The organism is Clostridium sulfidigenes (genome assembly GCF_052067195.1).
Classification (GTDB): domain Bacteria; phylum Bacillota; class Clostridia; order Clostridiales; family Clostridiaceae; genus Clostridium_J; species Clostridium_J sulfidigenes.
The window spans coordinates 57,672-170,955 of sequence record NZ_JBQHQR010000007.1 but is presented as its reverse complement, the minus strand read 5'-3'; the positions used below and the strand labels follow the sequence as shown (position 1 = coordinate 170,955).

The window sequence follows — 113,284 nt, the reverse complement described above, 5'->3', positions numbered from 1 at the left end:
AATTTGTGATGAAACAAGTTATAGAAATCTATGAATTGATTGTACCATGCTATATTGAGCCTATTATCAAGGAAGGAATAAGTGATGGTTCAATTGAAACCGCTTATCCAAAGGAACTTGCTGAGGTTATCATTACGCTAATGAATATTTGGGTAAACCCTGTGTTTGCAAAATCTACACCTGAAGAAATGCGTAGGAAAATGGAATTTTTCAGTGTGCTTTTGAATGGAATAGGAATTGATATTTTAGATACAGAGACTATCTTACAATATGTTGAGTACAGTAGTCGCTACAATGGTTAAAAAATAACTGCTCCTCAGGGGGCAGAATATTTTTAGTAAAATACATACCGAACGTCGGTATATGAATGAGGAGAAGTTTATGGAACATCAATTTGCAGTGCATACAAACAGACTATGCAAGGAATTTTATGGCAAGACCGTATTAAATCGTCTAGAAATGAAAGTTAAACAGGGTGAGATTTATGGCATATTAGGCGTAAATGGAGCGGGGAAAACAACCCTCTTAAAGCTTATGGCTGGGCTGCTTGAGCCAACTGAGGGTGGTGCGTATGTTCTGGCTAAAAATGCTTGGGCCCAAAGAGACCAGGTACTCGGTAACATCGGCAGTCTTATTGAGGTACCGTATTTTTATGAGCATATGAATGCTGCTCACAATTTGTCCATTCATCTTAGATATATGGGGATGGATGCAGATATATCAAAAGCCCTTGAACGTGTCGGTCTTGGTGATGTGGGCGATAAACCAGTATCAAAGTTTTCTCTTGGTATGCGTCAGCGTTTAGGCATTGCTAGAAGTATGATACATAGTCCCAAGGTATTGCTCCTTGACGAGCCCATTAATGGACTTGATCCTGTTGCAATTAAGGAAATGAGAGATTTATTTATTTCCCTTAAAAATCAAGGGGTGACAATTTTACTTTCAAGTCATATTTTAAGCGAAGTTATACAAACCGTTGAAAGAGTTGCGGTCATTGCAAATGGCACGTTAACCCTTGAAGCTAATGTGAAGGACTTAATTGTAGAGCATGAAAACAATCTTGAAGATTTCTTAATTGAAAAAATGAGAGGAGGAAAATTATAATGATAAAACTTATAAATTTAGAACTTGAAAGAAACAAAATTAGATCTTATATTGTGGCATCCTTTCTTATTTTGATTTTTGGATTTGGATTTTGCTTTTTAACAGCATATATACCACAAATTGAACAATCACAGCAGATGATCCAAATTAGAGGAGGCGTTTCCCTGCCTACAGATTTGAGTATGTTTAGCCAATGGAATAATTTTATATCTTTGATTTCCATACTGTTTGTTGCTGCATTCGGTGTCTTATCTGCTATTATGCACGCTAAATTTACAGTTGAAGAATATACTGGGAAAAGAGCAATTCTATTGTTCTCATACCCAATAAAGCGAAGCAAAATTCTCTTTGCAAAATGTAGCTTTGTGTTTTTCTTCACTGCCATTGCGGTATCTATATGTAATATTGTTGCAATCAGTATGTTTGCTTTTTTATCAAATACTTTTCATATTTTACCCAATTTGTTTACAGGTGGAATGTGGCCAAACCTACTTGTTACAACAGGAGTTTCAGCACTGCTGGCAGCTTCAATAGGTCTTATAGCAATGCGTATAGGATTTTGGAGGAAGTCATTGGTAGCTACTGTAGTAACATCCTTTCTGTTAATTATTCCATTTGGCAATATGATGTCGTTTATACCTGAAAATTCTTTGCAAATCAGGCTAATAGGAATGGTTGTTTTACTAGTGTTAGGTCTTGTAGTATTTATGGAGCTGTTGTCAAAGGTAAATAAGATGGAGGCATTGTAATATGGAACAAACTAACCTATTTAATAGGAATTTTACACTTGTAGTAATCGGACAAATCATTTCAATGTTTGGTAATGCAGTCTTGCGATTTGCGCTTCCTCTCTATCTTTTGCGAGAAACAGGCTCAGCATCTCTTTTCGGAATTGTAACAGCGTCCTCCTTTCTTCCCATGATTTTTCTCTCATTTTTAGGAGGTATTTTGGCCGATAGAGTGAACAAGCGAAATATCATGGTAGCACTTGATTTTTTAACGGCAAGCATTGTTTTTCTCTTCTTTATGGCTCTTGGAAAACTACCTATAGTTCCGCTGTTTATTGCTGTTTTAATGTTACTTTATGGCATTAGTGGCACCTATCAGCCAACAGTGCAAGCAAGTATTCCATTGCTGGTTTCAGGAGATAAAATTTTATCAGCAGGTGCGGTAGTCAACCAGGTTGGTGCACTGGCAGGGCTTTTGGGACCTATTATTGGTGGTATGTTATTTGGTACTTTTGGCATTGTACCCATCCTTCTCATTAGTATTGCTTGCTTTTCTGCCTCTGCTATAATGGAGATTTTTATACACATACCCTTTGAAAAAAGAAATAATGCAATGAAAATATCTACAATTATAAAAAGTGACTTTCTTGACAGCACAAATTATATGAAAAAAGAAAAACCAGTCCTCATTAATATCATTGGTCTGGCTACCATTTTCAATCTGGTGCTATCATCAATGTTGATTGTTGGCATGCCTATTCTAATTATTGGCACACTTAAAATGAGTGATGAGCTGCTTGGGTTTTCACAGGGAGCCATGGCACTTGGCGGACTTTGCGGCGGAATCTTAACCGCCGTATTCAGCAAAAAACTAAAGCTTACAAGTTCACACATTTTGATGTTTCTTTGCAGCCTATCCGTGGGGGTCATGGCAATTCCACTGCTACTAGGCATGGCAAACATGGTCAGCTATGCGGTAATTACAGCCACAAGCTTTGTCATCATGGCACTTGCCACAATGTTCAGTGTACAGATGATTGCAGCAGTTCAAAGTGAAACACCGCCAGAGCTTGTGGGAAAAGTAATCGCAGTGATGATTTCTCTCTCCATGTGTGCACAACCGATTGGGCAAGCCATATATGGGGTAGCTTTTGATCAATTTTCAAATCATACAGGGATTATTCTGCTAGTGGTTGCAATTCTATCTGCAGCCATCTCCATTACATCAAAGGATATATTCAAAAATATGGATGCATCATGATAGTTCTTATTATGAGCAATCCCTCTAAAACTAACCTAAAGTCCCTACTAAAGTAAAGCTTATTTTAGTAGGGACGTGATAATGCTATTTTTTACGTTTTTCTATGGGCAATACAATTTGCTATCTTTTATCATTTTGAGTTACAATAAGTTTAAAATATCATAAAATATATTTATTATGGACAAAATAAGTAAAACTGAAGGTGGCAAGGTTTATGATTTTAGATAAAGAAACTTTTTTAAGTAAATATCATCTTAAGAATGAAGAGATTATAAAGAGTGGAATAGTTTGGGACACTTTAGAAGAAATATATATGGATTTCAATATGTATAAGGAGACTTATGAGACACAAGCAGAATTTATAGCAAATACACTTAGGGCGCATAAGAAAATACATACGGTAAAATCTAGAGTAAAGGATTCTGAAAGGCTTATTGAAAAGATTATTAGAAAGACAGAGGATAGAAAATCAAAGTATGGAGAGGATTTTCAATTTTCTGTTTCTAACTATAAAGAAGAGATAAATGATTTGATAGGTATTAGAGCCATACATATATTCAAGGATGATTGGGAAGATATACATAATTATATTTTGGGAACTTGGAAGGTTGTTGAGATAACTGCTAATGTTCGAGAAGGCGATGATACAAAAATATTTGAAGAATTAAATATACAAATTAATTCTAGAAAATCAGGTTACCGTTCTGTCCATTATCTTATAGAATTTTTTCCAACTAATCAAAAGGTTATAGCCGAAATTCAAGTAAGAACCATATTTGAAGAAGGCTATGGGGAGATTGACCATCAACTTAGATATTCTCACAAAGAGATCCCAGAGGTCTTAAAATTAAATCTTTTGCTATTTAACCGTATAGCAGGAAGTTCCGATGAGATGGCATCCTTTATAAATATGCTAAGCAAAAACTTGATGGAAATGGAACAAAAGTATGAAAAGATAATAGATCTTAAGGATAAAGAGATAGAGGATTTAAAAAGACAGGTAACTATAAATAAATAAATAAATGTTACCAAAGTTAATAACTAATTAAAATAAAAAAATATAGATAAGATCCATGTGTATCTTATCTATATTTTTTATTCTTAAATGTTTTATCAATGAAGTTTAAAAAATCCTGTTCATTGCCTATAACAAAAGAATTTTTAGAGAAGGAATTAACCCCACCAGAATAGTCTCTTATGATATATAGATTTTTAGAAATATATACCTTATGAACATAGCAATATCTTATAGTAACTACAGATTCCTCATAGTTTTCGTGAGAATAAGCCTCTGATGAAAGTTTAGTGAAATATGTATCGTAAAAGCTATAGGTTATAGTACTATCTTTAGATATTTTATCTTTATTAAATATATGAATATTAATCAGAGTTGAGATTTCAGGTAGTTTCCAATAAAGTAAAAAAACAAAGATATTAACCATTTGATGTGGAATAAATTTAAAGTACATTATTAATCCTTCAACAAAACTAATATCATATATATCCATTCTACCATTAATAAATCTGTATGCAGTAAGAGCTAGTAAAATAAAAACAGATAAACAGCCAATAAAATAAAGTTTTTTATTAACAACTTTATTTACTTCAATTAAATTGTTTGTTGTACAATTAGTTGTAAACTTAAAATGCAATTCCTCATTTTCCAAAAGTTAAACCTCCTTTATTATAGACTTATATGGCAATGAATTTTCTAAAAAAGACATAAAATCCTTAATATTACCTAAAGTAAGTGAGTTTTTAGGTAGAACTATATAGCCCTTTAATGTATTAGCTTTTATAAGAAATAAATTCTTAGTAATATATATATGAGAAATCATTTCATAATTAAATGTGTATGGTGTATCTATAATATCTGCATAAGCACCTATAGAAAAATATGTTTCATAAAAACATGTGGAAAATATAGGATTTTTTAATTCTTTAGGTCTTATAACCTCTGTGGTGTTTATTCTAATCCATGCATTTACTTCAGGCATTTTTATAAGATATAAAATAATAACAAGGTCTATAATTAACAATGGAATGTGTGAAAAATACATTTCTAAAGCCTCCACAAAGGATACCTTATATAAATCAATTACATATAATATAAAAGTTAATGCAATTATAGAAATGATAAGAATTATAACTAAACGACTTAAAAAAAGCTTTTTTCTGCCTATGATTATTTTTGCCTCTGCCAAATTCTTTACGGAGTCTTTAGTCGAAAATTTAAATTTTAATTCTTGGTTTTCCAAGTCTATTTCCTCCTAACTTAACTAACTTAATATGTATAAATAATGAAATGATTATTTTAAGCCATGTTCTTAATTTATTCATTATATATAATACTAGTACCACTACTACTAATTTATATTATACCAAAAGTATCTTCCTATTTAAATATAATGGTATAAAATGCAACTTATGGGATAACTCTTGAGTACGTAATAAACTACTTCATTTGTGCTTTGGAATATATGGAAAAACAGTAGAAATAATGGATTGGAATGAATAGGAACAAATGTTTGTGCGTATAATTAATATATAGCTATAAAATATATTTAATTTGAGCTCTTTTTAATATATAATTTAATTATAAAGGACGGTGCAAACTTGGAATCAACAAAGGAAAAAGTTAAACTGATAGTCAAGAAATTGATTATACAGTACCCGTGCTTAAGTATTGGGAATACTCAGATGAGGAACTTATACATAAACAGAGTTCTTAGCTTCTTCGAAGCTTAGAAATCGTTATCCAGGGACGTAGCAGCTCTTTACTCCCACTTTGAAGAAAGTGGGAGTATTAGAGCTGGTAGTCATCGGATAAAAAGATGTATCCGCTTATTCCACTACAATTATTTCAATTAAAAAAGGAATTAATAAAGGCAAACAAGAATAATAACATTGAAAAGATGAAAGAATTATCCTATAAGGCAAAGAAACTAGCAACAAAATTAGCCAATGAATCTAAGGAACTCTTCGATTCTAATGAAATACTAGGAGAAGACTTTCATTAACAGAGTTCTTAGCTTCTGTGAAGCTTTAGAAATCGTTATCCAGGGACGTAGCAGCTCTTTACTCCCGCTTTGAAAAAGATGGGAGTATTAGAGCTGCTAGTCATCGGATAAAATGCTGTTAGCAATACAGAATCTAATAGAATACTTAAATAGAAATTTTATTAAGGATGAAATTTTAGAAAATGAGTTGAGTAGAATGACAAAAACATTATATGATCCAGAAGTTGAAAAGAAGGGCATAGAAAAGGGAATAGCAGAAGGAATAGAAAAAGGCAAAGCAGAATTACTAATTAAGCTACTAATAAAAAAATTTAAAAGTTTACCAGACGGATATGAGAATAAGATAATGAATTTACCCATTAATGCCATTGATAGAATTGGTATGGATATTTTTGATATAGATTCAGTGGAGGAATTGGAAGAGTATTTTAAGTTTAGCGAATAATAACAAATGATATAAATAAGTAGCAGTATTTATTTAATTTGTAATGTATCTAATAGACATAAATAAAGAAATTGAATTTAAGGCATGGGATTATATGATAATCACCATGCCTTTAAAATCATTCTTGATAAAGAATACTTTGCAGAAAGGCTTTATTTCTACACTTCTGGTTGCCCCTTCCTGGTGAGTAAATTATGCAAAATCATAGATGAAAACATAATGAGTGAAGATAAATTATTATGGGAAGTGTCTATGGAATTTTAAAAGAAGATGAAGGAAATTGCAAGATAAGTAATAAAATTTATGAACAATTGCTCTATAACCATATGATGATGAAGGTTATAAGAAAGATAAGAAATCTATTAGCTTAAAAGATGGAGTGGAGAATCTTATCATCAAAGAGGATTATACCAGCTAGGTCAGTACTTAGAGCAATATAGCCTTAATGAGGGATACCTTTTAATATTTAATTTTAGAAGAGTAAATGGAGAAGTAGGAACAGTGAAAGAAACAACCTTAAACCTAGGTAAGAAAGGAAAAAGAATAGTTGAAGTTTATTGCTAAGTAAGGTTTCTACAGTTTGAGAATGCTAAAGTTTAAAAAAGTTTTAGCTTTATTTTATTTACAATAATAGTATAATATGGTAACATATTGATATCCAAAGACTTATACTATATCAAATTCGCAATACAATCTACCTAGAACCATAGTACTTACTTCAACAAAAAAGGTGGGTGATTTTGTTGGATTAGGAATGGAAGATGGATGGACAAGCTCTGGAAGAGGAGTTGTTTCTGGAAAAGTAAATTTAAAGTAAAACTTGATAAGGTGGTATTTACTTACCACCTTATTTTAAAGGAAGTGAGTTTATGAGTTTATTAGCTACAATTAAAAGAGGTCTTAATAGAACTAAAACTATTGCAGTCTTTCTGTTTATTTTTTTCATTTCAATATTTGCTTTTTACACAGAAGCCAGTTTTGATTTTGGACATCCTGTTGCTTCTTTGCGTTCTGCTTATGATAATACTATATTTACAGCCCTTGATATTAGATTTATAGTGCTTATCATTGCTATTGTAGGACCATTAATTATTTCTTTTGCCTTTGGAGATATATATATTGATGATTTAGAAAGCAACTGCGTATCTCTTATATTAACAAGAGAAAATAAGAAAAAATATCACAGAAACAACCTTTTAGCGGTTTTTATATTATCATTTTTTATCATGTTAATTCCTTTACTTATTAATCTTGCATTATGTTTGATTACTTATCCTTTACACGGTTTAGATAATAGCACTGGTACACCTGCATTTGTAATCAATTTACCAAGAGGAAATTATATTGAATATTTAAGGGTTCTTCATCCCTTTGCTTATAATATATTTTATATGCTTACACCTTCAATAACTTTTGCTCTCTTTGCATGCTTAACTTATTGCTTATCAATGATAATAAAAACTAACAAGTATCTTTGCTGTCTTTTAGCCTATGGGGTTTATATTGGTTCAAGTATTATTTTAGACAAGCTCCATTTAGAAAAATACAAATTTTTTAGTTATATCAACATCCTATCTCCTAATGCAGGGATTGGTGGTTTTATTAAAATTACTATAATTTTAATAGTAATTATATTTGTAATGTATCTAATAGGAGTAAATAAAGAAATTGAGGTTAATTAAATGAGATTAAAAAAAGAACTCTTTATGATTTTTGTACTTTTTATAATACTATATTTAACAAAAACTTTTATGATAGCTACCGGTTATTTGTGTTTTTTATTCCAGTTTATTTGTGGCTTCTCTATACTGACTTAAGAAATTATTATTCGTATTATTCAATTATAAGATTTACAGCTTTCTTTAGCTGGCAAAAAAAGTTAATGTTGATTCTTGGAGAATATTCAATCATAGGTGCTTTAATATTATCAATAGATAATGTATTTATTTCAAATATGCCTGCTAACACAGCTTTAATTGGAGCTTTATTTCTACAATACTTTTTATTTTTATCTCTACTAGGTATTATATTAATTATTCCAAAGCTTAGTTATAGACGTAGTATTATTATCGGAGTTACACTTTTCATACTTTCCATGACGGATTTTACAATATTTAGATTTATAACAACACTTTATGATTTGAGACCAATAAAGGGTAATAATATCTTTTTATCTATTATTTATTTCATTATGTTAAATATAATTTTATATAGTGTTTATCTAATTAAAAATAAATTTGAGGGAGGAAGCTATGAATATAGCTAAGGTAAAAAAACTAATTTTTCCTATGTTACTAGCAATTATGCTTATTGTAATAAAATACGATGTACTCTATACTGCTAGTGATATAAGTACTTCTCTGTTATTTATTTATAATAGCTTTGATTATGAATATCTTATAGATGTTTATAGTATTGTTATATATGCTATTCCTATGGCTCTTTGGACTTTAATTATAACTCTAAGCTGCAATAGCTTTTATGAAAATTATATATTTCTAGTAACTAGATTAGGGGGACAAAAGATTTTTAAAAGCAAGCTCTTTGTTAAAGCTGTTTTTGAAATATTTTGTTTAATGCTATTTACTTACATATTTACTATGGCATTTCTTTGTTTCCTCGGTAAATATTCTATTGGAAGTATAGGCATAATACTCATCTCATTTACAATAAATTATTCAATTGTACTATTTTTAGTTTTAATCACTCTTATTTTTAGAATTTATCACTCTTTTTCTATTTCCATAGCTTTTACCTATTTAATAGAAATAAGTTTACTTGTAATAGGATTGTTTTTCGAGTACTTTCAGCTGAATTATTTTTTTATTAATAATCCCTTAATGAATAGCATATTACGTTTCCACAATAAACCTAGAGAAAATAACATGGTTATTTCACCTAAAGGTATTGTAATTAATATAGCCTTAATATTTATAGTGTCTGTTCTTTATAATATTCTTTTAAGAAAAAAGGAGGAAATTTAATGCTTAAAATAAATAATCTATGCAAAAGCTTTAAAAACAATGATGTACTTAAAAACATAAATTATACTTTTAAAACAGGTACAATATATTGTATTCAAGGTAAAAATGGTTCTGGAAAAACCGTGTTTCTTAAATCTATTTGTGGTCTTACTAAAGCTACAAGTGGAACAATTGAATATGATGGTAAAGTTTTAAATAAAGATTTTTCTATATTGCCTTCTCTTGGAGTAATAATTGAAACACCTTTATTTTGGAAGGACAAAACAGGTTTAGAGACCCTTGAATTTCTCACATCTATAAAAGGAAATGTAAAAAAAGAACAATGCATTGAGGCTTTAAATAAAGTTGGGCTAGGAGATGTGAAAAATGTTAGAATAAGAAAATACTCCTTAGGCATGAAGCAACGCTTAGCAATAGCTCAAGCTATAGTTGAAAAACCCAAAATTCTACTCTTGGATGAACCTACAAATAGTTTAGATCTTGATGGGGTAGAAATTTTTCAAAAAATAATGATTGAAGAGAAAGCACGTGGAACCATTATTTTAATAGTAAGCCATGTTATGGATGACATTGAGGAAATTTGTGATAAAAAACTAAGTTTATTTAATGGTACATTTAAAGAAATCAATTGACAATAAGGAGATATTAATATGAATAAAAAGTTTTTATGGATTATCTGTATAACTATTGTAATTGGAATTTCATTTTTTACAGCCTTTAAAGTTAAAGATTCTTTTTTGCCAATTCCTACCCTTGAAGAGGAGAAGAAAATAAATCCCTCTGTTGCATACTCGTGGTACGACGATGAAACCTTTCAACTTGCATATCCCTATTTTACACTTGATATTAATAATCTTACAGACCTTGAAACTGCCTCTAATTTAATATTAGAAGTTCAACCAATAGACGAAGGAAAACCTGACACTTACTCCCTTTTAAGAAAGTGTAAAGTAGTAAATACTTTTAAGGGGCAACTAACTGAAAATATAATTTATTTATATGAAAACAGTTATTTTTATCATAGTTGGAATTATTTTTGTTATGAAGGGTACATTAATATGAAAAAAGATGAAAACTATATTGTTTTTCTTAATGGAATCGAAAACTCTAATAAAGTAGAAAAAAAAGAGTTGCGTAATGGATATATATTTACAACTCCTAGATTTGGAAAATATAAAATAAATCATAAAGCCAAATTAATAGAACATGATCCTGAAAAAAATGAAATTTATTTTAATGATGTAGCTGATTTACCAGTTTTTTTTAACAAAGAATCCTATGTGGATACCTACAATAACATATTATATGATATTGAAAAAAAATACTTTCACTAACATAATATTATTATAGGATGGTGATGGATTTTAATGAAGGAATTTAACATAATAGTCCTTGGATATAACCACTGATTTTAATGTAGATATGAGCTTTTCAAAGGATGAAATAATCACTATGTTAGATGATTACACTGAAAGCAAAAATGTAAAACTTGATAAAGAATACTTTGCAGGAAGGCTTTATTTTTATACTTGTGGTTATCCCTTCTTGGTGAGTAAACTATGTAAAATCATAGAAATACATCCTTTCTCTAGGATGTGTTAATATTGAATTTAAGGCATGGGATTATATGATAATCATCATGTCTTTAAAACTATTGTTATTTATTTTCAAACCTCCATGTATAATACATTTTATGTTATAATATGTAAATAGTATATAAAATAGCTTTAATATATAGTTATTGAAAAGGTGGTATAGAAGTATGGATGAAGTTAAATTTCAACAATGGAGTCAAATTAGAGAACATGGTCTTTTATTTTATTTTATCAGAAGAGTATTGCTTTACTGCGTTATAGGTGCTTTAGTGTTTATAGTTTTAAATTTAATAACTAAATTATATTCATTTAAACAAATATTAAATCAAATAGAAATTATGAGTATAGCTATAACTTTCGCTCAATTGCTACGATGGTTTATAAATGAAAAATCTTACAAGGCATATCAAAGCTTTTTTCATAAAAACTAACACCATTTATATTTTTTACATTAAGAGGTTCAGTAGTAGCAAAAGATTTAAAAATCAGAAAGCGTTCTACACTGCAGTTAGAAATTTGAATATTAGAAAATCTTCTTAAATTGTAAAATAAGATATATTAAAGTATGTGGAGAGGGGATAAAATATGCTGTATTATATTACTATCATTTTTGCATTAATTACAATACCATATTGGTTTATATCACTAACTTTAATATTTAAAAATAAGTTTAATAATAAATGGATACATTTTCTGCTAAAAGATCATGCTTTCAATTTAATTACATCAAATAAATATACATTTAAAACTTATATAAAGATAAAAATCATACTATTAATACAGCTTACATCATATATTGTTATTCTTATTTTTTTCATAACTATTCTGAAGTCATCTGATAAGTATGCTGTGTCAATGAAATGTAGTGCTATTGCAGTGTCTTTATTCCTTATAAGTATTATTGGTAATAATCTAATAATAAAGTATTTAGAAAATAAAGATGAAATTTTATGAAACACCATAATGGATAAAAACAATAAATTTTCAAAATAATTCAAATAATTCCTTGACCGTTCCCTAAAAATGTCATATAATGTAACTATGCTTTTATGGAATTCGAGTTATAGATAAAAGTATTTGGTAGAAAAGACATAAATAAAAGGATATGTTAGGTTATATTAAGGGGAAATGTAGGTAAATGATATATTATCTATATTATGATTAAGTAATTTAAAGGGGAAAATTAGTATAGAGAGGGGGATTAGATGTAATTGATTCAGGTGAGATGCCCAATTTGCAATAATAGATTATTCGATGTGGAAAATAGCTACGTTGGAATGATAGAGATAAAGTGTAATAAGTGTAGAAAACTTCTGGGGGTAAAGAACAATATTAAATTAAGAAAAATAGAATTTTCATATATAATGAGTTAAGATATAAGTTAAAGTATAATAAAACATACCGAGCAATGGAGAATTAACTACCGAATAGCCGGATGGTTGCTAAATTAGCAGTCATCTGGCTATTTTTTTATTTTAACAGAATTTAATCCTTCTAGGGTTAGTTTTTAAAGCCTTTCATTGTGGAAGGCTTTTTTTAGCATCTCCACCTAGGCTTTGAATAGCTTCATAAAAGTTTCAATGAAAAAATTTGAAGCTAGGAGAGATGGATATGAATATTAAGTATGAATTTATTACAGGGGAAGTTCAGGAGGTTATTGTACCTGATGAGCTTATTAAAGTTGTCATGGAGATAGAAAGACAGGTTCATAATAATAATCGCAATGAGAGGCGTAGACACAATTCTCTTGAGGAAATGGAGGAGCATGGCTTTCAATTTAAATCTAATGAAATTGAAGTTATTGAGAATGTAGAAGAAATATTAATTAATGAGAGTCTTTATAAAGCACTAGGTAAATTATCTTTCGATGAGAGAAAGTTAATTTACCTAGTGTTTTTTCAAAGAAAAACTATTGTTTCCATTGCCAAAGAGAGAGGGGTTAGTGAGGGAAACATAAGAAGGATTCTTAAGCTCATATATAAGGAAATAAGAATCCTTTTAAAAAATTTTTAAAAAATCTTCAAAAATAGCTACGAATTCATTGCTACGAAGGCTTTATATATAGAGGGTATTTTTTTGAAGGAGGTTTATTTATGGATATTAATATTAATGTGAACTTTAATTGTAGGGAACTTATCAAGGTTTTAACATTGTCAGCTAGGTTTTTTAAAGCTTTGGATGAGAAGGAGTCTGAGGCTTTAGGTACTGACGGTGAATTACCTAAGGATCAGGAAGAGGGACTGATTTGGAAGTTAGAGGATGTTAAGGGGGAAAGTGAGGAAAAGGATGCTAAGGAAGAAAAGGCATCGGTGAACTTTACAAAGCCAATGACTAAGGACGAAATAGAATCTGAGAATTTTCAGGAGTCAATAGGTAGGGAAGAAATAGAATCTGAGAATTTTAAGGAGCCAATAACTAAGGAAGAAAAACTAAAGGGACAGGATGCCTATGTGCTTTGTAAGGAGGAGGTTACTTTAGGGGACATTAGAGAAAAGTTGGCTGCTATGTCTCAAAAGGGTGATCATGAGAGGGTTCGTCAGCTCCTTATTAAGTATGGTGGTGAGAGACTTTCAGATGTTCCAAGGGAGAACTATGGAGACTTGCTTAAGGAAGCTAATGAGGTGCAGTAAATTAATTTAATTATGAGGAGGAGTTAATTATGTCAGTTAAGGTTAATACTAAGGTTATTACAGGAAAGGTTAGGCTTTGTTATACAAATCTCTTTGAGCCAAGGATTATGGATCTTAATCAGGAGCCTAGGTATAGTGTTTGTATTCTTATTCCTAAGTCAGATAAGAAAACTTTGGAAGCTATTATAAAGGGTGTTGAAGGGGCTAAGCTATCTGGAGCTGCTCTTTGGGGTGGTAAGATTCCTATGGATTTGAAGTTGCCTCTTAGGGATGGTGATGAGGAGAGAGGTGAGCATGAGGAGTTTACCAATCATTATTTTATCAATGCTATTTCAAAGGAAAGGCCTGGGGTTGTGGATAGGAGTCTTAGGGATATTTTAGAGCCTGGAGTTGTTTATTCTGGTTGCTATGGCAGAGTTTCTATAAACTTTTATGCCTTTAATCAAGGTGGAAATAAGGGAGTTGGCTGTGGTCTTCAAAATGTGCAAAAGCTTGAGGATGGAGAGTTTTTAAGTGGCAGATCTAGAGCCCAGGATGATTTTGATATGGTGGGGGATGATGATAATGAATCATGGTAAAGAGATTCTTTTGTCTATTGATATAGAGACTTATTCAAGTAGAGACCTTAGTAAGTGTGGGGTTTATACCTATTGTGAAGCAGAGGATTTTGAGATTCTACTTTTTGCTTATGCCTTTGATGATGAGGAGGTTAGGGTTATAGATTTAAAGTGTGGTGAGGAAATCCCTAGGGAGGTTATGGAGGCTTTAACCAGTGAAGATATTATTAAGACTTCCTTTAATACTAACTTTGAGAGGATATGTATATCTAAGTATTTTAACTTGGAACTTGTAATAGAGCAGTGGAGGTGTACTGCTGTAAATGCTCTATTATTAGGACTTCCAGGGAGTTTAGAGGGAGCTTTAAATGCTATGGAGATGAAGGAAGGAAAGCTTAAGGAAGGTAAGGACCTGATTAAATATTTTTCCATGCCCTATAACTATGGAGATGATGGACAACCCTTAAGACATGTACCAGAAGATGATTTTGTTAGGTGGCAGCTTTTTACTGTGTATTGCAGAAGAGATGTGGAGGTGGAGAGGGCTCTTAGAAAAAGGTTGTGTAAGTTTAGACTCACTCCTAAGGAAGAAAATCTATGGCACCTGGACCAAAGGATTAATGATTATGGAATTTTAGTAGATGAGGACCTTATAGCTAGTGCTAGAGAATGTGCAAGGGAAAGCCAGGATTATATAAAAGAAGAGATGACAAAGGTTACAGGAATTGAAAATCCTAATAGTAATGAAAAGTTAAAGAGTTGGCTTTTGGAAAGAGATGTTTATACAGATAGTCTTAGTAAGGAGTCTATAGAAAGGCTGTTAAACCGTGATATCAGTGATGAAATTAAGTCAGTGCTGAGATTAAAGTTAATCCTTTCTAAGACCTCTATTAAAAAGTATGAAGCTATGGCTAGTGCCATGGGGAAGGATAGGAGAATTAGAGGATTATTTCAGTTTTATGGAGCTAGTAGAACTGGAAGATGGGCTGGAAGGCTTGTTCAGGTGCAAAATCTACCTAAGACCACCTTAGATGACCTGGATATAGCCAGGGACCTTTTAAAAAGTAGAGATTATTATGAACTGGACATGTGTTATCCAAGTGTGCCTAGGGTTCTAAGTGAACTTATAAGGTCATCCTTTATTCCTAAGGAGGGCTCTAGATTTATCATTGCAGATTATAATGCTATTGAAGCTAGGGTTATAGCTTGGCTGGCAAATGAAAAATGGAGATTAAATGTTTTTAATTCCCATGGAAGGATTTATGAAACCTCTGCTGCTAAAATGTTTCATGTGGATGAGAAAGAGGTTACCAAGGGCAGTATTCTTAGGGAAAAGGGGAAGATTGCAGAGCTTGCTCTAGGTTATCAAGGAGGTAGGGGAGCATTGCTTTCCATGGGAGCTTTAAAGATGGGCCTTGATGATAAGGAGGTTACTAACTTAGTTATCACCTGGAGGGCTGCCAATAGAAATATTGTTAAGCTGTGGAAGAATATTGAGAGAGCTGCTTTAAAATCTGTAATCCATGGAAAGGTTGTAAAGATGCGTAATGGGATTACTTTTTCCATGGAGGATGGAATTTTGTTTGTAACCCTGCCTTCAGGAAGAAGCCTTGCCTATATAAATGCGAGAGTAAAGAGGGATTTTAGACTTAATAAAAATGTTCTTACCTATGAAGGGGTTGATCAAAATAAAAAGCAGTGGGGAGTACTTAAAACCTATGGAGGTAAGCTTACGGAAAACATTGTACAAGCTATAGCTAGGGATTGTCTTGGAGAGGCTATGTTAAATCTTGAAAAGGCTGGATATAAATGTGTTATCCATGTCCATGATGAAGTGGTTTTGGAAGTGCCTCAGGGCTTTGGCTCTGTTAAAGAGGTGGAGGAAATCATGAGCCTGCCAATACTTTGGGCTATGAATTTACCTTTAACAGCTGAGGTTAATGAAAGTAATTATTATAGAAAATTTTAAGAAAAGGGAGTATGTAAGTTATGAAGGAAATGAGTATTCAAGGGTCATTAAAGCATGAAGGAAGCCTTGCTCTATCAGTGGGGAAAAGTAGAAGGGATAAGCAGTGGGATAATACTAATATCACATGGAGTCAGCTAATAGAAAAACTTAGCAGTACTGTTTATACCTCTGAAACCTTGGAGGAGTATAAAAATTCACCTAAGGACCTTCAGGATAATATAAAGGATGTGGGTGGCTTTGTAGGTGGTACTTTAAAGGATGGTAGAAGGACAAAAGCTTCTGTCATGGATAGGCAACTACTGACTTTAGATTGTGATTATGCCACTTCTTACCTATGGGATACCTTGGATATGTTATTTGATTTTGCTGCAGTTATATACTCTACCCATAAGTATTGCAAGGAGAGACCTAGATTTCGCCTAGTAATTCCTTTAAATAGAAGGGTGACACCTGAGGAATATGAAGCCATAGGAAGAAAGGTTGCTAAAGATATAGGCATGGATTACTTTGATGATAGTACCTATGAGCCTTCTAGACTTATGTATTGGCCTTCAACTAGCAGTGATGGAGAATTTGTCTTTCACTATAAGGATGCTCCATGGCTTAATGCAGATCAGGTTTTAAATTCCTATGAAAATTGGAAGGATAGAAGTACTTGGCCAGAATCCTCTAGGGTTAATAAACACAGGAGAGCTTTAGCAAATAAGCAAGGCTCTCCAAGGGAAAAGACGGGAATCATAGGAGGCTTTTGCCGTTGCTATTCCACTCCCCAGGTTATAGATAAGTTTTTAAGTCATATATATATTCCTACTATGGACAAGGATAGATATACCTATGTAAAGGGCTCTACCTCTGGGGGACTTGTAATTTATCAGGAAGGAGATTTTGCTTACTCCTATCACAGTACAGACCCTATGACAGGGCTCCTTTGTAATGCCTTTGATTTAATGAGGCTTCATAGCTTTGGCCATCTAGATGAAGGAATACCTGAGGATACACCGAGTATTAAGCTGCCTTCCTACAAGGCTATGATAGACTTTGCTAGAAATGATAATCAGGTGAAGTTAACCCTTGGAAAGGAACGGCTTTTGCAAGCAAAAGTGGATTTTAAGGTTGAGGAAGAGCTTGATGATCATGGAGATAAAGACTTTTATGATAAAGAAGGAGAGTTTCATAATAATGAGGAAGAGAAATATTCCTATGATAATAAGGTAGAAGAAAATCCATATAATAAAGAAGAAGAGTTTCATAATAATGAGAAGAAAGATATAAATAGAAATGAGAATGTGCAAGGAAATCACCTAAAGGAAAATGGTGAAGGAAAAGTAATCGTAGATAAACATATATCAGATAAGGATATGGGAGACATTCCAGATAATCATAAAAAAGAAGGAAAGAAAAGAAGAGAGGAAGTAGTTTTAAGTGACGATGCTAACCAATGGATGCAGCACTTAGAGGTTGATAAGCTAGGGCAGTACAAGTCCACCATAGAAAATATTAGTTTAATTCTTGAGAATGACGAAAATCTAAAGGGGAAAATAGCTTTAAATGAATTTTCTCATAGAACTATGATTAAGGGTAATCTACCCTGGCATAGGCTTCTTAATAAAAAAGAAGGGGATCAGTGGAAGGACAGTGATGATTCATCTTTAAGGCATTATATAGAAAAGATTTATAGGATAACTAGTCCCATGAAGATTAATGATGGTCTTTTAATTGTAGAGGAGAAAAATAAGTTTCATCCCATTAGAGATTACTTTAATTCCTTAGTGTGGGATGGAGTTAAAAGAGTGGACAACCTATTTATAGATTACCTAGGAGCTAGTGATACTAAATATAACAGAATGGTTACAAGAAAAGCTTTAGTTGCTGGAGTTGCTAGGATTTTTAATCCAGGAGTGAAGTTTGATTATATGCTGGTTTTAGTTGGAAAACAAGGTGTAGGAAAGAGTCATATTTTAAGCCTTCTAGGGCAAAACTGGTACTCTGATTCCTTTAACACAGTGCAAGGGAAAGAGGCCTATGAACAACTCCAAGATGCATGGATTATAGAGATGGCAGAGCTTACTGCTGCAAAAAAAGCAGAGACGGAGGCAGTAAAACACTTTATATCTAAAAGGGAAGATATCTATAGAGTTGCCTATGGAAAGAGGGTTACAAAGTTTCCAAGGCAGTGTGTATTCTTTGGCACCACCAATGAAATGGACTTCTTAAAGGATAAAACAGGGAATAGAAGATTTTGGCCTGTAATGGTAGAGAAACATAGAATTAAAAAGAATTTATGGAGAGAGGATATAAAGGCTGAAATCCACCAGATTTGGGCAGAAGCTGTGGAGCTTTGGAAGATGGGGGAAGGGTTATTCTTAGAGCTAGAACTAGAGGAGCAAGCAGTTAAAATCCAAGAGAAGCACACAGAGAGAAGTTCCATGGAGGGATTGATTCATGAATACCTTGAAATGCCTCTTCCTGAAAATTGGGAGGACCTTGATGTGGTAGCTAGAAGAAGTTATATTCATGGAACTAACTTTAAAGAAGAGACAATACCCACTAAAAAAAGAGATAAAGTATGTGCCATGGAGATATGGGTGGAGCTATTACAAGGAGATCCTAAGTACATGAAACCTATGAATTCTAGAGAAATTAATGATGTGCTCCGTGTCCTTGAGGATTGGGAACCCTATAACATGGGCACAGGAAAACTGAGATTTGGTAAAAATTATGGATGTCAAAGAGCTTTTATAAGAAAGAATAATTATGAAAACACTTAGAAACTGTATCCTTGATTTCAAGGACACAGGCAAAGACACAGTTAAGGACACGCCTCAAACCTAGTAATAATAAGGGCTAACTCCCTATGTATCTATTATGTCCATGATATTCTATTAGAGCATATTTATAATATAAATAATATATATATAATACTATATAGGTATATATAGGGGAAAAAATGGACACATGGACACAGGAGGAAATAGCCTAAGAGAAAGGATTTTTGTTATGGATAATTATGCTAAAATTCAAGAATTGGTGACAAAGGCAAAAGCAGGGGAGGATACTGCCCTTGAAGAACTTTTAAAAACTTTCAAGGCTTTAATATCTAGCCAAGCTGTGGATATAAGTGTAAAAGGTTATGACCTAGATGACCTAATTCAAGTGGGTATTATTGCCCTATGCAAAGCAGTCCATGGCTATGATATAACCAAAGGTCATTTCCCCTGCCATGTATCTATAGCTATAAAAAACAACTTTCAAGGTCTAATTTACATGGGCAGAAACACTGATAGGAAAAATTCTGTTAGTAAGCTTCAGAGAAGCTAAGAACTCTATCTATAAGGTTTTACTGAATGTATATAGAAATTTAAATTTAAGTTAATACCATTGGTCGTACAATATGGTAAAATTGTAAATTATAATAGAATATTGCAGCGTGCTAAATAAGCACCTTGCATTACCATGGAATATCTAGGAGGTTCAGTATGAAATTAAGGTTAAATATTTACTCATTCATTTTATCATTGGTATGTGTAATATTATTCTTTTTATCAATAGAATCAAATAAGGTAATTAACTTTACAATGGATCTATTGCAAGTGCATCCATTAGTTATTGTTATGATACTTTCTATAATCACACTATTACTAGGGCTACTTGGATTTTCAGCAGCCATCAGCTGGTTTCAATTATTTAGAGGAGTCTTTACAGTAGCCATAACCATTATAATGACAGGATTTATAATTTTTATCTTAACTGTTGGTAGGGTAGTTTCATTTTCTTGAGGTAAAAGGGGGAGTTTTAATGTTTAGGTCTGGATTAAGATTATTATTTGGTACATTTACACAACTAATTGTTGTAATTATTTCCTATGAATTTTTCTTAAAATATGCTGCAAGTCAAGGAGGTATAGGGGCAGTAAACTCAATAGATGCTGTCCATCCTTTAATATGGGTAATTATAGCTTGTGAATTAATAATATCATTATGTCTTTTAATTTTAGGGATAAAAGATAAAGGCAAGCTGTTTAGTAAGTTGTAGGGTTAATAAATATTTCTTTAGGTCTTCAAGAGATTCCATATCAAAGATTTCTGTACCAATATGTTCTATTACATCTCCAGATAAATTCCTATTGAGCATACCTTTCCGTTTATTGATGAAGGTGTTCGTTATGTAGATTGTATTACTGATTTATCATATTTACCTAATGATGAACTGGCAAAATTATTATTCCGAGTAGACAGTAGAGCAATAAACACCTTTTTCAATCAAATTAGAAGAAGGTTATCAATACTTGAAAGACCTCTTGTTACAAGTCGTGGAGAAGGTAAAAGTTATATATAAATGTAAGGAGAAAAAATATGACTATTGTTTGCATATCAGCCTCAAATATCAAACATGCTGGACAAAATAGCACTTCTTTAAAAACTTGCAATCTTATTAAAGAGATGGTAAACACAAAGACTGCTAAAGATAAGAATATAGATGTTGAAATCATTTCTCTTGTTGATTATGAACTTAAACCATGCATTGGTTGTGGAACGTGCTTTAAGCAAGAATGTTGCATTTATGATAGTGCCTTTAATCAGATATATGACACACTAACTAAAGCGAATGCATTATTTATTGTTTCTGCACATTATGCACCAATACCATCAAAGTTATCTATGTTACTTGAGAAAATAGAGCAGTTAGCATTTTTAAAGAGATTTAATGATGAAGATTACCGTTCACCTTTATTCAGAAAACCTGTTGGCATTATAGGACATGGTGGTGGCACTGAAGAAATAATAAAATACTATAAAGAACCTGTTTTAGACTCAATTTGGAATGCTTTATCGTATCCCGTTGAGATGAATGTCATTAAACTAAACAATGAACATAAAAATGGAGTAATAATTCCAGTTAAGAGTGTTAAGAAGGTTGAGGGTTCAATCTTTCCAATCCAAGAATATGACTGGACTGACATAGAGCATAGATTAACTCCTTTAGTAAATAATGTTCTTGAAAAAATCTCTAATGATTAAATAAAAATAGCATGGAAAAACCATGCTATTTTCTTTGCGATTTAATAAGATATTTCTGTATCTTTTTTGAATTTTGCACCTCTAAAGTAAACCCGTTGTTAATTTTATGACCTTTTCTTTAATGAGATGCTTTTTGTACATAAACATACACTTTATAGAAATTATGTTACAATAAGTTTATAGTTATCATAATTCAAATGAATAATTGTAGGAAACCCGTATCAACGTACTAAACAATAGGAAGGAGAAGTTTTAATGAATAACAAGATTTTGTATCAAAAGATATATACTGATGACTATAAAGAATTAACAAAAATCATGACTTCTGCATTTAATGAAGATACATCAATGCACACCAATATAAAAGAGGATGGACCTAAAGGATATAATGATGGCAGTTTGATTAAATGGCTAAATGAGCACGCAGATTTTGAAAGTTATAAAGTTATTTATGAAGGGAATATAGTTGGTGCTTACACAGTTGGAATTAAGCCCAATAATGAATATAGTTTGGAAATGCTCTTTATTGATCCAAATTACAGAGAACAACATCTTGGCACTATAGTTTGGAATGATATAGAACAAAAATATGTAGATGCTAAAATTTGGACAGTTGAAACACCGGATTATTCAATAAGAAACCATAAATTTTATACTAAAAAATGTGGATTTACATTTTTAAAGGAAAACATATTTGATGATGAATGTAAATCTTTTGTTTTTAAGAAGGAAAAATAATAATATAAACAGATTGAATTAAGATAAGAAAGAAGATTAATCAGGTAATTCATTGGTTAAGATGCATAAATTAAGATGTTTTGAATTTGGGGGATAAGTAATTATATGAATAATATATATTTTAAGGATATAGATAATACTAATGAAAATATTGTTAGGAAAATAAAATTAAAGTCAGACCAAGAGAAATTTATTGAAACTGTAGATGAATGCTTGGAAGAGGCAAGAACTTGTAGTCAGTGGAATCCTGTAGCTATATATGATAACGAGGAAGTAATTGGATTTGCAATGTACGGATCCTTCGGGCCTAATAAAGACACTTGGATTGATAGAATAATGATAGATGAAAGATACCAGGGAAAAGGATTTGGAAGAATTGCAATGACCAACCTTATTGATATAGTTTCAAAAAAATATGATGTTAATACTATCTACTTAAGTATAGTTGAGCAAAATACATTAGCTTATAGTTTATACAAAAGCATTGGATTTGAGTATATAAATGAAAAGGATGTTAATGGAGAACTTATATTTAAGTATACAATTTAAAATAATTGTTTAAGCAAGATGGAGTCAGTGAATTTTTATGTTTTAAAATCTCATCTTTTTATATGGTGAAATTGATATATAATTAAATAACTTATTCTAATACTGTTTATTTTAGAGCATCTCTATATGGAGGTGCTTTTAACATATACATACAGTTTATTGAAGTTGTGCTATAATAAGTATGAAAAGGAATAATTGTATTAAATTGCGAAGTAAATAAAATCCGTATATTGCAAAAGTATAAATTTGAATTTATTAGAAGGAGGTAGTATGAGTACAAACAGTAAAGAGATGTTAAAACTTATTGACTTGAAGCCTGTGAGTAGCAGAATAGATTATGAGGTTTTAGAAACATTCCAATGTAATGGATACAGAAGGGAACTTATTCAATATTTCATACATGGACGTAAAAACACTGCCTTTTTGCTTTTGCCAGATGTAGAAGGAAAGCACCCAGCAGTTTTAATAAATCATCAACATAACAGAGAAAGAAATCTTGGCAAGAGTGAAGTTTGCGGTCTTGCTGGGAATCATCTTCAAGCCTTTGGTCCTGCACTTGCAGAGAGGGGATTTGTTGTCATAGCACCAGATTCATTGTGTTTTGAGGATAGAAGAGTTAATGCCTCAGGAATCAATAAAAATGATGAAGATGATGACTGGCAGCATTTTCTTACAATGTGCTACGGAATACTCACAGGTCAGACTCTGGCAAAAACAGTAATTGAAGATGCAATGGGAGCAATCAGTGTGTTGAATGGATTGGATTGCGTTGATTATAATAAAATAGGTTGTTTAGGACATTCATATGGAGGTAATACAACGATTTATCTTACTGCATTTGATAAAAGAATACATTATGCTTGTGCTAGCGGTAGTGCAGCAACATTTAGAAATAGAATTAAGAATAATGTTGGCATTGAAATGGCAAGTGTTATACCAAATTTTATGAGATATTATGATATTGACGATGTAGTATGCGAGATTTGCCCAACTAAATTTCTAATTGTATCAGCAACAGAAGATAAATACTCGAAAGATGCAATGGATATCTATAAAAAGGCAGAAAAGGAATATATAAAATGTAATGCAGGGCAACAAATTAGTATTAAACAATATGAAGGTGGTCATGCACTTACATCAGAAAGATTTAATTATATAGTTGACTGGATTATTGAGGCTGCAAAATAAATATAGAAGTTTAATTAATTCGTAATCTTCTATAATTAAGAAATTATATTAATAAGTTTCGCAGAGGGGGTATAAGAAAGTGAACTTAAAGTCTAAAAGAAACTTAATTGTAGTTATTGGATGTGTAATGGGAATTATAATTATGTTTTTTATGAGATTTATTTTGCTTGAATTTTTGGGTTGCAATGATAAAGAAGTGTCTAATGCACCAATAGAAACTCAAATTATGAAACTTGCAGATGAAAATGAATCAAATTTTGTTATATGGGTTGATTATAATGAAGAAATAGATTATGATATTAAAATTTTTGTTGATGATAAATTATGCAAGGATGGAAAAATATCAGGTGACGTTGGTCATGAAGTTATTAGATATCCTTTAAATTTAGACAATGATTTTCATGATGTTACTGTTACTATAAACAATAAAATGAATTCATCTATTAGATTTAAAGTTTCAAATGAGTGTCAATGGCTGTTGATTTCACATTCAAGCTCACACGTGATTTTTGTACCTGGAAATGGTGCGATATTAATAGACTAAATAGAAAACTTTTTATTAATGGCTTTGATCATAAATCAAAATTGTTTATTTTAGGACATCTCTATATAGAGGTTATTTTTGAATTTTAATACATTTATTGTAATTATACTATAATAATATATGTGAAACGGAGAATAAAAATGAATATAAAATATAAAGAAAATGGAACGTTTGAATTAAAACAATTGATAGAATTATATAAAAATGTTGGGTGGACAGTATATTCAGATAAACCTGATAAACTATTTAAGGCAGTAAAAAATTCCTTATTCAATATTGGAGCTTTTGATGGGGACGAGTTGATTGGATTAATTAGGGTTGTTGGTGATGATGCTTCTATTATCTATATACAAGATATCTTAGTAAAAGAAGAGTATCAAAGACAAGGCATAGGAAATTATCTTTTACAATCAGTATTAGATAAATATAAGCATATTAGACAAATTGTACTGATGACTGAAAATACAGAAAAAACCAAAGCCTTTTATAAGAAAAATGGTATGTTCACATCATGCGAACTTGAAGAGGTTGCATTTGTGAAATACAATTTTGAGGCATAGATTGACCAGATTTTAATGGCTTTGATTAAAAAGCAAAGCTGTTTATTTTAGAGCATCTCTATATGGAGGTGCTTTTATACATTTTATCATAAAAATGCTATAATAAGTATATAAACCTAAGAATGCAGTGAATAATGGCATTTAATAATGAATTAAATTATTGGTTTTTTAAGGAGGATTTATGAGAGTTAATGTTTCTAAATCAGCAGCCCAGGGACTAACAGGAATATTGTGTAATTTAGTCAATGGTGTCAATGTAAACAAGGATTCAATAATAACTTTTTTAAGAAATGACCCGGGATGTAAAGCTCAATTTAAGTTTTATGGTAGTAACATCACTGAGGAAGAATATGCTGATATATTAATTAAATCAGCTAAAAATGAAATATATGAAACTGATAATGATATATTAACAAGAATGAATAATGCTTTAATGAGAATCTCAAAAAACATGGATTTGCTAGATAAAAAGATAACTAATATAAGGAACTACAACTTTAAGATTTTAGAGGACAAATTGAAAGATACTCTACCAGAAGATACACAGTTGGACTTAAATATATTCTTTTGTTTAGATGGGTATAATGCTGGAAGTATTGTTGATAAAAATACCATGTGTCTTGATGCTCTATTTTGGGTTTCAGATAAAACTCAAGAAGAGCGAGTAGAGGGAATAATTCTTCATGAATTTCATCATATTGGATGTTTATATTGGTTAGATAAAAATGATAGAAGAAACAGTCTGTTAAGTAGGAAAGATAATAAATCCTTAGTAATGCAATTGATAGATCAAATTATGAGTGAAGGTGCAGCAGTTTATTTCTTTAATGAAGGTGAAGATTTATATGAGTTATTTCATGAGGCTTATGGAATAGACATAGGAATTAATTTGGAAGAAAAGTACTTAAATTCATGGAATGGAGTTGATAAAAAGCTAAATGATTTAAATAATTTATTAGTAGAATTACTTACTGAACCTGACAGCGAGTATAACAGGCTTAAAGAGGTTGTAAATGAGTATTTTTATATGAAGAATAATGAGGAAGCTCTTGATAAGGTTATTGGTAAATATATGTGTTCTGCCATTGATAGTAGTCTAGGACGTGAAAAGCTACTTGAATGTTTTAAAGATCCAAATAAGTTTTTAAACTATTATAATGAGGCTTGTAATAAAGTACAAAAAAATGGTTTAGATAGAGAAGTATTACTAAAATTCAACAATCTTTGGTAATTACAAAGATTGCTACATAAATGTGTTTCAACAAATATATGAAGGTATTTCTTACTCAACTTACGAAGTAGATGAATCTGGATTCTTAAGCAATAGGACTGGATGGGCTCCAGAGTATGTAAGGGAAAAAAGTAAGGGTTTTAACTGAGAACATTGTTGAAGATTTATATAGTAAGCTATGTGTAGAAGCATTTGTAATTGTAACTATTGTTAAAGGTATAAATGTATTATGTAAAACAGGTGTTGAAGCAATTAAAGCAGCAGAAAAAAGATTACAAGAGATGAATTTAACTAGCGAAAATCTATGATAGTAAATTACAATATTCTTATTTTCAGAGTTATAAATAAAGTTATTAACTTGTTATATAATTTAAAAAAATTATAAAAGTGGCTACTTCCAAAGAAAAGTAGCCACTTGATTTTTATAAATATTTCTTTAGGTCTTCAAGAGATTCCATATCAAAGATTTCTGTTCCAATATGTTCTATTACATCTCCAGATAAGTTCCTAATTTTTTCTTTATATTCATCTGGTAATATTTTGAATTTCTTCATAAGTAGTTTAATTAATAGCTCAGCCTTGCCTTTTTCTAGACCTTCTTCTTTACCTTCATTATATATCATCTTACCAACTTCAGTCATACCAACAACCTCCTTAAATCTTTTCTTAGATAATTCATCACCAAACTTATCGAACAGAGCATATAGTAATGTTAAGCATTTATTTTTATCTGTATATGATTTTATTCCATTAGCAATTTCTATACTCTCTAAAGTAATTTCACTTTTAGATTTTATACTGCTCATAAGCGGTATAAAACTAAGCGTTATTATATCCTGTTCTGTTAATTCTATATTATTCTCAACTTTATATTTTATATTATTTAATTTGCTATCACCATCTAAGTTTTTCATATAAAAGGCTTCCACTTTATATTGTATGCTTCCACAATCTAGGTATGTAGGGGCTTCTTTTATATCAGATGAATATACTACTAGAGTTCTTATGTTTCTCTTACTTTTGTAATACAGAGAAGAATCGTAGTAAAGAAATCTAGATATATCTTCATTTTTCTTGGTGGTTTGAAATTCAAAGTGAAGATAATCTCCGCTTTCTGTGTAAAATAGATAGTCCATAGCGTTAGTTTTAATATCAATATTTTTAATCTCAGTTTCAGCTGGTCTACTAATATTAATATCTAAATTAAAAAACTCCGGTGCACCATCTTTAAATACTTCCATAGCTTTTTTAAAGACTGCATCCTCAATCTTATTATAATCCATGTTATTACTCCTTTAAAGTGTTTTTATCAATATTTTAAGGGCTTACATTTATATTTAAAGTATTAACACTTATCCAGAAAATATGCACATATGTTCGTTAAAATTTATAGAGCTTGTTTAAAGCTTCTCTGTAATGAGATGTATTTTATGTGACATACATTTTATTGAAATTATGGTATAATAAGTATATGAATAAGAATGTGAAGGAATAATTGTAAATTGTTACGTACTACCATATAAGGGGGTATAAATTTGAGGGATATATTAATATTATTTTTTTATCCATTATCAATAATGTTTTATTGTATAGCAATTTGGGGATATATAAGGCATATAAAGGTTTCCAAGAAACTTAAAAAGCAAAATGAAACAGAGATAGAAAGTAAGGAAACAGTTAGTAAAGAAACTTTAGATGAACTTAAGGTAGCAATTAGATTAATTTTAATTGGTTCTTTAACACCAATAGTACTTGGAATAATTAGAGTGTTAATTTTGAATGAATAATTAGAAAAGTTTTTATATTATTATATAGCTATAATTTAAGATTAAATAGTATGAGCCTATGGGGAGAAATCCTTAAAGGCTTCTTTTATTTTAGAGGAATTTATGGTATTTTATAGAATATGTTACCATAAAGCGATGGTTGTGCAAAAGCATATATGCAAATGCATTTAAGCAACGGAGCTAAAAGGAGGATTGAAGCATGCTAAAAGTGGAGGAACTTCTAAATTTCGATTTAGACCCGATACCTAGATATCTTTTAATGCGTGATGTGTTAAAACTAGATAGTAAAAATGAAGAATTAATAAGTGCTAAAAGCATGGTCATCCAATCAAAATGGGTTAAGAATATTATACAACTTCAGTGGAAAGATGGGTCATGGGGACAGTTTCATAGTATGAGTCAATCTTCTCAATCATCAATTACCACAGAACAAGCATTAAGAAGATTATTAATATTAGGACTGGATAAGAATGATGAAGTGATTCAGAGAGCGATTATTTATATGGAGAAATATTTAAATGGAGAATTGACTTTAAGAGACCGTGAGGAGAAAAAACATGACTGGGTTATGTTGACAAGATTGTTTGTAGCAACATGGATATTAATATTTGATTCAACTAATGATTTAGCTAGAGGAATAGCTAAAGATTGGTCAAGAATTATTACCCATGCATTTTTAGAAGATGAATATAACCATAATGCTTATAAAGAAGCATATTATGATATTCACAAATCACCTAAAGAAAAGCATCTGTGGGGATTTGAAAACTTTTATGTTGTGTCTATACTTAATGGAATGTTGTCTAGGCCTATTGAATCGAAATTTTTAGATTATATAATGGAATCACAAAATGGGATATATTATATTTATGATAGATGCTCCAAAATACCTCCAAGTAGCTTTTACTCAAAAATTGCAAGCAGATATATAAATGTACATGAATTATTAAGTAATTATTCAGGTGCTAAACCGAAGCTTCAATATTTTGTTGAGTGGATAAATGACAATATATCAGAAGATGGATTTTGGGATATGGGACAATTGGTTAAGGATAATATTCAATTTCCTTTATCTAATTCATGGAGAGACCATGTTAATAGAAAGATTGACTGTACGGTTAGGATACAAAAAGTATTATCAAGGCTAGATAAATAATAATTTGCGGAGGGGTTTTATGGCTAAAGTTAGAGCTATTGTCTTTGATTTATTTGACACATTGCTTCATGATATTAAATTTGATTTTAATTCGGGTTTATATTATCTACATAAAAATATTTTATCAAAAGACACTGTTAAAGCTGAATTTCTAGATTATGCAGCTACATATTGGAAAGAACTTTATGATAAAAGAAGCGTGGATAATTCAGAACTGGCATTTGAAGATGAACTTTTAGATTTTAAAAATAAATATAGGCATGTTAGATAAATTGTAGGATGACTGATAATGATATATAAGCAAGAGTAAATAATGCTTTAATGAGAATCTCAAAAAATATGGATTTACTAGATAAAAAGATAACTAATTATATTGTGTATGAGGGTGATTGTATGAACTATAAAATTGTGAAAATAGATGCACGGAATTATTCATTATTTGATGATATGATATATTGGAGAATGAACGGTAGTGAAAGATTACCATTGAAAGAAGCAATTCCACAAAGTATTATAAATGAATTGTCAAATCCTAATTTGTTTATATATGTGGTTGAAGTGGAAAGACGATATGTTGGTTGGATTTCGTTAATTTATATGCCTAAAGTTGGAAAATATAATGGTTTTGGACATGTTTATGTTGATGAATTATGGATTCATCCTTCATATCGCAGAAACGGGTTTGCCTATGAATTAATGAAAAAGGCAGAGGTATTAAGGCAAGAAAAGAATGCTACAGGCATTAGGCTATATGTAGATATTGATAACATTAGTGCAAAAAAATTATATGAACAATGTGATTTTAGTGTTTCATGTTCAGCATACTTAATGGAAAAGTAGTTGCAATTATAAATTGCCTTAAGTTGAAAGTTTCTTAAATTAGGTAATGAAAATAAATTAATAAATTTTGCATAGGGGGGTATTATTTTGAAAGTTATAAAATATAAAGAGGCAAAAGATTTTTTGGAAGAATCACAGAAATTTCTTGAAGAGAAGGAATCGGTAAATAACGTAATTTTAGGGACTTGCTTTAAGTTAGTCAGTAATCCAGGAAACATTGAAAAACAACCATACTTTGCTGTAGTAAGCGATGAAAATGGAATATTACTTACAGCAATGATAACTCCACCCTTTCCAATTGCACTATATAGCAATAAAATAGACACTACAGAAGCAATAGACAATATAATTCAAAACCTTATTGATGAGAAGTGGACTGTTTCTGGGGTTATAGCACCATTAGAACTTTCTCAATTATTTGCAAGGATTTGGACTCAAAATACGGGATGTAAATCAATAAAAGGGCTATATATGAGAGTTTATGAATTAGTGAAAGTCAATAAAATTAATAAAAGTAATGGGATATTTAGAATTGGAGAGAAAAGTGATTTGAAAACCATCTCAAGATGGATAATAGATTTGGAAAAGGATGAAGGTTCTAAAATAACTGAAGAAAAGGCTGTAGAAATTGCTCAAGACAAAATAAATAATAAGCAATTATATATCTGGGAAGATAAAAAGCCTGTTTCAATGGCATGCACTGCAAGGGAAACAAGAAATGGTATTGTTGTAAATATGGTATATACCCCGAAGGAATATAGGAGAAATGGATATGCATCTTCATGTGTTGCCACATTGAGCCAGTATTTACTTGATAAAGGTTATAAATTTTGTTCGCTCTTCACTGATTTATCTAATCCTACTTCAAATGAAATTTATATGCGAATAGGGTACAAAATGGTTAGTGATTTTCAAGGATATAGTTTTGAATAGATCACTAAAAGTCTACAAGTTTATCTTGTTTTTAATAGATACTTTTTATAAAAGAGGAGATGATTTGTTATGAAAATAAATATTTTTATGTATTCAAATATTAGGGGAGTGACCATATTTTAGCCCTCCCCAAAACGGAGGATAACATGATTAAACAAAAAGTTGATAATGTGACTTTTAATTTAAATGAATTTCGTAACCTTTCTTTTCTATCAAAATACGGAAAAGTATTTTGTGTTTTTGACCAAAATGATTCTGGTAATATAAGTTTTGGTGTAGTAAATGACAAGATAAAATATTTCGTGAAAATTGCGGGGATAAAGACAATAGAATCTTCCATACAACCTAAAGATGCTATCGAAAACCTAAAAAATGCAATGAGATTATATAATGAATTAAAACACCCACATTTGATAGAATTACTTGAACATTATGAATTAGATGATTTGTATATAGCAGTATTTAAGTGGTCAGACGGTGAGTGTCTATTCGACCATTGGAATTTTGAAAAATATTCAAAAAATCCACAGCTAAAGTCACCTAAATCAAAATTTAAACAACTTTCCATTGAAAAAAGGATAAAATCAGTGAATATCATTTTTGAGTTTTTATCCTTTGTAGAATCAAAAGAACATATTGCAATTGATTTTTATGATGGTAGTATCATATATGATTTTGCAAATGACATTACAACAATCTGTGATATTGATTTTTTCAGACCAACTCCAACATATAATGATATGGGAAAAGATTTCTTTGGCACAAAAAGATTTAAATCACCTGAAGAATATATTTATGGTGCTAAAATTGATACAGTCACAAATGTTTATACTTTAGGAGCATTAATATTTCATTTTTTCGGTAATTATACAGATGAGGATATTAACAAGATGTATAAGGATAATAGTTTTTATCCTTGCGAATTAGAAAATTGGCAATTGAATAAAGAGCTATATGATATTGTAATTAAATCCATAAATATTGATAGGTCTAAAAGATATAATTCAATGGTTGATTTTTATATTGAATGGAACAAGGCTTTAAGGACATTATAAACACAATCTTTTTATACTATGGAACAAATATATAATTAAATAGTTATTTGTAATACTGTTTATTTTAGAGCATCTCGATATGGAGGTGCTTTTTTATTTACATACATTTTATTGTAGTCATGTTATAATAAGTATATATAATCATTAGGATAAATAAATAATTGGTAAATGCCACTTATTAGTTTTCGTATATAAATAAGAATTTATGAAAGGGTTTAATTTTTATGATAAATGGAATTTTTAAAGATACCATGGCAAATATGAAGTGGACTGAGATACAAGATTTTGTTGATAAAAATGCAATTGTTTTATTGCCAATGGGGGTGATAGAGGAGCATGGTCCACAATTATGCTTAGGAACAGATATATATACTGCTCATATATACTGCCTAGCTATAAAAGAAAAACTTGAAAAAAAGGGACATGTAGTTGTTATTGCTCCACCTTTTTATTGGGGTGTTTGTCAATCAACAGGTGGCTTTATAGGGTCTTTCCATATACGAAAAGAGACGGCAAAAGCATTAGTTTCAGACATTTTATTATCACTGTCAGAGTTTGGTTTCAATAATGTTTTTGGGGTTAATGCACATGGAGACATTGACCATAACCTTGCCATTATAGAAGCTTTTAGGGAAGCCAATGAGCAATTTCATATCAATGCTTGTTACACTTTTGATGAATTGAGGTTTCCACACTTTGGACTTAAGTTAGACGAACCCTATTTATGTCCAATAAAACAACAAACAATTAATGTAACCAAGGCAGAAGTCCCTGATGTACATGGTGGAGATATTGAAACAGCTATGATATATGAGTTTTATCCAACTCTAGTGGATGTTGAAAAAGCGAAGTCTTTACCTCCAGTTACTTTAGATGATAGCTGCGGTGTAGCATGGTTGTTTGGTGGTCACATAAAAGAACTTTCAGCGGAAGGTTATTTAGGCTCTCCTGCTGATTTTGAAAATGTTGAAGTTGAAAAGAACGTTGAGGATTATGCTTATAGAATATCAGAAGCAATATTAAGACGAATAGTATAAGGATGATATTGCATTAAACTGCTTTGATAAAAATCAAAGCTATTTATTTAGTTAGTGGAACTTATTCCTCAGAATGCACATAAAAAGGAGGTATTGTTTTGAATCTAATATTTATAATTATTATTAGTTATTTGACATTATATTTAGTAATTTGGTTACATGAATTAGGGCATTCTTTTTTTTATTGGAAATATGGATGTAAAGAAAATTGGCTTAAAGTAAGCGTAAAGCCATATTTATTTTTTTCTACACCAGCACCAGTTGATGAAGAAAAAGCAGAACATTTAACTACTAAACAAAACCTAACAATTTTATATGGAGGAATTGTTGTAAATTTGTTTCTTGCTTTTATGATTATAATAGTAATTGAAATTACTTCTATAAGTAACAATTATATTGAATTGTTTCTATATCAATTTGTTACTTTACATTTATCAGAAGCGATAAGTTATCTTGTACTTGGAAACATTTATTTAGTAAGTGATATGAAAGGGATTGCAAATATTAAACCAATATTGCGTCCAATTAATTTTATCTTAGGAATACTTACTAGTGTGATATATTTTATATTTATTAAACAAATTCCACAATATATTTTACCTGTAATTCTTACTTTTAATTTAATTGCAATAATATGTATGGGTGTTGGAAGAATTGTATTTACCTATTACTATTCTAAAAAAATAACTTAATATCCATTAGACAGATGTAATATAGAGGTAAGATTGTCAGATTACCTTGATTGTTATGCAATAGAAAAAGATGTCTTCACCTATCAATATTAAGTAGAATATTATACTGCATTATTTAATTGGTAATATTCTTACAATATAAACAAGGGTTATTTATATTGTATTTATTCTAAAATAAATTTATATATTTTAAATTTTAAATAAATAATTGCAAAATAATTAGAAGCATAAAATTTATATTTTATTCGGGGGTTATAATATGCAATGCAAGATGTGTGAACTACAAAAGAATATTACAAATGATCCATATTTTGCTATAGAACTTGAAACTGGATATGTTATCTTAGGATGGTATCAGAGGTTCAATTGGCATTTATACCCGAGGGTGAAGGGAGATACTCCTATGGTAAGTTCAGTTTATCAACTGCCCAATAGCGTATTGTTTGATGAATCTACAAGACCAAGCGATGAAGTAAGAAAAGATTATATAAATAAAATTAAGAATGAAATTGAAAGATTGCTTGCAGTATAAGCATTATCTTCAGAGAACTTTTGCCCTATGACTGGCGTAGGTAAAAACATTTACCTCATATTATCTTTATAATTTCAGATAAGTAACGAGATTATAATTTTGAAAAATATATTATAATTTATCAATAAAAAGAAACTAGGAGGGTTGTCATGACGCAGAAGAAATATTGGAATACTGTCGCAGAAAAAAAAGATTTTACAACACCTTTTCACTTTGAAGAGTTTGCTAGATTTGTTAATAAGGAAGGGATTATTCTAGACGTAGGTTGTGGTTATGGAAGAACATTAGAACAGTTAAATCTAGAAGGGTACGGCAATTTAATAGGAATTGACTTCTCAGAGAAAATGATCCAACGAGGAAAGGAAAAATATCCTTATTTGGATTTGAGGGTAATGCAAGGAAATAAGATTGAATTAGATAGTGAAAGCTGTGATGCGGTTATTTTATTTGCAGTGCTAACGTGTATTGTTAACGATAAAGAACAGGCAGCCTTACTAAAAGAAATAGAGCGTGTTTTGAAACCTAATGGAATTCTGTATATTAATGATTTCTTACTAAACACAGATGAACGCAATATAGAACGTTATAAGTTATATCAAGATAAATATCAAAAATATGGTGTGTTTGAATTACCTGAAGGTGCTGTAGTTAGGCATCACGATATAAAATGGGTTGAGGAATGTGTGCAGCTATTTGATAAATTGATTTTAAATCAGGTAATATATACAACTATGAACGGAAATAAATCAAACGGTTATTATTACTTAGGTAGAAAAAGAGGATAATCATAAAGGACTCACCCTGGATATATTTTGGGTTAGATATTAGTATATTCACCTTAAGGTGGGGGAAATCCTTTTTGATATAGCTTGTAAATCCTTGAAACCTAACGGGTTTGAGGTTATGCAAGCGACTAAGTATAAATTAAAAAAGGAGGAGTTTTATGATTTGTCCATATTGTAATAAAGATTTGAGAAAAGGATATATTTCTAATTATCGTTGCAATTTAATATGGACCCCAGCAGAAAAAGTAAATTTACCAATTCGTTTTATTATTAGAGATGAGGAAGTTGTATTATCAAAATATACTGAAGCCACTGCATACTATTGTGAGGAGTGTAAGAAGTGTATAATTGATATTGATAATTAGAGCATTAGATGTAGGACACAATGTTTTTATAATATTATATAATTATAATTTAAGATTAAATAATATGAGCCTATGAGGAGAAATCCTTCAAGGCTTTTTTATTTACATACAATTTATTGTAATCATGTTATAATAAGTATATATAATCATTAGGGTAAATGAATAATTGTATATTATTATTAATACTACATAAAATATCACCGAGAGGTGACTATTATATGAAAAAATTTATTGTAATATTATTAATTTTAGTAACTAGTATATTTGGTACATCTATTACAACTTATGCATCTTCACGAAATATGTATAAAGAGGGTTTTTATAAAGTATCGGATTTTAATCATTCAAAAGATGGTTCTTATCATGTTCAAAATATATCAGCATATAGTATTTCTGTTACTGTTTTTAATGAAAATAACATTAAAACACAAGTCTTATATCTAGAACCTAAATCACCAAGACATTATTTAGTTTCTCTTAAATCTGAATATAAAATCGTAATAGTTGGTGACGGTGAAGTACATATTGATGCAGGTATAAAATAATGAGTACAACTAGTTATTATAAACTAGTTGTACTCATTATTAAATTGCTTTGTTGTTTCAGAGTCTTTTGTTTAAACAATATATAAAAACTAATGACATTAGTAATGTATAAATAAATTTTGAGGAGTGTCAGGATTATTTAGAAATAAAATTATTTAACGGTTTTGATAAAAATCAAAGCTATTTGTTTGGAGCATCTCTATATAGAGGTGCTTTTTACATATACATACATTTTATTGTAGTCATGCTATAATAAGTATTATATTTATGATTTAAAGTGAAAAATTTTAGGGAGGTATTTTATGTATCAATATTATAAAGGATTAATTATTAGAGAAGGTGCAGATGGGCTTAAAGGGGATACCATTAAAAAAATGTACAATGAAGTTGGTTGGGTGTCTGCAAGTCAACCGTTATGGCTAGATGAAAAGTATGAAATCTGCTTTAAAAATTCATCATGGGTTTTCACTGTATGGGATAAGGAAGATATGATAGCTATGGTAAGGGTGGTATCAGATAAAGTCATGACAGCAACAATCCAAGACCTGGCTGTGAAAGAAGAGTATAGAGGAAAAGGCATAGGTAAAAAACTTGTGGACTTGTGTTTAGAAAAGTTACCCCATGGAAATTGGTGGGTGCATACTACTCCAGAAAATTATGATTTCTATAAGAAGTGTAGATTTGAGATTCCTCAAATATCTGATAGTTCATCAATGATATATATGGGATATATTAAGGCTAAATTAGAAGGACATAGATGAGGATGTGGAAGATAGTATTAAGAAATAAGGGGAATACTAGAAGCAATGGTATAATTAAAGGTACTATAGTGATCTTGATTCTTAGTCTTGTAGTTACTATTGTAATGACTAGAAGAGTTATGATGACAAATGAAAAAATATATATTACAACGCTTCAGCATAATTTAGTGCATATTAATGACTCAAAAATATACTTGGAGCAAATAATAAATGATTATGAAAATCTAGTAAATTACGAACTAGAACTTAATAGCATAGCAGAACAATTTACTAGCATAGAAGAAATATTACCAATAATCAATAATAATGATAAATCAAAAATTATATTTAGTCATAATGAAAATGATGAATATTTCAATTCATTTGTAGAGGTTTTTAGGAAATACGCTCAAATAGTAAGGGATTGGAGTGTTAATATAGATGCTGAAGAAGTTCATGGTTATCCTAGTATGGATGATTTGAAAGGATTGCTCAATGACTTAAATCAGTACTATGATTTATTCTGTTTAGAAGAAAGGGAAAATGAATACTATGTTGGAGATATTCATTTAAAAGATTTTAATTATTCTTACGTAAGTAAAGCTATAACTAAAGTAATTAATAATTCATATTTTGAAGAAATTAAGAAATTATATTAGCAAATAAAGATTATAACAATAAAAGGACACCCTATTGTGTCCCTTTATCAATAAATATTTGACCATTACCAACTATAACAATTCTATATTCAGGCTTAAGAGGAATTAAATTATACTTAGCTGACTTAGGTTGAAGACGAATAGATTGTAATATAAGTTGATTTTCATCATAAAGAGTAAGAAAAACACTATCGTTTGATGAAACATTTTGAACTAAATAAGATTCATTTGGTGATATATTGAAATCAGTTGCTTTATAAACACCTTCTGTAAATATATTTTCAGCAAATACACGTGTAGAAGCAAAAGTACTTAATCCCAATGTAATTAAAATTAGCAATATAGCAGTAAACTTTTTCATAGCACAGCCTCCTTTCGTCTCTAGTTTGTGTAATGGAGCTAATAATATGCAGATTTGTGATTTAGGAGAATAAATCAACTAATGTAAATAAATTATAATTTATTTAAATTATGTTATAATAAGTATTATAATTATGATTGTAAATGAATAATTGTGTTATAGTGCATAACATTGTAGATTTTAAATATTGGAGGATGGAACAATATGATTGAAGCAAAATTTTATTATAAAAATGAAAATGCACCAAAACCTAATAAGCCAAACCATATAGGTGCCTGTGCAATTATTAAGTCTAATAATAAAATATTATTAGAAAAAAGAGTAGATAGTAACCGTTGGGCGCTAATAGGCGGAGGTTTGAATATTGATGAAAGTTTAGAAGAAGGAATAATTAGAGAAATTAATGAAGAAACAGGAATTATAATATCAAAAGAATCTTTGGGTTTTTGGAAAATGTTTTCAGACCCATCAAGAATCGTTGTATATCCAGATGGAAATATTGTTAGAATAATATCTGCTGCTTATATAGTAAATTTAATAGAGAATCATGAATTGATATGCAGTGACGAATCGGAAGAATTAAAGTATTTTACTTACCAAGAGTTAGAAAAATTAAATATTGCTGAAACACATAGACATATAATTAAAGAGTATTTTTCATCAATGATAAGTTAATTGTTGCTTTTTAAAAGTGATCATATTTCAAATCACCTAACAAAAATTATAATATATTCCAAAAATGGTTTTCACATTAGTTACTATGTGATATAGTGTTTTTATGGTCTATTTATAATATTATAGACAATATTGTATATATTTGTACTTTATCAAAGATAAAATCTTATTGAAAAAGATTTTTAAGTACTAAAGAATGTAGGTGGAAAGTATGAAAAAAAGAGAAGTTAAAATCAATGTATTTAGTAAAAAAGTAGTAATTAGTTTTATACTTATAGTTATGGTTCTAACATTTGTGTCTTGTACTAGTTCAGATAAAACTGAAGAAACGAATCTTAAAAGATCCCAAGATACAGAGTTTGCATCAGATAGTGGAGTTAGAATAGAAAAATTAAGTGAAGTTCAACAGAAGAATTTGCATACTTTAGCAAAGGTCTGGGGATTTGCTAAGTATCGTCATCCAGACATTACAGCAGGGAATATTAATTGGGATGCAGAATTATTTAGAGTTATGCCAAAGGTGCTTGAGGCAACTACCAAGGAAGAAGCTGGAGATATCATGGCTACATGGTTAAGTCAGTTTCCATTTCAGGTTAATACACTTAGTAAAGAACAGGAAGATCTATATCGTCAAGTAAAAGAGAAAGCATACTTAGATGTAGAATATTCATGGATAAAGAATAGACAAGTCCTTGGGAATAACCTTGTTGACTATCTTGAAAATTTATCAAAGATAAAAGTAACTGATAATGTCAATGGATATGCTGTTTTTGAAGAAGGGGATATTGTTAATGTATCTTCAGATTCTTTTATGGACAATTCTATTAACTATGAAGACACAGGAATGAGATTGCTCGGGTTATTTCGTTATTGGAATATTATAGAATATTTCTATCCATATAAAAATCTCATGGATGAAGATTGGGATCAAGTACTTTATGACAAGATTCCTGAGTTAGCACTTCAAGGTGATAAGGAATCATATGTATTATCCATTGCAAATCTTACTACATATATTCATGATTCTCATGGCTTTTTTGATGATAACTTTAAGGTGCTACCACAACACTTTGGAGCATACAAAGCAAAAGCAACTATATTTAATATAGATGGTCAGATTGTCATTGCTGGCAGGGAAGATAAGTCCCCTTTAAAGTTAGGAGATATTGTGGTATCTATTGATGGAACTTCTATAGAAAAGATAATAGAGGAGTGCAACAAATATATATCAGTATCAGATAAAAATCGTTTTACAAATGCTTTTGACTATTACCTTTTGCGTTCTACAAAAGAAATAGCTGAAATAGAGGTAATAAGAAATGGTGAAAAGTTAAGCTTGAATGTTCCATGCTATTATAATAGGAATTATGATGTAAAAAGACTGGGCCAAGATGAGAAAAGTGGCTTCATGGGAGACAAAAAAATAGGTTATATTAATATAGCTACACTTAAAAGTGGAGATTTAGATAAATTAATGAAAAAATTTAAAGGGACAGAAGGGTTGATTATTGATGCGCGATACGATAATGCAAAAATCAGTGAATATATAAAATTTATTAATTATCCTATAGGGGAATATATAAAACCTGAAGTTTCTGAATATCAACAATTTTATTCAAGTAATAGTTTTGAACCAGGGAAATTTATCAAATCAACCAGTAATAGTTCAGGAAGAGGATTCATAGCGGAACAATTGGACAAAGGTATAGATTCAACTACATTTAGCAAAATATTTGATAACGGCATTATTAGAACCTCATTAGGAAAAGTAAAAGATAGGTATATGTATAATGGGAAGGTAATAATACTGATGAATGAATGTACGCAAAGCTACTTGGAGACAATGGTTATGTCTTTTATGGATGCCCCGAATGCAACGGTAATAGGAACTCCTTCTGCAGGAGCTAATGGCGATATTATGGAAATTACACTTCCAGGGTGTATACAGACATCTATATCAGGGCTAGCAGTAACATATATGGATGGAAGTCAGACACAAAGAATAGGTCTTAAACCTGACATAACTGTAAAACAAACTGTGAAAGGAATTGCAGAGGGTAAGGATGAGGTTATAGAAAAAGCAATAGAGTTAATCACGAAACCAGAGGGTAAATAGCAATAGTGTAAAATAAGTAAGAACACGTGAAATAATATTATGATAAATTTTATTTTTGTGGCTCAAAAGTTGCTAAGTATATATAATTATGATTGTAAATCAGAAATTGTAAAATGTTGTGAAGTAATTAAATATTACACCTTGTGGTGGATGTGGTGAATTTATTTATAAAAGTATCATATTGTAATGTAAATGGAAAATTTTCTAGAGGTGTACAAAATGAATTTGAGATTGGCAGATTTTACAGAAATATATGCAAAAGAAGTTTGTAGTTGGAAATATGATGATATATATTCTATATATAATTATCCAGGATGGGATAAAGTATCTAATGAAAAATGGGGTATTACAATAGAAGAAAAGAGAAAGAGTGAATTTAATGCTGTGATTGATGATTGCAATTGCTTATGTGGATACATAAGATTACTGGATAAAAATCAGTGTGTTTTTATTGGAATTGGATTAAAACCATCCCTATGTGGACAAGGATTAGGAAAGGTCTTAATGGAAATAGTAAAACGACAATGCAAGAAGATATATCCAGATAAAAAGATTGCTTTAGAAGTTCGGTCTTTCAATGAAAGAGCGATTAAATGCTATAAAAGTGCAGGATTTAATGTAGTAGATACTTATAGGAAAGATACGCCCCTTGGTTATGGAGAATTTGTTAGAATGGAATTTTATGAGCACTCTTCTTAATAGAATTCCTAATAAAGACTATTGTAGTTTATAGAATTTTATTTTACAATCAGCCTTAGGAAAGTACACTATTGAGGCATAAAGTGACTAGATATTTAAATTTTAATTTATATTAGTGATAAAAAACAAATGGAAGATTGCTCTTCCATTTGTTTTCATATTTTATTTTACATATGGTCTTTCATATCTGGATATTGTCCATAAATATATATTTACTTCAATTAAACTTCTTATTACAATATGGACATTGATATACCGAATCAATATCACTATCTTTGTCAAATTTCATTGGTAACCTGTAATTACAATAAGGACATTTCCAAAACAAAATAGATAATAAAATAAATATTAGAAATAAGCTTATACCAATAATTGGAAATAAAGCAGAAGTAGAAAAACCTCCTATAAAGCATAGAGGAACAGATAAAAATAAGCACGCCAAAGAAATTTTACGAATTTTTAGTAATTTTTCTATCTTATTCATGGTACACCTCCAAATATATATTAAAGTTAATTAATCCTATCTATTATTTTTCTGTGTTTCCATAAATTTCTCATGTTCTTTCTTTTGAGTTGAATTTCCGTTTTTTGCATCAAAGTTAATTGGAAGGTATTTTTCATCAATTATCTTTTTATAGTTTATATCAGTAAAATAATCACAAAAATTAATTCCTACATAAATTAATCTATTATTTTCTTTGTCAGCCAAAGCATAAATATACCCACTATCGTTTGCACAAACTGCACTTACTGGATAATTAAATCCAGTTGAACCATATATAAGATAATCTTTATCCGAATTTAACTTTGATAATCTCTCTGTTTCTTTGATAAAATCTTCATCACTGCATGTATAAACAAGGTATAATACAATGTTTGGGTCAAATGGATTATAGTAGTAATAACAAAAATCTTCAACCTTTGCTGAATCAGGAGTACTTTCAGGAAATATATCAATGTTATTCGTACCATTACGTCCCAACCATCTAACATAATTTTGTCTATACTTGCCATTACCTCCAAAATACTCATTATAATCTCCTATGTTAGTAGTTTTATCTCTTTCTATCCACATTGCACAAAAAGTAAGGGGCAACGCAATAATTATTACAATAAAAAAACTTAATATGATCTTTGTTTTCTTTTTCATCTACTTACTCTCCTCGTAATTAATATCATAACTCAAATCAGAAAAAAATTACTAAAAAAACCTTTTATGGATTAATCATACTATATATAGTTTACTACAAAATAATGAAAATTAAAATACTTTTATGAAATCAATTTTAAATTTACGAGAGAGGATATATTAACTTTAACTTTTTTGCCATTAATGAAGACTAAAATGAATAAGGGGAATATAACCATTGAAAGTATTGAGTTAGCAGAAAAAATGCCAGAAGGAAATGAAAAGCTGAAATACTTATAAAATATAAGAAATCATATTTAGAGCATCTCTATATAGAGATACTTATTTACATACATTTTATTGTAATCGTGCTATAATAAGTATTATATTTATGGTTGTAAATGAAGAATTTTAGGAAATGGTGAAGAAAACTAATCTTCATATAACATGAATAAGTTTAAGGTGGTTAAATAAATGCTTGGATTAGCAAGAGGAACCGTTAAGGTTGTTCCATATAGTTTTAATTGGAAAGAGATTTATAAGGAAGAAGAAAAACTATTGTATCATTTGTTAGGCGAAACTGCTATAGATATACAACATGTAGGAAGTACATCTATAGAAGGACTTGATTCAAAACCAATTATAGATATTGCTGTGGGAGTTAAATCATTGGATGATGTAGATAAGCATAGAAACTTATTAGAAGCAAATGGATATCAATTTAGAGATAATGCAGGGATTGAAGGTCGTGTAATGTTTGCTAAAGGAAGGGAAGATTTAAGAACTCATTATTTGCATATAGAAATAATTAACGGAGAACTGTGGAAAAATCATATCTATTTTCGTGATTATCTTAGGCTAAATAAGGAAGCCGTTGAGGAATATTCAAGGCTAAAGAAGAATTTAGCTTCAAAGTATACTAATGATAGAGGTTCATATTCAAATGCAAAGAATGAATTTATTAATTCTGTATTAAAAAAGGTAAAAGAAGAAGTGGATTGACACGCTCTTTAGTAAGGAATACATAATAGGATTCATGTTTGTAGCAGAAAATAAATATAGTTATATTAAATTGTGAAGCATTATGAATTTTAAAAAGCTTCATTGAGGGGGAGTATTATGAATATTTTATTAGATGGATTAGATTTTAATGAATCATGGGCATATAAAACATTAAAGAATATAATTAAACCTGAGTACAAAATTTGTGTGATTCCTTTTGCTTTTCATGAGGATTGGATAAAAAATGAGGCTGAGTGGGAAAAATCTTATAATAAAATAAGTGGTGAGCATTACAAAAATATAGCCGCTCCATTTTACACTTATGGAATAGAGGATAATAATATAACATTGATTAATTACTTTACAGACAATTCAGAAAGTGCTAAAGCAAAAATTAATTCAGCGGATATAGTTTTTTTTACAGGTGGGTTCCCAGATAAAATAATGAGCAGACTATCGGAGTTAGGATTGATTAATACCGTAGAAAATCATAGTGGAATAATAATGGGATGGAGTGCTGGTGCTATGATGCAATGCTCACAGTATTATATTTCTCCAGATAAAGATTATCCAGAGTTTATTTATGAAAAAGGACTAAGATGTATAGACAATTTTGCAGTTGAAGTACACTATAAAAATACTGATTCACAAAATAAAAGTATTGAAAAATATATAAGAGAAAATGGAAAGATGGTATATACTACACAACAACAAAGTGCAATAATTGTTGACGGTGAAAACATATCATTGTTAGGAAATGCAAAAGTTTATCAAATATAACTTTAATATTAAATTTTCAATAAGAAGGAACTGTAGTATAGAGGAAAGATTGCCAGATTACTTGAGGATTATGCAATAAAAGCAAAAAGGTCTGCACCTATAAATGAAATATAAAAGAGGTATTAGAATGTTGTATGAAATTAGATTAGCAGAGGAAGATGATATAAGGATAATAGTTGAGTTACTAAATAAAGTAACGTTAAACTTACATCAAAAAAGTATTAATCAATGGACATATCCTTGGGATATTGAAGAAATAAATATAGACATAAAAAATAAAAACATCTATGTGATAACAATAGACAAGCTAATAGTTGGAACATTTTCTATAAAAGACATGGGTGTTAATGCTGTACTTCACATCAACAAGCCCAATAATTTATATCTTTACAGAATAGCAATATTACCAGGGTATCAAGGAAAAGATATAGGACTTAAAATTGTTAATTATGCCTTTAAGATTTCAAGAAATTTAAGAAAAACACTATATTTAGACTGTTGGGCTGGAAATGTAAAATTAAAAAACTATTATTCTAAAGCGGGATTTGATTATTGCGGAGATTTTCAAGAAAAAGATTATATGATTAGTGTTTTTAAATATACATTTCCATTAAACAATTTACAATAAGTGTATTGAGCAATTCTATTTTAGTATTCTGGAGCGATAATATTATAATAATTATAAGTAAGGTTTGACTTGATGTATTGCAACATATTTTGTAAATACCGTATTATCTTTCCTTGTAATTTTCATTACAAGTTGGAGGGTGATTTTAATTTAATGGGTATAAACGCTTCCATTTGTGCCCATCCTTGTGCTTTTATAATCTCTGGTGGTGTAATAATATGTCCCATACCATAATGATTTTGACGGATATCCAGTTCGAAAATATCAGAATTCTTAATATATTCCAAGGCTTGATTATATAACTTACCACGTGTTTCTTCATCTCCATCTTTGAAGAAATAAGTTACATAGTACCCGCCTTCAAAATCAACAACTTCGTTACTGCCATCATCCATATCATCACTCAATGCCCACCACCATACTAGGCCTTGTTTTTCTTCATCAAAACATAAAAAATCTCTGGGCAAAAAACTATCTCGTTCAGATAGATTAATTGCAGAAAAATACTTATTGAACTTTCCTAAAATACCGTCAGGGGAAAAGTTAAATTCTTTATCTATCCCAGATGATGCTGCTTTGAATGGTGGCAATGATATTATCCTAAAATCCATAAAAATACCTCCTGTTATTTTTTATCCATTAATTTAAACAAGCTTACTTTGACCATATTATAACATATTTCCCAACAACGTACTATTAAATTTTCAAAGAAGAAATTTAAATAAGGATGCAGGGTTGTACTATTACACTACACTTTTGTTGTAGATCACAACAGTTATAATTGAAACAACAATAAGCATAGTATTTGCCACAACAGTTCCTAACCAAGTCATAGTCATGGTGCCAAAGATGGGGGATGCTGCATTAAACATGGTATGGAATAATACGCACATAAACACACAGCCTTTTCCTGATATTTTGTAGATTGCTCCGTTAAAAAAACGAAATGCCATGAGTTGAACTGCAAACATCCAAAAGTTAATGAGTCCCTCTCCATGATTAGTCCCGGGAATAAAAAAGAGAGGAATATGCCAAAAAAACCAAATGATTCCTGTGAAAATAGAAGATAAAACAAAGCCATACTCTTTGTCAAGCTCAGGCTGCAATATGTACATCCAGCCAGCTTCTTCCAAGCCACCGATAATAAGCCCCCCAGGTAGAGAAAGGAAGAATGTATAAAATGGAAGCACCATTTCCGTACGGCCTGAAACTGCAATATGTATCAAAAAATACAGTGCAAGTCCTACAACAACGAACAAATAGAGGGAAATTTTATTTTTAAAATAAAAAACAGTTTTCAACCATTCCTTAAAACCTGCTATTTTGTTATTCTTCTTCAGAACGACATATGAAGCAATAGCGGGTGACAAAATATAGATTGCAAAAGGAATGTTCATACCGAATTCCTGTAACGAGTGAACCCAATTGTAAACCGAGTATCCGAACTGTCCAAGAATAATCAAAGCACCTGACACAACATAGGCTATGCAAAATGTCAGCATGGTAAATTGTACTATAATTTTTTTATCTGTCATGATTTCTTCACCTCACATTTTGAAGTATTCATTAAATTTTAATGGATGGACGATTTTACGTTTCACCTAATGTTTGCTTTCTACCAATTCAAAATTAAGCTCTCAGAAAATATAACTAATCTCCATTACAAATTCTTATTTTCCAGTAGTTTAATAGCCAACTAACTCACATAATACTATTATATTCTAAATTGACCATTATTTATATATTTGTTTTATACCGTACTAATATCAATTCTGAACTGTAAGCATAATCCGAAGTAAAGTTAGTTCACCATTCTTATATGATGTAACAAATATTACATAAGTGATTGGATTAGAAGGGGAACCTTTAAGGTTGTTCCATATGGTTTTAATTTGAGAGAGATTTATAAGGAAGAAGAAAATAAAGATCTTAGAGGGTAATCTAAAATTAAATACGCAGATATTTACAAACGGTTACAAGATAATGAAAATTATGGTATAATATAATAAGTTATAATTGCATCAAAAAATGAGTTATGAGAGGATATTTTATGAAAAATCAACTTAAATACTTTTTATCAGGGATTATAATAATATTATTTAGTTCACCTATAGGTTATTTTATGATTAATACAATCTACGCTAATAAAAATCTATCTGGTGAATATACTACTTTATTAAATGGTTTTATACATTCAATAATCACAATTGGTGTTTTAGTATTTTCTGTGGGAGTAATAAATATTTTTATTGGGGAAAAAAGTAAATAGACCATTTGTTTATAATTTTCAAATAAAGTCCAGCAATAATTGCTGGACTTTGCTAATATCACATACTATAGAAATATAGTTTATAATAATTATTTTTTTCACATTTTTTCAAAACTTACTCTTGATAATAATACAATTACGACTTAATTAGAATGTTCCTATATTACGGTTATTTACACAACATAGGATCACTAGAATAGATTTAAATAAAAATGTAATGCTAGATATTTATATAGAAAAAGGATTGGTGGGAAAATATATGTATTTACCAAATAAGCTAGAAAAAATACTTGAAGGTATGCACTTTGAAGCAGATAAAGAAGGTATGTCGAAAGCAAAAGTAATTAAGTGCTTTGATATGGATAAATCTTATTATTTAAAGATAGAAAAAGTTAATGATGAAGTGATCAGAGAATATGAGATGTACCAGTGGTTGTATGGAAAACTATCAGTACCAAAAGTGATTTATCGTGTGATAGAAAATGACATTTCTTATATGCTGATAGAGAATGCAAAAGGTCAGATGCTAGAAGATGAAGCATATAGAAAAACTCCAGAAAGATTAGTTCATTTAGCAGCCATTGGTATAAAGAAATTGCAGAGTGTTGATATCACAGAATGTAATTTTAACAGTAGAATAGAGGAAAAATTAGAAAAAGCAAAATGCAGGATTGATCATAATTTGATAGGAAGAGTGGATAGAAATAAATATACGGAAGGCCTTGAAACATCTAGGGATGTATTTAATTATCTCCTAAGGAATAAGCCGGTAGAACAATTAGTGTTTACACATGGAGACTATTGTTTTAATAACTACTTTACAGATGATAAAGATATTACATCCTTTATAGATATGGGACGAGCAGGAGTTGGCGATCTATATCAAGATATTGCATTATGTGTTCGTGAATTAATGGATTTTGATTCAAGATATACAGATATGTTGTTTGAAGAATTAGAAATAAAACCTGATTATGCAAAAATAAAATACTATATTTTATTAGATGAGCTATTCTAATTATGTATAAATTGCGGAGTAGAAATTACAAAGCTGGGTTATCTATGTTATATGAAATTAGATTAGCAGAGGAAAATGAAAAAGTGGGGGATAAGAATGGAAGATATAAATATAGAAAAACAAATACAACATCTATTAAAAGGAAAATCTATAGAACTTGTACCTGTAACTGAAGAACATATGGAGTTTATATGTAATGAAGAAAGTGATGAAGAATTATGGTGTTATGAGGAACATGTTGAGACTGACAAAGATCGTATTCGAAACAAGTTTATTAAGCGAATTGAAGAAAATGATTTTTTTGATTTTATAGTTAAACGCAGTTCAGATGGGGTACAGATGGGAGTAGTTTATATATGGGAATGTATTACTTCACGAAAGAGCTGGGAAATTGGATATGTTATCTTGCCTGAGTTTCAAGGTAATGGTTATTGTTTAGAAAGTGTACAGCTTTTGCTTTCCTTTGCATTTAATGAATTGAAAGCTCATAAGGTATTAGGTATGTGCCATTGCGAAAATAAAAAATCTGCATCAATAATGGAAAAAGTAGGTATGTCAAAGCAGGGTGTATTTAGGGAAGAATATCTATGTGGAGGTAAGTGGGTCGACCAATTCTATTTTAGTATGCTGGATCGAGAATATGCGAAATAAAGATTATTAAAAAAGACATAGATAAATAGGAATTTGTCGCTTAGATTATATTAAATATGAATTAACTAAAAAGGCGGTGCAGGGAATTGAAGTGTAGATCCAAAAACGTGATTTGCTACTTGATAGCAATTGGCAGTTTATTTATTCTAAATGGGTGTGGTAATCCAGATAAACTAAAGAATGGCGAAATAACAGATAGACCTAGAGATGCTGCAGAAGCTACTAATAATATTAATTCAAATAAAAGCGAGAGTGAGAGATGGGCTATTAATGATATAGGTAGTATTGATCTTACATCTATGGACTTAACACATGAGAATCTAACTGATAAAACTAACTTATTTAAGTATTTTCAGTTTGATACGAAAACTACCTGGCCTTCCAAATTACCTGATGGACTTGATCCAAATAAGTTGTTAGAGTTAGGAAAAGACCCGGGATTGAACATAAGGGAATTGCATAAAAAGGGTATTACAGGTAAAGGAGTTGGAATTGCAATAATAGATCAGGCATTACTAGTGGACCATGACGAATATAAAGAACAGCTAGCTATATATCACTCATATAGTAAGAATAAACATCAAATGGCATCGATGCATGGACCAGGGGTGGCTTCATTAGCAGTTGGAAAAAACATAGGTGTTGCACCAGAAGCAAAACTATATTACATTTCAGATGATTATGCTATGTGGGGAAAGAATGCTAATCCAGCAGACAACTTACATGGTTATGAATATTTAGCAAAAGATATTGATAGAATCGTTGAGTTAAATAAATCACTTGATACTAACGAGAAAATTAGAGTTGTTTCAATTTCATTAGGATATGTAGGTGATTCTGATGAAATTGAACAGTTTAAACTTTCAGTGCAAAGAGCGAAAGATCAAGGAATAGAGATTTTGTTTTTAGGTGATGATAATCCTATGAATCAATATATTGGTATGGGAAGAACTTTGTATGGAAACCCAAATGTTGTAGAGGATTTAAGACCAGCATATATGACTTATAAATTATATAATGGTAGATTTGATACAGGAAGATTATTAGTTCCAATGGATCAACGAACAGTAGCATCAAGTATTGGAACCTCAGATTACCTTTACACACCTATCGGAGGAGGTAGTTGGATTGTTCCTTATGTAGCTGGATTATACGCATTAGCATGTCAAGTAGATTCTCAAATTACATTTAAAGAGTTTACATCAATTGCAAGAGAAACTGGCAAGATTACAAGTGTTACTGATGAAAATGGAACCCATGAATTTGGTACTATAATAGATCCAATAGCACTAATAAATAAATTACAAAGTAGACAGTAATATGTTATAATTACTAAAAATCTTTAGATATTATAAAATTCCAATTTATCGTTAAGTTAATTTTCATTTTTAATGTTGATACAAATGGTGAAACTCTTGAAAAAGTCTTAGAGTATTTAAATGTGGCATAGTAATTTGTTTTTTTGTTGAACTGTAAAATTATTTAAGTGAAAGTTCACTATTATAGTTACTATTACAATATTAAGGTAATAGTAATAATTCACTGTGGAAAAGTAATGGTTAAAATTTGAAATTCAGTCATATCAATGGATAGAGGGTATCCTAAACACTTTAGACAATATTAGTTAAACATATAAAACAACAACTATCTGTTGTTGTTTTTTTATATGACTCAAATTAAGGAATAATAGATCTTAACCTTCTACGTATTTAAGATAGGGTATAAATTTATTTTCTAATTCAACTAAAACTATATTATCTTGCTCAATTACTTGATAAATAAGAGTCCCTTTTTTTAATTGAGTTGCATTCCAATTTTTAAAGTTGCTCTTTACATTAGTTTTAGTTATTTTTCCTAGTAAATCACCTTTTTTTAATTCAATCTTTTCTATCCAATCTATATTTTCGGCATTAATAAAAACTATAGAATTCATTATAAAAAAATCTGCATTGGAATCTTCTTTTAGTATAGAATATGGCAATTGATTTTTTGACGAAGTATATGAGCAACCAAGAAGAAGAGATAATGATAAAAATGTTATAACTATTATTTTTAATAGCTTCATATAAATTCCTCCAGTTTATATTTCTGATGCATGGAGTGGTAATCAACATCAAATTTATAATAAAATTGTTGCTGACACCTGGAATGGTGAGTATAGTGCAGTATGGTTAAATTCTAATGGTACTGCAAGAGCATTTAGAATTTTTTTAAATGATATTGTATAAAAAAACAAGTCAATGAATTATATTCAGAGTGTAATTGCTCTATACATACATTTTATTGTAATTGTGCTACAATAAGTATATACAACTATGTTTGCAAATGAAAAAATGTCTATAGTAGCAGAGGCTGTTTCTAATATATTTAAGCCTGATAAGATGAACTATGAACTACTTGGAAATGGATGTCCTCATATTCATTGGCATCTATATCCAAGAGTAAAAGGGGATACTCCTATAGTTAGTTCGGTATATCAATTGTCAAATGAGGAATTGTTTGATGAATCTACAAGACCGAATGAGGAGCAGAGAGAAGAATTGAAAGAAAAGATTAAAAATGAAATTGTGCGTCTACTTTCAAAATATGCGTTAAGCAAAGTAATTGTAGAAAATTGCGAAGTAGAAAAATCATATTAGATGCAGGAGGTCTTTAAATGAGCAAACCACACGGTATAATTGTGTTCGGGGCAAACGGGAGCGGCAAGTCTACGATTGCACGTGAACTGGCGAACATTTTGAACTTTAAGCATATGGACATAGAAGATTATCACTTTGAAAAATCAGAAATTCCATACACCATAGAACGCTCACATGAAGACTGTTTGAAGTTAATGCTTGCTGACATAAACAAATATCACTCGTTTGTCATCTCAGCGGTCACTGGAGACTTTGGTGACACGATTTCGCAGTTGTACGAACTCGCTGTATTTATCTCAGCCCCGATTGAACTGCGTATTAAACGCATAGAGCAACGTGAATATGAGAAACACGGAGAGCGTATCCGCAAAGGTGGCGATATGTATGAGCAGCACTTGAAATTTGTTGATTTTGCAGCCTCTCGTTCTCTATCAAGAATAGAGCAATGGGGAGAAACTCTTGTGTGTCCAGTAATTCGTATTGACGGCACAGAAAATTGGCACACGAATGTAGCGAAAATAGCGGAACAATATTTGCTTAACGAATAAGTATAAACTAACATTGGATTACTTCGCAGTCTTCTTTTATTCCGCATTGCTTATAAGTCATGTGAGATATAAAATGAAAAAAATATATCCTTGACTAGTTTTAAATATAAATAGGTATATACTTACCTATTTATATAGGTAAAAATGGATATAGAGAACTATTTAAATATAAAAATATGAACCTATTTAACTATGGATATATTTAACTATTAAACTAGTTGTTGTATTCATGCGGGTTTCAAGGGTTATCTATTTTTGAAAGCAACATGAAATTGTTTATCAATAAGTTAGTAGGTTGAATTTTCAAATGAATAATTGTAGGATATGACGAAATAAATCAGAGGAGGATTATAATGAAAGTTTCTGTAAATGAACTATTAAACATTGAAGAATTAGATGCAAGAGCCATATTTGAAGGGGTTAAGTATCCTTGGGAAGCTCTTACAGAAATTAAGGATTTCATTTTTGAATATGCAAAAAATCTGCCTAATGATTTTGAAAGAATAAAGGAATTTGTATGGGTTGGCAAAGGCACTACTATAGAAAAAAGTGTTCTTATAAACGGTCCAGCGATTATCGGTTACAATTGCGAAATCAGGCATTCTGCTTACATTAGAGACAATGTTATCATTGGTAATGATGTTGTAATTGGAAACTCAACTGAAATTAAAAATTCAATCCTCTTTAATAAAGTGCAAGTTCCCCATTACAATTATGTTGGTGATTCAATATTAGGGTATAAAGCCCATTTGGGGGCAGGTGCAATAACCTCCAATTTAAAGTCTGATGGAACATTAGTAAAAGTAAAATATGGTACAGATATTGTTGAAACTGGTTTAAGGAAATTTGGTGCAATTCTAGGCGATTCAGCTGAAGTAGGATGTAACTCAGTTTTAAACCCAGGGACAATAATAGGAAAAGATAGTATTGTTTATCCATTAAGTTCTGTAAGAGGTTATATTCCAGAGAATAGTATTTTGAAAAGTAGTGGTGAAATTGTAGAGAGAAAATAAAGTCAAGGAACCAGGATATCCTATTAATTCAGAAGTGAATTTTACTGTGTTTTAATTCGTATTTTGTAGAATATATTATAATAGTATTAGAGTAGATTATTAAATTTTAAGGAGCTAAATCATATGAGTTTTCATTTATTCAACAACAATAAATTACGTAAGTAATTAATAAAAATAGTTATTTGTAAAAACTTATGAAAACACATAGGTTTATTTGTTGTGAAAAAGGAGCTAAAAATATGAAAATAGATGATAGTATTATTAAATATTGTTTAAAAAATGTAATGTTTATTACTGGTACAGCCTATGCAGGAAAATCAACAATGGTTAAACGTCTTGCGGAAAAATACAATTTAATTTCACGTGAGGAAAATTACCATTTTAATATGACTAGTAAAATTGCAAAGCCAGAATTATTTCCTAATGTTTGTTATTTTGAAACCATGAAAGATTGGCAGGAGTTTGTTAATAGAAGTCCTGAAGCATATGAAAAATGGATTGAGGAAAGTAATTTGGAGATAGCAGAATTTGAAGTAGCAGAATTAATTAGAGTGTCTAAGGACAGAAAAGTTATCGTTGATACAAATATTCCAGTAGAATTATTAAAAAATATTGCGGATTACAATCAAGTTGCTATTATGCTATCACCGCAATCAATGGCTGTAGAACAGTTTTTTAATAGAGATGATGCTGATAAAAAATTTATAAAAGAACAAATCATGAAGTCTAAAAATCCAGAAAAGGTTATGGCTAATTATTTAGAAGGAATTGCGAGGGTAAATAACAAAGAACATTATGAAAAATATAGAAATAGTGGTTTTTTTACACTAGTTAGAGATAATATTGGAGTTGATACTAAGGAAGAGGTGATGAGTGCATTGGCTTTACATTTTGGACTTAAAGAAGAAGAAATAACTAAACAATATTAATTTAATACAAAATAAAATTAAATAATTTTTTAGTTCGCAATTCAAGAAAAGTGCGAACTGAAGATTATAAATATAAGGTGGTGCAAAACATGAAAGTAAGAAAAATGGTTAAAGAGGATATTGACCTCCTCATAAATATTCGTATGGATTACCTGTTTGCAGAAAAAGGTGTGTATTCTTCGGAAGAGGTGCAAGATATTAGAACGAAGTTAGAAGAATATTTTACTCAACACCTTAACAAGGGATTTATTGCTATCATTGCCGAGAATGAAAATGAAGTATTAGCAACTGCATTTATGTCAATCGTGGAAAGACCTCCGATGATAGCGTTTTCATCATATCTTGTAGGTACGGTATACAATGTTTTTACATACCCTCAATATAGAGGAAAAGGCATTGCAACTAAAGTTATGACTGAACTTTTATCGGAAGCAAAGCTATTAGGCGTTGCCGCAGTTGATTTAATGGCCACTGAAAAAGGGAAACCATTATATGAAAATCTCGGATTTCGAGTATCAAAATATACATCAATGAATAAGTTTCCTCTAACACCCGCAAAATAATCATAATCAGAAGTTATTTATACGAGGAGTATTGATTAATGAAAACTCTTATTTTTAGTGGCACACCTAGAAAAAATGGTGATACTATGGCTTTGATAAACGAGTTTATTAAATATTTAGATGGTGAATATAAAATAGTAGATGCATATGATTGCAATATTCATCCTTGTATTGATTGTAGATACTGTTGGCAAAATGATGGCTGCTGTATAAACGATGAGATGCAAGAAGTTTATAAATATATTCAAGAATGTGACAACATATTAATTGCATCACCACTTTACTTTTCTCAATTAACAGGTCAGTTACTGGCTATTACAAGCAGGTTACAAACATATTTTTGTGCAAGACATTTTCAAAATATAAAACCTATTAAGAAAGAAAAAAAAGGTGGAGTTATAATTGTTGGAGGTGGGGATGGACGTATTGAAGATGCCTACACTACAGCATGTACAATTTTACATCATATGAACTCTAGAGATATTGCACCAATTATTTATAGCCATGATACAAATAATATATCATCTAAAGATGATGTAAAAGCAATGGAAAGTTCAAAGAATTTAGCATTGTTTTTTAATGATGATGAATAGATTTTTGGCGTAATCTAAAATTAAGTAATTCGTATTCTTCTTATATTGCCTATAAGTCATGTGAGATATTAAAATGAAAAGATGAAGTTCTTTTAAGTGTCAGACAAAGAGTATTTTAACAACCAGTTAGTTTTTTATGGAGGTAAAAATGAGCATTAGAAGTGCAGCAAAAGCAATTATTATAGATAACAATAAAATTTTATTAAACAAGTGCTTTGATGAGAATAATGGGAATTATTATTCATTGCCAGGTGGAGGACAAGATATATATGAAACTTTACATGAGGCTGTTATAAGAGAATGTATTGAAGAAACAGGATACAATGTTGTACCAATAAGATTTTCTGCTTTATATGAAGAAATATGTGATAGCCCTAAAACACGAGAGTTATATCCTGAATATATTCATAAAATATATCATATTTTTATATGTAAATTAAAAAATGACAAAACTATTAATCCTACAGAAATAGATGATATGCAACTTAAAAGTGAATGGATTGATATCAATAATTTAAAGGAAATATATTTGTTACCTAGTTTTTTAAATGATAATATTTTTGAAATGATAAGTAGTGAGAATCCTAAATTTTTCGGTTCAGAACATATAGCTTATAATCACGGTTAAAATATTTTTGTTATGACAAAATATATAGAGAAGATACCTTATACAAAGCTTGGAGTCTTGTTAAAGAAAATAAAGGTACTGCTGGAATTGATGAAGTCTATATTGAAGATATAATTAATTTAGGTGAAAAAGTATTTATTTCAGTAGTTACTGAGAACGGTATCATAAGTAAATGAGGTTTTTACTAAAATCGTTAATTTGTTAGAATAAGGCTTACCATATAATTCTATTGTGGTAAGTTTTATTCAATTTATGTACAATATAGATATCCTGCAGGAGCGGATTTAATTTTGATATTTAATTAGTTGTACACCATTTTGGGGGGAGATTGATTGAAGAGATTATTTGAAATAATGTATTTGCTATCAGAAAAAAAATGTATAAAAGCTAGTGAATTAGCAGAACATTTTGAAGTATCTGTACGAACTATTTATCGTGATGTGGAAACGTTAAGTATGGCTGGAATTCCTATATACGCTAAAAAAGGAAAGTATGGAGGAATTGCAATCCTTGATAATTTTGTTTTTGAAAAAAGTATTGTATCTGAAGATGAACAGATTCAAATTTTAGCAGCCATTCAAAGTATACAAGAAGTAGAAAAAGGCGCTATTAATGATTTATTAGTTAAATTATCTGGGCTATTTCAAATAAAAAATCCAAATTGGATTTCGATAGATTTTTCTGATTGGAGTAATCAACATCAAGAATTATTTCAAAGAGTAAAATTTGCAATAGTGAAAACACGTGTTTTAAAATTTGATTATTACGGTAGAATTGGAGATATTTCAACTCGTAAAGTGGAGCCAATACAGCTTTGGTTTAAAGGACATGCATGGTATTTAAGAGGATACTGTCAAGAAAAACAGGCTATTAGAGTATTTAAATTGTCAAGAATGAAAAGAGTTGAATGTCTTGATGAGTCTTTTAAAAAGAAGGAGCTTAACATAGAGGATAAAGAAGAAATTGATAAATATATAGATTCTCCGCAAAATAAAATTTCGTTTTCTATGAAAATAGATAAATGTATGGTATATCAAGTATTTGATTATTTTGAAGAACATGAAATAAAATCTAATGAGGATGGAAGTTTTACTGTATCATTGAATTATCCTAAAGATGAGTGGCTTTATGGGATGATTATGTCATTTGGGAATCATGCTAAAGTTATTTCTCCTGAATCATTAAAAAGTGAAGTTGCAAATAGATTTAAAGAAGCTTATGAAAATTATTTTTAAAGTTGACATACAGGTGTCAATTTTAAAATGGTATAATAAGACAGAATTAACAATTTAGATATTGATAGGAGAGATTAACTATGGAGAAAAAAATATGTCAAAGTTGTGGTATGTCTTTAGAAGATGAGAAGGAGCTTGGAAAAAATTCAGATAGTTCAAGTAATGAAGACTATTGCTGTTATTGTTTTTCTAATGGTAGATTTATAAAAGATGAAACTTTGGAAGAAATGATTGAAAGCTGTATTCCGTTTAGAATAAGCGACGATTGTCCAGATGCAGAAACTGCACGAGCTAAAATGATGAAGGATATGCCAAATTTGAAACGTTGGAAAGATAAGTAGAGGAGGATTTTTTTATGTTACATTTAGGTTCCATTTATCTTGTTGTAGCAGATATTAATAAATCTATAGATTTCTACAGTAAATTGCTTGATATAGAAGTAAGTTGTAGAAATCAAAATAGGTTTGCAGAATTTCACTTTGAAGGACACAACATATCTATGCTTAATCCACACTTCGATGAAGAAAATCCTGATAAGATAATAAGTATAGGCAAATATGATAAAGAATTTGATTTCACTGGTGTAACAAGTGCACCTAATAAAAATAAGTTTGTTTTAAATTTTTGGATTGAAGATTTGCAAAAGGAATACGATAGGATTATAAGTTTAAATATATCAACAAAGATTACTAATATAAAATATTTTTATTCCAGAACACCATATTATTATTTTCAATTAAAAGACCCTGATGATAACATTATTGAAATTACTGGTGGATATAATGGTGAGGTAGTAAAATAAAATTTGTACAACTATAAGTAATAATATTGAAATACCAGTATGTTCAGAAATAGAGATTATTTTTATAGAGGAGGTGTAAGTTATGAAAAAACAAAACGATTATTCTTCAGAATATATCAAAATCAATGGAATAGAACAATACTTGTTACACCACACCATCAGTGCTGAACTTCCTGTCCTTTTGTTTTTACATGGTGGTCCAGGAATGCCAGAGTCAACATTCGCATATGCTTTTCAAAAAGAATTATCAAGTTTTTTTAACATTGTTCATTGGGATCAAAGAGGTGCAGGAAAAACATTAACCAAATCGAAAAGAAATAGTAACTATCCTTCTTGTGAAGAATTAATAGATGATTTATTTGAAATAGTTAATTATTTGAAAAAGAAATATAACAAGGAGAAGATTGTTATATTAGGTCATTCTTGGGGAAGTGTACTGGGAACATTATTTGTGCTGAAATATCCTCAAGAGGTATTATACTACATCGGTGCAGGACAAGTAATAGATATAGTGGAGAATGAAAGGATTGGTTACGAAAAAGTAAGGGAATTAATAATAAAAGCGGGCAATAAAAAGGATTTAGACAGTCTTGAAAAAATAGGGGTTTATCCCGAAAAAAATTACGAAAAGCCTATGATAAAGAAATTACAAAGAATTAGAATACTGCAAGGAAAGTATAAGGTTGGAATGAATTTTATTCCTATAATAAAAACATTACTTAAAAGCCCAATTTTCAGGTTGTCAGATATTGTGAGTTTATTTAAAGGGATGAGTAGTAATAAAAAACTTTGGGATTTTTTATTTTCACATAGTTTATATGAAGAAAGTCGTGATTATGAAATACCTGTTTTTTATATTCTTGGGGACAGAGATTTTCAAGCCCCGCATACAATAGCAAGTCGTTATTTTGATTCAATTAATGCACCAAACAAAAAAATGTTTATTATAAAAGAAGCTGGTCACTTTATGATGCTTGATCAACCGAAACTATTTACTAATGCTTTAGCTGATATTTGCAGATTATAAGTAAATACTAAGATTATAAAGTATAAATAAGAGGTAGTTAAGCCGTATTTTAAATATATTAGCTAATATAATCAAATATAAATACATATTATAAAAATTACCAAATATGGTTTAACCTCGTGAATCAAAATAATTAATAGACGAAAAAAGGAGAGCACTAACATGGAAAATGTATCAGATGAATGTAAATTGGAATCAATAAAATCCTTCCAGTCAACTATTAGTAAATCCGAAAAGGCCTTGGCTCAGATGACAGAAAAAGGATCAAATACTACCTTAATAAAGAAACGACTTAAAGCTCTTCACATTGGGTTGGACATGCTAGAGAAAGTTTGGAATCAAATACCCCACCATTACAATGAGAAAGAATTAGTTGAAGCTGGAAATGTTCTTACTGGTTTACTCCCATCAATTGAAAGAGTTTATGCTAAGTCTAAGTTAGGAAGTCCTCAAAGAACGCTTTTAGAAAGAAGAATTAAATCATTGGAGTTTGCTATTCAAGCCATTGACCATTATTCCAATGAATAAATCATCTATTTCTATAGGTAGTTTAGGTTTTATAGATTCAATTCATGGAAGAAAAAGGCCTTATTAATGAATAATTACTGATAATATTTGTTGTATAGATTAAACAAAATTGTAACAAAAATCATAAATAACTAGGTAAAATAAATATAAATGTCTATTGTAAGAAATTGTTCACCATACAAAAGGGGGGTATCCAATGAAAGGGGTATATACAGAAAAAATAAGAGACATAAACCATATAAATATGTTGAAGAGTGTTCTTCATGCAATTAATGTAACACTTTCACAGCAAATTCATATTGAACGTTTTCACGATAACGGAGAAGGTGTTGACAGGACATATAATGTCTATAAAATAATATCAGATGATAAGACATATATTTTGAAAAAGACAGATAAATATGAGGTGGAAGTTTATGAAAAATTTCTTGAGAATAAAAATCTACCTGTGCCAAAACTTGAGGGGTGGGCTTATTTTAACAACGTGAGGTGGATATTAATTGAATATATTGCTGGAACGGATTTACGAATGTTTAATGAAGACATGGCCTATGGATGTGCTGACAGTCTTTCTCGTATTTTTAATATGTACTGGCAGGAAAATGACTTTAAAGATAATGAGTTGGACAACCGATTTGAAAGATATTGGACAAGAATAAATAAAAGGTCAAAATGTCTTATAAATGAGCAGAAACTATCTTCTGCATATGGTGTTTTCTTAGATAGACAGTTAGTATGTCCACGCACCTTATGTAATGGGGATTTCTTGCAGTGTAATGCAATAGAAAGCAATGAAGGTATTGTTTTAATAGACTGGGCTTTTGCAGGTATTATGCCTTATTCTTTGGATATTGCGCGTTTAATATCCCACGGATCAGAGAAGTTTTTTCCTTTTCCATTTTATATGACAGATGAATATAGAGAGATTTTCCTAAAAAGCATATATGATAAATTGTTATATAAACCTGATTACAAACAGTTTCTTTGGGATGTGACACTTTCACGGCTAAATGAATGTATTGAGTTTATTGAAAGAGAATTAAATGATGAATCTCTTGAAAGAGATGAAGGTTTCACTTATTATTATAAAAATGCAGAGGCTTTAGCTGATATTATTTTAAATGGCAAAGACCAATTTGAGAAAGAAGAACGAAATCATTGAAATCATTGGAATTAGATGTTCAAGCCATTGACCATTATTCCAATTAATAAATTACAGTAGAGAGACCTAATCCTCAGTACGCAGTACTAATGCAAGAACAACTAGGAGGAGGAAATGGTGAGTTAAAAGCAGCTATGCAGTATATTTCTCAGAGCTTTAGAATAAAGGATCCTGAAATAAAGGACTTATTCTTAGATATAGGAGCTGAGGAACTTAGCCATATAATAGTATTTTAAATACCGTATTATTCAGAAGTGAATTGTGCGGTATTTTTTATTTTGTGACTTAAATAATAGGAAAAATTAATCAGACGCTGCTTAGAGCACCTCTTTATAGAAGTGATTTTTTCAAATATTAAAATACAATATATAGTATTTATGCTACAATAAGTATATAAAACTGTAAATGTAAGCGAATAATTATAATTTGTGGTGAACTAAAAGATTATTTAAATTAACGGAGGTATAACAATGAGATTTGGAGCAATTGGATTATATGTGAATAACATGGAAACCATGGTTAGTTTTTATAAAGATGTAATGGGATTAAATATAAATTGGGATGGCAGTGGATTTACAGCTATTGAAATGGAAGGACAAATTCATCATTTTATTTTATGCACAAGAGAAGGTTTTGAAGAATCTATACCTGAGGTATACCATTGGAATAAAGGCATAAATGGCAATATGGAGCTTTGTTTTGATGTTCCTAATTATTCTGATGTAGATATAGAATTTCAACGTGTTATAAATGCAGGAGCAAAGCCAGTTTATAAACCTACTACTGAATCTTATGGTATGCGAATTTGTTATGTTGCAGATCCAGAAGGAAACCTTATTGAAATATGTTCAGGTAATGACGATACCTACCATGTAGAATAATCATAATTTGAAGTGATGTTAGTGTGTAAATTGTAGATATTGTGTAACTAATGAATAACTACAAAATATATTTTTTAGTATCAAAGGGAGGTATCAATAATGAAAATAGTTTTTATGGGAACTCCTGATTTTGCAGTTCCCTCGTTGAAGAAAATGATAGAGAAATATAATGTAAGTGCGATTGTAACACAATCTGATAAACCAAGTGGAAGAGGGAAAAAGGTTGCAATTTCACCAGTCAAAGAGGTCGGACTATCGAATCAAATCCCAATTTTTCAGCCCGAAAAAATAAAAACAGACTCTGTAATTATTGATAAATTAAAAGAAATAAAACCTGATTTTATTATTGTTGTAGCATATGGTCAAATCATAACTAAGCAAATACTTGACATACCAAGACTCGGATGTATTTGTCTACATGCATCTCTCCTCCCAATGTATAGGGGGTCATCACCAATAAATTGGAGTTTAATAAATGGGGAAATAAAAACTGGAAATACAACTATTCTAATGGATAGTGGTATAGATACGGGTGATATGCTTATGAGAAGTGAGTTTGAAATATCTGAATCTATGACAGCAGGAGAATTGTACAATTTATTAAAAATAAACGGTGCGGACCTGTTAGAGGAAACAATAAATGGAATTATAACAGGTAAAATTTGTGGGGTAAAACAACAGAGTGAAGGAAGTTCTTATGTACAGATGTTAAACAAGCAAATAGCAAAGATTAATTGGAATGACAGTAGTATTAACATACATAATTTAATAAGAGGATTGAGTTCTTGGCCATATAAATATATAAACTCATGGCCAACTGCCCATACTAATTATAAAGATATTCCTATTAAAATATTCAAATCCAAGTCATTAGAGGCAAATATTATTAAACCACCTGGTTATATCATAGATGCAAATAATGAAGGAATCACAGTCGCCACCAATAACGGTATTCTGATTATAGAAATATTACAGTTTCCAGGTGGGAAACCTCTTGAGGTAAAAGAATTTTTAAAAGGAAATCAGATAGAAAAAGGCATTGTATTATCATAATCATAATTGATTAATAGTCTATATAGGACTACAATATTATGATTTTTAGTTCGTAATATTCTTAAATTGTGAACCTATCAAGGTAATAAATATACATACTTATCTATAGGAGACAATGATGATTATATAAGTTTCAATTATTTGAATTTATAAAAAGGGGGATATACTTATGCTTGAAAAAATACCAACAGAAGAAGAATTGAATCAATTAATGGAAGAGGATGTATTTAAAACTTGGTGTGCTATCAATAACTTCATTAAGGATAATTACGATATGGATATGCTATGGGATAATGGCGCGAAAACAGGTGTTTTTGAATTAAAATATCGTAAGAGTGGAAAAACATTTTGTGCGTTGTATCCAAGAGAAAAAGGTATGAGAGTTTTAATTATATTGGGAAAGAATGAACGAGAAAAATTTGAAACTTCAAGGAAAGACTTCTCTGAATATATTAATAATTTCTATGATAATACTCGCCAGTATCATGATGGGAAATGGTTATATTTAGATATAATAAATAACACAGTAATCGCAGATATAGAAAGATTATTATTTATAAAGAAAAAACCAAATAGAAAGAGAGCGTAATTATCATGAATATAACAAGATGTGGATATTGTTGCGACTTATGCAAAGCATTTGAACCAAATATAAAAGAAAATGACCAGCGAAAAGAGCTTTCAAAAGCATGGAAGGATTATTATGACCTTGATATTTTAGAAGAAGATATACATTGTGATGGATGTAGATGCGAAAAAGAAAATCGAAAACTTATTGATACCAATTGTTCTGTAAGAAAATGCGTTATAGAAGAAAATTTAAATCATTGTGGAGAATGTAACAAATATCCCTGTTCCACTTTTAATCAAAGGCAAGGACTTTCAGCAGATGAAGCAAAAGAAAAATTAGGAGAAAACTATGATGCTTCTAAATATAATGAGTATTTACTTGCTTATGATAATAAATCAAGAATTGACGAGTATAAGAAAAATAAATTTTAATAAATAATTTGAAGAGGTGAAAAATGGGAAAACATTTTAAGTCATTTTCAGCAATATTTCCAATTATTTTACAAGAGAAGGATGATACTATACAAATTTTATTGCATCGAAGAAAAAATACTGGTTATCAAGACGGGAAGTGGGATATAGCAGCAAGTGGACATGTGGATGAAGGTGAAACGGCTAAAATGGCTGTTGTAAGAGAGTGTGCAGAAGAGTTAGGGATTGATGTGAAAATTAAAGATTTATCTTTTGTTCATCTATCTCATCGTGTTAGCAATACTGGAGGAAGAACTTATTATGATATTTATTTTGTCGTTAATAAGTATCATGGTATACCTAAAGTCATAGAACCAGATAAGTGCTCAGAATTGAGATGGTTTAAAATAGATAATCTTCCAAATGAAATTATTGATATTAGAAAAATAGCTCTTGATAATTATAGAAATGACATTCAATATAGTGAAGTAATTGAAATGTAAAGCTGTAAAAAATATAAATAGCTCACTAATAATAAAATTGAATAATTTATGAAAATACCGTACTATTCAAACTGATAAGCGGTATTTATTATTTCGCCATTCAAGGAAATAATGAGATAACCAATTGGTAGTACCACACTACATTCTTATATAATTATCTTTTAAAATCAAATAGTTTAGTTATGGAATATATGCTATTATATGTATATAGCAATAGGGATTTAAATCGTAATAGTAAATTATTGTGAAACAAAGATTATTTATATACTATATTGTGAGGTGTGATATGTTAGGTGTACCAAAATATAAGGTTATTTTAGAAAAACATAATGAAAAATGGGCAGAGGAGTTTGAGAAAACGAAGCAGACTCTTATTAATATTCATGGGGATAATATTGTAGATATTCAGCATATTGGCAGTACAGCTATAAAAGGTATAGTGGCAAAACCTATGTTGGATATTGCCGTTGTATTAAAAACTATAACAAAATCTGTTTTTAATGCAATGAAGGAAAACAGATATGAATATTATGGTGAAGTAATAACTGGAAAGCATCTATTTATTTTAAGAGGTGAAGGTGAGGTTTCTTTGCAACATATACATTGCTATGAAGAAAAAAACTGTGAGCAATTTGCAGACCAAATAAAGTTTAGAGATTTTATTCGTTCTCATTCTGAATTTGCCAAAGAATATGAATTATTAAAGCAGGAACTTTATAAGATGTACTCTGATGATAGGGAAAAATACACAGAAGGCAAACGGGCGTTTTTTGATAAAATAAAACAGCTTGCAGATAAAAACTATACTAAATAGTTTAAGCATAATCCACGCAAAACATAATGCACAATATTCTTATATTGAGAACTAATTAAGACATATTGATATTTGAAAATTGAATAGTATGGTATTTACGATATATGTTATAATTTATTAATAATAGAAAAAAATACTAATAATATGAAAGGAGTGTTTTATATTATATGGAAAAAATTGATCAACACAAGAAAATATGTGGAAAATTAAATGAAATATATACCGCAAAGAATAAAGATTATGGAGATAGTTTTACAAAAGGATTTCAAGAGTATGGTTTGACTATGCCTGCAATAAGATTAGAAGATAAATTGCGAAGATATAAGCAATTAATTAAGCAGGATGCTGAAGTAAAAGATGAAAGCATTATTGATACACTATTAGATTTAGCCAATTACGCTATCATGACTATCATTGAAATAGAAAATAGAGATGGAGAGTAATAATGAACAATAGTATTATAATACGAAAGTTTAAGAATAATTAAGGAGGTAACTATGGATTGTATATTTTGTAAAATTGTAAAAGGTGACTTACCATGTAACTTAGTATATGAGAATGATTTAATTATGTGTTTCTTAACTATAGAGCCAATAAATGAAGGCCATGTACTTATAATTCCTAAAAGCCACTATTTAGATACTGATGAAATTCCAACTGAGGTAGTAACGTCTATGATGGTATTATCTAAAAGAATTGTTAAGGTAATTAAAGAAAAGTATTCTCCTGATGGCTATAGTGTAATGCAAAATGGTGGAGAATTTAATGATATTGGACATTACCATATGCATGTTTTTCCAAGATATAAGGGAGACGGATTTGGGTGGACATTTAGTGATAAAAAACATAATTTTTCACAAGAGATTGCCAAAGAATTAAAAATAATGCTTGATAAAGAAATTTAAAACAAAAGTAGACAAGTTTAATATATAATCAACATAAAGAAGCGTGTTGCAAAAAATTCTGCAACACGCTTTTAAATTAGGAGGATTATTTGTGAATAAGAAAAGATTTATTTGGGGAATAGTTATTTTAATTTTCTTTGCTACAATTGTATGGATTGACATACCATATATTTTTCCTACAAATAACTTAATGTCAAAAACCAACTATGATTACACCTATAAACAAGTACGTGCATTTTACTATACCTATATGCTAGAAAATGAAATAGATTCAGAGTTACTAGATAATTTAACATAGCATCTCTTTATAGGGGTGCTTTTTATATACATACATTTTATTGTAATTATGCTATAATAATCATATTAAACCATGTTTGTAAATAGAAATTTGTAAGAAAAGTGCGAACTTAAAATTATAAATATTTTTAGAATATGCTGTAATTAAAGTTTGTAGTTACTGAAACAATGTAAATAAAGAGGTTGAATTTACAGAAGGTTATAAATTGATGCTCAATAATAGATTAAGGTGGAATAAAGATTATTAAAAAAAGCATAGATAAATAGGAATTTGTAGGGGGACTTATGATGGAATTTTGGGATGGATATTTTAGAGATGGAACACGTGCCAATATAGACTTAATTCGTGGAGATGTATTGCCAGATGGTTTATATCATCTGGTATGCGAAGTTCTTGTTCAGCATAAGGATGGCGATTATTTGCTTATGAAGCGTGACTTATCTAAACGTAATTATGGTGGATATTACGAAGCTACAGCAGGAGGTTCTGCACTTAAAGGTGAGGATAAGATGGCGTGTATCAAAAGAGAATTGCTTGAAGAAACAGGAATTGTTTCAGAAAATTTTGAAGAGGTTGACCATTTTGTTTTCGATGATGATAAGTGTATTTTCTATACTTTCTTGTGCGTTACGGATTGTGATAAAACATCTATAACACTTCAAAAGGGAGAAACTATGTCATATAAATGGTTAAATGAAACAGATTTCATTTCTTTTGTAAACTCTGGAGAAATGATAGAAACACAGAAGAAACGCTATTTAAACTATTTCAATCAAAAAGGATATTTACAACAATAAATTCCAAATTTATCGTTGAGGTAATTCGAAATATTCTCAAATAGTATAAATGTAATTTTAGGAGGTTTTATTGTGAGTAATAATTTGACAGTAACAGCAGATCTTATAAAAATACAGGAACACCCTGAATTAAAAAACTACGCAGCAAATTGGTTTCATGAGAAGTGGAATATTCCCCTTGAAGCATATCTTGAAAGTATAGATGAATGTATGAAAAATAAAACTCCTGTTCCACAATGGTATATAGTAATAATAGGAGATAAAATTGTAGGTGGACTTGGTGTAATAGAAAATGATTTTCACAACAGAAAAGATTTAACTCCTAATGTATGTGCTGTTTATGTGGAAGATGATTATCGCTGTCAAGGAATTGCTGGTAAAATGCTGAACTATGTATGTGATGATATGAGAGAAAAAAATATTGATACACTTTATCTTGTTACAGACCACACGTCTTTTTATGAGCGTTATGGTTGGGAGTTTCTGTGTATGGTCCAAGCCGAGGGTGAAAAAAATCTGACAAGAATGTATATCCATAGAACAACATAAATTTAGAAAAGCAATAGAAAGGGTGAACTTCATGAGTGTATTCTACTCTTACTTTTAATATTTTAAAAATGAAGGAGAATAGAATGATTAAAAAATTTGATATAAGTAAATTAGATGATGTAATGGCAATCTGGCTTGAAACTAACATTAAGGCTCACAGTTTTATACCGGAAGAATATTGGATTAATAACTTTGATATGGTGAAACAAATGTTGCCATCTGCTGATATTTACGTTTATGAAGAAAATAATATTATAAAGGGTTTTATAGGAATTGTAGAGCAAAATTATATAGCAGGAATTTTTGTGAAAAAAGAATATCAAAAAGAAGGTATAGGACAGAAACTGATAGATCATTGTAAATCTAGGTATCCATATCTCCTATTAGATGTCTTTAGAGAAAACAAAAGAGCAATAAACTTCTATGATAAAAACAATTTTATAGTTGTAGATGAACGTGTTCATGAGGACACAAAAGAGATAGAGTATACTATGTCTTTTGGTGAAAAATAGTTTAATATATAATCAACATAAAGAAAGCGTATTGCAAAAAAAATTCTACAACAGTCTTTTAAATTAGGAGGATTATTTGTGAATAAGAAAAAAATCATTTTGGGAATAGTTATTTTAATTTTCTTTACTACAATTGTATGGATTGACATACCATATATTTTTCCTACAAATAACTTAATGTCAAAAAACAACTATGAATACACCTTTAAAAATGTTTATGCATATGATTATACCTATAGACAAGAAGATGAAATAGATTCAGATTTTCTAGATAATTTCATTAGGATAAATAATAATAAAGATGGCGAAGTAGATAAGTTAGTCAGTATAATTGATGAGTTGTCCTATAAAAAAGCTAGGAGACCTAAGGATTGGTCTAAATATAGTCTTGAATTTGTAGCAAGCTATGATGAAGATGAATATACTACTTATACTAAAGGCGTATTTTATATTACGTTTTATGATGATAACGTAATTAGTTTTCAAGAACAAGATCAGCATAAGGAAAAATATTACAAAATCCAAGATAAGGATTTTGATATTAAAAAGATTATGGAAGAGCTAAAATAGTTATTTAATATAAAAAATTAGTAAAAGACAATATTTAAAGCATCTCTTTATAGGGGTGCTTTTTTACATGCATACATTTTATTGTAATTATGCTACAATAAGTATATGTAACCATGTTTGCAAATGAAAAATTGTAAAATATGACGTACTAAATAATTTATGTATTCTATTTTAGGGGGTGGACTTGTGACTGATAACAATAGGCTTTATTGGCTTGGAAATGAAGATATGTCTCTCAATAAAAATACAATTAGAATATGTGGAGAAATAACTCTTGGGTACTATGGAGGTAATTCTGATAGTGGTGCATATAAAAATGAGGATGGTGCATTGATACTTTGTAGCAGTGACAATGCTTGGCGATTTGCCTTGCTACTTGATGCACATGCAACAAGCGAAAGTGCTAACTTAGTTCTTGAAACAATAAAAAAAGAACAATATCATTTAGAGCAAATTTTAGATATGCCAATTCAGAATGTTTTTATACAATTGCATAAATTCTTTTTTAATATATTTAGCAGTAAAGAATTTAAAGAAAAGTGTAAGTATATAGAAGGCGAGACTGCATGCCTAATAGTAGCTCAAAAAGAACAATATCTTTGGTGGATGTCTATAGGAGATAATCTTGTATATTTATTTCATCCAGAACTTATAGAATTAAATCAATTCGCACTTAACCAAAGACAATTCTATGAGTGGGTTGGAAAAGTAAATACTTTTGACTTAGATATTCCTTGCTATACAACAGGAACGAGATTATTAAGAGAAGGTCAGAACTACATATATTTACTTACTGACGGAGTATTAGAATGTGGAAATAGAACATTTGAAAATGGCAAACAATTATGTGAAATACTAACATTTGATAGTAGTATATCCCAAAATATATCAAGAGTTTTTAATGAGGTGCATAAACAAAAAGGTAGAGATAGTGCTACGATAATTGGTTGGTCTTATTTTAATAATCATGATGCACCAAAACCTACTGGCTAATCCCCCCTTATAGTTAAATATTTTAAAGACAAATCTCATATCAAAAATTAGCATAGGCTTTATTTCTCAATGTTCTTATACTATGAAATTAAATATAAAGTGGATGCCGTACTATTCAAACTGAATATGAGGTATTTGCAAAATATGTTATAATTACATCCTAATAGTATTAAATTAAGCGTTAACTATTATATTAAAAAATATAATATAAAAAAGTAACCCCAAAGTACAAATGGAGTATTTACACTTAGTTGTAAAGCTGATAATTACCCAAATTACAGTAAACTATTTGAGAACTATTATTTTTAATAATAAGGAGAATAAAATGGGGACTAAAGTATTATTATCAGGTGAACCTAGAATCGGAAAAACTACAATATTAAAAAAGATTATTCAAATGATAGGAGAATGCAATTGTATAGGTTTTTATACTGAGGAAGTAAAAAATGATTTTGATAGAATTGGATTTGATTGCGTAAGTTTAGATGGTAAACGGCAAAGAATAGCGGATGTTGATATGCCAAGTGATGTTAGAATAGGCAGATATGGTATCAATATAAAAGCATTTGAGGATTTTGCATTACAAACTATTAGCAATTATTCTAATAGAAATAAAATAATCATTATTGATGAAATAGGTCCTATTCAATTATTATCAACAAAATTCAAACAGCAAATATGTAATATTCTAAGTAGTACTAATTGTGTTACAGGAACAATTTTTTATGAGAAACATCCTGATATAGATGAGATAAAAAAACTTCCTGGAATTGAAATTTATTCAATAAATAATGAAAATAGAAATACTATTTTAGAAGACATATTTCATGAAATACAAGGATTAATTTAGCTTAATAGAGTTTTCTAATAGTATAAAATATATTATTAGAAAAGCAATCGAAAGGGTGAACTTCATGAGTGTATTCTACTCTTACTTTTAATATTTAAAAAATGAAGGAGAATAGAATGATTAAAAAATTTGATATAAGTAAATTAGATGATGTAATGGCAATCTGGCTTGAAACTAACATTAACGCTCACAGTTTTATACCGGAAGAATACTGGGTTAAAAATTATGATATGGTGAAACAAATGTTGCCATCTGCTGATATTTATGTTTATGAAGAAAATAATATTATAAAGGGTTTTATTGGAATTGTAGAACAAGATTATATAGCAGGAATTTTTGTGAAAAAAGAGTATCAAAAAGAAGGGATAGGACAGAAACTGATAGATCATTGTAAATCTAGGTATCCATATCTCCTATTAGATGTCTTTACAAAAAACAAAAGAGCAATAAACTTCTATGATAAAAATGATTTTATAGTTGTAGATGAACGTATTCATGAGGATACAAAAGAGATAGAGTATACTATGTCTTTTGGTGAAAAATAGTTTAATATATAATCAACATAAAGAAAGCGTATTGCAAAAAAATTCTGCAACACGCTTTTAAATTAGGAGGATTATTTGTGAATAAGAAAAAAATCATTTGGGGAATAGTTATTTAATATAGAGAATAGTAAAAGGTAATATTCAGAGCATCTCTTTATAGGGGTGCTTTTATTAAAATTACTTTAAAATATGAATTTATGAAATGGCTCTAATATGGTTGATAGAGTAAAAGTATTAAGTGGTGGGAATATGAATATAGATTTTGTAAGTGATGATATTAACTGGAAACAGAATCAATGTCACTGGAATGTTGAAGATAAAGAAATAAACATAAATGTGAGGTGAAGGGAATGCCAACTGTGATATTTGAATCAGGTTTAGGCGATGACAATGGAGTTTGGAAGTTAGTTCAGAAAGAAATTTCAAAAACTACAATAACATTTTCTTATGATAGAGCACAGCTGAGAAATAGTGCTACAGGTGATTTATCAAGAACAAGTTTAGAGCAAGTTCACGAGTTACATACCCTTTTAAATAAAGCAAAGGTTAAAGCACCCTATATTATAGTTGCACACTCAATAGGAGGCTATAATGCAAGATTATTCGCTGGTACATATCATAAAGAATTAGCTGGTATTATATTTATTGACTGTTCACATGAAAATCAATTTGAAGATAGGGTAAACCGTTCTTCTGCTGAAGAAATAGAAATGGTGAGAAAACAATTGATTGGAGAAGAGCAAACTTTTGATAAATTATTAATGAGTGCTAAGCAAGTAAAAGAAATAAGAAAAAAGGATGCTTTAAGGAATATTCCAATAATTGTACTTACTGCTGACCATAAAGGTGAAGAGTCTGCTGCCATTTCGGAAGAAACTTGGTTAAGCTATCAAAATGACCTATTAACATTATCGGATTATAGTAAACACATCATGGTTAAAGATTGTGGTCATTATATACAGAAGGATAAGCCTCAGATAGTAATTGATGCTATAAATGAAATAGTTGATAAAATGCTTTGAATACATACATTTTACTGAAATTATGCTGCAATAAGTATATGAAACCATGTTTGTAAATGAAAAATTATAGGATAGAACGAAGTAAATATTATTTATATTTTAAGATATAAAAGGAGTAAGAGAATGGAAAGAAAAATACGTAATTCTGCAAAGGCATTGATTATTAAAGATGGGAAAATGTTAGCATCAAAAATCAATGATAACGGTGATATTTTTTATATAATGCCTGGAGGTGGTCAAGAATCTGAGGAAACTTTGGAAGAGGCTGTTAGAAGAGAAGTTAAAGAAGAGTTTGGATTGATTGTTGAACCAAAAACCCTTGAATTTGTAATTGAAGGAGTAACAGGGGAGTCATTTCATAGAGTTGATTTAGTATTTTTGTGTGAGTACATCAAAGAAATACCTGATGCTCAAATTACTGGTGATTATAATCAAATTGGATTTGATTGGTTACCTATTGAAAATCTTATGAATGAGCCACTATATCCTTCAAAATTAAGAAAACAGATAATGAATTTATATAATGATGAAGAAACGGTAGTATATCTTGGAAATGAGAGTATGGAATAAATATTTGCTAATCCATATTGAACCTACTGATTCTGGTAAGAGTACTACGTTAAAATGTTTAATTGGAATACTGCAACCGACATTAGGAAGTGTAGAAATTGAAGTGCCTAATTGTGATATAGAAAGTGTTATTTATGGTAGTAACTTTTGTAAATATAAACATACATTATATAGCATTTATGCTATAATAAGTATATAACATTGAAACTATAAAATATAAGTGTAAAATCTTTAAACTACCTTATAAAATTAGGAGGATTATTTGTGAATAAGAAAAAAATCATTTGGGGAATAGTTATTTTCATTTTCTTTGCTATAATTGTATGGATTGACATACCTTATATTTTTCCTACAAATAACTTAATATCAAAAAATAATTATGATTACACCTATAAACAAGTAAATGCATATGACTATACCTATATACAAGAAGATGAAATAGATTCAGATTTACTAGATAATTCAACTTGGATAGATAATACTGAAGATGACAAAGTAAATAAGTTAGTCAGTATAATTGATGAGTTATCTTATAAAAAAGCTAGGAGGCCTAAGGATTGGTCTAAATTTAGTCTTAATTTTATGGCAAGCTATGATGAAGATGAATACACTACTTATACTAAAGATGTATTTTCTATTACATTTTATGATGATAACGTAATTGGTTTTCGAGAACAAGATCAGCATAAGGAAAAATATTACAAAATCCAAGATAAGGATTTTGATATTAGGAAGGTTATGGAAGAGTTAAAATAATTATTTAATATAAAAAATAGTAAAAGGCAATATTTAGAGCATCTCTTTATAGGGGTGCTTTTTTATATACATACATTTTATAGTAAATGAGCTATAATAAGTATTATAATTATGATTGTAAATGAATAATTGTAGATAGGGCCAAACATTTATTTAAAATAAGAAGGAGAAAATAGTATGGATATAAAAACAATATCGTCTGAAAACTTGGTTTTCTACTGTCATGGTTGTTAGAGGGGAATTGTTTGATATGGCAAAACTTTACCATAATGCATTAGATATTTCAAGAAAGTTAAAACCAACAATTCCTTTGATTGGAGACTTTGATATACCCGTAAAACACGAAATTGAATTTGAAATGGACTTATTTATGTAATAATACGTTAGTTAGCAACTTCCTTAATAGAGTTCCTAATATAGACTATTGTAGTTTATAGGATTTTATTTAACAATCAGTATTAGATAAATACAATATTGAGAATAGAGTAACCAAACATCGAAACTTTAATTTGTATTATATGTTATAATAGTTACACAGTTTGTTACAGACATACTTCAATAAATGTACAAATGGAAACAATGGAATGTAATTCTAAGTTATTTACAGTGAATAGGAAGTGAATTAAATGAAACTTATTATATATCATGGAAGTGATAATATTATAGATAAACCTAATTATGAGGGTGGAAGAAAATTTAGTGATTTTGGAAGAGGGTTTTATGCAACTACTAATATAGAAATGGCTAAAAGCTGGGCAACTCGTAAAAAAGATAAACCAGCCTATGTTAATAAGTATATGTTTAATGTAGATGGTCTTAATTCATTGACTTTTGATTTAGATATTCATTGGATATTGTTTATAGCTTACAATAGAGGACTTATATTAAATCATGAGATTAATCATATACTAAATAAAAAATATGAAAATATTCATGAGTATGATGTTATAATTGGTCCTACTGCAGATGATAAAATGTTTGATACTTTAAATTTATTTTTTAATAATAATATAACTATAGATCATTGTCTTCATGCTCTAAACTCAATGGATTTAGATGTTCAATATAATATAAAGACTCAAGCTGGTATACATGCAGTGGAGTTTAGTAGTGCTACTCAATTAGATGAATTAGACAAAGCATATTATTCTAAAGAAGTAAGAGCTAAAAAAGATATAATGAATAAAAAGATGACTTTTATAAGACAAAAGTTTGGTAAGGTAGGTAAATATTTTGATGAGTTAGAGGGAGTTGATATTAATGGATGAATATTCAATGGCTTGTAGACACCTTGGACAATTCTTCAAGTTAGCAGTGGAATATAATATGGATGAAGTAGATTTTACTTTAACTGCCTTAAATAGTGAATATAAGCAGGGAATTGAAATATATCAACCTCAATGGTATTCACAAAGTCAATATTACTACTTTGAAGAATTTATGGAAGAAAATAAGGTTAAAGAAAGAGTCTACAATGAGGATGAAATAATCTATGAGAAGGAAAGGATGTATTGGCTGGGATATTGTCTACAAGATTGGAGCAATAGAGCAAAGGTAACAGGTGAGGAAATCGCAGCTGCTTTAGGAGAAGATGGAGTTAAACATTTAATAAGAAATTATAAAATCTATCATACTGTAGACCCAATGTATGTTTTAGAGGATTGTCAGGATTATTTAGGAATAAAATTATTTAACGGCTTTGATTAAAAATCAGGGCTGTTTATTTTAGCGCATCTCTTTATAGGGGTGTTTTTTTACATACATTTTATTGTAATTATGCTACAATAAGTATATGTAACTATGTTGCAAATGAAAAATTGTAGGAAATGTGTATCAATAATAGAATTTGATTAATAAGAAAAATGGAGGAAAATTTTATGAAGCCAATTTTTAGACAGACCCAATTATTTACATTTTTATTGTATTGTAATGATGTTGAATTAGAAAAGAAGGTATTGCAGTTAAAGAGATTTATAGGGTATTGCCTAAAGGTGGACTAGCATTTATGAATTTTCCATCAACAAGTGATTTTCGAGCGAACATGGGAGAGAAGGTTAGAGCTGGTGAATACCTACAAGAAGAACATGGTGAGAAGATATTACACAGCTACTTTGAAGAAGATGAAGCAGATGAGTTTTTTGACGAATTTAAGGTTATTTATAAAGAAAAGAGAATTTGAGATGGTTATGCAAGCAAAGATGTGAAGATAACATTAGGATTTATAGATTATATTATTGAAAAGATATAGATTCACTGGAGATTGTTAGTATGACTTCTAAGTTTTCATGCTATTTAAGTTTCAATAAATCTCTTAATAATGCACTCAAGCTGTTATGACGCATTCTTCTTAAATGATGTACTGTCTGTAAGAAGTAATTGAGAAGTGTAATTTTAATATTATACAAAACACTATAGAAACCTTAATATGCAAATAATTTATAAAATTAAAAGTGCATAAAACTTTACACTAATTTATCTAATATGGGGGAGCATAAATGGAAAATAACAAAGTGGAATTAAGGACACCTAAGTTTGAAGAGTTAGATTATAGAAGAAAACTTTTATCAGATAGAGAAACAATGACTTACAATATAGGATATGGAGACACTGATGGAACAGGATGTATAGATTTTAAGGAAAATACTTGGAGAGACTGGTTTTTCCGATGGATTAATAATATTCCAGAAAGATATTATGCATATATTATTAAGATTGATGAAAATTTACCTGTTGGTGAGGTCGCTCTAAGATATGTCAGTGAAAAAAAGTCCTACAGCGTTAATATAATAGTCGAAGCAAGACATAGAGGCAATGGATTTAGTGAACAAGCTTTAAGATTATTAGTTGATGTTGCTTTCAATGAGTTAGGAGCAGATAAGGTATTCGATGATTTTCCAAAATCCAGAGTATCAGCAGAAAAAGTGTTTAATAAAGTAGGGTTTAAAAGAGTTTCAGATGAAATTGTTGAATTAACTAAACAAGATTATTTAAGTAAGCAGACCGTATAATACAATGGGGATAAAAAAAGTGAAAGAGTAGACTTGAAAATCGAGAGGGATGGATTTAAATGAATGTAAAGCAAGTTAGCATTTTTATATTACTACTATTAATTATATCTTTATTGTACTGCACCATAGGACCAGGTATAACTATACTAATATTAGCAATAATGCTTTTTGCATTATCTATATTATTTACTTTTAAAGCAGAATACTATGATAAGTATTTAGTAATAGTAAACCCAAAGTTATATAATGCATACAAAGAAAAAGGAAGGGACTTCATTAGAAAAAAGAGAATTACAACTATAATAGGTTATTATATATTGACTGTTTTAACAGGATTCAATGCATTTATGCAAATAAGGTTAATGAATGAAATGGGTACAAAATTATTATTTAGCTTTAATGAGTTTTTACCATTTGCGTTAGTTGTTTTAGTAGTAGTATTTATAACAAATTATATTTGTATTTATATAGCAAAGAAATCTAAAACAGCCGGTGAAGATTTAATGTGGAATATTATTGTAGGAATTATACTTGCTATTGCTTTAATGATCTTCACCACATTCTATATACTTGGAAAATTATAGGGGGTGTATTTATGTTATTAGACCAAGTTCTTTGTATTATATTGATACTAATAAGTATATTTATAATTATCAAACCTTTGAAAATTATGAACACTATTAGAACTTTGTTTATTCTACAAGAGTTAGACAAGGATGACCCTAAAGTTTTTTTCTATAGATTTTCTGGTATAGCAGGAGTAGTAATTTTTGGACTACTCCTGCTACAGACATTTTCATATTAAGAGATTTTAATTTTAGTTTGAAACTATAGCATATTCTTCACTCTTGGAAATAAAAATTAAAAAATTTAATTGTAGGAATTGTACTTGCTATTGCTTTAATGATCTTCACCACATTCTATATACTTGGAAAATTATAGTCGGTTAATAAATAATGATTTTAATGGTGCCATGGGTGATAAAATAGTTATGGAAAAGATGAAGAAATAATGGCTCATAGAAGAAATGATTATAACACTGCAAGAGAGAGGCATACTCAAAGATTTAATAAGGGAATTAGAGATTGGACATCTCCTAGTGCGGTATCACTTAATATTACTGAAGAGGTCTAGGAAAAGCTTAAGAATAAAGACACCCTATTTTAAAATACCTAGTATTTTAGAATAGGGTGTCTTTTTTAAAATGCAACTGTAAAAATTATAAACATGGATTTCATATGAAAATAGAAAAAGGTTATCTATCTGCGTCCCAGCCTAACAAGAATTTAACTATCTTCATCTTGTGCATCCATAAATTTTGATTTGCATTAATTTTAGATAATCGCTTAATTTAAAAGGGCTTTCCCTCTCAAATTTTTAAACTCGACTTTTATAGCTTCATCTTCTGCCTGATGGTTTAAGCTTTTTTGCCAGGCAATGTAATATGACATTATTTTATCTTCATATTTAGCCCAATCATCTTCATTGATTTTTAAAAATACACTGCTACCTACTTTTGCTTGCTGTTCTTGTGTGGTTTCTTCTACGCTTTTAGTTTCAATAATTTCAATGATTTCTTCAGACAAGGGAATTCCCTTTGCTGCATTGCTCCATTCACCTTGTACACCAATAAAAACCCCACCTGCCACAAGCAGCAAAGAAACAAGTAAAAGCAATAAACCGGTTTTAAAATTTCTTTTCTTAAAGTAAAGACATCCAAACAATATCCAAATTGCTATAATAAATCCCACTGCACCTATAACGGCTAATATAGTTCCAAAATTATTCATATTTTACTCCTTAATCTATACGTCATCTTTGAATCCATTCAATATGAAGCTCTATATTTATACTCTATTTTTAAAATTTTATTTTAAAATAATTATTTCCCATTAAAACTTGTATTCTTGCTATTCTTTCATTAACCCTAATAATTACAAATATAAAAACATCCCACAGGGTAATTTAGGGACACAACCACCTTGCAAATATTTTGCTTAGTGGTTATTTTTATATTTTATCATAGCAAGATCATTGCTTCAACCATTTAATTCAGTTCACTATCCAATCTATTTAAATTTTTAATCATCCCTAAAATCTGATTTGAAAAGTTTAAAATCCTATCTTTAAAGGTATTTTTTTCAGCTATCCCTGGGTGTGATAAATAAATATATAATATATTGTAAATCATGTTATAATTAGTATAATTAAAACTATACTTAAGGAGGAAGAACATGGAAGACTTCAATATAAAATTTAGAGAAATGAGTGATGCTGAATTTGATAGATTTGCTCAGTGGGATATTCTAGATTATTCCAAAGATTTAATAAAGGCGGGTCTATCTAGTGAAGAAAATGCACTGGAGGATGCAAAAAAAAGTTTTAATGAATTGCTCCCACAAGGAAAGGGCACAAAAGATAATTATATTTATGTGATTGTAAATAAGGACAATGAAAGTTTGGGATTTATCTGGTATCAAAAGTATAAGGAAGATATAGGGTTTATTTGCGATTTTTTAATACTTGAAAAGTACCGTAAACAAGGTTATGGAAAACAGACCTTGCTTATGCTTGAAAAAGAAGCAATAGAAAAGGGGTTTAATAAAATATTACTCAACGTTTTTAAATACAATAAACCTGCTTATTCACTATATAAAAGTTTAGAATATGAAGTTAGAGATGAAAAAAATGAGAATATATCTATGTTGAAAGATTTGAAAATTACTAATATTTAACCGAAAGAGAACTATGAAAACCACAAGAACCTATGGAGTATGCAAAAAAATAAGGGGGATTACTATGTATCAAGTATATGAAACAGAAAGGCTTGTTTTAAAAGTTATAGATGGTTCATTTGCTGAACTAGTATTAGATTATTTTAATAGAAATAGAGAATATTTAAGAGAGTTTGATCCATTAAGAAGTGAGAATTTTTATAAATTAGAAAATCGTAAAAATGCAGTTGAACAGGAATTAATTGAAATAATTGATGGTAAACAATTAAGACTATGGATTTTTAAAAAAGAAGATATAGGATATGAAAGGATAATTGGAACAATTTGTTTTAGTAATATAACTAAAGGGTTTTTCTTATCATGTTATGTAGGTTATAGCATTGATTGTAGTGAAGCAAATAAAGGATACATAACAGAGGTATTAAAGAAAGGAATAGCTGTTATGTTTGATGAATATAAACTTCATCGTATTGAAGCTACAGTAATGCCTAAAAATATATCTTCATTAAAAGTTTTAGAAAAACTTAACTTCAAAAATGAAGGTTTATCTGAAAAATATCAAAAGATAAATGGGAAATGGGAGGACCATTTGCATATGGTTTTATTAAATCCAATAGTTGAGTAGTATCAGTTCTTGTTTCTTATATAAATAAGATTATTCGAATAATAGATAGATAGATAAAACTTAGGAGATGAGATAAATGAATAAGATGCAAATTAAAAAAATTGTGAAAGAAAATCTTGGAAAACACTTAAATTGTGAACAAGAAATCTTTGATCATAATGGATTAATTTTTCATAAACCAATTAAATTAAATGAATTTCAACAAAATCCATTTTTTGAAATTACGAACATTGAAAAAACAATTATTGTATCAGCTTCAGATGAAATTATGGAAAATGTGAAGACTTTATTAGTTGGGAAATCAAGAGATGAGGTATTTGAATGTCCTTTAATATATGGTCAATCAATTTATTATATTCCTGATATGAAAGAGATGAAATTATGTGATTTATTACCACAATACGAATATTTCTATTTAGAAGGAAATGAGATAAATAAATTAAGAGAAATTAAAGGATTTAATAATTCATTAGAGTTTGATGAATGTGGAAATGCATCTACTGCAATTGTATTTTTTGCTATGAAGGATGGAGAAATCATAGGACTTGCTGGTGCATCTAAGGAATACAATAATATGTGGGAAATGGGTATAGATGTAAAAGATAATTATAGAACAGGTGGTTTGGCTACAGTACTTGTAAATCATTTAATGCATAAAATATTAAGCAAAAACGTTTTACCCATATACTGTGCATCATCATCTAATATTGCCTCACAAGCAGTAGCTCATAGAGCTGGGTTGATACCTTACTGGATAAGCACATATAAGAACATACTTGATGGCAGTTCATCTTATAATGAATTAGTGAAACTATTATATTAATATTACAAGGGAAATAACAAGCAATTTACAACTTCAATTTTTTATGTGACAGTTCAATAGGAAATTAGAGTTTAGATTAATAAATATATTTAAATAGGATTTCAAAATAATTAATAATGGGGGATAAAAATGATAAAAAACGTTTATACATCTGAGGAAGTAATTGATTTTATATGGGAATTAAGTCAGGACAATATACATGCAAGTTATCCAAGGATAAACTCAATAGAGGAGCTTAAAGGAGAACTTGAAAAGGCTCTAAATGAGAAGAATCGTAATATAATAGCCTATTATCAAAATGATGTACTATGGGGCGTATGCACTTATTTTTGGATACCTGATGAAAAATATGCACAAACACTACAGTTTTTAATAAGAGAAGATTATCAACAAGTTGCAGATGAAATGATTCATTACATAAGTAAGGAATTATCTGGATATAAGCTATTTATAGGGGTACCATTTTCTAACGAAAATGCAAACCAATATTTTAAGAAAAAGAATATAGAATGTATCGAATCTAGTATTGTGGCAAACTTATATAATTTAAAAACTCATTGGAATCAAAGGCATGATAACGTAGATAAAATTACTAAAGATAATTTTGAAGAATATGCTATATTTCATGATAAACACGCTATTCCATTAGGTATTTATTACAATAGCACAAATTTGAAAAATGATATGGATTATTTTCAAGTACTTGTCTTTAGAAAAGACGAAGAGATTCATGGAAGCATTTTTACTAAGGGTAACAAAGACTTATCAGACGTTGTTGGTTTATTTATTGATAATGAATATAAAAATAAAGGTATTGAAAGTATTTTAATCAATGAAATGCTCATGGAATTATATAATGAATTTGGTTCCGTAAAAGAAATATTATATTTTGTTGATGAAGATAATAGTGACGAACTAAATTTTGTGTTGAATGCAGGTTTTGAAATTAAAGAAAGATATAGATGCTATAGATGTATACTTTAGTTTACTAAATTATTATTTAATAAAGATTAGCAATATTCATACATCATTAACCAATTAAAAAATAATTAACGTCTTTAAATACTGAATATTCAGGAGAAAAAATTATGATTGAAGAAGCAATAGAAAAATACAATTTTGTAAATCCCACATCAAGATTTGTGCGTCATAATGAAAATATGACATATTGTATTACTGATGATAATGGACAATATGTTCTCAGGATACATAAACCATCAAATGGTTTTTCTGTGGATTTTTTGCGTCTTGGAGTTGCACAGGATAAGTTTGTTGAAAGTGAAATGGAAGTACTTACTTATCTGGAAAACACTTCTCAATTAGGTAACCAAAAAGTAGTTAGAAACAAAAGTGGAGAACCTATTACCACTTTAAGGGATGGAAGTCTGGTTACTGCTTTGGAATGGGTAAAGGGTAAGACTTTAGAAAATATGGAAATTACCAATGAATTAGCCTTCAGGCTAGGATGGATGATTGGTAGTATTCATAAATCTATGAGTAAGGTAAAGATAGAAAATAGATATATATATGGAGCAAAAATGATTGATAAATTATTGGAAGAGGTCAGGTATGCAATAGCAGCTAAGCATTATGATAAGGAGCATGGGGCAATTATTATAGATACTTTATTAAAAATTAAGATGAAGATGGATAAAGATAAAAATAGATTTTCTTTTGTTCATGCTGATCTTGGAAAATCTAATCTCCTTTTATGTAATGAAGCAATAGTTCCAATTGATTTTTCATTGTCAGGATATTGTCTTCCAGAAATGGATTTAGCATCAATATTCAGTCATATCAATAATGACAAATTAAATAAAGAAATTTTGAAGGGTTATGAATCCTATTGCAGTATAAAGGTTGATGAAAAAGCTATTCAAACATGTTTAAGCTTACAGGTACTATTATTTATCATCTGTCAACATGAAAAAATTTATAATCAGCCATGGATTGAGAAATCAATGGAACGTTGGTGTAATGATATATTTTTACCATATCTTAAAGATTAATAATTATACAAAAGGGTTTGTGGTAAAAGGAGAAAATACTGAAGAATTTCTACAAAAAAAGCATGAATATATAGGGTTAACATATAGTATGAGTTTATTATATTTAGTATTAAAAAATAATTGATTAACTTATTTGATAGGAGAGAAATTTATGGAAGACAAAAGTATAGAAATAAAAAAAGACATAACTAATATATTTAATAAGGTATCAGCAGTTTTTGATGGTAGTGGTCCAAGATACTTTACATATTTTGGAGAGAGATTGGTTGAATTTGCAGGTGTAAAGGAAGGCGAAAGAGTTTTAGATGTTGCATCAGGAAAAGGAGCTTCACTTTTTTCAGCAGCAGAGAAAGTTGGAAAGAGTGGAGTTGTTACAGGTATTGATATAGCTGAAGGAATGGTTAATGAAATTGATTTAGAAATGCAACGCCGAGGTGTAAAAAATGTACATGTAATGGTAATGGATGCTGAAAAATTAGAATTTGCAAATGAAACTTTTCAGCATATACTCTGTGGATTTGGAGTATTCTTCTTACCAAATTATAAAGTTGCCTTTCATGAATTCATGAGAGTCCTAAAAAATGGTGGTCGATTCTCATTCACTACATTTCTTAGAAAAAAAGATGAAAAATTTATGTGGCTAAATGAATTATTTGATAAATATTTACCTGTATTTGAAGATAAATTAGATGAATATCAATCAGAGGATATCCCTGAATTTGATACAGAAGAAGGTTTATATAAAATTTTGAATCAAGCTGGATTTAAAAATATACGAGTTATAAGTGAAGAAAAAGTTTTTATATACAAAGATGAACAAGAATGGTGGGATAAACTTTGGACTCATGGCGCTATAAGCACACTAGAAAAGATACCAAAAGATATGCTTGAAGACTTTAAATTAGAAGTTTTTGAAAAACTTAGAGAAATGAAAGAAGCAGGAGGCATACCACATACAAAGTCTGTTTTATATGCCTTTGGAGAAAAATTATAAATTCTTCAAAAAATTTAGATACCGTACTATTCAGTAATGTGTAAAAGCATAAAATTAGTTATATATTAGTTACGTTACAATTTGTGGATATTGCGAACTAATTAAGGAAAATATGTTCTTTGAAAATTGAATAATATGGTGTTTGAAAATATGCTATAATTAATTAAATTACATTAAAAAAGAGGTTATATTTAATAAACTAATGAATTAATAGCAGTTGAAGGGACGATATATCAATGGAGTTTAGAATTATTAACAAAGAAACTTGGGATAGAAAAGAATATTTTGAACATTATTTTTTAGGAATTCCATGCACATATAGTATGACTGTTAAATTAGATATTACAAAAATTAAAAACTCAAATCAAAAGTTATATCCAACAATGCTTTATTATATTACAAAAGTAGTTAACAGACACAGTGAATTTAGAACATCTTTTGATGTCAATGGACAATTGGGAATTTTTAATGAAATGCTGCCTTGTTATACAGTGTTTAATAAGGATACAGAAACATTTTCTAATATATGGACAGAATACTATGAGGATTATGAGGTTTTTTGTGAGTTGTATGAAAAGGATATTAAAGAGTTTGGCTCAGCAAAAGGAATGATGTCAAAGCCCAATATACCTATTAATATATTTCCAGTATCAATGATACCTTGGGCAACATTCGAAGGATTTAATTTAAATCTGCAAAAAGGATATAATTACCTACTGCCTATTTTTACAATGGGAAAATATTATGAAGAAAAAAATAAATATATTTTGCCTTTAGCTATACAAGTTCATCATGCAGTATGTGATGGATTTCATGTATGTCGCTTTGTGAATGAATTACAAGAATTAATAAACAAATAAATATTAATTTATTATTAGATTAAGGTAAATTTATAGTAATACTTTTAAAATATTAAATAGAAAATTTTTATATTAAATTATTGGAAACACCGTACTATTCAAAGTGAATATGCGGTATTTTTTATTTCACAATTCAAGAAAATAATGAAATAACTGAGGGGTAGGATAACCATATATTCTTATATAATTGTTCTTTGAAAATTGATTAATATGTGTCGGTAAATATGTTATAATATGGTAATGCAATTAAATGTAAATAACTATTGTACAAAAATATGAACTTGTTTTATAGTAATTGGAGGGAAAAAGTGAAAATTTCGGGAAATTGGAACATTAATAATCTTACAATGCGTAAGGCTTAAATGATGAAAATAAAGGAGGAATTGATAACAACAATTTGTCAGGAATAGTAACACGTAAGCGTGATATGTGGAATGGTCGTTCTATACTACCAATAGTATCTTTATTAAAGTATATATAGCTTTAATAAAGATTTAAAATTGAATAGTTCGGTTCTGAAGCATCTCCTTAATGAGGTGCTTTTATATATATAAACATACATTTTATTGAAAATATGCTATAATAAGTTTACAATTTTAAAATTACAAATGAACAATTGTAAACAAAGGTGAAAATTATTTATATTTTATGAGGGGAGAAGTTAATGTGTATTATATTTAGTGTGACTACGGTGAGTGATGTTGAATTTATACGTTCTTTATTTACAAATGAGGAGTATGAACTATATTTTGCTGAAAACAATACGTCTGAAGACGAATGGAAAGAACGATTCGAACTTTTATCATGTAAGGAAAACTATATAATCTTGGATATCGAAACGGGCAATAAGGTTGGCTGGATTATGTATCAAATCCACGAGAATGAATGCTATTTGGATTTGATTGTATTAAAATATGGACTCATTGGTAAAGCATACGGATATCATACCATTAAAAAAATGGAGGGCATTATAAAAAACCAGGTAAATTGCATTAAACTTGATGTGCAGCAACGAAATACCCGTGCGTTAAAGTTTTACCAACGATATGGTTTCTACATTGTTGGAGAAGAAGAACAGCCTTTGGATGATGGTTTTCAACCATACTATAAGTTGAAGTATGACATCTTAAAATGAGCATAATATGAAGTCGAGTTAAGTTGCTTTCTTATTATAAAGATAAGTATTTAAAACCAAAAATGAAATTGGCTAACAATTATAAAGAAGGAGATTATGATGCTTATAGAAAAAAATAAATCCTTTAAAAATAATTTAGAAGGTAAAGTTATACTTTTAACTGGTGCAGGGGGTGGGATAGGTTTTGAAACTACAAAAGCATTGGTTTATATGGGCGCAAAGGTTATTATCGCTGAAATAGATAAACGAAAAATATTATGCGCACAAAGCGCTTTAGATAGTATATTTGGTAAAAACTCTGTAGAATTTTATGAAATTGATTTATCCGATGAAAATCAGATATATGCTCTAGTTTCTCATGTGAAAGATAAATATGGTCGCATAGATGTTTTATTTAATAATGCTACCATAGCTACTATGGGAACCGTAGAAGAAGTTTCTATTGATGTATGGGATAAGAGTTATGCCGTTAATTTCAAAGCACCATTACTATTAACACAATTAGTTTTGCCACTCATGAAACAAAAGAGTTCTGGGACAATTGTTTTTGTTTCATCTTCTGGTGCTGCGCCTTTTATGGGAGCATATGAAGTCTTTAAAACAGCACAGGTGGAATTGTCTAATACACTATATGGAGAATTGGAAAGTACAAATATAAAAGTATATACTATCGGTCCAGGACTCGTTAAAACAGAAACGGCAATGAAGGGAATAGAGCTTGTGTCATCTCATATGGGAATAACAACAGAAGAATTTTATGAAATGAATGAAGATCACATACTTGGAGTTGAAGAGGCTGGCACTGGATTTGCTATATCAGTTTTAATGGCTGATAGATATAACGGTCAAGAAATTGGTGCTATACAGGTTTTGTCTGATTCTGGCTTACTTCAAAAATTAGATAGTAGTGAAAACACTAAAAGTAATGATTATCAAAACATTATTCCAACTGTTCTGAATGTGGTAAAAGTTTATAAAGAACAATATTATGGTTGGATGAAAAGAAATGTTTTTGAACGTCAATGGGTATTGCGTGATTTTAAGAAAACAGTAGGATATTCTGCTGACCAGTTTCTTAAAATTATGCAACACATTCAATACGTAGTTAATAATGAAAAGATTCAAGAGATAAGCACCTATTCATCTAATTTTCAAAAGTTGATGGAATATTATAAGCGACAATATACATTGCTACAAGGATATGAAAAAAACCCTGAAAAACTCAAAGAATATTCTATAACACTTTTGCATTATATTGAGGATTTAAAAACTATTTGTGATATTTTACTTAATAATGAAAGCTGAATAGAATTTTATAATCAGCCATGGATTGAGAAATCAATGTAACGTTGGTGTAATGATATATTTTCACCATATCTTAAAAATTAATAATATAACAAAAAAAGTTTTTAGGGGGTTAATATGAAAACAAATAAAGCAAAATTTCTTATTATATTACTATCTCTTATTTTAATAACATTTACAGGTTGTGAAAATGATCAGATGACTAAGAAACCTGTAATTTATTTGTATCCAACTTCAGAACAATCAGTTAGCGTTAAACTAGATTATAACGGAGAGCTTACTTGTACTTATCCAGAGTACAAAGATGGTTGGAATGTAATAGCAGAGCCTGATGGTACATTAACTAATATTGGAGATAAGAGAAAGTATTCTTATTTATATTGGGAAGGGATTTCTAAAAATCAATGGGATATGTCAAAAGGGTTTGTTGTAAAAGGAGAAGATACTGAAGAATTTCTGCAAGAAAAGCTTGAATACATGGGGTTAACTCCAAGGGAATATAACGAATTTATAGTGTATTGGCTACCAATTATGCAAGAGAATAAATACAACCTGATTACTTTTGCAGGGGAAGAGTATGAAAATGTAGCTAAGCTTAATATAACTCCAAAGCCAGATTCAATATTAAGAATAATGATGCTCTTTAAATCATTAGATAAACCTATAGAAATAGAAGAACAAGAAATTAAATCTTTTGAAAGAAAGGGATTTACCGTTATTGAATGGGGTGGAACAGAAGTGAAATAGGATGAAAAAAGATTATTTATATTTGATAAAAGAGGTGATATTTTGAAATTAGTACTTATAATCGGAGACAGTGCTGTTGGCAAAATGACAGTGGGACAAGACCTAGCTAAAATTACGGATTTACGTTTATTCCATAATCATATGATGATTGAACCTGTACTGGAGATATTCGGATATTTTAATGGAAGAGCTATCTCTGGCATGAGAGAAGTTATTTTTGAAGAGTTTGCAAAATCCGAACACTATGGATTAATTTTCACATATATGTGGGCATTTAATCAGCAATCTGATTGGGATTATGTTGAATATGTTTGTGATATTTTTAGAAAATATAATGCAGATATATGTTATGTGGAGCTTGTTGCGCCTCAAGCAATCAGATTAGAAAGAAATGCCACTGAAAATCGTCTGAAAAATAAAATCTCAAAACGAGATATAGAACTGTCAAATCAAAGGCTTATAAATGATGATAACAAGTATCGTTGTGTAAGTAATGATGGTGAGATTCCTTATGATAACTATATAAAAATTGACAATACTAATCTTTCGGCGGAAATTGTTGCACAGATAATAAAAGATCGATTTGAGCTGTAATATCTGATTAGAATAACTATAAACTTTAATTCGTATTCTTCTGATATTGCTTATAAGTCATGTGACATATTAAAATGAAAAAAATATATCCTTGCCTAGTTTTAAATATAAATAGGTGTATTTTTACCTATATAAATAGGTGTATATTTACCTATTTATATAGGTAAAAATGGATATAGAAAACTATTTAAATATAAAAATATGAACCTATTTAACTATGTATATATTTAACTATTAAACTATTTGTTGTGTTCATGCGGGTTTCAGGGGTTATCTATTTTGGAAAGTGACATGAAATTGTTTATAAATAAGTTAGTAGGTTGATTTTTCAAATGAATAATTGTAGAATATTGTTCACTAATTGTGTTTTAAAATTAGATTGAATTTTATAAATATGGAGGTTTATAGATGTACAACAATAGAAAATTAGTTCTATATATTGCAACAAGTTTAGATGGTTACATAGCGACAGAAGATGATTCCTTGGAATGGTTGTTTAAAACTGAAGGCGAAGGAGATAATGGATATTCTGAATTCTACAATACAGTTGATACTATTCTAATTGGTAAAAGAACTTATGACTGGATTATTGAAAAAGAAAAAGGTAAATTTCCTTATAAGAATAAAAAGTGTTATGTATTTTCTAAATCAGAAAAAGGTAAGAATGAAAATGTAGAATTTATTAATCAAGATGTAGTGGAATTTACAAATAAAATCAAAAGACTGGATGGAGGAAACATATGGCTTGTTGGCGGTGGTGTTCTTCTAAATTCTTTTATTAAAGAAAGGTTAGTTGACGAATTTATCATTACTATATCACCTACACTAATAGGTCATGGAATACCTTTATTTAAAAAAAATGATTTTGAGTTAGAACTAAAGTTAAAGGGGATAAGGAGATTCAATCAATTTGTTGAACTCTATTACGAGATGAAATAAAACAATTAATATTTAGTTCACAATTTTCTTAAGTGATGTACTATTTGTAAGATGGAGTTGAGAAGTGTAATTAGTATAGTACTAATTAGCCTTTTACACTAAAGGTAATTTAAAATAGTACAAAAGCCAGTAGTATAACACTATTGGCTTCTATATTATAGGTTATTACATGCTAGCCATGTTTTTACATTCAGTAGCACATTTTTTACATTCTTGAGCACATTTTTGACAATGGTCATCTTTAAACATTTCACATTCTTGAGCACATTTATCACAAACAGTAGCACAAAGTTGACAGTGCTCTTTTGTAAATTGGCCATTCATAGACATCATTGCTGATGACATTTGGCACATACATGCACATTCAGTAAGAATGCTTATACATTTCTTTCTTGCTGCAACATCAGGCTCGTTTAAACATGCTGTAAAGCATTCATGACATGCCTGTGCACACTTGTTACATTCATCAATACATGGTTGAAATTTATCTGTTGACTTAGTTACTATTCCCATTATATAGTCCTCCTAAAATAGTTTTATAGTACAAAATTTATTATTTGTAATAGGCTAATTATTATTCAAATATTGTTTGTAGAAATGATTCCCATAAATAAATGTCTACAGATGTTTCATTAGATAAATAAGAAATAAAGGCATATTAGATGATTAGGTTTCAATCTATTGATCAATATATTTAAAAAAGCAATTAATTGAACAACTTCTCAAGTATAATCATATGCTATATATATAAATATTTTAGAGGTATATATGGCACTTTATTTTGATTTAAAAACTATTGAAGAACTTATAGGACATAATTACTATAGACAACAGAAAGAATTTACATTACAGGAATTAGCACAGTTTGATGGAAGTAATGGGAAACCTGCTTATGTTGCAATTGAAGGAATAGTATATGATGTGAGTAAAGTAGCAGAGTGGGCAGGTGGAAAACACTTTGGTAATACTGCAGGTCAAGATTTAACCAGTGAATTTAAGGCTTGTCATGTAATGACTAAAGTTGATAAGTTACCTAAAGTTGGGATACTTAAAGAATAAATTATTTAATGGCTTTGATTAAAAATCAAGGTCATTTTTGCTTTAATATACATTTTATACTAATTATGTTATAATGAATCGAGTTCCTTGCTCCACTTTGAAGGAGATGGGAGTATTAAAATCTGATAGTCATGGGATAAATTGGTTACTTTTATGATGTAGGTAATGAGTTGCAAGTTTTAGGAGCTAAAAATTAGCAAATGACACTTTAAGAATTCAAGACTATTTATTTTTAGAGAGGTGATTTTAAATGAGAAAAAAATATTTAATTGTTATGATAATTACTTTTATTATTTGTATTACTGGTTGTAGTAATTCAAGTTCAAAAATTGATAATTATCTCAATACGGGGAAAACAATAGATTCAAATGCGAAAGATATTATGCCAGAGCTAGAGGACTTGCCTAAATATGAGGATATCAAATATAGATATACGCATAAGTCCCTATTGATTTTTGAATCTGACTCTGTTGCATTAATTGTAAAATATGATGATAATACCTTTGAGGGTGAAAAGAAGAAAATAGACGAGCAATATACTTTTTTAGATAAAAAAATCAAGTCTAGTTTTGATGAAAGTAAATATTATATTCCAGAATATGAGTTTTCTTTAAGAAGCTATGATTTTAGGGTTGTAGACGAAAATGATACTTCAAATACGGAATTTCCTAAATCCTTTGGAATGATTGGAGTATCTGAAGATAAAAAAAGTATAGCTTATTTATATTTTTATGATTCAGACTTAGACTACATAGGAGATGAAGATGAAAAAAATCCTATGGCTAACTTCATTAGGGAATATTTTAAATATAAATTTTAGAAACACATTTAAAGTATAGTAATTGTAAATATATAATTGCAAGGAATTTCACCTTATGATTATCACATAACTCTATATTGAGGTATGAAGGAGGATATATGAACAAAGCAAAAATTATGATTTTAGGTACATTTCATTTTAAAACTGAAGAGAGTACTAACATTATTAAAATTCAAGATGACACGCGCCAGAATGAATTAAAAGAAATTATAAAGAAAATATCTAAATTTAATCCAAATAAATTATGTGTTGAACTAAGGCCTAGTGAAGAGGAGCAATATAATAAACTCTTTCAAGAATTTTTATATAAATCTAATTTAGATTTAAGTAAGAGATTAGCTGAAATCGGTATAAGAGGAGCAGATTATAGCATTAATGATGCTGTAGATGAACGTATTAAATTTGCTTTTGATATAGCGAAATACAATAAATTAAATTATATATATGGTATTGATTATTATGATGGTTGGGCTCAACCTCTTGTATTTGAGAAAGCTAAGGAAAATCATGATTTATACAAGAATCTTAATGAGTCATTTATGAAATTTGCAAATAAATACTATGGATTATTTACAGAAGAAACAACCATTGAAGATATATATAAATCTTTTAATAGTAAAGAGTTTAATGAGTTCCAACATGTAACATCATTCCTACCTTTTAATGATATTGAAATAGGAGATGACTCTATAGGGATTGACTTCGTTGCTTCATGGTATAAAAGAAATCTTCATATTTTTTCTAACTTAAAGCATATCTGTAATGATGACGACCGTGTACTAGTTTTATATGGTGCCGGTCATTTAAAGCTCTTAAGAGATTTTATAAATGATTCTCTCGATTTAGAGTATATAGAAGTTTTACCATATTTAATATAAAACGTAATTCCTTTATTTTTAATGAACAAATTAAGGTTAAATTTCTTACTTTATATTTGGATATTATTATTTAGAAATTTTATATTAACTATGAGAAGAGGTATATTGATGGATAGCGTTAAATTTGCAGTATTTACTGATTTACATTATGATCATATCCATGATGGTTATGAAAGGCTTGAAAACTTAATTACTAATGTAAAGTATCAAGAGATTGATTTTGTTATTCAACTTGGGGATTTTTGTATGCCTAAAGAAGAAAATCAATTTTTACTTGATATCCTTGATAGTATAGGGAAGCCTTATTATCATACCATTGGTAATCATGATTCTGATTCATTCCCAAGAGAAGAGGTTATGAAGTTTTTTAAAATGGACAATAGTTATTATTCATTTAAAATGGACAAGATTAAGTTCATTGTATTAGATACATGTTTTATAAAAACTGATAATGGATATATACCCTATTGTAAGAGAAACTATGATAAGTCAAAGGACATATATCCAATTCTTCCAGATTATGAATTTAATTGGCTGGAAGAGCAGTTCAATGATGATAGTGAGTATTACATTATTTTTTCACACCATAGTTTTGAAAATGAATTTGCTAAAAGAGGAGTATATAACAAGGGTGAAGTTAGAGATTTGATAAACAGAGTAAATGATACAGGAAAAAAGGTGCTTTTATGCCTAAATGGTCATGACCATGGAGATTCTCTTGAAAAAATAGGACAAACATATTACTTTGGTCTTAATGCTATGTCATATATATGGGTTGGCCCTGAATATGAGCATTTCTCTTACTCAAAGGAAATACATGAAGATTACCCTTTTTTAAAAGATTTAGTATTATATAATGAGGGGCTATATGCCATTGTTACCATTAACAAAGATGGTGGCATACATATACAAGGCATCAATGGAAGCTACCAAAATGTCACCCCAAAAGACTTGGGTATTGGTGATAGGTGGAATGGTCGTTCTATACTACCAAGAGTATCTTCTTTAAAGGATATATAGCACTTTTATGATTCTCTAAACTACCGTATTATTCAAAATTGAATTTTACGGTAGTTTTTTTTATTTCTCAATTTAGATATATTATTAAATTTGCAGATAATGCAAATCAATTAGTAAAATATGATCTTTATAAAATGAATAATGCTGTATTAGAAATCTTTCATATAACATAAATATACAGCCTCTTTTATTTTAAAAAATATTTTTAAAATTATAATAAAAATATTTGACAAATATGAAGAAGATACATATACTGAATATATAAACATATGAACATGTGTGCATACATTCTAATGAGGTGATATATAAATGAATAACGAAAATGAAATAATTAGTACCTGTAATTGTAATACTATCCATGAAGATGTGATTAAGAGAGTAAAGGAAACTATTCCAGATGAAGAAGATTTATATGAATTAGCAGATTTATTTAAGGTTTTTGGAGATAGTACAAGAATAAAAATAATTTGTGCATTATTCCAAGCAGAAATGTGTGTTTGTGATATTGCGGCGCTACTTGGAATGAATCAATCAGCAATATCCCATCAGTTGAGAGTTCTTAAACAAACTAGGTTGGTTAAGAATAGAAAAGAAGGTAAGGTTGTATACTATTCCTTAGATGATGATCATGTTAAGGGGATATTTGATCAAGGATTAGAACATTTATATGAGAAATAAGTAATTTAGGGGGCATGGGAATGAGTAATAAAGTTTTAAAACCTGACGTTAAAGAAGATAAATCATTACAAATAAAATCTCAATCAAATAAATTAGTGATAATTCTTAAGGGGTTATGCTGTGCAAATTGCGCATCAAAAATTGAAAAAGAATCTCAAAATATTACTAATGTTAGTAGTGCTATAGTTGATTTTGTAGCTCAAAAACTTATTCTAGAAGTGGAAAACAATAGCGATAAAGATAACATTGTTGAAATGGTTAATCAAATTGTTAAAAGGATTGAACCTGATGTAAAAGTATATGTTGAAGAAGGAAATCAGAACAGAAAGCAAAGATCCCATGATCATAATCATGATCATGAGCATGAAAATAGCAAAAAGGAATTTGTAAGACTTGGAGTTGGTGCAGCAATTTTTGCCATTGCTACAGCTTTTAAATTTAATTTTTATGTTGAGTTATCATTGTTTTTAGTTAGTTATCTCCTTGTTGGTGGAGAAGTTGTATTAAGAGCATTGAAAAATATTAGAGGAGGTCAAATTTTTGATGAAAACTTCCTTATGAGTATAGCTACTATAGGAGCTTTTGCTATTGGTGAGTTCCCAGAAGGTGTAGCAGTTATGCTATTCTATCAATTAGGTGAAATATTCCAAGGTATGGCTGTAAATCGCTCAAGAAAATCCATAGCAGAATTAATGGATATAAGACCGGATTTTGCGAACTTAAAAATTGGTAGTGATATTAAAAAGGTATCACCAGAAGAGGTTAATATAGGTGATATTATAGTTGTGAGACCTGGGGAAAAGGTTCCTCTAGATGGTAAAGTAATTGAAGGAATTTCTATGGTAGATACTTCTGCACTTACTGGTGAATCAGTTCCTAGAGAGGTAGAAATAGGAGATAATGTACTAGGCGGAGTTATTAATAAAAATGGACTATTAACTATAGAAGTAGAAAAAGAATTTGGAGATTCTACTATTGCTAAGATACTTGATTTAGTTCAAAATGCAAGTAGTAAAAAAGCTCCCACAGAAAACTTTATAACAAAATTTGCAAGATATTATACACCTGCTGTGGTTTTCTCTGCTTTAGCATTAGCTATATTGCCACCACTATTTATAAGTGGAGCTACCTTCTCAGAGTGGATATATAGAGCATTAGCCTTTTTAGTAGTATCTTGCCCATGTGCTTTAGTTGTATCTATTCCCCTTGGTTTCTTTGGTGGTATAGGTGGAGCTTCGAAAAATGGAATACTTGTTAAAGGTGGAAACTATCTTGAGGCATTAAATAATGTAGAAGTTGTAGTATTTGATAAAACTGGAACATTAACTAAGGGTGTATTTAAGGTGACAGAAATACAACCTCAAGGCAATGTATCAAGAGATGAACTTATCACTTATGCAGCCTTTGCTGAGAGCTTTTCTAATCATCCAATAGCAACTTCTATTGTTAAAGCATATAGTAAGGAAATAGATAATGAATCAATTGAAAATTATGAAGAGATTTCAGGACATGGTGTAAAAGCCACTGTTTTAGGAAAAGAAGTTTTAGCAGGTAATTATAAGTTAATGAATAAAGAAAATATATCCTATGCACAAGTTGAAACAATAGGTACTGTAGTGCATGTTGCTGTTAATAAAGAGTATGCAGGATATATAGTTATCTCAGACGAAGTGAAAGAAGATTCAGCTAAGGCAATTAAAGCTTTAAAAGAAATTGGTGTTAGAAAAACTGTTATGCTTACAGGAGATAACAAAGTTGTTGGAACTAAAGTTGCCAAGCAATTAGGGTTAGATGAAGTATATTCAGAGTTATTACCAGATCAAAAGGTTGAAAAAGTAGAAGCATTAGATAAAGAAAAATCCTCTAAAGGCAAGTTAATATTTGTTGGTGATGGAATAAATGATGCTCCAGTTTTAGCAAGAGCAGATATCGGTATAGCTATGGGTGGTGTTGGATCAGATGCGGCAATAGAAGCTGCTGACGTTGTAATAATGACTGATGAACCTTCAAAGATTGCATCTGCAATAAGAATAGCTAAGAAAACAAGAGCAATAGTAATGCAAAATATTGTTTTTGCTTTAGGTATTAAAGCAATAATATTAGTACTTGTAGCTCTTGGATTAGGAACTATGTGGGAGGCTGTATTTGGTGATGTAGGTGTAACACTAATTGCGGTACTAAACTCCATGAGAGCAATGAAAACAGCGCAATAAATTAATTCTTAATCCTCAATATTCTTAAATAGCGTAACAAATATTTAATTAAATAACGTATCCATAATACCGTATTATTCAATATGAATATGCGGTATTTTTGTTTTGTAATTCAAATATATTATGCAATTTGTAGAAAATGCGAACTAGACAATAAATTATGTTCTTTGAGAATTGAATAATACAGTGTTAAGAAGTAAGATATTTTACTTTTGTTACAAAAATAACCATATAAGACAGTGTAAATATGATATAATTACCATTAGTTAAGTTAAAATAGTAAAAAATTGCGTATCGTCTTAATAAATAATATAATTGACTTAATACAAATAGGGAGTGTGATATCATGAATATTAATCTCATGGATAGAAAAATGCTTAAAATACTCTGTGCAAAGTCTGTAAGTATGAGTTTGCGCGACAATTTGCACAGAGATAGATATTTAGTCGCTTTTCATAAATAAATTCATACATATACAGGCTTTGTTTCCTTAATTAAATAATAAATTTAAGGAAGTGAGCTTTATGAAATATGTAAGAATTGATAGAATATTACCAGATGATTTAGTTAAAGAAATTCAAAAGTATATTCAAGGTGAATATATATATGTCCCTTCCCCTCCTGAAAAGAGAAAAAAATGGGGTGAAAAATCTAAAAGCCGAGATTATATAAAAGCTAGAAATGCAAAGATATTAAACCAATATATGGGTGGGCAATCAATTAGCAATCTTGCTGAAGAATTCTTCCTTTCACATAGTAGTATTAAGAAAATTGTGTATAAAAAAGATAACTAGTAAAAAGCTACCACTCTTGTAATGTGTGGTAGCTTTTGTATAAAAGATGATATAGAAACGATTATTATCTTTCTTAAAAAATATAGAAGCTTTAAAATGATATTGAACATAAAATTCATTTTAAAAATGAATTTGTAATTATTCTCGTAGATATTAGAACAAAAGGAGAGAGTCAAAATGAATAAAAAAATATCATTAATTCATTCTACAAATTTAGCTTCAGTAGATTATGCTTATGCTGGACGTATACCTTCAGGAATGGACATATTATTTTTGGCGGGTGCATGTCCCATTAATAGAGACGGAGAAGTACCCAATTTGAGTGATTATGAGCTTCAGGCAAAACTTTGTGTAGAGAATTTGAAGGAAGCACTGAAGGACTGTGGGGCCACTTTGGAAGACGTTGTATATACCAGAGTTCTTGTAGCATCTCAAAATCAGTCAGATTTGGTAACTGCATGGGAAACAATAAGAAAAGAGTTTGGTAACCATGATGTTCCAAGCACCTTATTTGGAGTTTCAGTATTAGGATATACAAATCAATTGGTAGAAATTGAAGCAGTAGCAGCAGTAGAAAATAATTCAAAATGATTGAAGTATAGAGTTGAACTAATTCACACCATTCTTATTTAACGTAACAACTGAAAAGACGATCGATTTATTAAAACACTGTATTATTCAAATTTGAATTTTACAGTGTTTTTTACGTCACATTTCAAATAAATAATGAGATAACCAAGAGACACGCCAACCGTATGTTCTTATATAATTGTTCTTTTACAATGTATTAATATATGTTGTAAAATATGTTATAATATAGGATATAAAATCAAATATAAGTATCTTTTGTACAAAAATATGAACTTATTTTATAGTGATTGGAGTGAAAAAATAAAAGTTTCTGAATGTTGGAACATTAATAAATTTACAATACATAAGGCTAAAATTGATTAAAATAAAGGAGGAATATAGATGTTTGAGTTCAAAGATTTTGATTACTTAACTGATGGCGAGATTGATTTAAAGATTGTTGAAAAAACTCCAGCTAATGAGGAAAAAGGTTATGTACCTGCATATAAATATAGAATTACGCTACATGATTCAGATGATAGTATAGGTGCTATTGATATACGAATTGGGTATAATGAAAATTTATATTATGGTGGTCATATTGGTTATAGAGTTGAAGAAAACTATAGGGGAAATAATTATGCTTCAAAGGCTTGTAAAATTATCAAAGATGTAGCCATTGCACATGGAATGAATAGACTTATAATAACTTGCAATCCAGATAACTACCCATCTCGAAAAACTTGCGAAAAAGCAGGACTTAAACTTAAAGAGATAGTAGGTTTGCCACCATATAATGAACTGTATCTAGATGGAGAAAGACAAGAGTGCATATATGAATGGATTTTAGAATAGTTATTGCTCATAATTTTCTACAGAAAAAGTAATTGTAAAGTATCTATATTGAGCACTATAGGTGAACTTTATCGGAAATGGGGAATTATAGTATGTCAAATTCAAGAAAGTTGGTTGGACACCTACCATCAGCTGGAGTTATTATAGTAGATGAAAAAAATAGGGTGCTACTGCAACTAAGAACTGATAATAATAAATGGAGTATTCCAGGCGGTGCCATGGTTTTAGGTGAAACTACAGAGGAAGCTGCAAAAAGAGAAGTTTTTGAGGAAACCAATTTAGTTGTGGAAGAGCTTAGTCTATTTAATGTTTATTCTGGAGAAGAACAACATTGGATTTATCCTGATGGAAACGAAGTATATTTTATTAGTATTGTGTATGTAACAAACAGATTTAACGGAACTATGAAAGTTGATGGAATTGAAGGTAAGGAGTTAAAATTCTTTGATATAAATAACTTACCTCAGGAAATTACACCATCCAATAAGCCTATTTTAAATGATGTGAAAAATAGATTCAAACATATTTTTAGCTTAAAGGTGGGGAAGAGTATTTGATTCTTGAGAATCTCTTTAATGAGGTGCTTTTTATATATGAACAAATATTTTATTGTAATTATGTACAATAAGTTTGTAGTCTTAAAACTACAAATTAACCGTTTTAAGACAATATATAACAACTTGCAAAGGAGGAGGGGATATTTTGAGTTATGTTTTTATTCCTATGAATAAAGAATATGCAAATGAGATTGCATATAATTGGAAATATAATGGAGTATATTCATTCTATGACATGATAGCTGACGAAGATGATTTAAAAGAATTTCTTAATGAAGATAATTGGGAAGGACATTATTTCGCAATTCTTAATGATGAATGTGAGTTAGTTGCTTATTACTCATACTACTTTGAAGGTGGTATTCTGTGGATAGGGTTTGGTCTAAAGCCTGAATTAACTGGAAGAGGGATCGGAGCTGAATTTGTAGTTGCTGGTATTAACTTTGGGATAAAAGAATTTGAGTATAAGAAAGATTATATTATGTTGGCAGTTGCCTCATTTAATAAGCGAGCAATAAAGGTATATGAGAACATAGGCTTCCAGTTTGTAGAGAAATATATGCAAAAAACAAATGGTGGAGAATTTGAGTTTGTTAAGATGAAAAAAATAATATAAATAATAATGAAACTGATTTTTGTGAATTAATCTAGAATATGATTATTGGAAAGATAATATTTCAAGTTTGGTTTTGAATTATAAATCATTCTGTTGTGATCAGTTGTAAATCATAAACAAAAATAAATTCATAATGTTGAAATTACAAATGAATAGTAGTAAAAAGTGCATAGTAGAGTTTTAAATATAGTGAGGTGAAAAAATTGAACAGAGTTGAAATTGTAAGAGCATATGTTGAGGATATATTAAAAAATATTTCATCTGAAGATGATCGAAAAACTGCATATATCCATACATATAGTGTTGCAGAAGCTTGTTCGTTTATCGCAGACAAACGTAGGCTCAACACAGAACTAGCCTATATCAGTGGTCTATTACATGACATATATGCTTACAAGACTGGAATTTACTTTGGTCATGCGTATAATTCAACTGAAATGTCACGTGTTGCACTCCGAAAAATGGATGTATTTTCTGATGATGAGAAAATACTTATTTTATCGGCAATTTATCATCACAGCGATATCGCGCATATCCATGATGAATATGATGAAATCTTAAAGGATGCTAATATTTTACAGCCATTTTTATATGATCCATCATCAAAAATCTATTATCTTGCTATTCCAAGGTTTAACAATATGTTGAATGAATTTAATATAAAAGCTGTACCAATAGAATATGGATATAGTCCAAATGAACATGCACAATTTCAAAATAAAAGAGTGTTGTTAGCAAATATAGCAGAAGAACTTGCTGTTAAAAGAATAGCTGGAGAAGAAACAGACAAAAATTTCTTAGAAATTATAAAATATTACCCAGAAGCGTCGGCGTTTAAAGAATTAAAAAATGGTTGGTGCGCAGCATTTGTCTATCATTGTTGCTTAAAAGCAGGAATTCAATTACCACTAAAACCAACTCCAGCAACTTTCAGACTTGCTGGAGTTGGAGCATGGTATGAATGGAGTAAACATAACAATTTTTGCTTTTATGAACAGGAGAGCTTTGTTCCAGCACGGGGCGATATTGTGATTTATAACAATATTATTCCTGTTGAAAATAAACCAAAAGGTTCACCTTCGCATGACCATATAGGAGTTGTACTTGCTTGTGAAGGTAAACAGATTTCTGTTGCAGAGGGTAATATTGATAACAACAATTTGTCGGGAATAGTAACACGTAAGCGGGATATTACAATCGGATGCTATGTGCGAATTCCAAATGATTATGTTTATGATGGTTGGAAATATGATTATAAAACAGGTGAAATTCGCAATGTAGATTATAAGTCGAATCTTTAGTGAGAGTTTAGTACTTAAAATACACCCTCCAACTAAAGATAAAAATAGAAGGGGAAAGGATATTTTATAGAGAATCTGGACAACTGTGGCAAATAGGTAATTTTCAAAAGGATAAAAAACACGGTAATTGGATAAGGTTTAATAAAGATAATAAAGAGGAATATAATGAGAATTTCAAGGATGGGAAACTTATTAAAGTAAAATAGTAATATGAATAATTATAATAAATTGAAAGTAACTAGTACTTATATAGGGAGGTGTAAAACAATAATGAACAGAATAGAGGTCTTGAGACAATATATTGATGAAATACTTTTGAATATGACAGATGTTGAAGAAAGAAGATGTGCTTACTTGCATCTATATGGAGTTGCTCAATCTTGTACATTAATTGCATTAAAGCGTGGAGTAAACGCCGAACTTGCGACAATGACAGGTATGCTTCATGATATATATACCTATGCTAAAATGGATACAAAAGAGCATGCATAAAAAGGTTCTATCATGGCAAGAGAAATATTAACATCATTACGGATAACAAATGATTATGAAACTAAATTGATTTGCCATGCTATTTATGTTCATAGTAATAAAGAATTAATTCACACTGAATTTGATGAAGTTTTAAAAGATGCTGATGTACTTCAGCATTGTTTATATAACCCTTTGTTCGAAATAAAGCCACATGAAAAAAACAGGTATAAAAAAATCAAATCTGAATTTGGTATTGGGTAAGGTTAGAATAGTATTGATGTATAATGGAGGTTATTAAATGAATGAATTTTATTATAAAGGATTAGCTAACAGTTTTAATGGAGCTTATTTAGATCAAGACTCAGAGTGGATTTATTATTGTAATCCATTAGATGATATGTAGTGATCAAGTTAAATTATATATATCTTCTTAGATTACACTTTAATGAGATGTTCTTAGTATATACATACATTTCATTGTCAATTAGATTATGGTAGGTGTGTATAATTATGAATGAGATGAATAATATTCTTATATTATTCATTAGCCAAGGATGGAGTGTAATGAAAGATTATATGTTATTGTAACCTATTGAGAACTAGTGACCTTTTAAATTCGTATATAATTTAGATTTATTTATGGTATAAGTTTAAATATTAGATATATGAAAGGGGTCAAATCAATGAAAAAAATTATTATAGGAATTTTAGCTCTATGCATTATTGGAGCTATAGCCGTAGCTATATATGTATCACATACAAAGACAAATATTTCTATTTGTAAGGAAACTACTAACCCAATACAGAATGATAATAATCAGTACACTGAAGAAGAGGTTAAACGGGTTAAATTGTATGTTGCAGTTATGAGTGCAGCCTTTCAAATAGAGAATGGAGGAAACGGCTTCATTGCTGTACAAAAAGACACATTAGACGGACTTATAGAAGAAAAGGCAAAGGAAGATGTACTTGAAGGACTTAAAAGTCTATCAGAAAATGTATATTGGTATGAAGATGTTAAAGATGATAAATCACTTTTTGAATTTGATGACAATGGCATGATATCAAGAACTTTAAATGGAACAATGCTTTCAATTAAAGTAGAGCAATTTAAGAATAATAAAGCTGTGGTTGAATCTACTTCCTGGTTTGGCAACTTAGGAGCAGTTTTCCCAAAATATAAAGCTGTCTATAAAAATGGTCAATGGGAATTAGAAGTTGTAAGTATGGCTATATCATAACAATATTAATGTATAATTTTATTAGATACTGCATTAAAGCATCTCTTAAAGGAGGTGCTTTTTAATATATAGTCATACATATTATTGTAATTATGTTATAATAAGTTTACAATTGTATAACTTATATTTTAGGATGGTGTATTTAGAATGAAAAATTTGAAACTTGTTTGTTTTGACTTGGATGATACTCTCATTAGAGAAATTCATTCCGTTATGTTGCCATGCATTTTAAATGGGAAAGAAAAAGAGCACTCTCTCATTCAAGAACAGGAAGAAAAAGGACTGCTTGACTATATATCAGCAGATTACCTTAGATCAGAATTACTTTTAGGTCTTGAAGAATGTAAAATCGCTCAATCTTTTTTAGAGATTGCAAAACCTTTAAAAAATATCAAGAGTGTAGTTGAAGCATTACATGAACAAAATATTAAATGCATTGTTATTACTGTAGGTCCAAAGCAAGTAGCCAAAGTTGTATGTGATATTTGGGGATTTGACGATTATTATGGTAGTGATTATGAAGTAGTTGAAGGAGTATTTACTGGAAAAATTCTTAATTACATTGGAGCGGAACAAAAAATTGAGTGTTTACAAGATTTTTGTAGTAACAATAGTATCAAACCCGAAGAATGCATTGCCGTAGGTGATGGTTTAACAGATATTCCAATTTTTCAATACTGTGGAGGCTCTATCGCAATAAACAGCTCACCGAAAGTTAAAAAGAGTGCACTGTATGCAGTTGATACAGACGATTTGACGGACATTCTTAAATATATAGGAGAAGTTATCAAAGTTTTATAAAAATATTGGGTAAAGATAGTGTTAAGTGTGCAGAATTAGTTTCTAATGCAATGAACATATATAATATAGTTGGATATTACATGTTATATATTGCTTGTGGTACTGGAATACTTGCAATAAAATTAAAGAATATGAATTTTGAAGTTATTGAAATTGATATTTCTGAGGATATGATTAATGTAGCCAAGGAGACTACAGCAGCAATTAAATTTGAAGTTGTGGATATGAAAAATTTTAACCTGAATAAAAAATTCCATATTATATTCAGTTAAAAAACTTTACACTAACGAATAAAATTAAGGGGGAATAATATGTGGAGGTAGTTATGAATATCTTTAAAAATCTCAAAGCTAAGCTATTTATAAGAATAGGGGTTATTTTATTGTGTTTAATTGAAATTTCAATTCTTGTAATGGTATTCTTTAAGTATGATACAGTTATAAGTTATGGATTTTTCACAATACTTATCCCATTTCAAGTATTGTGGTGGTTTAACTTAACTGGTAATAATACTAAAGTTCAAATAACCAACAGACAAAAGATATCTACAATAATTATTAGTATTTCTAGTATATTAATTGCCATATCGATACCTGCTGCATTACCTAAATATACCTACGTAGAAGGGAAAACAATTTTAGAAGAATCCTTAAATAAAGATGATAGTATGAAGTTTTTAGTTGAGGCGGATTATGTTTATACAATTGATGTCACACCTTTTCATAAACCTTTCCCTAAATCTTTATTTATAAATAATAAATTCTACTATTATGAAATAATCATTAATGATAATCTAAGATATTTTGCAATAAATCCCCTCACAGGTGAGAGAGTAGAGCTGGCAGATAGCTTTTATCACTAATATAGTTATAAATGAAAATTGTAAATTAGTACGAACATTATTCAATTAAATAAGAGCGATATATATTGAATAAACTCTAATATATATTGAAAATTTTAAGGTGGTAAAAGAATGAGGATATTTCAAACATGTTTTTTTATAATTGGAATCATATTCTGGTTAATAATAGGACTTATAATAGCACTAAATTCTAATTGGCTTTTAGGCATTAAAAAAAATACAACGAAAGAAAAACATAGATATAATTATTTAGAAAGTTTTTCTAAAAGAAAAAGATGGGATATAAGTAAGGTTAGTCCATGGAAAGTTATTTGGTTTATAATCGTTATGGGCATAACAATTTACTTTCTTAAACCGAACTTTCTTGATATTCCTCAATTAATAACTGGAAAACTAAATTATGTCACTGGGGAAGTAGTAGAAATAAAACATTACAGCAAAGACCCAACAGACTATGTTTATCTGTCTACTGGAGAAGAGGTTGAATTTTTCTTTTCATCTGGTGTAAGTAAATATGATTTTTATAAAATAGGATATCTAACCCATACCCATAAAGCAATTTATTGTGAGAAAATCGTTTTGGGCAGTAATAATGAAAAGACAGGAAAAGTTATAGGGTTTCCTTTTAAAGATATCTTGTTGTTCATTGCTATACTAGGTGCAATATTCTTTTTAGCATTTATTTCACCATTTATTAAATTGAAAGTATTCATACCAACAAATATAATTGCCATTCCGACATTTGCTTATTATTTTACGAAATATGGAATGCAAAATGGTATTTGGTTTTCGTTTAAAAATGAAGGCATATCTGGTTTAATTATAGGCATTATATTTTCATTAATGATATTTTTTATATATTTACTTGAAAAACGACAGTCCGATGATTTCTATAAAACTTATTTTTGTGCTCAATTATTTTCGATTTGTGAAATAGGATTACTTATATGTGTAGTGTTTAATTTGGACTAAAATAAACTAATACTAAAAGAATATTTTTAAACTATATATCAGATAACTATTTCACAGTATTGCTCGGTTTTCAAATGACAAGTTAAAATCTAATTACTTCATATTTTTCTTATCTTGTCTATAAGTCAATTGATATATTAAAATAAAAAAAATTATACTTTTACCTAATTTAGAACACATCTAGGTATATACTTAACTATTTACATAGGTAAAAATGTATATAGAGAACTATTTAAATATAAAAATATGAACCTATTTAACTATAGAAATATTTAACTATTAAACTAGTTGTTGTCGCCATGCGGGTTTCAGAGGTTTTCATATTTTGAAAGTGGGATTTAATATACCTAAAAATGAAAAATATAGAATGTTGGAGGTTAATCTATGTTACATCTTGAAAAGGTTAAAATTGAAGATGCTCATAATATCATAGAGGTTAGAAGACTTGCTTATACAGATGAAGACATTAGATTCGGTGAAAGTAAAGGAGAATATTTGAAATACATTGGAGATGCAAATTTTGTTTCATGGTGTATAAGTAAATATCCTCTCTATAAGATAATGTTGGATGAAACAATAATCGGAACATTTTGGTTAGATCATGAAACTGATAACAGACCTAACCATTTTGAATTACAGGATTTTTGTATACTTCCTGAATACCAAAATGAGGGGTATGGAAGAAAAGCAATGGAACTTATGGAAAAACTACATCCGAATGTGGAAATATGGTCATTGTCAACATTCGGATGTAGTGTTAGAAATCAACATTTATACGAAAAAATGGGGTATGAGAAAATTGGACAAACAGAGAGTAGCATTTATTATGAAAAGGGTGTAAAACACTAATTTCTATTTGATAAAAAATGCCAATAGTTAGCTATTGTTCATTTGACAGCCCAGGTAGTATTTAGTTTTGGTAGAGGTTCAATTTTAATTAGATAATATTTTGTATGAAGCATTTTTTTTATTTTTGAATTAAAAAGTTAGAAAGAAGATATAAAATTATATAAAAAATAAGGCCTAGAACTATTTCTAGGCCTTGATTTTTCTTAGCATAGTTTATCTGATTGAGTTTAATATTCTTTACAGTGTTTGTTTGCATGAGGTAACTGTAACTTCTAATGTTCTTGTAAGGAATGGGCATTTTTCTTTCATCATCTTAAAGTTATCTCCATCTTTTAGGAATTTGGCAGTTCCTTCAAGTAAAAATCCAGTTCCCATATATTTGTAGCCCATTACTTCCTTACTACCAAGAGTCAATTTAACTTTAGGGTTAGCATTAATATTTTCTTCTGTTTTAATCATAGCTGCTGCAGGAATTAAGATTTTATTTTCTTCTATAACAATTAAATAACTGTTCCATGTATTAGCGACATGAACTGTATTATTTGCACAAGTAACAATAGAAACTACTCCTTCATGATTTAGTACCTCAAAAAATTTATCTGTAAACATTTCACATTCCTTCTTTCTTATAAATTATGGATAAGAATTATCGTGGACAATAGTTGTCTTTAATAAGAATATAATTTTTTTTCCCTTTTGTCAATGGAGATATTTTGTAAGAGAGTATATATTTAATGGAACATGATTATCTTGAAGAAGAATAAATAATAGGATATTATTAATAAAAGACTATATATATCAAAGGAGTATGAAAAATGAAATTTTCAGTAGGAGTAGAATATGCAATACATTGTTTATTATATATGGTAAATTTAGAAGAAGGTAAATCTGTGGGAATAAAGGATTTGGCGGCATTTCAAGGTATCTCAGAAACTTACTTATCAAAAGTATATGCAAAATTAAGTAAGTCAGGAATTGTAAAATCTATACCAGGTGTAAAAGGTGGTTATGCACTAGCTCGTAGTGCAGGAGAAATAACATTTTGGGATGTTGTTGAAGCAGTAGAAGGAACTGAATCATTTTTTCAATGTGCAGAAATTAGACAAAAAAATATATTATTAGATAAAGAGAATTTGCCAGATACACATACCAAATGTCCTTGTTTAATAAAAGTTGTAATGTTAGAGGCAGAAGATGAAATGAAAAAATATTTAAATAATAAGACATTAGCATGGCTATATGATGAGGTGTATAATAAAAAGCTTCCAAAAGATGTGGAAAAAGCAACAATTGAATGGTTTAGTAATAAAAGGAAATAAAATAAGGTGAACTACACCTTATTTTATTTCCATATTTTAGATTTTTTTCATTATATTTTAGGAAATCTATAATTTAAATTAACTTCATTTATTTACTTTTAGTTAAATTGACGTGGTCTTATTTATATATATTTGTTATAATATTCCATAAATAAAAATTCTAGGGGGAACTTCGTATGAATACAGCAACATTTCTAGAAATATTAACAGTAGCAGAAAAACTAAAATGCAATACTAGGCACTCATGGACATCGAGTGGACGCCATGAAAGTGTAGCAGAACATAGCTGGCGTACTGCATTAATGGCATTATTAATGCGTGATGAATTTCCAGAGATTGATATGAACAAGGTAATTCGTATGTGTTTGATTCATGATTTAGGTGAAGCCTTTACTGGTGATATTCCTACATTTGAGAAGAAAGAAGAAGATAGTGAAAAAGAGGATGAGATGTTTTTCCAATGGATCGCAACCTTCCATACTCCTTATCGTGAGGAATTCACAGAGCTTTTAAAGGAAATGAATGAACGTAAGACTGATGAAGCAAAGCTTTACAAAGCCTTAGACAATTTAGAAGCAGTCATTCAACATAACGAGGCGGATATTAGTACTTGGATTCCGCTAGAATATGACTTGCAATTTACTTATGGTGCGGATAAGGTGGAATTCTCTCCTTATTTAAGAGAGCTGAAGAAAGAAATTGACCAAAGAACGAAAGAAAAAATAGCTCATAATAATGAAGCTTAGTTTTTTAGAATAAATAATAGTGACTTATAGGGTGAATTTTTATTCACCCTATAAAATTACCATTGAACTTTTTATATATTGAGTTATAATTAGGTAAAGTTGTAATTTACCTAAAAATATAATTTTAAAAGGAGTAGTTGTTGTGAGAAAGCTTTTGTTAATAGGTGAAAGAATTTATTTGGAAACACTTACAACCAAAGTTAGTGCAAAAACCCTTCAAGAAAACATAAATGATTTTGATCAGACAAGATATATGCATGAAGTTCCATACCCATATACTTTAGAAGATGCTGAAAGCTATATAAAGTACTTAAATTCTATAAAAGATGATTCTTGCATTGAACTGGGTATTTTCAATAGAAATACAGATGACTTTATAGGAGTTGTTTCCTTAAGTAATATTAATTATCAATATGAAAATGGAGAAATTGGATATTGGATAAGAAAAAAATTTTGGAATAAGGGTTATACCAAAGAAGCAACACAAATGCTTATTAGGTATGCATTTCAGGAACTAAAGTTAACTAGGATATATGCAACTTTACAAAAGGAGAATACAGGCTCTTTAGCTTTATTAACCAGTTTAGGATTTCAAGTAGAAGGATTAATGAGAAAAAGTGTTAAAAATAAGGGGAAACTAGTTGATAGATATATGTGTTCACTCCTTAGAGAAGAATATGATGATACCCATGAAAATGCACAAAAAATCATAGTATAGGTCTTAAATTGGTGGATTTAAATAGCTATGTTGATACAATTTTTAAATGTATTTACATAATATATTAAAAATGGTATAATAAAAAAAACGCCAAGAGGAGGAAGTAAGTTATGAAACCAGCTATTTGCTAATATTAATTTTAATTTAATAATTAATATATTTTATAATGAGTTTTATTTTACCTAATTATATTTAGGTTTTATTGTTGTGCTCTTTATGGAATAAGGCATTTAGAAGGTAACTTACTTTATTGAAATTAAATACTATAATTTATAATATTTCAAAAAGCTTTAACTATTGGAGGAAACGCTTTTGAAGAGTTATATAATGAGATATATAGCATAATAATATGTTTTTAACCTATATCTTATTTAAGTAAATTATAATAGTATTAGAGTATTTCTGACTGTAAGAAGAAACCATCTTCTTACAGTTTTTTATTTTTAAATAATAAAAAGTTATAATAATTAAGGTGTTTTTGTGCCTATCCATGAAATGCATAATTAGAATTATGGATGGAAGAAGGAATTTTTATGTTTGAATTAACATTAAATGGTGTAAAAAAATATATGGATGCAACTCTTGTTCTTAAAAATATATCCTTTCAGATTTATTCAGGAGAAAAAGTTGGTATAGTAGGGGTTAATGGAAGTGGAAAGAGTACTGTTCTTAAGTTAATAGCAGGAGTGTTACCAATGAATTATTGTATTGGGTATCCGGGAGCTACAAGTCCAGGATATGATGAAGGTTTTATTTGTAAGCCTAGAGAAGCTACTTGTGCATACCTTGAGCAAATTCCTAAGTATGAAGATGGCATAAAGGTTATTGATGTTCTAAAATTAGCTTTTGAAGAAGTTTATAGCATAGAGAATAAAATGCGTGAATTAGAAGAAAGAATGAAGTTTTTAGAAGATAATAATTTAGAAAAAGCTTTAAAGCAGTATAGCCAATTAGTTGAATTATATGAAGTTAAAGATGGATACAATACAGAAGAAAAATTAAGTAGGATTTGTACGGGGTTAAAATTAGATGAAAGCTTTTTAAATAAAGAGTTTAATTTATTAAGTGGCGGTGAAAAAACTACGGTTGTCCTTGGCAAACTGCTCATAGATAACCCAGATATATTACTACTAGACGAGCCTACAAATCATCTGGATATGGAGTCAACTGAATGGCTTGAAGCTTATCTTAAAAGCTACAATGGTATTGTAATTATTGTAGCTCATGATAGATACTTTTTAGATAATGTGGTAACAAAGATTATAGAAATAGAGGATATGGAAAGTAAGACTTATAAAGGAAATTATTCTGATTTTTCAAAGCAAAAAGAAGAGAATATCCTTGAACAATTTCACCAATATAAGGAGCAGCAAAAGGAGATTAAGAATGTACAGAACGCTATAAAGGAGTTAAGGGATTGGGCAGCTAGGGTAGATAATAATAAATTCTTTAAACGAGCTGCTAGTCTACAAAAAAAGCTTGATAAGATGAAAAGTAGTGATACCGAAAGTAATAAATTTTATCGAACAAGAGGTCAATATGTAAGAACTGAAAAACCAAAGTTTGAAAGAAAGAATATGAAGCTTAACTTTAAAGATGGTGAAAGATCTGGTAATGAGACAATTAAAGCTGAAGGACTTTCTAAATCTTTTGATGATAAGGTAATTTTAAGAGATGTAGATTTATTGATTCATTTCGGTGAAAGAGCAGCATTAATAGGCCCAAACGGTAGTGGTAAAACTACTTTCTTGAAAATGCTCTTAGATGAAGAAAAGCCAGATTCTGGTGTAGTGGAATTAGGTGCTAATGTAATGGCTGCATATTTACCACAGAAAATCACCTTTAAAAATGAGGAGTTTACTGTACTAGAGTGCTTTAGAGAAGATATTTCAATACTTGAAGGTCAAGCACGTGAATATCTATCAAAATTCATGTTTTATGGGAATAGTGTGTTTAAAAAAGTAAAGCATTTATCTGGGGGAGAGAGAATAAGACTAAAGCTTGGTAAGCTATTATATGAAGATGTAAATTTATTGATACTGGATGAGCCTACTAATCATCTTGATATTGACTCCATAGAAAACTTTGAAGAAGCTCTAGAAGATTTTAAAGGAACTATATTTTTCATATCCCACGATAGATATTTTATTAATAAAATAAGTGAAAGAGTAATTGCCATTGAAGACAATGGTTTTAAAAGCTATCCTGGAAATTATGATTATTATAAAAATGTAAAAGAACAGCTTAAGCTACAAGAGATTAAAGAGCCCGTGATAAAACAGGAAAAAGTTAAGAAACCTAAAAAGGTTGATGAGGATAAACAGAAGGAAGTGGAAAAGGCTAAGGTTGAAAGAATCATTGAAGTCCTTGAAAATGAAATAAAGGATATTGATGTTGCCATGACTGATGAAAAGTTGGATTATGAAAATCTTAATAAGTTATACTGCAAAAAAGAAGAGTTAAGTAGTAAGCGTGATGAAGCTATGGAATTGTGGGTAAGTTTAAATTAATACCTATAGGTAACTGTAATTAGATTAGTGAAAAGTTGTAGAATAAACAGATTTCTTTGCTTCAGAGGGAGTTTTCACTCCCACTGAAGCAAAGAAATCGTTATCCAGGGACGTAACTTCTCTTTACTCCCATTTTGAAGAAGATGGGAGTATTAGAGCTGATAGTCATCGGATAAAACAAAAAGCCAATGCTTAAGACTATAAGCTTGGCTTAAATTTTAATATAAAATCCAAAATACCGGTACTCTAATTTTGAAGCCTATCTCACGATAGGTGGGTGTCCTCACAGATGTCTCAATCGCCCTCAATGCCGTGAAAAGGATTCACAAGAAGGTACATTTCCTCATTTAAATATTGAACTCCCTAAAATTAAATGTAGGTTCAAAATAAGAGCTTAACGCATATTCCAGAAATTTAACTTTTTATTTATTAGTCATTTCCTTGGTGTGAGATTATAATATCATATTTTAGTTTAATGTACAATATATTTTTTTATGGTAAATTAATCCTTTGATGTTTTACTTTAATTTAAGGTAAATACCATGATTTGTATATATTTAGTAATTTTGATATAATGAAATTGTTGAATATTTATGTTTTTTATTTATTATATTCTAAGGTAGCAACTTAGTTATATGAGGTAAAAACTTAGTTATATAATGAAATTACATAAATATTCATATAACTTATCTTAGTATAACAGTAATAAATATAAGGAGAGTATTTATGGAAAATTTGGATAAGCAACACAGTGGCAAAGGTACTGTTATTATATTCTTTATAGTATGTTTTGGAGTGACAGCACTAATGGGATTTTTAATGGCTTTTGCATATTCTAAAGGGGCTGTAGGTGCATTTCCCCTTGTACAAATGTATTACCCAGCCATGGGAGTTATGTTGGCATTCTTATGTAACAAGGAAATAAGAACCAGGGCACCTAAAAAGTTTTTTGGAGTATTTTTGATTTTCTCAATGGTATCAGTAATTATACTTTCTATACAGACCTTTACTGGATATGGTGAGCCAGAGATTGTAGCTGGAATATTAGTCACAGCAGGAAGTTTTCTGGGACTTATTATGCTAGGTATTGAAGATAGCGAAACCAGGGCAGAGTTTGGACTTAGCATAAAAAAGAATGGTAAGAAATCATTATTCTATATTCTTATTTTTGTTGTACTTTACTTATTAGCAAATTTAATATCCTGTGCTATAAGTGGATCCCTTGATGATTTTTTTACATACTTTAAGTATCCGACTATTTTTAAATTACTTCTGCTTTTACCATTAAATTTTTTATTTACTTATTTTCTTTTCTTTGGAGAGGAATACGGATGGAGGTATTTCTTACAACCAGTACTTCAGGACAAGTTTGGTAAAAGATGGGGTGTACTTTTACTTGGAGTAATTTGGGGACTTTGGCATTTCCCAATAAATTTATTTTATTATAGTCCAGAGACCTCTTTTTATAGCATAGTTATTCAACTTATAGTTTGTATATGTTACTCTATTTTCTTTGGCTATGTATATCTTAAGACGGAAAATATTTGGGCTGTGTCCATGATACATTATTTAAACAATAATCTTGGTTTTCTACTCTTTGGTGCAGATGGTTCAAATGCTGTAATTAGGTGGCAAGATGTCATAATTTCACTTGTGATTTTTGGTATTATTTATTTACCATTCTTAGCTACAAAAGAATATAGAAAGAAAACTCATATTTCAGAAGACATATCTAAGTAAAAAAATAACAGAAGCCAATGCTTAACATTATCGAGCATTGGCTTGAAATTTTTAATAAGTATATCCATTAAAGCTTGTTTTACAACTACTTAAATATTTCATGGTTTTTACTAAGAAAACTATACCAAAAATAAATATCGCTAACACATATAAGATATTTATTACAGGTATAAATACTACTATAAAAGCTAATATAGTAGCAATAGTTAATTCTTTATATTGATTCCATCTATTATCAGCTTCTTCAGCTAACACATGCTTATCATGATTGTGAAGCATTTCTTTCATACCCATGAATAAATTGTATATTACATATAAGGTTAATATTAAGGAAGCTAATCCTACTAGAATACCAAATGGTCCTAAAATTCCAAAGGTGATACCACTGTTATTGTTTTTAACTTCGTATATTGAAAAAATAGAAAGTATTAGGGTAAAGATATTTAATGTTGAAGCCTTTGAAAAATGCTGGCTATGCTCTTTAAGTTGACTAAAGGCCATAGCAAATAGTATAAATCCAATTACATCGGGGAGTATATCAAAACCACAAATTCTAAAGTCTAAAGATATAAACAAGAATCCCCAAAAAAAATTATTTAAGCCCTTTTCTATCATTTTATGCACCCCTTATTATTTTTTATTAACTATAGCTGTACCCCTTTCTATTTCCATAAGTATATGGAAATATTCTCTTACTTATATTAAATCATATGTAATATAGTATGTAAATAATGTTTAAAGTTACATTGTTAACCATAGGATTCATATCTGCTTTATATTCATGTCTACAGCTAGTTGTAATATGGTATAATATTAAAGCAAGTTTACATAAGGCTTAAGTAAAAAGCCTATTTATAACCTAGCCTAGGAATAAGTTAATAGTAACCAGGGGGAACAAAATGAACATAAAGTTAAAGGATTTATTTGAGAAAGAAATTAATAGAGATATAAAAGGTGTAATTAAGGTAGGTCAATGTGACCAGGAGAATATAAAGCAGGAACTTGAAGAATACGTGGTTACTGATGAGCTAGGGCGCCATTTTAATGAATTTTTTGAAGCATATAGCAGAGGCATA

147 protein-coding genes, 1 other RNA gene and 3 pseudogenes (2 of these 151 only partly in view) are annotated in these 113,284 nt (G+C 29.5%); 137 read left to right on the top strand and 14 right to left on the bottom strand.

Going from position 1 to position 113,284, the window contains the following annotated elements; translation table 11 throughout:
* The 5 genes from ACTNBA_RS10630 to ACTNBA_RS10610 all read left to right on the top strand — a co-directional run.
* On the top strand, window positions 1-302 hold the 3' portion of the coding sequence (locus tag ACTNBA_RS10630) for a TetR/AcrR family transcriptional regulator (protein ID WP_441073978.1). The gene continues 346 nt to the left of window position 1, outside the view; only the last 302 of its 648 coding nucleotides appear in the window; its start codon lies off the left edge, out of view; its stop codon occupies window positions 300-302.
* 79 nt (window positions 303-381) lie between these two features.
* Window positions 382-1,104, top strand: coding sequence for an ABC transporter ATP-binding protein (locus tag ACTNBA_RS10625; protein ID WP_441073977.1), 723 nt, complete (start codon window positions 382-384; stop codon window positions 1,102-1,104).
* 176 nt (window positions 1,105-1,280) lie between these two features.
* A complete protein-coding gene (locus ACTNBA_RS10620) occupies window positions 1,281-1,853 on the top strand; it encodes a hypothetical protein (RefSeq protein WP_441073976.1) in 573 nt (190 codons plus the stop codon).
* Window position 1,854: 1 nt separating this feature from the next.
* Entirely contained in the window at window positions 1,855-3,093 is a 1,239-nt protein-coding gene (locus ACTNBA_RS10615) for an MFS transporter (RefSeq protein WP_441073975.1), read from the top strand.
* Between the two features lie 214 nt (window positions 3,094-3,307).
* Entirely contained in the window at window positions 3,308-4,111 is an 804-nt protein-coding gene (locus ACTNBA_RS10610) for a RelA/SpoT domain-containing protein (protein WP_346879384.1), read from the top strand.
* A gap of 64 nt (window positions 4,112-4,175) precedes the next feature.
* Here the strand turns inward: ACTNBA_RS10610 and ACTNBA_RS10605 are convergent, their stop codons facing one another.
* Together ACTNBA_RS10605 and ACTNBA_RS10600 are read right to left on the bottom strand one after the other, a co-directional pair.
* Window positions 4,176-4,760 carry a hypothetical protein gene (locus tag ACTNBA_RS10605; RefSeq protein WP_441073974.1) on the bottom strand — a complete coding sequence of 195 codons (585 nt, stop codon included), beginning with the start codon at window positions 4,758-4,760 and terminating at the stop codon, window positions 4,176-4,178.
* 3 nt (window positions 4,761-4,763) lie between these two features.
* Complete coding sequence (locus ACTNBA_RS10600; protein WP_441073973.1) at window positions 4,764-5,351, bottom strand: YcxB family protein; 588 nt, start codon at window positions 5,349-5,351, stop codon at window positions 4,764-4,766.
* 576 nt (window positions 5,352-5,927) lie between these two features.
* Between ACTNBA_RS10600 and ACTNBA_RS10595 the strand changes: the two genes are divergently transcribed.
* From ACTNBA_RS10595 to ACTNBA_RS10470, 26 genes and pseudogenes are all read left to right on the top strand, one after another.
* Entirely contained in the window at window positions 5,928-6,113 is a 186-nt protein-coding gene (locus tag ACTNBA_RS10595; protein ID WP_441073972.1) for a hypothetical protein, read from the top strand.
* Window positions 6,114-6,225: 112 nt separating this feature from the next.
* A complete protein-coding gene (locus tag ACTNBA_RS10590) occupies window positions 6,226-6,558 on the top strand; it encodes a DUF4351 domain-containing protein (RefSeq protein ID WP_441073970.1) in 333 nt (110 codons plus the stop codon).
* A 114-nt stretch (window positions 6,559-6,672) separates the two neighbouring features.
* A pseudogene (locus ACTNBA_RS10585) lies at window positions 6,673-7,122 on the top strand (hypothetical protein); the annotation flags it as partial.
* A gap of 305 nt (window positions 7,123-7,427) precedes the next feature.
* Complete coding sequence (locus ACTNBA_RS10580; protein ID WP_150844329.1) at window positions 7,428-8,240, top strand: hypothetical protein; 813 nt, start codon at window positions 7,428-7,430, stop codon at window positions 8,238-8,240.
* Between the two features lie 570 nt (window positions 8,241-8,810).
* Window positions 8,811-9,542 (top strand): hypothetical protein, encoded by a 732-nt coding sequence (locus ACTNBA_RS10575; RefSeq protein WP_441073968.1) that lies wholly within the window; start codon window positions 8,811-8,813, stop codon window positions 9,540-9,542.
* On the top strand, window positions 9,542-10,174 hold the full coding sequence (locus tag ACTNBA_RS10570) for an ABC transporter ATP-binding protein (protein WP_441073966.1): 633 nt from the start codon (window positions 9,542-9,544) through the stop codon (window positions 10,172-10,174). Before ACTNBA_RS10575 ends, ACTNBA_RS10570 begins: the two co-directional genes overlap by 1 nt.
* An 18-nt stretch (window positions 10,175-10,192) precedes the next feature.
* On the top strand, window positions 10,193-10,876 hold the full coding sequence (locus ACTNBA_RS10565) for a hypothetical protein (protein ID WP_150844325.1): 684 nt from the start codon (window positions 10,193-10,195) through the stop codon (window positions 10,874-10,876).
* A gap of 47 nt (window positions 10,877-10,923) precedes the next feature.
* Window positions 10,924-11,117, top strand: a pseudogene (locus tag ACTNBA_RS10560) (AAA family ATPase); the annotation flags it as partial.
* A 187-nt stretch (window positions 11,118-11,304) separates the two neighbouring features.
* Window positions 11,305-11,568 carry a hypothetical protein gene (locus tag ACTNBA_RS10555; protein ID WP_441073963.1) on the top strand — a complete coding sequence of 88 codons (264 nt, stop codon included), beginning with the start codon at window positions 11,305-11,307 and terminating at the stop codon, window positions 11,566-11,568.
* A gap of 780 nt (window positions 11,569-12,348) precedes the next feature.
* Entirely contained in the window at window positions 12,349-12,510 is a 162-nt protein-coding gene (locus tag ACTNBA_RS10550; protein WP_167403036.1) for a hypothetical protein, read from the top strand.
* Window positions 12,511-12,748: 238 nt separating this feature from the next.
* Window positions 12,749-13,150 carry a sigma factor-like helix-turn-helix DNA-binding protein gene (locus ACTNBA_RS10545; protein WP_441073962.1) on the top strand — a complete coding sequence of 134 codons (402 nt, stop codon included), beginning with the start codon at window positions 12,749-12,751 and terminating at the stop codon, window positions 13,148-13,150.
* Window positions 13,151-13,230: 80 nt separating this feature from the next.
* Window positions 13,231-13,767 carry a hypothetical protein gene (locus ACTNBA_RS10540; protein WP_441073961.1) on the top strand — a complete coding sequence of 179 codons (537 nt, stop codon included), beginning with the start codon at window positions 13,231-13,233 and terminating at the stop codon, window positions 13,765-13,767.
* A gap of 29 nt (window positions 13,768-13,796) precedes the next feature.
* Complete coding sequence (locus tag ACTNBA_RS10535; RefSeq protein ID WP_035133956.1) at window positions 13,797-14,345, top strand: DUF2815 family protein; 549 nt, start codon at window positions 13,797-13,799, stop codon at window positions 14,343-14,345.
* Window positions 14,332-16,293: a DNA polymerase gene (locus tag ACTNBA_RS10530; protein WP_441073960.1), complete on the top strand. Its 1,962-nt coding sequence runs from the start codon at window positions 14,332-14,334 to the stop codon at window positions 16,291-16,293. The genes ACTNBA_RS10535 and ACTNBA_RS10530 overlap by 14 nt, the downstream gene beginning before the upstream one ends.
* Before the next feature lie 20 nt (window positions 16,294-16,313).
* Window positions 16,314-19,061, top strand: coding sequence for a virulence-associated E family protein (locus ACTNBA_RS10525; RefSeq protein ID WP_441073958.1), 2,748 nt, complete (start codon window positions 16,314-16,316; stop codon window positions 19,059-19,061).
* A gap of 187 nt (window positions 19,062-19,248) precedes the next feature.
* Entirely contained in the window at window positions 19,249-19,611 is a 363-nt protein-coding gene (locus tag ACTNBA_RS10520; protein ID WP_441073955.1) for a sigma-70 family RNA polymerase sigma factor, read from the top strand.
* 158 nt (window positions 19,612-19,769) lie between these two features.
* Window positions 19,770-20,069 carry a hypothetical protein gene (locus ACTNBA_RS10515; RefSeq protein WP_441073954.1) on the top strand — a complete coding sequence of 100 codons (300 nt, stop codon included), beginning with the start codon at window positions 19,770-19,772 and terminating at the stop codon, window positions 20,067-20,069.
* Between the two features lie 19 nt (window positions 20,070-20,088).
* The gene (locus tag ACTNBA_RS10510; protein WP_441073953.1) at window positions 20,089-20,325 is read left to right on the top strand and encodes a hypothetical protein; all 237 of its coding nucleotides are present in this window, start codon (window positions 20,089-20,091) and stop codon (window positions 20,323-20,325) included.
* Between the two features lie 320 nt (window positions 20,326-20,645).
* On the top strand, window positions 20,646-21,311 hold the full coding sequence (locus ACTNBA_RS10505; RefSeq protein ID WP_150844316.1) for a flavodoxin family protein: 666 nt from the start codon (window positions 20,646-20,648) through the stop codon (window positions 21,309-21,311).
* Between the two features lie 255 nt (window positions 21,312-21,566).
* Window positions 21,567-22,049: a GNAT family N-acetyltransferase gene (locus ACTNBA_RS10500; RefSeq protein ID WP_441073951.1), complete on the top strand. Its 483-nt coding sequence runs from the start codon at window positions 21,567-21,569 to the stop codon at window positions 22,047-22,049.
* 105 nt (window positions 22,050-22,154) lie between these two features.
* Complete coding sequence (locus ACTNBA_RS10495; RefSeq protein WP_441073950.1) at window positions 22,155-22,598, top strand: GNAT family N-acetyltransferase; 444 nt, start codon at window positions 22,155-22,157, stop codon at window positions 22,596-22,598.
* 270 nt (window positions 22,599-22,868) lie between these two features.
* Window positions 22,869-23,786 (top strand): alpha/beta hydrolase family protein, encoded by a 918-nt coding sequence (locus ACTNBA_RS10490; RefSeq protein WP_441073949.1) that lies wholly within the window; start codon window positions 22,869-22,871, stop codon window positions 23,784-23,786.
* Window positions 23,787-23,865: 79 nt separating this feature from the next.
* A complete protein-coding gene (locus ACTNBA_RS10485) occupies window positions 23,866-24,330 on the top strand; it encodes a hypothetical protein (RefSeq protein ID WP_441073947.1) in 465 nt (154 codons plus the stop codon).
* Window positions 24,331-24,470: 140 nt separating this feature from the next.
* A complete protein-coding gene (locus tag ACTNBA_RS10480; RefSeq protein WP_441073945.1) occupies window positions 24,471-24,890 on the top strand; it encodes a GNAT family N-acetyltransferase in 420 nt (139 codons plus the stop codon).
* Window positions 24,891-25,071: 181 nt separating this feature from the next.
* Window positions 25,072-26,121, top strand: coding sequence for a DUF5700 domain-containing putative Zn-dependent protease (locus tag ACTNBA_RS10475; RefSeq protein WP_441073944.1), 1,050 nt, complete (start codon window positions 25,072-25,074; stop codon window positions 26,119-26,121).
* A 22-nt stretch (window positions 26,122-26,143) separates the two neighbouring features.
* Window positions 26,144-26,269 (top strand): hypothetical protein, encoded by a 126-nt coding sequence (locus ACTNBA_RS10470; protein WP_441073942.1) that lies wholly within the window; start codon window positions 26,144-26,146, stop codon window positions 26,267-26,269.
* Between the two features lie 274 nt (window positions 26,270-26,543).
* On the opposite strand, the gene ACTNBA_RS10465 is transcribed toward ACTNBA_RS10470, so the two are convergent.
* Entirely contained in the window at window positions 26,544-27,404 is an 861-nt protein-coding gene (locus ACTNBA_RS10465; protein ID WP_441073940.1) for a DUF4351 domain-containing protein, read from the bottom strand.
* Window positions 27,405-27,656: 252 nt separating this feature from the next.
* Between ACTNBA_RS10465 and ACTNBA_RS10460 the strand changes: the two genes are divergently transcribed.
* The 14 genes from ACTNBA_RS10460 (at window position 27,657) to ACTNBA_RS10395 (ending at window position 37,247) form a co-directional block, all read left to right on the top strand.
* A complete protein-coding gene (locus ACTNBA_RS10460; protein ID WP_441073939.1) occupies window positions 27,657-27,908 on the top strand; it encodes a hypothetical protein in 252 nt (83 codons plus the stop codon).
* Between the two features lie 199 nt (window positions 27,909-28,107).
* A complete protein-coding gene (locus tag ACTNBA_RS10455) occupies window positions 28,108-29,064 on the top strand; it encodes a hypothetical protein (RefSeq protein WP_441073938.1) in 957 nt (318 codons plus the stop codon).
* A 19-nt stretch (window positions 29,065-29,083) separates the two neighbouring features.
* Window positions 29,084-29,335, top strand: a complete 252-nt coding sequence (locus ACTNBA_RS10450) for a hypothetical protein (RefSeq protein WP_441073936.1) — start codon at window positions 29,084-29,086, stop codon at window positions 29,333-29,335.
* 122 nt (window positions 29,336-29,457) lie between these two features.
* Window positions 29,458-29,904 (top strand): GNAT family N-acetyltransferase, encoded by a 447-nt coding sequence (locus ACTNBA_RS10445; RefSeq protein ID WP_441073935.1) that lies wholly within the window; start codon window positions 29,458-29,460, stop codon window positions 29,902-29,904.
* A gap of 87 nt (window positions 29,905-29,991) precedes the next feature.
* On the top strand, window positions 29,992-30,837 hold the full coding sequence (locus ACTNBA_RS10440; RefSeq protein ID WP_441073933.1) for a GNAT family N-acetyltransferase: 846 nt from the start codon (window positions 29,992-29,994) through the stop codon (window positions 30,835-30,837).
* A 146-nt stretch (window positions 30,838-30,983) separates the two neighbouring features.
* The gene (locus ACTNBA_RS10435; RefSeq protein WP_441073931.1) at window positions 30,984-31,892 is read left to right on the top strand and encodes a protein kinase domain-containing protein; all 909 of its coding nucleotides are present in this window, start codon (window positions 30,984-30,986) and stop codon (window positions 31,890-31,892) included.
* A 224-nt stretch (window positions 31,893-32,116) separates the two neighbouring features.
* Complete coding sequence (locus tag ACTNBA_RS10430; RefSeq protein ID WP_441073930.1) at window positions 32,117-32,929, top strand: creatininase family protein; 813 nt, start codon at window positions 32,117-32,119, stop codon at window positions 32,927-32,929.
* Between the two features lie 98 nt (window positions 32,930-33,027).
* Complete coding sequence (locus ACTNBA_RS10425; RefSeq protein ID WP_441073928.1) at window positions 33,028-33,621, top strand: hypothetical protein; 594 nt, start codon at window positions 33,028-33,030, stop codon at window positions 33,619-33,621.
* A gap of 259 nt (window positions 33,622-33,880) precedes the next feature.
* Window positions 33,881-34,153: a hypothetical protein gene (locus ACTNBA_RS10420; RefSeq protein WP_441073927.1), complete on the top strand. Its 273-nt coding sequence runs from the start codon at window positions 33,881-33,883 to the stop codon at window positions 34,151-34,153.
* Window positions 34,154-34,302: 149 nt separating this feature from the next.
* Window positions 34,303-34,938 carry a class I SAM-dependent methyltransferase gene (locus ACTNBA_RS10415; protein WP_441073925.1) on the top strand — a complete coding sequence of 212 codons (636 nt, stop codon included), beginning with the start codon at window positions 34,303-34,305 and terminating at the stop codon, window positions 34,936-34,938.
* A 158-nt stretch (window positions 34,939-35,096) separates the two neighbouring features.
* Entirely contained in the window at window positions 35,097-35,303 is a 207-nt protein-coding gene (locus ACTNBA_RS10410) for a PF20097 family protein (RefSeq protein ID WP_346886508.1), read from the top strand.
* A gap of 218 nt (window positions 35,304-35,521) precedes the next feature.
* Window positions 35,522-35,848: a hypothetical protein gene (locus ACTNBA_RS10405; protein WP_441073923.1), complete on the top strand. Its 327-nt coding sequence runs from the start codon at window positions 35,522-35,524 to the stop codon at window positions 35,846-35,848.
* A gap of 302 nt (window positions 35,849-36,150) precedes the next feature.
* Window positions 36,151-36,609: a GNAT family N-acetyltransferase gene (locus tag ACTNBA_RS10400; RefSeq protein ID WP_441073922.1), complete on the top strand. Its 459-nt coding sequence runs from the start codon at window positions 36,151-36,153 to the stop codon at window positions 36,607-36,609.
* Window positions 36,606-37,247 (top strand): hypothetical protein, encoded by a 642-nt coding sequence (locus ACTNBA_RS10395; RefSeq protein WP_441073921.1) that lies wholly within the window; start codon window positions 36,606-36,608, stop codon window positions 37,245-37,247. The genes ACTNBA_RS10400 and ACTNBA_RS10395 overlap by 4 nt, the downstream gene beginning before the upstream one ends.
* 31 nt (window positions 37,248-37,278) lie before the next feature.
* Here the strand turns inward: ACTNBA_RS10395 and ACTNBA_RS10390 are convergent, their stop codons facing one another.
* A complete protein-coding gene (locus ACTNBA_RS10390; RefSeq protein WP_346886513.1) occupies window positions 37,279-37,608 on the bottom strand; it encodes a hypothetical protein in 330 nt (109 codons plus the stop codon).
* 204 nt (window positions 37,609-37,812) lie between these two features.
* Between ACTNBA_RS10390 and ACTNBA_RS10385 the strand changes: the two genes are divergently transcribed.
* The 3 genes from ACTNBA_RS10385 to ACTNBA_RS10375 all read left to right on the top strand — a co-directional run bounded on the left by ACTNBA_RS10385 (window position 37,813) and on the right by ACTNBA_RS10375 (window position 41,098).
* Window positions 37,813-38,283 (top strand): NUDIX domain-containing protein, encoded by a 471-nt coding sequence (locus ACTNBA_RS10385; protein ID WP_441073919.1) that lies wholly within the window; start codon window positions 37,813-37,815, stop codon window positions 38,281-38,283.
* A gap of 211 nt (window positions 38,284-38,494) precedes the next feature.
* Window positions 38,495-40,399, top strand: coding sequence for a S41 family peptidase (locus tag ACTNBA_RS10380; protein ID WP_441073918.1), 1,905 nt, complete (start codon window positions 38,495-38,497; stop codon window positions 40,397-40,399).
* 219 nt (window positions 40,400-40,618) lie between these two features.
* Window positions 40,619-41,098, top strand: coding sequence for a GNAT family N-acetyltransferase (locus ACTNBA_RS10375; RefSeq protein ID WP_441073916.1), 480 nt, complete (start codon window positions 40,619-40,621; stop codon window positions 41,096-41,098).
* Between the two features lie 217 nt (window positions 41,099-41,315).
* Here ACTNBA_RS10375 and ACTNBA_RS10370 read toward each other — a convergent pair whose 3' ends face one another.
* Together ACTNBA_RS10370 and ACTNBA_RS10365 are read right to left on the bottom strand one after the other, a co-directional pair.
* Window positions 41,316-41,582: a hypothetical protein gene (locus ACTNBA_RS10370; protein ID WP_441073915.1), complete on the bottom strand. Its 267-nt coding sequence runs from the start codon at window positions 41,580-41,582 to the stop codon at window positions 41,316-41,318.
* A 36-nt stretch (window positions 41,583-41,618) separates the two neighbouring features.
* Window positions 41,619-42,248, bottom strand: a complete 630-nt coding sequence (locus tag ACTNBA_RS10365; RefSeq protein WP_441073913.1) for a hypothetical protein — start codon at window positions 42,246-42,248, stop codon at window positions 41,619-41,621.
* Between the two features lie 453 nt (window positions 42,249-42,701).
* On the opposite strand from ACTNBA_RS10365, the gene ACTNBA_RS10360 reads away from it, so the two are divergent.
* From ACTNBA_RS10360 to ACTNBA_RS10350, 3 genes are all read left to right on the top strand, one after another.
* Window positions 42,702-43,229 (top strand): GrpB family protein, encoded by a 528-nt coding sequence (locus ACTNBA_RS10360; protein ID WP_441073912.1) that lies wholly within the window; start codon window positions 42,702-42,704, stop codon window positions 43,227-43,229.
* Between the two features lie 117 nt (window positions 43,230-43,346).
* The gene (locus tag ACTNBA_RS10355; RefSeq protein WP_441073910.1) at window positions 43,347-44,009 is read left to right on the top strand and encodes a Type 1 glutamine amidotransferase-like domain-containing protein; all 663 of its coding nucleotides are present in this window, start codon (window positions 43,347-43,349) and stop codon (window positions 44,007-44,009) included.
* A gap of 127 nt (window positions 44,010-44,136) precedes the next feature.
* Window positions 44,137-44,637: a GNAT family N-acetyltransferase gene (locus ACTNBA_RS10350; protein ID WP_150844295.1), complete on the top strand. Its 501-nt coding sequence runs from the start codon at window positions 44,137-44,139 to the stop codon at window positions 44,635-44,637.
* A gap of 125 nt (window positions 44,638-44,762) precedes the next feature.
* Here the strand turns inward: ACTNBA_RS10350 and ACTNBA_RS10345 are convergent, their stop codons facing one another.
* Together ACTNBA_RS10345 and ACTNBA_RS10340 are read right to left on the bottom strand one after the other, a co-directional pair.
* Window positions 44,763-45,248: a hypothetical protein gene (locus ACTNBA_RS10345; protein WP_441073908.1), complete on the bottom strand. Its 486-nt coding sequence runs from the start codon at window positions 45,246-45,248 to the stop codon at window positions 44,763-44,765.
* Between the two features lie 132 nt (window positions 45,249-45,380).
* Window positions 45,381-46,172 (bottom strand): CPBP family intramembrane glutamic endopeptidase, encoded by a 792-nt coding sequence (locus ACTNBA_RS10340; RefSeq protein ID WP_441073906.1) that lies wholly within the window; start codon window positions 46,170-46,172, stop codon window positions 45,381-45,383.
* 515 nt (window positions 46,173-46,687) lie between these two features.
* Between ACTNBA_RS10340 and ACTNBA_RS10335 the strand changes: the two genes are divergently transcribed.
* From ACTNBA_RS10335 to ACTNBA_RS10320, 4 genes are all read left to right on the top strand, one after another.
* Window positions 46,688-46,906 (top strand): hypothetical protein, encoded by a 219-nt coding sequence (locus tag ACTNBA_RS10335; protein WP_035131562.1) that lies wholly within the window; start codon window positions 46,688-46,690, stop codon window positions 46,904-46,906.
* A gap of 259 nt (window positions 46,907-47,165) precedes the next feature.
* Window positions 47,166-47,924, top strand: coding sequence for an APH(3') family aminoglycoside O-phosphotransferase (locus ACTNBA_RS10330; protein ID WP_441073904.1), 759 nt, complete (start codon window positions 47,166-47,168; stop codon window positions 47,922-47,924).
* Window positions 47,925-48,020: 96 nt separating this feature from the next.
* Window positions 48,021-48,575, top strand: a complete 555-nt coding sequence (locus tag ACTNBA_RS10325; protein ID WP_441073903.1) for a GNAT family N-acetyltransferase — start codon at window positions 48,021-48,023, stop codon at window positions 48,573-48,575.
* Window positions 48,576-48,661: 86 nt separating this feature from the next.
* Window positions 48,662-49,894, top strand: a complete 1,233-nt coding sequence (locus ACTNBA_RS10320; protein ID WP_441073902.1) for a S8 family serine peptidase — start codon at window positions 48,662-48,664, stop codon at window positions 49,892-49,894.
* A 374-nt stretch (window positions 49,895-50,268) separates the two neighbouring features.
* Here the strand turns inward: ACTNBA_RS10320 and ACTNBA_RS10315 are convergent, their stop codons facing one another.
* Window positions 50,269-50,640 (bottom strand): hypothetical protein, encoded by a 372-nt coding sequence (locus tag ACTNBA_RS10315; protein ID WP_441073901.1) that lies wholly within the window; start codon window positions 50,638-50,640, stop codon window positions 50,269-50,271.
* 250 nt (window positions 50,641-50,890) lie between these two features.
* On the opposite strand from ACTNBA_RS10315, the gene ACTNBA_RS10310 reads away from it, so the two are divergent.
* From ACTNBA_RS10310 to ACTNBA_RS10095, 44 genes and pseudogenes are all read left to right on the top strand, one after another.
* Window positions 50,891-51,214 carry an HIT family protein gene (locus ACTNBA_RS10310; protein WP_441073899.1) on the top strand — a complete coding sequence of 108 codons (324 nt, stop codon included), beginning with the start codon at window positions 50,891-50,893 and terminating at the stop codon, window positions 51,212-51,214.
* Window positions 51,215-51,231: 17 nt separating this feature from the next.
* Complete coding sequence (locus ACTNBA_RS10305; RefSeq protein ID WP_150844287.1) at window positions 51,232-51,762, top strand: AAA family ATPase; 531 nt, start codon at window positions 51,232-51,234, stop codon at window positions 51,760-51,762.
* Window positions 51,763-52,115: 353 nt separating this feature from the next.
* Entirely contained in the window at window positions 52,116-52,775 is a 660-nt protein-coding gene (locus ACTNBA_RS10300) for an acyltransferase (protein ID WP_441073898.1), read from the top strand.
* Window positions 52,776-53,014: 239 nt separating this feature from the next.
* On the top strand, window positions 53,015-53,704 hold the full coding sequence (locus ACTNBA_RS10295) for a hypothetical protein (RefSeq protein WP_441073897.1): 690 nt from the start codon (window positions 53,015-53,017) through the stop codon (window positions 53,702-53,704).
* Between the two features lie 89 nt (window positions 53,705-53,793).
* Window positions 53,794-54,267: a GNAT family N-acetyltransferase gene (locus tag ACTNBA_RS10290; RefSeq protein ID WP_035131538.1), complete on the top strand. Its 474-nt coding sequence runs from the start codon at window positions 53,794-53,796 to the stop codon at window positions 54,265-54,267.
* Between the two features lie 38 nt (window positions 54,268-54,305).
* A complete protein-coding gene (locus ACTNBA_RS10285; protein ID WP_441073895.1) occupies window positions 54,306-54,860 on the top strand; it encodes a flavodoxin family protein in 555 nt (184 codons plus the stop codon).
* 148 nt (window positions 54,861-55,008) lie between these two features.
* A complete protein-coding gene (locus tag ACTNBA_RS10280) occupies window positions 55,009-55,488 on the top strand; it encodes an NUDIX domain-containing protein (protein ID WP_441073893.1) in 480 nt (159 codons plus the stop codon).
* A gap of 332 nt (window positions 55,489-55,820) precedes the next feature.
* Window positions 55,821-56,723: a helix-turn-helix transcriptional regulator gene (locus tag ACTNBA_RS10275; RefSeq protein WP_441073892.1), complete on the top strand. Its 903-nt coding sequence runs from the start codon at window positions 55,821-55,823 to the stop codon at window positions 56,721-56,723.
* An 80-nt stretch (window positions 56,724-56,803) separates the two neighbouring features.
* The gene (locus ACTNBA_RS10270) at window positions 56,804-57,064 is read left to right on the top strand and encodes a zinc ribbon domain-containing protein (RefSeq protein WP_441073891.1); all 261 of its coding nucleotides are present in this window, start codon (window positions 56,804-56,806) and stop codon (window positions 57,062-57,064) included.
* Between the two features lie 14 nt (window positions 57,065-57,078).
* Window positions 57,079-57,525 (top strand): VOC family protein, encoded by a 447-nt coding sequence (locus tag ACTNBA_RS10265; RefSeq protein WP_346846834.1) that lies wholly within the window; start codon window positions 57,079-57,081, stop codon window positions 57,523-57,525.
* 82 nt (window positions 57,526-57,607) lie between these two features.
* Complete coding sequence (locus tag ACTNBA_RS10260; protein ID WP_441073889.1) at window positions 57,608-58,552, top strand: alpha/beta fold hydrolase; 945 nt, start codon at window positions 57,608-57,610, stop codon at window positions 58,550-58,552.
* 162 nt (window positions 58,553-58,714) lie between these two features.
* Complete coding sequence (locus ACTNBA_RS10255; protein ID WP_441073888.1) at window positions 58,715-59,080, top strand: hypothetical protein; 366 nt, start codon at window positions 58,715-58,717, stop codon at window positions 59,078-59,080.
* A 196-nt stretch (window positions 59,081-59,276) separates the two neighbouring features.
* Window positions 59,277-60,242 carry a phosphotransferase gene (locus ACTNBA_RS10250; protein ID WP_441073887.1) on the top strand — a complete coding sequence of 322 codons (966 nt, stop codon included), beginning with the start codon at window positions 59,277-59,279 and terminating at the stop codon, window positions 60,240-60,242.
* A gap of 50 nt (window positions 60,243-60,292) precedes the next feature.
* Window positions 60,293-60,466, top strand: a pseudogene (locus tag ACTNBA_RS10245) (manganese catalase family protein); the annotation flags it as partial.
* A 246-nt stretch (window positions 60,467-60,712) separates the two neighbouring features.
* The gene (locus ACTNBA_RS10240; protein WP_441073884.1) at window positions 60,713-61,123 is read left to right on the top strand and encodes a VOC family protein; all 411 of its coding nucleotides are present in this window, start codon (window positions 60,713-60,715) and stop codon (window positions 61,121-61,123) included.
* Between the two features lie 99 nt (window positions 61,124-61,222).
* A complete protein-coding gene (gene fmt, locus ACTNBA_RS10235) occupies window positions 61,223-62,176 on the top strand; it encodes a methionyl-tRNA formyltransferase (RefSeq protein WP_441073883.1) in 954 nt (317 codons plus the stop codon).
* Between the two features lie 169 nt (window positions 62,177-62,345).
* Window positions 62,346-62,765 carry a DUF3788 domain-containing protein gene (locus tag ACTNBA_RS10230; protein ID WP_441073881.1) on the top strand — a complete coding sequence of 140 codons (420 nt, stop codon included), beginning with the start codon at window positions 62,346-62,348 and terminating at the stop codon, window positions 62,763-62,765.
* Between the two features lie 5 nt (window positions 62,766-62,770).
* Window positions 62,771-63,178 (top strand): DUF3795 domain-containing protein, encoded by a 408-nt coding sequence (locus tag ACTNBA_RS10225; protein ID WP_441073879.1) that lies wholly within the window; start codon window positions 62,771-62,773, stop codon window positions 63,176-63,178.
* Between the two features lie 23 nt (window positions 63,179-63,201).
* The gene (locus ACTNBA_RS10220; protein ID WP_441073877.1) at window positions 63,202-63,660 is read left to right on the top strand and encodes an NUDIX hydrolase; all 459 of its coding nucleotides are present in this window, start codon (window positions 63,202-63,204) and stop codon (window positions 63,658-63,660) included.
* A 286-nt stretch (window positions 63,661-63,946) separates the two neighbouring features.
* Window positions 63,947-64,474 carry a GrpB family protein gene (locus tag ACTNBA_RS10215; protein ID WP_441073876.1) on the top strand — a complete coding sequence of 176 codons (528 nt, stop codon included), beginning with the start codon at window positions 63,947-63,949 and terminating at the stop codon, window positions 64,472-64,474.
* A 167-nt stretch (window positions 64,475-64,641) separates the two neighbouring features.
* A complete protein-coding gene (locus ACTNBA_RS10210; protein WP_441073875.1) occupies window positions 64,642-64,917 on the top strand; it encodes a nucleotide modification associated domain-containing protein in 276 nt (91 codons plus the stop codon).
* 54 nt (window positions 64,918-64,971) lie between these two features.
* The gene (locus ACTNBA_RS10205; RefSeq protein WP_346846845.1) at window positions 64,972-65,379 is read left to right on the top strand and encodes an HIT family protein; all 408 of its coding nucleotides are present in this window, start codon (window positions 64,972-64,974) and stop codon (window positions 65,377-65,379) included.
* A 91-nt stretch (window positions 65,380-65,470) separates the two neighbouring features.
* Window positions 65,471-65,677, top strand: coding sequence for a hypothetical protein (locus tag ACTNBA_RS10200; protein ID WP_441073873.1), 207 nt, complete (start codon window positions 65,471-65,473; stop codon window positions 65,675-65,677).
* Between the two features lie 284 nt (window positions 65,678-65,961).
* Window positions 65,962-66,474 carry an NUDIX hydrolase gene (locus ACTNBA_RS10195; RefSeq protein WP_441073871.1) on the top strand — a complete coding sequence of 171 codons (513 nt, stop codon included), beginning with the start codon at window positions 65,962-65,964 and terminating at the stop codon, window positions 66,472-66,474.
* A gap of 72 nt (window positions 66,475-66,546) precedes the next feature.
* Window positions 66,547-67,023: a GNAT family N-acetyltransferase gene (locus tag ACTNBA_RS10190; RefSeq protein WP_441073870.1), complete on the top strand. Its 477-nt coding sequence runs from the start codon at window positions 66,547-66,549 to the stop codon at window positions 67,021-67,023.
* Window positions 67,024-67,106: 83 nt separating this feature from the next.
* Window positions 67,107-67,535: an N-acetyltransferase gene (locus ACTNBA_RS10185; RefSeq protein ID WP_441073868.1), complete on the top strand. Its 429-nt coding sequence runs from the start codon at window positions 67,107-67,109 to the stop codon at window positions 67,533-67,535.
* Window positions 67,536-67,613: 78 nt separating this feature from the next.
* Window positions 67,614-68,105, top strand: a complete 492-nt coding sequence (locus ACTNBA_RS10180; RefSeq protein WP_441073866.1) for a hypothetical protein — start codon at window positions 67,614-67,616, stop codon at window positions 68,103-68,105.
* 186 nt (window positions 68,106-68,291) lie between these two features.
* Window positions 68,292-69,098 carry a PP2C family serine/threonine-protein phosphatase gene (locus ACTNBA_RS10175; protein WP_441073865.1) on the top strand — a complete coding sequence of 269 codons (807 nt, stop codon included), beginning with the start codon at window positions 68,292-68,294 and terminating at the stop codon, window positions 69,096-69,098.
* Window positions 69,099-69,423: 325 nt separating this feature from the next.
* On the top strand, window positions 69,424-69,948 hold the full coding sequence (locus ACTNBA_RS10170) for an NTPase (protein WP_441073863.1): 525 nt from the start codon (window positions 69,424-69,426) through the stop codon (window positions 69,946-69,948).
* 116 nt (window positions 69,949-70,064) lie between these two features.
* Window positions 70,065-70,493, top strand: a complete 429-nt coding sequence (locus ACTNBA_RS10165) for an N-acetyltransferase (protein WP_441073861.1) — start codon at window positions 70,065-70,067, stop codon at window positions 70,491-70,493.
* Window positions 70,494-70,706: 213 nt separating this feature from the next.
* Window positions 70,707-70,838 carry a hypothetical protein gene (locus ACTNBA_RS10160; protein WP_441073860.1) on the top strand — a complete coding sequence of 44 codons (132 nt, stop codon included), beginning with the start codon at window positions 70,707-70,709 and terminating at the stop codon, window positions 70,836-70,838.
* A gap of 5 nt (window positions 70,839-70,843) precedes the next feature.
* Window positions 70,844-71,515, top strand: coding sequence for an alpha/beta fold hydrolase (locus ACTNBA_RS10155; protein WP_242844096.1), 672 nt, complete (start codon window positions 70,844-70,846; stop codon window positions 71,513-71,515).
* A gap of 123 nt (window positions 71,516-71,638) precedes the next feature.
* On the top strand, window positions 71,639-72,085 hold the full coding sequence (locus ACTNBA_RS10150; RefSeq protein ID WP_346846858.1) for an NUDIX domain-containing protein: 447 nt from the start codon (window positions 71,639-71,641) through the stop codon (window positions 72,083-72,085).
* Complete coding sequence (locus tag ACTNBA_RS10145; RefSeq protein WP_441073858.1) at window positions 72,069-72,284, top strand: hypothetical protein; 216 nt, start codon at window positions 72,069-72,071, stop codon at window positions 72,282-72,284. Before ACTNBA_RS10150 ends, ACTNBA_RS10145 begins: the two co-directional genes overlap by 17 nt.
* A gap of 65 nt (window positions 72,285-72,349) precedes the next feature.
* A complete protein-coding gene (locus tag ACTNBA_RS10140; RefSeq protein ID WP_441073857.1) occupies window positions 72,350-72,841 on the top strand; it encodes a hypothetical protein in 492 nt (163 codons plus the stop codon).
* Between the two features lie 250 nt (window positions 72,842-73,091).
* Entirely contained in the window at window positions 73,092-73,217 is a 126-nt protein-coding gene (locus ACTNBA_RS10135; protein ID WP_441073856.1) for a hypothetical protein, read from the top strand.
* A 250-nt stretch (window positions 73,218-73,467) separates the two neighbouring features.
* Window positions 73,468-74,109: a DUF3990 domain-containing protein gene (locus ACTNBA_RS10130; protein ID WP_441073854.1), complete on the top strand. Its 642-nt coding sequence runs from the start codon at window positions 73,468-73,470 to the stop codon at window positions 74,107-74,109.
* Window positions 74,102-74,548 (top strand): hypothetical protein, encoded by a 447-nt coding sequence (locus ACTNBA_RS10125; RefSeq protein WP_346898380.1) that lies wholly within the window; start codon window positions 74,102-74,104, stop codon window positions 74,546-74,548. The genes ACTNBA_RS10130 and ACTNBA_RS10125 overlap by 8 nt, the downstream gene beginning before the upstream one ends.
* Before the next feature lie 170 nt (window positions 74,549-74,718).
* Window positions 74,719-74,841 (top strand): hypothetical protein, encoded by a 123-nt coding sequence (locus tag ACTNBA_RS10120; RefSeq protein ID WP_441073853.1) that lies wholly within the window; start codon window positions 74,719-74,721, stop codon window positions 74,839-74,841.
* A gap of 5 nt (window positions 74,842-74,846) precedes the next feature.
* Window positions 74,847-75,020 (top strand): hypothetical protein, encoded by a 174-nt coding sequence (locus ACTNBA_RS10115; protein ID WP_441073852.1) that lies wholly within the window; start codon window positions 74,847-74,849, stop codon window positions 75,018-75,020.
* A 316-nt stretch (window positions 75,021-75,336) separates the two neighbouring features.
* The gene (locus ACTNBA_RS10110) at window positions 75,337-75,849 is read left to right on the top strand and encodes a GNAT family N-acetyltransferase (RefSeq protein ID WP_441073850.1); all 513 of its coding nucleotides are present in this window, start codon (window positions 75,337-75,339) and stop codon (window positions 75,847-75,849) included.
* 59 nt (window positions 75,850-75,908) lie between these two features.
* Complete coding sequence (locus ACTNBA_RS10105) at window positions 75,909-76,433, top strand: hypothetical protein (RefSeq protein WP_441073848.1); 525 nt, start codon at window positions 75,909-75,911, stop codon at window positions 76,431-76,433.
* An 11-nt stretch (window positions 76,434-76,444) separates the two neighbouring features.
* Window positions 76,445-76,654: a hypothetical protein gene (locus ACTNBA_RS10100; protein ID WP_441073847.1), complete on the top strand. Its 210-nt coding sequence runs from the start codon at window positions 76,445-76,447 to the stop codon at window positions 76,652-76,654.
* Window positions 76,655-76,860: 206 nt separating this feature from the next.
* Entirely contained in the window at window positions 76,861-76,983 is a 123-nt protein-coding gene (locus ACTNBA_RS10095) for a hypothetical protein (protein ID WP_441073846.1), read from the top strand.
* Window positions 76,984-77,195: 212 nt separating this feature from the next.
* Here the strand turns inward: ACTNBA_RS10095 and ACTNBA_RS10090 are convergent, their stop codons facing one another.
* The gene (locus ACTNBA_RS10090) at window positions 77,196-77,639 is read right to left on the bottom strand and encodes a hypothetical protein (RefSeq protein WP_441073844.1); all 444 of its coding nucleotides are present in this window, start codon (window positions 77,637-77,639) and stop codon (window positions 77,196-77,198) included.
* A 444-nt stretch (window positions 77,640-78,083) separates the two neighbouring features.
* Between ACTNBA_RS10090 and ACTNBA_RS10085 the strand changes: the two genes are divergently transcribed.
* The 12 genes from ACTNBA_RS10085 (at window position 78,084) to ACTNBA_RS10030 (ending at window position 88,615) form a co-directional block, all read left to right on the top strand.
* Window positions 78,084-78,584 carry a GNAT family N-acetyltransferase gene (locus tag ACTNBA_RS10085; protein ID WP_441073843.1) on the top strand — a complete coding sequence of 167 codons (501 nt, stop codon included), beginning with the start codon at window positions 78,084-78,086 and terminating at the stop codon, window positions 78,582-78,584.
* Window positions 78,585-78,648: 64 nt separating this feature from the next.
* Window positions 78,649-79,209 carry a GNAT family N-acetyltransferase gene (locus tag ACTNBA_RS10080; protein ID WP_346871515.1) on the top strand — a complete coding sequence of 187 codons (561 nt, stop codon included), beginning with the start codon at window positions 78,649-78,651 and terminating at the stop codon, window positions 79,207-79,209.
* Between the two features lie 76 nt (window positions 79,210-79,285).
* On the top strand, window positions 79,286-80,032 hold the full coding sequence (locus ACTNBA_RS10075) for a GNAT family N-acetyltransferase (RefSeq protein WP_441073841.1): 747 nt from the start codon (window positions 79,286-79,288) through the stop codon (window positions 80,030-80,032).
* A gap of 129 nt (window positions 80,033-80,161) precedes the next feature.
* Entirely contained in the window at window positions 80,162-81,016 is an 855-nt protein-coding gene (locus ACTNBA_RS10070; RefSeq protein WP_441073839.1) for a hypothetical protein, read from the top strand.
* A gap of 104 nt (window positions 81,017-81,120) precedes the next feature.
* Window positions 81,121-82,041: a phosphotransferase enzyme family protein gene (locus ACTNBA_RS10065; protein WP_441073837.1), complete on the top strand. Its 921-nt coding sequence runs from the start codon at window positions 81,121-81,123 to the stop codon at window positions 82,039-82,041.
* Between the two features lie 151 nt (window positions 82,042-82,192).
* Window positions 82,193-83,035 carry a class I SAM-dependent methyltransferase gene (locus tag ACTNBA_RS10060; RefSeq protein ID WP_441073834.1) on the top strand — a complete coding sequence of 281 codons (843 nt, stop codon included), beginning with the start codon at window positions 82,193-82,195 and terminating at the stop codon, window positions 83,033-83,035.
* A 236-nt stretch (window positions 83,036-83,271) separates the two neighbouring features.
* Window positions 83,272-83,895: a type A chloramphenicol O-acetyltransferase gene (catA, locus tag ACTNBA_RS10055; protein WP_441073832.1), complete on the top strand. Its 624-nt coding sequence runs from the start codon at window positions 83,272-83,274 to the stop codon at window positions 83,893-83,895.
* A gap of 691 nt (window positions 83,896-84,586) precedes the next feature.
* Window positions 84,587-85,030, top strand: coding sequence for a GNAT family N-acetyltransferase (locus tag ACTNBA_RS10050; protein WP_441073831.1), 444 nt, complete (start codon window positions 84,587-84,589; stop codon window positions 85,028-85,030).
* Between the two features lie 96 nt (window positions 85,031-85,126).
* Entirely contained in the window at window positions 85,127-86,335 is a 1,209-nt protein-coding gene (locus tag ACTNBA_RS10045) for an SDR family NAD(P)-dependent oxidoreductase (RefSeq protein WP_441073829.1), read from the top strand.
* 117 nt (window positions 86,336-86,452) lie between these two features.
* Window positions 86,453-87,082: a hypothetical protein gene (locus ACTNBA_RS10040; RefSeq protein ID WP_441073828.1), complete on the top strand. Its 630-nt coding sequence runs from the start codon at window positions 86,453-86,455 to the stop codon at window positions 87,080-87,082.
* Between the two features lie 84 nt (window positions 87,083-87,166).
* Complete coding sequence (locus ACTNBA_RS10035; protein WP_441073997.1) at window positions 87,167-87,676, top strand: shikimate kinase; 510 nt, start codon at window positions 87,167-87,169, stop codon at window positions 87,674-87,676.
* 408 nt (window positions 87,677-88,084) lie between these two features.
* Entirely contained in the window at window positions 88,085-88,615 is a 531-nt protein-coding gene (locus ACTNBA_RS10030; RefSeq protein WP_441073827.1) for a dihydrofolate reductase family protein, read from the top strand.
* Window positions 88,616-88,780: 165 nt separating this feature from the next.
* Here the strand turns inward: ACTNBA_RS10030 and ACTNBA_RS10025 are convergent, their stop codons facing one another.
* The gene (locus tag ACTNBA_RS10025) at window positions 88,781-89,128 is read right to left on the bottom strand and encodes a four-helix bundle copper-binding protein (RefSeq protein ID WP_441073824.1); all 348 of its coding nucleotides are present in this window, start codon (window positions 89,126-89,128) and stop codon (window positions 88,781-88,783) included.
* Window positions 89,129-89,383: 255 nt separating this feature from the next.
* Between ACTNBA_RS10025 and ACTNBA_RS10020 the strand changes: the two genes are divergently transcribed.
* From ACTNBA_RS10020 to ACTNBA_RS09925, 20 genes are all read left to right on the top strand, one after another.
* Complete coding sequence (locus tag ACTNBA_RS10020; protein ID WP_441073823.1) at window positions 89,384-89,674, top strand: cytochrome b5 domain-containing protein; 291 nt, start codon at window positions 89,384-89,386, stop codon at window positions 89,672-89,674.
* A 250-nt stretch (window positions 89,675-89,924) separates the two neighbouring features.
* Window positions 89,925-90,494 (top strand): hypothetical protein, encoded by a 570-nt coding sequence (locus ACTNBA_RS10015; protein ID WP_441073821.1) that lies wholly within the window; start codon window positions 89,925-89,927, stop codon window positions 90,492-90,494.
* Window positions 90,495-90,592: 98 nt separating this feature from the next.
* Window positions 90,593-91,372, top strand: a complete 780-nt coding sequence (locus ACTNBA_RS10010) for a DUF5694 domain-containing protein (RefSeq protein WP_441073819.1) — start codon at window positions 90,593-90,595, stop codon at window positions 91,370-91,372.
* A 108-nt stretch (window positions 91,373-91,480) separates the two neighbouring features.
* Complete coding sequence (locus ACTNBA_RS10005) at window positions 91,481-92,392, top strand: metallophosphoesterase family protein (RefSeq protein ID WP_441073818.1); 912 nt, start codon at window positions 91,481-91,483, stop codon at window positions 92,390-92,392.
* 309 nt (window positions 92,393-92,701) lie between these two features.
* Window positions 92,702-93,070, top strand: coding sequence for an ArsR/SmtB family transcription factor (locus ACTNBA_RS10000; RefSeq protein WP_346846881.1), 369 nt, complete (start codon window positions 92,702-92,704; stop codon window positions 93,068-93,070).
* A gap of 20 nt (window positions 93,071-93,090) precedes the next feature.
* Window positions 93,091-95,283 carry a heavy metal translocating P-type ATPase gene (locus tag ACTNBA_RS09995; protein WP_441073816.1) on the top strand — a complete coding sequence of 731 codons (2,193 nt, stop codon included), beginning with the start codon at window positions 93,091-93,093 and terminating at the stop codon, window positions 95,281-95,283.
* 524 nt (window positions 95,284-95,807) lie between these two features.
* Window positions 95,808-96,077 (top strand): CD3324 family protein, encoded by a 270-nt coding sequence (locus tag ACTNBA_RS09990; protein WP_441073814.1) that lies wholly within the window; start codon window positions 95,808-95,810, stop codon window positions 96,075-96,077.
* 177 nt (window positions 96,078-96,254) lie between these two features.
* Window positions 96,255-96,668: a RidA family protein gene (locus ACTNBA_RS09985; protein WP_441073813.1), complete on the top strand. Its 414-nt coding sequence runs from the start codon at window positions 96,255-96,257 to the stop codon at window positions 96,666-96,668.
* 381 nt (window positions 96,669-97,049) lie between these two features.
* The gene (locus tag ACTNBA_RS09980; protein WP_441073811.1) at window positions 97,050-97,502 is read left to right on the top strand and encodes a GNAT family N-acetyltransferase; all 453 of its coding nucleotides are present in this window, start codon (window positions 97,050-97,052) and stop codon (window positions 97,500-97,502) included.
* Window positions 97,503-97,594: 92 nt separating this feature from the next.
* Window positions 97,595-98,059: an NUDIX hydrolase gene (locus ACTNBA_RS09975; protein ID WP_441073809.1), complete on the top strand. Its 465-nt coding sequence runs from the start codon at window positions 97,595-97,597 to the stop codon at window positions 98,057-98,059.
* 145 nt (window positions 98,060-98,204) lie between these two features.
* Window positions 98,205-98,675: a GNAT family N-acetyltransferase gene (locus ACTNBA_RS09970; protein WP_441073807.1), complete on the top strand. Its 471-nt coding sequence runs from the start codon at window positions 98,205-98,207 to the stop codon at window positions 98,673-98,675.
* A gap of 203 nt (window positions 98,676-98,878) precedes the next feature.
* On the top strand, window positions 98,879-99,976 hold the full coding sequence (locus tag ACTNBA_RS09965; RefSeq protein ID WP_441073804.1) for a CHAP domain-containing protein: 1,098 nt from the start codon (window positions 98,879-98,881) through the stop codon (window positions 99,974-99,976).
* Window positions 99,977-100,246: 270 nt separating this feature from the next.
* On the top strand, window positions 100,247-100,468 hold the full coding sequence (locus tag ACTNBA_RS09960) for a hypothetical protein (protein ID WP_441073802.1): 222 nt from the start codon (window positions 100,247-100,249) through the stop codon (window positions 100,466-100,468).
* 12 nt (window positions 100,469-100,480) lie between these two features.
* On the top strand, window positions 100,481-100,711 hold the full coding sequence (locus ACTNBA_RS09955) for a hypothetical protein (RefSeq protein WP_441073801.1): 231 nt from the start codon (window positions 100,481-100,483) through the stop codon (window positions 100,709-100,711).
* A 422-nt stretch (window positions 100,712-101,133) separates the two neighbouring features.
* Entirely contained in the window at window positions 101,134-101,691 is a 558-nt protein-coding gene (locus ACTNBA_RS09950) for a hypothetical protein (protein WP_441073799.1), read from the top strand.
* Between the two features lie 147 nt (window positions 101,692-101,838).
* Complete coding sequence (locus tag ACTNBA_RS09945; RefSeq protein WP_441073797.1) at window positions 101,839-102,492, top strand: HAD family hydrolase; 654 nt, start codon at window positions 101,839-101,841, stop codon at window positions 102,490-102,492.
* 5 nt (window positions 102,493-102,497) lie between these two features.
* A complete protein-coding gene (locus ACTNBA_RS09940) occupies window positions 102,498-102,764 on the top strand; it encodes a class I SAM-dependent methyltransferase (protein WP_441073795.1) in 267 nt (88 codons plus the stop codon).
* Window positions 102,765-102,805: 41 nt separating this feature from the next.
* A complete protein-coding gene (locus tag ACTNBA_RS09935; RefSeq protein WP_441073793.1) occupies window positions 102,806-103,354 on the top strand; it encodes a hypothetical protein in 549 nt (182 codons plus the stop codon).
* A 111-nt stretch (window positions 103,355-103,465) separates the two neighbouring features.
* Complete coding sequence (locus tag ACTNBA_RS09930) at window positions 103,466-104,326, top strand: hypothetical protein (RefSeq protein ID WP_441073792.1); 861 nt, start codon at window positions 103,466-103,468, stop codon at window positions 104,324-104,326.
* Window positions 104,327-104,710: 384 nt separating this feature from the next.
* Entirely contained in the window at window positions 104,711-105,175 is a 465-nt protein-coding gene (locus ACTNBA_RS09925) for a GNAT family N-acetyltransferase (RefSeq protein ID WP_441073790.1), read from the top strand.
* A gap of 237 nt (window positions 105,176-105,412) precedes the next feature.
* Here ACTNBA_RS09925 and ACTNBA_RS09920 read toward each other — a convergent pair whose 3' ends face one another.
* Window positions 105,413-105,784, bottom strand: a complete 372-nt coding sequence (locus ACTNBA_RS09920) for a pyridoxamine 5'-phosphate oxidase family protein (protein ID WP_441073789.1) — start codon at window positions 105,782-105,784, stop codon at window positions 105,413-105,415.
* A 206-nt stretch (window positions 105,785-105,990) separates the two neighbouring features.
* Here ACTNBA_RS09920 and ACTNBA_RS09915 point away from each other — a divergent pair, with 206 nt between their 5' ends.
* From ACTNBA_RS09915 to abc-f, 4 genes are all read left to right on the top strand, one after another.
* Entirely contained in the window at window positions 105,991-106,494 is a 504-nt protein-coding gene (locus tag ACTNBA_RS09915; protein WP_346871548.1) for an Rrf2 family transcriptional regulator, read from the top strand.
* 176 nt (window positions 106,495-106,670) lie between these two features.
* A complete protein-coding gene (locus ACTNBA_RS09910; protein WP_441073787.1) occupies window positions 106,671-107,240 on the top strand; it encodes an HD domain-containing protein in 570 nt (189 codons plus the stop codon).
* A 142-nt stretch (window positions 107,241-107,382) separates the two neighbouring features.
* Window positions 107,383-107,958 carry a GNAT family N-acetyltransferase gene (locus ACTNBA_RS09905; RefSeq protein WP_441073786.1) on the top strand — a complete coding sequence of 192 codons (576 nt, stop codon included), beginning with the start codon at window positions 107,383-107,385 and terminating at the stop codon, window positions 107,956-107,958.
* A gap of 533 nt (window positions 107,959-108,491) precedes the next feature.
* A complete protein-coding gene (gene abc-f, locus ACTNBA_RS09900) occupies window positions 108,492-110,468 on the top strand; it encodes a ribosomal protection-like ABC-F family protein (protein ID WP_441073785.1) in 1,977 nt (658 codons plus the stop codon).
* 223 nt (window positions 110,469-110,691) lie between these two features.
* On the opposite strand, the gene ssrS is transcribed toward abc-f, so the two are convergent.
* A non-coding RNA gene (gene ssrS / locus ACTNBA_RS09895) (6S RNA) lies at window positions 110,692-110,884 on the bottom strand.
* A gap of 310 nt (window positions 110,885-111,194) precedes the next feature.
* On the opposite strand from ssrS, the gene ACTNBA_RS09890 reads away from it, so the two are divergent.
* Window positions 111,195-112,208: a CPBP family intramembrane glutamic endopeptidase gene (locus ACTNBA_RS09890; protein WP_441073783.1), complete on the top strand. Its 1,014-nt coding sequence runs from the start codon at window positions 111,195-111,197 to the stop codon at window positions 112,206-112,208.
* Between the two features lie 51 nt (window positions 112,209-112,259).
* Here ACTNBA_RS09890 and ACTNBA_RS09885 read toward each other — a convergent pair whose 3' ends face one another.
* Window positions 112,260-112,823: a hypothetical protein gene (locus ACTNBA_RS09885; RefSeq protein ID WP_441073781.1), complete on the bottom strand. Its 564-nt coding sequence runs from the start codon at window positions 112,821-112,823 to the stop codon at window positions 112,260-112,262.
* 284 nt (window positions 112,824-113,107) lie between these two features.
* On the opposite strand from ACTNBA_RS09885, the gene brxC reads away from it, so the two are divergent.
* Window positions 113,108-113,284, top strand: partial view of a BREX system P-loop protein BrxC gene (brxC, locus tag ACTNBA_RS09880; protein WP_441073779.1) — the beginning only. Its footprint extends 3,354 nt past the window's final position; only the first 177 of its 3,531 coding nucleotides appear in the window; it begins with the start codon at window positions 113,108-113,110; its stop codon lies beyond the right edge, outside the window.

Coding starts and splice junctions, on each gene's coding strand:
- ACTNBA_RS10625 (WP_441073977.1), top strand. CDS start 382: ATGGAACATCAATTTGCAGTGCATACAAACAGACTATGCAAGGAATTT.
- ACTNBA_RS10615 (WP_441073975.1), top strand. CDS start 1,855: ATGGAACAAACTAACCTATTTAATAGGAATTTTACACTTGTAGTAATC.
- ACTNBA_RS10610 (WP_346879384.1), top strand. CDS start 3,308: ATGATTTTAGATAAAGAAACTTTTTTAAGTAAATATCATCTTAAGAAT.
- ACTNBA_RS10595 (WP_441073972.1), top strand. CDS start 5,928: ATGTATCCGCTTATTCCACTACAATTATTTCAATTAAAAAAGGAATTA.
- ACTNBA_RS10590 (WP_441073970.1), top strand. CDS start 6,226: ATGCTGTTAGCAATACAGAATCTAATAGAATACTTAAATAGAAATTTT.
- ACTNBA_RS10580 (WP_150844329.1), top strand. CDS start 7,428: ATGAGTTTATTAGCTACAATTAAAAGAGGTCTTAATAGAACTAAAACT.
- ACTNBA_RS10575 (WP_441073968.1), top strand. CDS start 8,811: ATGAATATAGCTAAGGTAAAAAAACTAATTTTTCCTATGTTACTAGCA.
- ACTNBA_RS10570 (WP_441073966.1), top strand. CDS start 9,542: ATGCTTAAAATAAATAATCTATGCAAAAGCTTTAAAAACAATGATGTA.
- ACTNBA_RS10565 (WP_150844325.1), top strand. CDS start 10,193: ATGAATAAAAAGTTTTTATGGATTATCTGTATAACTATTGTAATTGGA.
- ACTNBA_RS10555 (WP_441073963.1), top strand. CDS start 11,305: ATGGATGAAGTTAAATTTCAACAATGGAGTCAAATTAGAGAACATGGT.
- ACTNBA_RS10545 (WP_441073962.1), top strand. CDS start 12,749: ATGAATATTAAGTATGAATTTATTACAGGGGAAGTTCAGGAGGTTATT.
- ACTNBA_RS10540 (WP_441073961.1), top strand. CDS start 13,231: ATGGATATTAATATTAATGTGAACTTTAATTGTAGGGAACTTATCAAG.
- ACTNBA_RS10535 (WP_035133956.1), top strand. CDS start 13,797: ATGTCAGTTAAGGTTAATACTAAGGTTATTACAGGAAAGGTTAGGCTT.
- ACTNBA_RS10530 (WP_441073960.1), top strand. CDS start 14,332: ATGAATCATGGTAAAGAGATTCTTTTGTCTATTGATATAGAGACTTAT.
- ACTNBA_RS10525 (WP_441073958.1), top strand. CDS start 16,314: ATGAAGGAAATGAGTATTCAAGGGTCATTAAAGCATGAAGGAAGCCTT.
- ACTNBA_RS10520 (WP_441073955.1), top strand. CDS start 19,249: ATGGACACAGGAGGAAATAGCCTAAGAGAAAGGATTTTTGTTATGGAT.
- ACTNBA_RS10515 (WP_441073954.1), top strand. CDS start 19,770: ATGAAATTAAGGTTAAATATTTACTCATTCATTTTATCATTGGTATGT.
- ACTNBA_RS10510 (WP_441073953.1), top strand. CDS start 20,089: ATGTTTAGGTCTGGATTAAGATTATTATTTGGTACATTTACACAACTA.
- ACTNBA_RS10505 (WP_150844316.1), top strand. CDS start 20,646: ATGACTATTGTTTGCATATCAGCCTCAAATATCAAACATGCTGGACAA.
- ACTNBA_RS10500 (WP_441073951.1), top strand. CDS start 21,567: ATGAATAACAAGATTTTGTATCAAAAGATATATACTGATGACTATAAA.
- ACTNBA_RS10495 (WP_441073950.1), top strand. CDS start 22,155: ATGAATAATATATATTTTAAGGATATAGATAATACTAATGAAAATATT.
- ACTNBA_RS10490 (WP_441073949.1), top strand. CDS start 22,869: ATGAGTACAAACAGTAAAGAGATGTTAAAACTTATTGACTTGAAGCCT.
- ACTNBA_RS10480 (WP_441073945.1), top strand. CDS start 24,471: ATGAATATAAAATATAAAGAAAATGGAACGTTTGAATTAAAACAATTG.
- ACTNBA_RS10475 (WP_441073944.1), top strand. CDS start 25,072: ATGAGAGTTAATGTTTCTAAATCAGCAGCCCAGGGACTAACAGGAATA.
- ACTNBA_RS10465 (WP_441073940.1), bottom strand. CDS start 27,404: ATGGATTATAATAAGATTGAGGATGCAGTCTTTAAAAAAGCTATGGAA.
- ACTNBA_RS10455 (WP_441073938.1), top strand. CDS start 28,108: ATGCTAAAAGTGGAGGAACTTCTAAATTTCGATTTAGACCCGATACCT.
- ACTNBA_RS10450 (WP_441073936.1), top strand. CDS start 29,084: ATGGCTAAAGTTAGAGCTATTGTCTTTGATTTATTTGACACATTGCTT.
- ACTNBA_RS10445 (WP_441073935.1), top strand. CDS start 29,458: ATGAACTATAAAATTGTGAAAATAGATGCACGGAATTATTCATTATTT.
- ACTNBA_RS10435 (WP_441073931.1), top strand. CDS start 30,984: ATGATTAAACAAAAAGTTGATAATGTGACTTTTAATTTAAATGAATTT.
- ACTNBA_RS10430 (WP_441073930.1), top strand. CDS start 32,117: ATGATAAATGGAATTTTTAAAGATACCATGGCAAATATGAAGTGGACT.
- ACTNBA_RS10420 (WP_441073927.1), top strand. CDS start 33,881: ATGCAATGCAAGATGTGTGAACTACAAAAGAATATTACAAATGATCCA.
- ACTNBA_RS10415 (WP_441073925.1), top strand. CDS start 34,303: ATGACGCAGAAGAAATATTGGAATACTGTCGCAGAAAAAAAAGATTTT.
- ACTNBA_RS10410 (WP_346886508.1), top strand. CDS start 35,097: ATGATTTGTCCATATTGTAATAAAGATTTGAGAAAAGGATATATTTCT.
- ACTNBA_RS10405 (WP_441073923.1), top strand. CDS start 35,522: ATGAAAAAATTTATTGTAATATTATTAATTTTAGTAACTAGTATATTT.
- ACTNBA_RS10400 (WP_441073922.1), top strand. CDS start 36,151: ATGTATCAATATTATAAAGGATTAATTATTAGAGAAGGTGCAGATGGG.
- ACTNBA_RS10395 (WP_441073921.1), top strand. CDS start 36,606: ATGAGGATGTGGAAGATAGTATTAAGAAATAAGGGGAATACTAGAAGC.
- ACTNBA_RS10390 (WP_346886513.1), bottom strand. CDS start 37,608: ATGAAAAAGTTTACTGCTATATTGCTAATTTTAATTACATTGGGATTA.
- ACTNBA_RS10385 (WP_441073919.1), top strand. CDS start 37,813: ATGATTGAAGCAAAATTTTATTATAAAAATGAAAATGCACCAAAACCT.
- ACTNBA_RS10380 (WP_441073918.1), top strand. CDS start 38,495: ATGAAAAAAAGAGAAGTTAAAATCAATGTATTTAGTAAAAAAGTAGTA.
- ACTNBA_RS10375 (WP_441073916.1), top strand. CDS start 40,619: ATGAATTTGAGATTGGCAGATTTTACAGAAATATATGCAAAAGAAGTT.
- ACTNBA_RS10370 (WP_441073915.1), bottom strand. CDS start 41,582: ATGAATAAGATAGAAAAATTACTAAAAATTCGTAAAATTTCTTTGGCG.
- ACTNBA_RS10365 (WP_441073913.1), bottom strand. CDS start 42,248: ATGAAAAAGAAAACAAAGATCATATTAAGTTTTTTTATTGTAATAATT.
- ACTNBA_RS10360 (WP_441073912.1), top strand. CDS start 42,702: ATGCTTGGATTAGCAAGAGGAACCGTTAAGGTTGTTCCATATAGTTTT.
- ACTNBA_RS10355 (WP_441073910.1), top strand. CDS start 43,347: ATGAATATTTTATTAGATGGATTAGATTTTAATGAATCATGGGCATAT.
- ACTNBA_RS10350 (WP_150844295.1), top strand. CDS start 44,137: ATGTTGTATGAAATTAGATTAGCAGAGGAAGATGATATAAGGATAATA.
- ACTNBA_RS10345 (WP_441073908.1), bottom strand. CDS start 45,248: ATGGATTTTAGGATAATATCATTGCCACCATTCAAAGCAGCATCATCT.
- ACTNBA_RS10340 (WP_441073906.1), bottom strand. CDS start 46,172: ATGACAGATAAAAAAATTATAGTACAATTTACCATGCTGACATTTTGC.
- ACTNBA_RS10335 (WP_035131562.1), top strand. CDS start 46,688: ATGAAAAATCAACTTAAATACTTTTTATCAGGGATTATAATAATATTA.
- ACTNBA_RS10330 (WP_441073904.1), top strand. CDS start 47,166: ATGTATTTACCAAATAAGCTAGAAAAAATACTTGAAGGTATGCACTTT.
- ACTNBA_RS10325 (WP_441073903.1), top strand. CDS start 48,021: ATGGAAGATATAAATATAGAAAAACAAATACAACATCTATTAAAAGGA.
- ACTNBA_RS10315 (WP_441073901.1), bottom strand. CDS start 50,640: ATGAAGCTATTAAAAATAATAGTTATAACATTTTTATCATTATCTCTT.
- ACTNBA_RS10310 (WP_441073899.1), top strand. CDS start 50,891: ATGTTTGCAAATGAAAAAATGTCTATAGTAGCAGAGGCTGTTTCTAAT.
- ACTNBA_RS10305 (WP_150844287.1), top strand. CDS start 51,232: ATGAGCAAACCACACGGTATAATTGTGTTCGGGGCAAACGGGAGCGGC.
- ACTNBA_RS10300 (WP_441073898.1), top strand. CDS start 52,116: ATGAAAGTTTCTGTAAATGAACTATTAAACATTGAAGAATTAGATGCA.
- ACTNBA_RS10295 (WP_441073897.1), top strand. CDS start 53,015: ATGAAAATAGATGATAGTATTATTAAATATTGTTTAAAAAATGTAATG.
- ACTNBA_RS10290 (WP_035131538.1), top strand. CDS start 53,794: ATGAAAGTAAGAAAAATGGTTAAAGAGGATATTGACCTCCTCATAAAT.
- ACTNBA_RS10285 (WP_441073895.1), top strand. CDS start 54,306: ATGAAAACTCTTATTTTTAGTGGCACACCTAGAAAAAATGGTGATACT.
- ACTNBA_RS10280 (WP_441073893.1), top strand. CDS start 55,009: ATGAGCATTAGAAGTGCAGCAAAAGCAATTATTATAGATAACAATAAA.
- ACTNBA_RS10270 (WP_441073891.1), top strand. CDS start 56,804: ATGGAGAAAAAAATATGTCAAAGTTGTGGTATGTCTTTAGAAGATGAG.
- ACTNBA_RS10265 (WP_346846834.1), top strand. CDS start 57,079: ATGTTACATTTAGGTTCCATTTATCTTGTTGTAGCAGATATTAATAAA.
- ACTNBA_RS10260 (WP_441073889.1), top strand. CDS start 57,608: ATGAAAAAACAAAACGATTATTCTTCAGAATATATCAAAATCAATGGA.
- ACTNBA_RS10255 (WP_441073888.1), top strand. CDS start 58,715: ATGGAAAATGTATCAGATGAATGTAAATTGGAATCAATAAAATCCTTC.
- ACTNBA_RS10250 (WP_441073887.1), top strand. CDS start 59,277: ATGAAAGGGGTATATACAGAAAAAATAAGAGACATAAACCATATAAAT.
- ACTNBA_RS10240 (WP_441073884.1), top strand. CDS start 60,713: ATGAGATTTGGAGCAATTGGATTATATGTGAATAACATGGAAACCATG.
- fmt (WP_441073883.1), top strand. CDS start 61,223: ATGAAAATAGTTTTTATGGGAACTCCTGATTTTGCAGTTCCCTCGTTG.
- ACTNBA_RS10230 (WP_441073881.1), top strand. CDS start 62,346: ATGCTTGAAAAAATACCAACAGAAGAAGAATTGAATCAATTAATGGAA.
- ACTNBA_RS10225 (WP_441073879.1), top strand. CDS start 62,771: ATGAATATAACAAGATGTGGATATTGTTGCGACTTATGCAAAGCATTT.
- ACTNBA_RS10220 (WP_441073877.1), top strand. CDS start 63,202: ATGGGAAAACATTTTAAGTCATTTTCAGCAATATTTCCAATTATTTTA.
- ACTNBA_RS10215 (WP_441073876.1), top strand. CDS start 63,947: ATGTTAGGTGTACCAAAATATAAGGTTATTTTAGAAAAACATAATGAA.
- ACTNBA_RS10210 (WP_441073875.1), top strand. CDS start 64,642: ATGGAAAAAATTGATCAACACAAGAAAATATGTGGAAAATTAAATGAA.
- ACTNBA_RS10205 (WP_346846845.1), top strand. CDS start 64,972: ATGGATTGTATATTTTGTAAAATTGTAAAAGGTGACTTACCATGTAAC.
- ACTNBA_RS10195 (WP_441073871.1), top strand. CDS start 65,962: ATGATGGAATTTTGGGATGGATATTTTAGAGATGGAACACGTGCCAAT.
- ACTNBA_RS10185 (WP_441073868.1), top strand. CDS start 67,107: ATGATTAAAAAATTTGATATAAGTAAATTAGATGATGTAATGGCAATC.
- ACTNBA_RS10170 (WP_441073863.1), top strand. CDS start 69,424: ATGGGGACTAAAGTATTATTATCAGGTGAACCTAGAATCGGAAAAACT.
- ACTNBA_RS10165 (WP_441073861.1), top strand. CDS start 70,065: ATGATTAAAAAATTTGATATAAGTAAATTAGATGATGTAATGGCAATC.
- ACTNBA_RS10160 (WP_441073860.1), top strand. CDS start 70,707: ATGGTTGATAGAGTAAAAGTATTAAGTGGTGGGAATATGAATATAGAT.
- ACTNBA_RS10155 (WP_242844096.1), top strand. CDS start 70,844: ATGCCAACTGTGATATTTGAATCAGGTTTAGGCGATGACAATGGAGTT.
- ACTNBA_RS10150 (WP_346846858.1), top strand. CDS start 71,639: ATGGAAAGAAAAATACGTAATTCTGCAAAGGCATTGATTATTAAAGAT.
- ACTNBA_RS10145 (WP_441073858.1), top strand. CDS start 72,069: ATGAGAGTATGGAATAAATATTTGCTAATCCATATTGAACCTACTGAT.
- ACTNBA_RS10135 (WP_441073856.1), top strand. CDS start 73,092: ATGGCAAAACTTTACCATAATGCATTAGATATTTCAAGAAAGTTAAAA.
- ACTNBA_RS10130 (WP_441073854.1), top strand. CDS start 73,468: ATGAAACTTATTATATATCATGGAAGTGATAATATTATAGATAAACCT.
- ACTNBA_RS10125 (WP_346898380.1), top strand. CDS start 74,102: ATGGATGAATATTCAATGGCTTGTAGACACCTTGGACAATTCTTCAAG.
- ACTNBA_RS10120 (WP_441073853.1), top strand. CDS start 74,719: ATGAAGCCAATTTTTAGACAGACCCAATTATTTACATTTTTATTGTAT.
- ACTNBA_RS10115 (WP_441073852.1), top strand. CDS start 74,847: ATGAATTTTCCATCAACAAGTGATTTTCGAGCGAACATGGGAGAGAAG.
- ACTNBA_RS10110 (WP_441073850.1), top strand. CDS start 75,337: ATGGAAAATAACAAAGTGGAATTAAGGACACCTAAGTTTGAAGAGTTA.
- ACTNBA_RS10105 (WP_441073848.1), top strand. CDS start 75,909: ATGAATGTAAAGCAAGTTAGCATTTTTATATTACTACTATTAATTATA.
- ACTNBA_RS10100 (WP_441073847.1), top strand. CDS start 76,445: ATGTTATTAGACCAAGTTCTTTGTATTATATTGATACTAATAAGTATA.
- ACTNBA_RS10095 (WP_441073846.1), top strand. CDS start 76,861: ATGGCTCATAGAAGAAATGATTATAACACTGCAAGAGAGAGGCATACT.
- ACTNBA_RS10090 (WP_441073844.1), bottom strand. CDS start 77,639: ATGAATAATTTTGGAACTATATTAGCCGTTATAGGTGCAGTGGGATTT.
- ACTNBA_RS10085 (WP_441073843.1), top strand. CDS start 78,084: ATGGAAGACTTCAATATAAAATTTAGAGAAATGAGTGATGCTGAATTT.
- ACTNBA_RS10080 (WP_346871515.1), top strand. CDS start 78,649: ATGTATCAAGTATATGAAACAGAAAGGCTTGTTTTAAAAGTTATAGAT.
- ACTNBA_RS10075 (WP_441073841.1), top strand. CDS start 79,286: ATGAATAAGATGCAAATTAAAAAAATTGTGAAAGAAAATCTTGGAAAA.
- ACTNBA_RS10070 (WP_441073839.1), top strand. CDS start 80,162: ATGATAAAAAACGTTTATACATCTGAGGAAGTAATTGATTTTATATGG.
- ACTNBA_RS10065 (WP_441073837.1), top strand. CDS start 81,121: ATGATTGAAGAAGCAATAGAAAAATACAATTTTGTAAATCCCACATCA.
- ACTNBA_RS10060 (WP_441073834.1), top strand. CDS start 82,193: ATGGAAGACAAAAGTATAGAAATAAAAAAAGACATAACTAATATATTT.
- catA (WP_441073832.1), top strand. CDS start 83,272: ATGGAGTTTAGAATTATTAACAAAGAAACTTGGGATAGAAAAGAATAT.
- ACTNBA_RS10045 (WP_441073829.1), top strand. CDS start 85,127: ATGATGCTTATAGAAAAAAATAAATCCTTTAAAAATAATTTAGAAGGT.
- ACTNBA_RS10040 (WP_441073828.1), top strand. CDS start 86,453: ATGAAAACAAATAAAGCAAAATTTCTTATTATATTACTATCTCTTATT.
- ACTNBA_RS10035 (WP_441073997.1), top strand. CDS start 87,167: ATGACAGTGGGACAAGACCTAGCTAAAATTACGGATTTACGTTTATTC.
- ACTNBA_RS10030 (WP_441073827.1), top strand. CDS start 88,085: ATGTACAACAATAGAAAATTAGTTCTATATATTGCAACAAGTTTAGAT.
- ACTNBA_RS10025 (WP_441073824.1), bottom strand. CDS start 89,128: ATGGGAATAGTAACTAAGTCAACAGATAAATTTCAACCATGTATTGAT.
- ACTNBA_RS10020 (WP_441073823.1), top strand. CDS start 89,384: ATGGCACTTTATTTTGATTTAAAAACTATTGAAGAACTTATAGGACAT.
- ACTNBA_RS10015 (WP_441073821.1), top strand. CDS start 89,925: ATGAGAAAAAAATATTTAATTGTTATGATAATTACTTTTATTATTTGT.
- ACTNBA_RS10010 (WP_441073819.1), top strand. CDS start 90,593: ATGAACAAAGCAAAAATTATGATTTTAGGTACATTTCATTTTAAAACT.
- ACTNBA_RS10005 (WP_441073818.1), top strand. CDS start 91,481: ATGGATAGCGTTAAATTTGCAGTATTTACTGATTTACATTATGATCAT.
- ACTNBA_RS10000 (WP_346846881.1), top strand. CDS start 92,702: ATGAATAACGAAAATGAAATAATTAGTACCTGTAATTGTAATACTATC.
- ACTNBA_RS09995 (WP_441073816.1), top strand. CDS start 93,091: ATGAGTAATAAAGTTTTAAAACCTGACGTTAAAGAAGATAAATCATTA.
- ACTNBA_RS09990 (WP_441073814.1), top strand. CDS start 95,808: ATGAAATATGTAAGAATTGATAGAATATTACCAGATGATTTAGTTAAA.
- ACTNBA_RS09985 (WP_441073813.1), top strand. CDS start 96,255: ATGAATAAAAAAATATCATTAATTCATTCTACAAATTTAGCTTCAGTA.
- ACTNBA_RS09980 (WP_441073811.1), top strand. CDS start 97,050: ATGTTTGAGTTCAAAGATTTTGATTACTTAACTGATGGCGAGATTGAT.
- ACTNBA_RS09975 (WP_441073809.1), top strand. CDS start 97,595: ATGTCAAATTCAAGAAAGTTGGTTGGACACCTACCATCAGCTGGAGTT.
- ACTNBA_RS09960 (WP_441073802.1), top strand. CDS start 100,247: ATGAACAGAATAGAGGTCTTGAGACAATATATTGATGAAATACTTTTG.
- ACTNBA_RS09955 (WP_441073801.1), top strand. CDS start 100,481: ATGGCAAGAGAAATATTAACATCATTACGGATAACAAATGATTATGAA.
- ACTNBA_RS09950 (WP_441073799.1), top strand. CDS start 101,134: ATGAAAAAAATTATTATAGGAATTTTAGCTCTATGCATTATTGGAGCT.
- ACTNBA_RS09945 (WP_441073797.1), top strand. CDS start 101,839: ATGAAAAATTTGAAACTTGTTTGTTTTGACTTGGATGATACTCTCATT.
- ACTNBA_RS09930 (WP_441073792.1), top strand. CDS start 103,466: ATGAGGATATTTCAAACATGTTTTTTTATAATTGGAATCATATTCTGG.
- ACTNBA_RS09925 (WP_441073790.1), top strand. CDS start 104,711: ATGTTACATCTTGAAAAGGTTAAAATTGAAGATGCTCATAATATCATA.
- ACTNBA_RS09920 (WP_441073789.1), bottom strand. CDS start 105,784: ATGTTTACAGATAAATTTTTTGAGGTACTAAATCATGAAGGAGTAGTT.
- ACTNBA_RS09915 (WP_346871548.1), top strand. CDS start 105,991: ATGAAATTTTCAGTAGGAGTAGAATATGCAATACATTGTTTATTATAT.
- ACTNBA_RS09910 (WP_441073787.1), top strand. CDS start 106,671: ATGAATACAGCAACATTTCTAGAAATATTAACAGTAGCAGAAAAACTA.
- abc-f (WP_441073785.1), top strand. CDS start 108,492: ATGTTTGAATTAACATTAAATGGTGTAAAAAAATATATGGATGCAACT.
- ACTNBA_RS09890 (WP_441073783.1), top strand. CDS start 111,195: ATGGAAAATTTGGATAAGCAACACAGTGGCAAAGGTACTGTTATTATA.
- ACTNBA_RS09885 (WP_441073781.1), bottom strand. CDS start 112,823: ATGATAGAAAAGGGCTTAAATAATTTTTTTTGGGGATTCTTGTTTATA.